This window comes from Methylocella silvestris (assembly GCF_002891535.1).
In the GTDB taxonomy this organism is placed as follows: Bacteria; Pseudomonadota; Alphaproteobacteria; order Rhizobiales; family Beijerinckiaceae; genus Methylocapsa; species Methylocapsa silvestris_A.
Map to the genome: position 1 here is coordinate 1 of NZ_PDZR01000014.1, position 100,945 is coordinate 100,945.

Here is a 100,945-nt window from a genome sequence, read left to right on the forward strand (position 1 = left end):
CGCCGCCCTGGATGACGCGGATGGCGGCGCGCCGGAAGGACCACTCAATCTTGCCGGGGCAAAATGGCGAGCGTCGCAGGATGCGCAAACCGCGCCCTCCGCGACCCCTGCCCAATCCAGCGGCCCCGTCGCGGCGCTGGCGCCGTCGAATGCGCTGGCGCCCGGCGCGACGCCGACCAATCCCGTTAAGGAGGAGTTCGACCTCGCCTATGGCTATTTGCGCCAGAAACAATATGAGGCTGCGGAGAAGAGCTTTACCGCCTTTATCCAGAAAAACCCGAAAAGCCGCTATAGCGCGGACGCCACTTATTATCTCGGAGAAAGCTTCTTCCAGCGCAGTCGCCCGCGCGAAGCCGCCGAACAATATCTGAAGATTTCGACGCAATACGCGAATTCCGCACGCGCGCCGGAGGCCATGCTTCGGCTTGGCCAATCGCTGAATTCGCTTGGCGCGAAGGAACAGGCCTGCGCCACCTTCGCCGAAATCGGCCGGAAATATCCGAACGCGCCGGGCAGCGTCAAAGCCGGCGCCGATCGGGAGGCCAAGCGCGTCCAATGTTAGACATCCGGCCGGATGCGCCGGCGCGGCCGGCTTCAGCGCGGGCGCGCCTGTGTTCGGACGGCGTCGCGCTGGGAGCCGACGGCGGACTCGCGCTGGAGCGACTTGCCGCCGAGCTGCTGCGTCCATGGGAAAAGGCGCAAAAAATTCTCCTCGCCGTTTCAGGCGGACCTGATTCGATCGCCTTGATGCTGCTCGCGAGCCGCTGGATGCGAGCGCGGGCGGAGCGAGGCCTCGCCGCGCCGCGGCTCCATGTCGGGACTGTCGACCACGGACTGCGCGCAGAGTCTCGCGCCGAGGCGGAAGCTGTCGAAGCATGGGCGAAAGCCGCCGGGCTCCCGCACGAGATCCTGACCTGGGACAGCGGCAAGCCGACGACGCGCATCCAGGAGCGAGCGCGCGCGGCGCGCTACGAGCTGCTTTGCGCCTGCGCCGCCCGGCTCGGCGCCGACATGATCGCAACGGCACACCACGCCGACGATCAGGCCGAGACAATTTTGTTCCGCCTCACCCGCGGCAGCGGTCCGGGCGGTCTGGCCGGCATGTCGGAGCGCATTTTCCGCCTTGGGCTTATCCATTCGCGGCCCCTGCTCTCCTGCGATAAGGCCACGCTGGTCGCCTATTGCAAGGCGCGGCGTCATGATTTTATCGCCGACCCGTCCAACCGCAATCCGGCTTTCGCCCGGACGCGCATGCGCGTGCTGCTCAACCTTCTGGCTGAAGAAGGCCTCGATCGCGCGGCGCTGCTGCGCCTTGGCCGCCGCGCCGCGCGCGCCGAGGAAGCGCTCGCCGCCCGGGCGCGGTCGGTCTCTGAGGATGTGACGCTGCGAGGCGCTGGCGGCTCCGTCATCGACATGGCGCAGCTTGCGCGCGAGCCGCAAGAGATTTTGATTCGAGTCGTCGCGGCGCAGATCCTCGAGGCGAGCGCCAGGATCGGACCGCTGCGGCTGGAGCGACTCGAAGGGCTGGCCATGTCCTTGATGCAGGCCTGCCGCGACGGCCGGACATATGCGGCGACGCTCGGCGGCGCGGCGCTTTGTCTCGACGCGAGCCTGCGCCTTTCGATTCGGGCGGAAGCGGCGCGGCGCGCGCGGCCAAAACCCAAGCAAAAGGACGCCGAAAACCGCTAGACGAACCGCGCTACTTGCCTTCTGGCAAGCATCCCCTTGGCAATGGCGCGTCCGACGCCTACATTCATCGTCTAATCGCCAGGCGCGGCAGTTAGTTTTCTTTGCCGAGACGGTGGACCCTCGGGGTCAAGGGCGCCTGGAGCAGGACGGTGAAATGAATCCGAATTTCCGTAATTTTGCGCTCTGGGTCATTATTATTCTGCTCGTCGTGGCGCTGGTCATGCTGTTCCAGAATCCAGGACAGCGGGCCGCCTCCCAGGATATTACCTTCAGCCAGCTTTTGACCGAGGTCGATCAGGGCCGCGTTCGCGAGGTGACCATTGCAGGCAATGAGATCAGCGGTCATTTCACCGACAATCGGGCGTTCTCGACCTATGCGCCGAACGACCCGACTCTGGTTCAGAGCCTTTACAAGAAGAACGTTTCGATCTCCGCCAAGCCGCCGTCCGACGGCAACAATTGGCTGCTCACGCTTCTCGTCAACGGCCTGCCGCTGATCGCGATTTTCGGCGTCTGGATTTTCCTGTCGCGACAAATGCAGGGGGCTGGCGGCAAGGCGATGGGCTTTGGCAAGTCCAAGGCGAAGCTGCTCACTGAGGCGCATGGACGCGTGACCTTCGAGGACGTCGCCGGCGTCGACGAGGCCAAGGAAGACCTTCAGGAAATCGTCGAATTCTTGCGCGACCCGCAGCGGTTCCAGCGGCTCGGCGGGCGGATTCCGCGTGGCGTTTTGTTGATCGGCCCGCCTGGCACAGGCAAGACGCTGCTGGCGCGCGCCATCGCCGGCGAAGCGAATGTGCCCTTCTTCACGATTTCGGGTTCGGACTTCGTCGAAATGTTCGTCGGCGTCGGTGCGAGCCGCGTGCGCGATATGTTCGAACAGGCCAAGAAAAACGCGCCCTGCATTATCTTCATCGATGAGATCGACGCAGTCGGGCGCCATCGCGGCGCCGGACTTGGCGGCGGCAATGACGAGCGCGAGCAGACGCTGAACCAGCTGCTCGTCGAGATGGACGGCTTCGAGGCCAATGAGAGCATCATTCTCATCGCCGCGACGAACCGTCCGGACGTGCTCGATCCGGCCTTGCTGCGGCCGGGCCGGTTCGATCGCCAGATCGTCGTGCCCAATCCCGACGTGATCGGCCGCGAGCGCATTCTCAAGGTCCATGTTCGTAAGGTGCCGCTTGCCCCGGACGTCGAATTGAAAGTGGTCGCGCGCGGCACACCGGGCTTTTCCGGCGCCGATCTCATGAATCTCGTCAATGAGGCCGCCCTGCTCGCGGCCCGGCGCGGCAAGCGCGTCGTCACCATGGCGGAATTCGAGGATTCGAAGGACAAGATCATGATGGGCGCGGAGCGCCGCACCATGGTCATGACCGAGCAGGAAAAGATGCTGACCGCTTATCATGAGGGCGGCCACGCCATCGTCGCGCTGAGCGTGCCGGCGACGGATCCGGTGCATAAGGCGACGATCATTCCGCGCGGCCGCGCCCTTGGCATGGTCATGCAGTTGCCCGAGCGCGACAAGCTGTCGACGAGCTATCTGCAGATGACCTCGCGCCTTGCCGTGTGCATGGGCGGCCGCGTCGCGGAAGAGATCATCTTCGGCAAGGACCATATCACCTCCGGCGCGCAGTCGGACATCGAGCAGGCGACCAAGCTCGCGCGGGCTATGGTCACCCGCTGGGGCTTCTCCGACGAGCTCGGCACGGTCATGTATGGCGAAAACCAGGAGGAAGTCTTCCTCGGCTACTCCATGGGCAAGCAGCAGACGATCTCCGAGGAGACGGCGCGGAAAATCGACTCGGAAGTGCGCCGGCTGGTCGAACTCGGCCTTTCGGAAGCAACCCGCATTCTGAACGAGAGAAAACAGGACCTCGAGACGCTGGCGCGGGGCCTGCTGGAATATGAAACCCTCTCGGGCGACGAGATCATCGGGCTCCTGCAGGGCCGCAAGCCCGTGCGTGAAAATCCCGACGACGCCGCGCCGCTCCGCGGCTCGCCGGTGCCGAACATTGGCGCCGGGGCGCGGCCGAAGCCGGGGCCGGAGCCTGGGGGGCTCGAGCCGCAACCGCAGGCCTGAGGGTTGTGATTTGATGGATTGGGGCGCTTCGCTGGTCGGGGCGCCCTATTTTTTTAAAGATCGGGGCCGGCCTTTGGAACGAAGAAGTGTTTGAGACCCTGATCGCGCCAGGCGCTGCGCAGCGGCGCTTCAGCTTCATTCTGGCGCTGACGCTCGCATCAGGCAGCGCGCCGGCGCGAGCGGCCGAACAAACGCCCGCGCCGCAAGCGCAGCCGCTAAAACAATTCAAGGACTGGACCGTAGGCTGCGACAATCTCCGAAATTGCGTCGCGCTCGGTCTGTCGTCTGAGGCCGACATGAGCGGCGCTTACGTGAAGATCAGCCGCACAGGGGCGGCCGAGGCCCGGCCATCCGTCTCAGTCACCCTGATTGCGGATTTGAAAAGCAAAGCGCCGGGGCTGCGGCTGCAATTTGACGGGGCGGCGAGCGGGCTGCCGGACCGGCCCCTTCCGTTGCGCCAGGACGGAGATTTCGTCAGCGTCGCCCTGCCGCCAGAGCAGGTTGACGCCTTTCTGGCGGCGTTGCGCACGGCAAAGCGGCTCACCATCCGCTTGATCGACGGCAAGACAGCCGCGGACCCCGCTTTTGTGTCTCTCGCGGGCTCCGTCGCGGCGCTGCTTTATATGGACGCGCAGCAAAATCGCGCGGGGACAGTTTCGGCGCTGATCGACAAGGGAGCCGCGCCGTCCAGCACGGACACGCCCGAGGAGCCATCAATCGCCGCCGTGAAAATGACCATGGATCGGACGGAGCCGAAACGTCCCGCCGGCGTCGCTTCCGCGACGGACGAGAGCTGCAAAACCTATGATCCGATTGTCATCCGGCTCTCTGTGACGGAAACGCTCTGGGGCATATGCGATCAGGCAGCGGCCTATAATTTCGCTTATCGATTCTGGATCGCTGGCCCGGGACGGCCAAAAGGGGCAAGGGCCGTAGCGTTCGCAACGCCAGGCCACACGGCGGCCAATCCCGACAGCTCCGTGCTCGTCAATCCGAGCCTGTCGGAGAATGGCCTGATCCTTTCATCCAGCAATAAGGGCCGCGGCATTGGCGATTGCGGCGAGGCGGCCGGATGGGCCTATGACGGCGCCAAATTCCGGCTTGTCAGTCTGCAGCAGATGGATGAATGCCGCGGCGTCGCGCCGGGGGATTGGCCGACGCTCTACAAGGCGCGGGTGGAGCCGAAATAGCGGATGGCGTCCACGGTCAGCGAGACCGCGTCAGGACTGTGAACCGGCCAGCACTGTGACGGCGCGGCGGTTCTGCGACCAGCAGGAAATGTCGTTGCAGACCGCCACCGGCCGCTCCTTGCCATAGCTGATCGTGTGGATGCCTGACGCCGGTATGCCCCGCGCGACAAGATAGGCCTTGGCCGCCTCGGCGCGCCGCGCGCCCAGAGCGAAATTATATTCGCGGGTGCCGCGCTCGTCGGCGTGACCTTCGACCGTGAAGTTCGCCTTGGCGTATTGGCGCAGCCAGCGCGCCTGCTTGTCGAGCGTCGCCTGAGCCGTCGAACTCAATTCACTGGAATCGCTTTCGAAGAAGACGCGGTCGCCGACATTGACAGCAAAATCCTGCGGGCTGCCCGGGATCGCCGGGCCGCGGCTGCCGGAGTTGGCGTTGGCAAGCGCGTTCGGATCTTCGGCGGGGTTCTTGGCGCAGGCGGATATTGCGAGGGCGGCGCCCAGCACGGCGGCGATTTTCCAATCGCGCCTGCGTTCGAGAAAGCTCATCCTCTTAACTCCTTCAACTGATCGCAAGGCAGGCTCATCCGTAAGGCGTTGACCGTTAAAATAAGGTTTCGTCAACCTTGATCGAAGCTTATCAGACAACGTTGCATTTGAGTAATCAAGCGAAATGGTTAACGAGAGGTTAACGCCGCAGATTGTGGCGCCGCGGGCCTCCGTCATTACGCATGGAAATCTCAACTATTCATTGACCATATCTTGAGATGCTGCCGGCTTATCTCAACCAGGACCACAAAGGCAAGGGCGACGGCGCGAAAAAACTCGGTCAGCCTGCAGCCGATTGTCGCGCCCCGGCGCTCATAACGAATGATTTTGCGGTCGAAGCCTTGTGCGAGGCTCGCCGCAATTCAATGTGCGAGGCGCTCGAGAAGGTCGCGGACATGCACCTGATCGGCCTTATAATTTCCGGTCAGCGTGTACATGACGAGGTTGACGCCGCCGCGCAGGGCGAGTTCGTGCTGGCGCGCGCCGCCCGGCGTCAGGGCGTAGAGACTTTCGCCGTCGGCGTCGCTCGCCCATCCGGCGGCAAGATCATTCGACGTAATCACCACCGGTGAGACGCCGTCGCCCGAACGCGCAGGCCGGGCGCTGCCGTCGGCGGGCGCGGGAGGCAGCGCTTCGATCCAGGTCGCGCCATTGGCGTAGCGCCCGATGAAGCCATCGAGAAGATAGAAGGTCTTGGTCACGACGTGATCGGCGGGAACGGGGGCGAGTTCGGGGACATCCACCCCTTCGAGCAATTGCCGCAGCCAGCGCGCTTCCGGCGTCGGCGGCCCGTCCGGGCGGGCGCTCAAAGCGTCGCGCGTGTCGAAAATTATCGTGCCGCCCTGCTTCATGAAAGCGCTGATCCGAGAGATCGCCTGCTGCGGCGGCTGTGGACGCCCGGCGACGATCGGCCAGTAGAGCAACGGATAAAAGCTCAATTCATCGCGCGCCGGATCAAGGCCCACGGGTTCGCCGGGCGTCAGCGAGGTGCGCCGCGCCAGCACGCGCGAGAGGGAGAGCAGCCCCTGCTTGCTGGCTTCGTCCACCTTGGCGTCGCCGGTCAGAATATAGCCGAGGCGGGTCGTCAGCGCTGATTTCATATCCCGCGCGGAAACGGCAGGCGCCGCCGGCTTGGATAGTGGCGCCGCCAGCCCGGATAATGGCGCCGCCGGCTCGGCCTTTACGGGCGGGGCAACGGCCGACATAGCGCCGGCGACGATCAACAGCGAAAGCGCGGCGGCGGCGCTGCGGCGCTGGCGCAGCGCGCCCGAAAGCCAGAGCGAAGCCAGCGCATCAAGACAGAAGAGCAAAAAGGCGGCGGCGATCAGATAGGGCTGCAAATCGATCGGCTCCGCGCCCCGAAGCAAGCTCGGCGCGAGGCCGAGCAACGCAAAATCGAGCGCCTCGATCTTGTCGTCGCGGCCAAGCGCGTTGACGGCGATCGGCGCATTGGCGGGGCCGTAAAAGCCGGGCAAATGCTCGGCGTCCGCCACGCCGGAAAAATCGACGGAAATCGGCTTGGCGTTCGCCGGCGGGGGCCCGAGCGCGCCAAAGCCGTCGAGTATTCGCGTCGGCGCTGCGGTTTTAGGCTGATCCGTTTGCGCATTGAGGGCGCTGGCAGAAGCGTCCGCTTCCTGCGCGGAGCTCTGCCTCGTCTCGCCGGCGAGATCGACGATTTTGCGCAGCATGTCGACGAACAGTCCGGACAGGGGCAGATTCGACCAGGTGGTGTCCGCCGTGACATGGAACAGGATCGACATGCCCTTGCCCATCCGGCTCGCGGTTACGAGCGGCGTGCCGTCCGAGAGCTGCGCCAAAGTCTTGCCCGGCAAGCCCGGGTCCGGCTCGGCCAGCACCTGCCGGGTGATCGTCACTTCGGCCGGCGTTTCAAGGCCGAAGAAGGGGCTCGAACGCTCGAAAGGCGCGAGGCGCTTCGGCGTGTCCCACGACATCGAGCCGCCGAGCACGCGCCCGCCCCGGCGCAGGCGCACCGGGACGAGATCGTCAGAGGCGCCGGCAAGGCGCGATCCAGCAAAGCGCACGAGAATGCCGCCATCTTCGACGAAACGGCGCAAATCGTCATGCGTCTGCCCGGAAACCGCTCCGACGTCAGCGAGAATCAGCACCGCGACATTTTCGGCCATGAGCGAATGAATGGGATCGCCATCGCCGGGACGCGCCTCGCGCACATCGGCGAAGGGCGTCAGCGCTTTTCTCAAGTAATAGTTCGGCGCGAGCAGAGGCTGCGATACGTCGGCGACCTCGCCGCTGACGATGCCGACGCTGCGCCGGCGCCAGCGCGCGTCGAGCAGCGAGACTGCGCCCGCCGAATGCTCGTTCGCGATGTCGAGCCGGGCGATGTCGTTGCGCAATTCGACCGGCAGATCGAGCCGCGCCACAGTCGAAGTTTTTCCGGCGAAATCATAAGGAGCGGCGCCGATCGAAAGTCCCTTGGCGTCGAGCGCCCGGAGCTGGCCTTGCTCGGGGCCGCCAAGGCCCGAACGCATCACGCGAACCTCAACGCCGCTGGCGAGATTTTGCGGCCCAGCCAACGCCCTCGCCGGCTCTGCCCCTGCGACGATCGTCAGGCTTTTTTGCAACGACGCGAGGCCAAGCGCGAAATCATGGGCGTGGCCGCGATCGACGGCGTCGGTGATCCACACATAAGCGGCGTCAGGATGCGCGCCAGCGAAGATCTTGATCGCGCCAAGCAAGGGAAGGCGGTCCGGGACATAGGGCGCGGGCTTGATCGCGCGCAGCCTGTCGCGGGCCTTCGCCGCATCTGTGAGGGCGATCTCCTGCGCGCCGTCCGACGCAGCGACGACCGAGACCGGACGCGACAGTCGGCTCAATGCCTCGATCCGCTGCGCCGCCGCCTCGACGCGGCGGTCCCAGTCCGGCGCCGCCGTCCAGCCGTCATCGACGATGATGACGAGAGGGCCTGTCCCCGCAGCGAGCGGCGCCGGATTGAGCACCGGGCCGGCCATGGCGAAAATAATACAGGCGGCGATAAGGAGGCGCAGCGCGAGCAGCGGCCAGGGCGTCCGGCTCGGCGTCTGACGGATCGGCAGGAGATCGAGAAACAGCCGGAGCGGCGGAAACGGAACCTGTTGCGGCCGCGGCGGCGTGACGCGCAACAGATAATAGAGGATCGGCAAGCCGACGAGTGCGGCGAGCGCGAGGGGAACGGTGAAGGCGAGCGGGATCGCGAACATCTAAAGCGCGCGGCCGGCGGCGGCGTTGAGCAGATTGGCCTCGAGCTGCATTCTCAAGCCGAGCAGCGCCTCGGTCGCCGGGCGGTCGGTCCTGTGCAGCATCAAGGTCCAGCCGCGCGCCCGCGCCGCCGCGCGGATCGCCTCGCGATGGGCGTTGAGCCTGCGGATATAATCAGCGCGGAAGGATTCCGCCTGCCCGACGCGAAGCCGCGCCGACGAATCGACGTCGATGAATTCCGTATTGCCGGCAAAGGGGAAAGTTTCCTCCACGGGGTCCGCGATCATGACGAGGTGGCCACGCGCGCCGAGCGCCCCGAGCGTCTCGATCGTCGCCGCAATATCTTGCGGGGCGCTGAGGAAGTCGCCGATCAACACGGCCTGCGAATTACGCGGCAGGACTTCCGCGGCGGGCAGTTCCTCGGCCTCGCTCGCCTTGCCGTTTTTTTCGCGGATCCGGAATTCATTGAGCAGAACCTCGCCGAATCTTTCGACGATATTGCGCGCCGCCAGCGGGCGAGTCAGGCCGAGCAAGCCGACGCGCTCGCCGCCCTGGACGAGGAGATCGGCGGCGGCGAGGCCGAGAACAAGGGCGCGGTCAATTTTCGCCTGCAAGGCGAGCTTTGAGACAAAGCGCATCGAAGCGGAGCGGTCGATCCAGAGCATCACCGTATGGGCGGCCTCCCATTCCCGTTCGCGCACATACAGCCGATCGTCGCGCGCCGAACGGCGCCAGTCGATGCGGCCGCGCGATTCGCCCGCGACAAAAGGGCGAAACTGCCAGAACGTCTCGCCGGAGCCGGCGCGGCGGCGGCCGTGGACGCCTTGCAAAACGCTCGCCGCCACGTCCCGCGCGGCCACGACGAGGCCGGGAAAGCGCTGCGACAGCGTCAGCGCTTCTTCCTGACGTCCGGCGCCAGGACGGCTTTCATCGCCCGTCAGGAGGCGGACCAGCGGCATGTCAGGCGAGCCGCGCCGTGAGCTTGGCGATAATGTCGGCGATCGTCTCGCCCTCGGCTCTGGCCGAGAAGGTCAGCGCCATGCGGTGCTTTAAAATCGGCCCGGCGAGCGCCGCGACGTCGGCGTTCGAGGGCGAGAGCCTGCCGTCGAGCAAGGCCCTCGCTCTGGTTGCGAGCATCAGCGCCTGCGCCGCGCGCGGTCCCGGTCCCCAGGCGATATGCTGGGTGATGGACGGATCGCCCTCGCCGGGGCGCGCCGAGCGCACGACATCGAGAATGGCCTCGATCACACTTTCCCCGATCGGCAGGCGGCGCACCAGACGCTGAACTCCCATCAGCTCTTCCGCGGTCATGACATGGCGCGCCTCGGCCTGCGCCGCTCCGGTCGTCTCGATCAGGATGCGCTTTTCGGCGGCGCGGTCCGGATAGCCGACGTCGATCTGCATCAAAAAGCGATCGAGCTGCGCCTCCGGCAGCGGATAGGTGCCTTCCTGCTCCAGCGGATTTTGCGTCGCCAGCACATGGAAGGGCTGCGGCAGCTCGTGCCGTTCGCCAGCGACGGTGACATGATATTCCTGCATCGCCTGCAGGAGCGCGGACTGGGTGCGTGGGCTCGCGCGGTTGATCTCGTCGGCCATCAACAGCTGCGCGAAGATCGGCCCCTGAATGAAGCGGAAGCTGCGCCGCCGGTCGGAGGCTTCTTCCAGAACCTCGGAGCCCAGAATGTCAGCCGGCATCAAATCCGGCGTGAACTGCACGCGCCGCGCGTTAAGGCCGAGTACGGCGCCCAAAGTCTCGACGAGCTTCGTCTTGGCGAGACCCGGCACGCCGACAAGAAGGCCGTGGCCGCCGGACAGTAAGGTCACAAGCGATTCCTCGACCACCTGCGTCTGGCCGAAGATGATGCTTTCAATGGCAGCCCGCGCCGCGGCAATGCGCTCCAGCGCGGCTTCGGCGCTGCGCTCCACGGCGGCTTCCAGAGAGGCTGTCGCTGCTTCTGCCATGAGAATCCTTTTTTGCGCCCGGCGGCGGACGTCCGAAAACGCTTCGATTCTACGGATTAGTGGTCTATCCCGATACCGTTGTCGACCGGCTTGGTTTTCACATTTGCCGCGATTTGGCTCTTTTTGATGGCTCCGCCGTCTCTCAGGCTCGATGTGACTGAGGATATTGACATAAATCAGGATGGAGCGCGCGCGACAGGACCGGCCGCGGACGGGCTTGCGTTGCATATGGCTGCGGCGCTGCCGACCGGCGACGACCCGGCGATTTTGCAGAAGCCCCTGCCCCCGGTCGAATCATGGGACACGCCCTTTTGCGGCGACATCGACATGCGCATCGCCCGCGACGGAAGCTGGATTTACCAGGGCTCGCCGATCGCGCGGCCGGCGCTGGTGCGGCTGTTTTCGACGATCCTGCGCAAGGATCCCGAGCGATTCGTGCTTGTCACGCCGGCCGAATGCGTTGGGATCACGGTCGAGGACGCCCCCTTCATCGCCGTCGAGATGACTTTGGTTGAAGAGAATGGCGCACGAAGCTTGCACTTGCGAACCAATGTCGGCGACTTCGTCACGATCGACTCCAATCATCCGCTGCGCTTCGAGAGAGGCGTCGCGGACGGCTTGAAACCCTATGTTCTCGTGCGCGGCGGCCTTTGGGCGCTGGTCGCCCGCACGCTTGTCGCCGACCTCGTCGCGCTCGGCGAAATCCGCGGCCACGCGGGACGGGAAAGCTTCGGCCTCGCCTCCGGCGGCGCGTTCTTTCCGATTACCGACGCGAGCGAACTCGCCGCCATCGAGGCCGCCGTTTGACATCGCCGAGGAACGATCGGTTTGCGCCAGAGCGCGTCACCGCCGATATTCGCAAAAAGCTCAGTTTCTCCCTGGAGCCGCAGGGAAACGAGCTTCTCGTCAACGATCCCGTGATCGATGACGATTTCTTCAACGGCCAGCCGACGCGCTATGCCCTGGCGGCCGGCGCGCGGGCGGCGGCCGTGCTTGTCGGGCTCGTCCTCTATGAGGAGGAAATCAGGGTTCTTTTGACCCAGCGCGCGGCGACGCTTCGGGTTCACGCCGGTCAGATCGCTTTTCCCGGCGGCAAGATCGAGCCGCAGGACGATGGGCCAATTGGCGCGGCTCTGCGCGAAGCGCATGAGGAAATCGGCCTTGCAAGCGATTGCGTCGAACCGCTCGGCTTCCTCGACCCTTATGTGACCGGCACCGGCTTTCGCGTCATCCCGGTCGTCGCTGGCATCGCGCCGCGCTTCAATCTCGTACTCAATCCCGGCGAGGTCGCCGATGTCTTCGAAGCGCCCTTCTCTTTTCTGATGGACGAGGCCAATCATTGCCTTGACGCCCGCGAATTTGAGGGGCGGCTGCGCCGCTTTTACGCCATGACTTACGGCGAGCGCTATATCTGGGGCATCACCGCTGGAATTCTGCGCAACCTCTATGAGAGGCTTTATTCCTGATGTGGCGCGTGATCCTCGAACCCGCACTTCTGTTCGGCTCTCCTTTCGCCGCCTACATTCTTTATCTCTGGGCGCGCCAGAAATACCCTTTCGCAATCGATCATTGGACGCAGAGCGCCGTCTCCACTCTGGTGCTCGCCGGTCTTGCCGTCGCGGTCGCCGGCGTGCTGTTGATTGGCGTTTTCTCCGAACGCCATCATGGCTCCTATGCGCCGGCCCATATCGAAAACGGCCATCTCGTGCCTGGCCAGATTCAATGAGGCCCGGTCGGCCATGACCACCCCGGACGGCCCCGGCGAAAGAGCAAACGCGCAAGCCCTAGCCCTGCTCGCGGACAACCCGGGTTTACAGCGGATTTTCGCGGCGATCGACATTGACGGCGACGAGACGCGGATCGTCGGCGGGGCCGTCCGCAATGCGCTGCTCGGCCGCAAAATCGAGGACATCGACCTCGCCACCACGGCGCCGCCCCCGCTCGTCATCGAACGCGCGCGCGCCGCGGGGCTGAAGATGATTCCCACCGGACTGGATCATGGCACGGTGACGCTGCTTGTCGACGGGCGCGCTTTCGAAGTGACCACTCTGCGCGAAGATATCGAGACGGACGGGCGCCGCGCCAAGGTGTGCTTCGGGCGCGACTTTTGCGCTGATGCGCGGCGGCGCGACTTCACCATCAACGCGCTTTTCCTCGACAAGTGCGGGCGGCTGTTCGATTTTGTCGGCGGCGTTGAGGATATCGCGGCGCGCCGGGTGCGTTTCATCGGCGACCCGGAAACGCGGATCCGCGAGGATTATCTGCGCATTCTGCGCTTCTTCCGCTTCTCGGCCGATTATGGCGAGGGTCCGATCGATTGCGACGGCCTCCTGGCGGCGGTGCGCGGGCGCGCTGGATTGGCGCAGCTCTCCCGCGAGCGCGTGCGCGCCGAACTTTTGAAGCTGGTCGGGGCGCGGCGCGCGCCCGATGCGGTCGAGGCGATGAGCGCCGCCGGCTTGCTTGGACCTCTTATTGCCTCGGCCCCCAACCCCGCCCGGCTGCGGCGGCTCGTCGAGCAAGACGCCAACGCCGATCCCCTGTTGCGGCTCGCAGCGATCTGCCTCGAAACGCCGGAGGACGCCGAAAGGATCGCCGAGCGGCTACGCCTCTCCAAAGCCGAGCGGGACCGCCTGTCGCGCGCGGCGCGCGTCATCGTCGCGTTGCATGGCAAACCCTTCCCGCTGCCGGAGCATGTTTTAAACGTCCTTCTCTTTCGCCACGGAAGAGAAGCGGCGCTCGACGGTTTGACCCTCGCCGCGATCGGCGCATCCTCGTCCGGCCAGCGCGCCGCAATCGATTTTCTGAAAACAGCGCCCGAGCCCCGCCTGCCCTTCTCCGGCGCCGATCTGATCGCGCGGGGTTTTAGCGGACGAGCGGTGGGCGACGCCCTGGCGACGCTGCGCGAGCGTTGGATCGAAGCGGAGTTTACGGACGATCGTGAAAAACTCGGCCGCATGCTCGATTCGGCGGTAGCGAGGAGCGCGGCGGCCAACCGTTAACCGCGTCGGCAATCAGCATCTGCGCAACGCCTTAAACTTTATCTTTCAGCGGCCAGCGAGGTTTTTGACGCGGCGTCGCCGCGCTATGATGCATAAAGTCGGCGTGGGGAGTTTGCTGCAATAGTGAGCGCGGAGGAAAAAACCCCATCGGACGTCGCGCGGCGGCTGGCGCGGCGCTCACATGCGCGCGCAGCCGATGGAGCGACCAGCGGCGGCTGGCGGCGCGAGACCTTCACTTTGCCGCGCGGCGAGGCGCGAGACAAGGCGCGAGAATGGTTCGCGCAGTTTCCGAAGGCAGCCTATATGACCGAGATCGAATCCTGGCGGGAATTGTCAGATGACCGCATCGAATTCACCATGCGCCGCTTGCCCAGCGCCGACTGATGTGACAATATAGTAGTATAGACTTCGATAATATATATATATATCTCATATAATGATGGGTATTGCTATGTTAGCATATGATTTTCAGACGGTTAAACAAGCAAATCCTCTTGCAAGATTCGCTCACAAGCAACGAATCGAACGATCTGTCATGCTTGCTCAGCAATATCTTGCTCCAAATGGCGTAATCGTTGACTTCGGTGCCGGCAAAGGATCATTCCTGACGGCGTTGGGCGACAAACGGCCTGACGCGACGCTTTATGCGATCGAAGAATATTTCAGGCCTGCCGAAGATTCGCGCATTCACTACGTCGAGAACTTCAAATCGCTTGAAGTGAAAACGGATCTAGTCACGTCGTTCGAGGTCGGCGAGCATCTCACGGACGCAGAAACCGAGGAGTTTCTCACCGACGCCCGACAATCGCTCAAGGATGGCGGCAAGCTTATAATTTCCGTCCCAATCATGATTGGTGCGGCGTGCGCGCTGAAGGATTTGAACAGGGCCCTGATGTTTAGGCGCGCGCCTGAGTATTCGCTGAGGGAGCTGATTGCGGGATCTTTCGGCGGAGCAGTTCAGCGTCCCGCCGACCGCCGCCCGACCCACAAAGGGTTCGACTTCCGCTGGCTTCGAGACAGGATAGAAAACTATTTTCTCATTGAGAATGAGATCCTTTCTCCCCTGCCTCTTCCGTGGTGGGTCAATTCCCAGATATTCTTCATCTGCCGTAAAAAATAGATCGCCATTTTGCCGTAACGTGAAGCCATCTACGTTGGGGCGCGCATTCGAGTCATTCGGACGGTAGGCTTTTCGACTTTGGAAAGCGCCCCTGCTCGAAAGCGCAAGGGACCCTCCCGGCCAAGGCTCAGTATTTACACTGGCTCCCTATTTGGGAACGAAATGCAGGTTGATCGACTTGCCGCTGCCGACTAGCGCAATGTTCGTCAGTTGAATCTCGATCAAGGGATGGCGCTCGCTTCGGATCGGGGTTGGACAGAAGCGGATTGAATGCGGTCGACGCGCAGGCCGAAAAGTCGATCAGCACGACATTGAGATTTCGAATTTCCAGGTGGTCGGGAAATAATTTTGACCCCGCCTTCAGCGTGTCGACAATTCTCTGACTGTTGAGACAACATCCGCGCCGGGCGCGTCCTCACAGCACGATGTCCGGGGTCGCCCAGGAAAGATGCTGGCCGGCGTCGACCGCGATCATTTGGCCCGTGACATGGCGCGCCCGCGCCAGATAGAGCACCGCTTCGGCGATCTCGTCAGGCTCGATCGGCCCTTCGAGCGGCAGCCCGGCGACCTCGCGCAGAAAGCCCGCCCCGCCCTGGATACTGTTGGCGAGCGAGGGACCCGGGCCGACCGCGTTGACCCTTACCCCCAACGGCGCGAAACCCTGCGCCATCGTCTGCGTCGCGGTCCACAGCGCCGCTTTGCTCAAGGTATAGGAGAAAAATTGCGGCGTCAGCCGCAGCACGCGCTGGTCGATGATGTTGACGATCGACGCATTCGCTCCTCGCGGCGCGGCTTCGGCGAAGCGGCGGGCGAGGACGCAGGGCGCGCGCAGATTGACGGCGAAATTTCGCTCCCACTGATCGAGCGTGAAATCGGCCGGAGAATCCATTTCGAAGGTCGAGGCGTTGTTAACAAGAAGGCTCAAGGCGCCGAACGCGGCGCCGGCCCTGGCAATCAACTGTTCGACCCCGGCGGCATCGGAAAGATCCGCACCGAGCGCACAAGCGCGCCCACCGTCCCGGATGATTTTTTCCGCCTCGCGCTCCGCCTCAGCCAGAGAGGACGGGCTGCAATGGATGGCGACCGCATAGCCAGCTCGGGCGAGGCGGCAGGCGATGGCGAGGCCGATCCGCCTGCCGCCCCCCGTCACGAGCGCGGCCGACGCCTCGCCGTTCAGCCTTTGCTCACTCATTCAGCTGGCCCGGGTTACAACCTCAAGCCATGGCTTTTCCCGGCTTCCGACCGACGCGTCAAGCGCCCGCCGCGGCGCGTCAGCTGTCAAATTGCTCTACCCCCTCCTCAATCGGCGGGAAGGGCCGGCGCTGCGGCAGCATCCGCGTCAACACGGCGTCCCGCAGCACATAGTGATGATAGAGCGCCGCGATTGAATGCAACAGCGCGAGGGCGATCAGACCATTGGCCGCGAGCCCATGCCAAAAGGTGATCGGCTTGCGCAATTCCTTATCGCCAAACTGCGGCAGCGCGGCGATGTCGAACAAACTGAAGCCGCGGACAAAAGCGTTGACGACGCCAAGCGTGACCACGGCGGCGAGCAGAACATAGAGCGCCACATGCGAGGCGACGGCGAGGACGTGGGTCGGGCCGGGATAGACGGCCGGCAGATGGCGCCGTCCCGTGAAGCGCCAGACGATGCGCCACAGGAGCACTGTCACAAGCGCGAAGCCGAGAGAGACATGAAGCGACCAGACGTTGGTGTTGAGCGTCCCGCGGGGGATGAAATCCGCGACGCGCCCGATGAACCAGAGCGTCACGATCATCAGCGCCGAAAGCCAATGCAGCGCGATCGTCGTCGGATCATAGGTCGAATGCCGATCGGTCATTCCCGTTTCGCTCCCTCAGAACTTTTTCGTCCGATTCCCGCACGCCTTTTGCCGGCGCGTCGCAGTTCGGATGCTTTATTTAGATAAGTTCTAGGCGCGGTTCTGGCGCCGCGCAAGCTGCTCCAAGAGGCGTAGAGCCGGAGGGAGCGACGGCGAATGAGCGCGCGCCTTGGTAAGGATCGCGGCCGCGGCAGGCTTGACAGCCAAGGCGCCGACGCATAGATACAGGCTGCGTTTGGCACTCATCACATGAGAGTGCTAATAAAAGCGCCCGTGTTTCACCTGCCGCCTTTTACGGGGCGTATTCGCGCGGAGCAAGCGCCTCCAGCGGCCAGCCAAGGAATTCGTCATGAGCTTTCGTCCTCTGCACGATCGCGTCGTCGTCAAGCGCCTCGAAGGCGAGGAAAAGACCAAAGGCGGGATCATCATCCCCGACACCGCCAAGGAGAAGCCGCAGGAAGGCGAAATCGTCGCCGTCGGCCCCGGCGGGCGCGACGACAGCGGCAAGCTGACCCCCCTCGACGTCAAGGCCGGCGACAAGGTCCTGTTCGGCAAATGGTCGGGCACCGAGGTCAAGATCGATGGGCAGGATCTGCTCATCATGAAGGAAAGCGACATCCTCGGCGTCGTCGCCTGATCGACCGGCCCTTTTCCATATAATTTAGACTGTTCCAGGAGTTTCCCACATGGCAGCCAAAGACGTCCGCTTCTCGTCGGATGCCCGCGATCGCATGCTTCGCGGCATTGATATTCTGAACAACGCCGTCAAGGTTACGCTCGGCCCGAAGGGCCGCAATGTCGTCATCGAAAAGTCCTTTGGCGCGCCGCGCATCACCAAGGATGGCGTGACCGTCGCCAAGGAAATCGAGCTCTCGGACAAGTTCGAGAACCTCGGCGCCCAGCTGATCCGCGAAGTCGCCTCGAAGCAGAACGACGCCGCGGGCGATGGCACCACCACCGCCACAATCCTCGCCGCCTCGATCGTACGCGAAGGCACCAAGGCGGTCGCCGCCGGCCTTAACCCGATGGATCTGAAGCGCGGCATCGACCTCGCCGTCGCCGCCGTCGTCGCCGATCTCAAGGCCAACTCCAAGAAGGTCACCTCCAACGAGGAGATCGCCCAGGTCGGCACGATTTCAGCCAATGGCGACAAATCGGTCGGCGAGATGATCTCGACCGCGATGCAGAAGGTCGGCAACGAGGGCGTCATCACGGTTGAAGAGGCAAAGAGCCTCGAGACCGAACTCGACGTCGTCGAGGGCATGCAGTTCGACCGCGGCTATCTCTCGCCCTATTTCATCACCAACGCCGAGAAGATGGTCGCCGAGCTCGAAGACCCCTTCATTCTCGTTCACGAGAAGAAGCTGTCCTCGTTGCAGGCCCTGCTGCCCGTGCTTGAGGCTGTCGTCCAGTCCGGCAAGCCGCTCGTCATCATCGCTGAGGACGTCGAAGGCGAAGCTCTCGCCACCCTCGTCGTCAACAAGCTGCGCGGCGGCCTCAAGGTTGCGGCCGTCAAGGCTCCGGGCTTCGGCGATCGCCGCAAGGCCATGCTCGAAGACATCGCCATTCTGACCAACGGCACGCTGATCTCCGAAGAAATCGGCATCAAGCTCGAAAACGTCACCCTGCAGATGCTCGGCCGCGCCAAGCGGATCCGCATCGACAAGGAATCGACGACCATCATCGACGGCGCCGGCGCAAAGACCGAAATCGAAGCGCGCATCTCCCAGATCAAGTCGCAGATCGCCGATACGACGTCCGACTACGACCGTGAGAAGATGCAGGAACGTCTCGCCAAGCTCGCGGGCGGCGTCGCTGTCATCCGCGTCGGGGGAGCCTCGGAAGTCGAAGTTAAGGAAAAGAAGGACCGCGTCGACGACGCCCTCAACGCCACGCGCGCCGCGGTTGAAGAAGGCGTCCTGCCGGGCGGCGGCGTCGCGCTGCTGCGCGCCATCAAGGCCCTCGACAACATCGTCGTCGCGGACCCCGATCAGAAGACCGGCGTCGACATCGTCCGCAAGGCGATCCAGACCCCGGCCCGCCAGATCGTCGACAATTCCGGCGGCGACGGCGCAGTCGTGGTCGGCAAGCTGATCGAGAACAACGATTACGCCTTCGGCTACAATGCCCAGACGGGCGAATATGGCGATCTCGTCAAGCTTGGCATCATCGACCCGACCAAGGTCGTGCGCACCGCCTTGCAGGACGCGGCGTCCGTCGCCGGCCTCCTCATCACCACTGAGGCGATCATCACCGAGCAGCCCAAGAAGGACTCGCCCGCCATGCCCGGCGGCGGCGGAATGGGCGGCATGGGCGGCATGGATTTCTGATCCGGTCCGACCCGACTTTAATCGAGCGAAAGCCCCGGAGCGATCCGGGGCTTTTTTTTGCGCCTGGCGCGCAAGCGCGATGCGCGCTCATATTTCCGGCGCAATACTTGCGCCTCATTGCTTCCCAAAGGTTTCAAATATGTTCTAATCAAAACCAACAAGCCAAGACAGCGGGGGAGTCCAAGGTGAGACAAGCGTCGGAGCCGCGTCCGGACGCGGGCGCGATCAGAAGAACGGCGACCCGCGCGGCGTTGCTCGACGCCGTCTATGAAACCTGCCCGAATTTATCGCGCGCGCAGGCCCGGGACATTTTTGAGATGGCGCTCGAGGAAATCGCCGACGCGCTGGTTCGCGGCGATTGCGTCAAACTGCGCTCGTTCGGCCTGTTTTCGGTCCGCGCCAAACGGGAGCGGATCGGCCGCAATCCCCGCACCGGCGTCGAGGCGCAGATCAAGCCGCGCCGTGTTTTGACCTTCAAGCCCTCGCCCGTCCTTTCAGGCTGTGTCAACGGCGCCCCTGCGCCTGCGGACGACGATTAACGCAAAGTCGGCGCGCAACCTTATCGCCGGCGCCCTCCATCTGGCGCGGCTCGGCCCGCCGCCGCTCAGCCAGAAACAGGCGTTCCGGCTGGATCTCGCGAGCCGGCTGTGAACGGCTACGATCCTGGCGCGCTGTGCAAAAGCCTCGGTTTCGATCTACCGGCGGGGCTCGTGAATAAAGCCCAGACCAGCCGCGTGACGACCATGGCCGCTTAACCTCGGGCATTGCAGGGGCGGCGGCCGCTTTCGGCTTGATTTTCATTCCCTTGCCAAACCGAGGCGTCACGTCACAAGGCGCCGCGCGACGCGCCGGTCGCCCGTGCTGTCGGCGCCTGCCCCCGCGAACGCAGCCGGCCTCACCAGCGCACAAGGCCGCATCCATTCGCGCTCTCCCGCTGCGACCCGCGCCTTACGTACAATTAAGTTTCGCCCGCGCCGAAAATGACGTTATTGCGATGCCGCAGTGGAGCGGCGCCTCTCGCGCAAAGTCTGGTATCTAGAATTTGACCGGTTTTCCGGGCACATCGAGCGACAAACCGTCTAAGTTGCCAATCGACGCCGCGATTACATCCGAAAGCGCATCCCGGTTCCCGTCCCGAGCCAAAGGCAAGCCATGATTTTTCTCGCCGCCCTTGTCGCCGTTTTTTCTCTTGTCACCGGCGTCATCGGCGCGACTCAGCGGGACGCGACGGTCCTGCTGCTGGCCGTCACGGGACTGATCTGCGCCTATACGACGTTCAAATCGCCGAAGATTTCGAGCTTCCTGCAGATTTTCGCGGCGATCTTCGCCGCCGAAACCGTATTGTTCGGCGTCGTCTTCATGATTTCGCAGGTCGGCATGTGGCCGGCCTCGCTGGCCGATTACGTCCTGCCGGAGAGCCTGCCCCTCACCGTCGCGATCTTCGCCATCCTCGTTTACGCCATTTCCTTCATTCCCGTCGTGCAGTCGATGACGCGCATCGGCGACCGCTATTTCGACGCGAGCGGGGCGACGAGCGTCAAGATCTGGCCGCTGCCATCCTTTGTGATGAAAGAGCGCTGGCTCGCCATCATGATGGTGGTCTTCCTCGTCGTCATCAATCAGGCCCAGGTCGGCATCCAGGTGCGCCTGTCGTTCTTCTCGCGCGACTGGTTCAACGCCATTCAGAACAAGGACCAGCCTGCCTTCTGGTCGCAGCTCTTTACGGTCTTCACGCCCTGGGCGTTCGTCTATATCGCCTCGGCCATCCTCGAATTCGTCGTCGCCTCCACCTTGATCATCCGCTGGCGGCGCTGGCTGACCGAGGACTATGTCTCGCGCTGGCTCGACCGCCATACGCATTACCGGATGTCGCTCGCGGGCGGCCTCGCCGACAACCCCGACCAGCGCATCTCGGAGGACGTCAACCGCTTCATCAACGGCGGTCAGGAAGGCTATGGCATCTATACCTTCTCGATCCTTTTGATCTCGAACCTCTCTTCGCTCGTCTCCTTCGCGATCCTGCTTTGGGATCTTTCCGCCAATTTCACCCTGCCCGGAACCTCGATCGCCGTGCCTGGCTTCCTGTTCTGGGTGGCGCTGATCTATGCCGGTTTCGGCACCTGGATCACCCATCTCATCGGCCGCTCGCTGGTGCAGCTGTCCTTTGCACGGCAGCGCTATGAGGCCGATTTCCGCTTCTCTCTCGCGCGTCTGCGCGAATATGCCGAGCAGGTCGCGCTGCTCTCCGGCGAGACCACCGAGAAAGCCTCGCTCGGGCGGCGCTTCATGGCGATCATCACGAATTATTTTCAGATCGTGCGGGTGCGCAAGAACCTGATCGGCTTCACCGCCTCCTATGGCCAGCTTAGCCCGATCATTCCCTATATTGTCGCGGCGCCCTTTTATTTCGCCGGAAAAATCACGCTCGGCGTCATGACCCAGACGGCGCGCGCTTTTGGCAGCGTCGACAGCGCGCTGACCTTCTTCGTGACCTATTATGTCTCGCTTGCCGATTTCAAAGCGGTGCTCGACCGTCTGATTTCGTTCGACGCCTCCATCGCAGCCGTGCAAGCGCCTGGCGGCCTCGCGCGCGCGCTGACGCCAGCCGCGCGCCCTCAGGACATCGGGCTCACAGGCGTCACTCTCAAACTTCCCGACGGACGAGTGATCGTCAAGGACGTCAATCTGCAGCTGGCAGCGGGCGAGCCGACCTTGCTGACGGGCGCGTCCGGCTCCGGCAAATCCACGCTGTTCCGGGCCATTTCGGGCATATGGCCGATCGGTGAGGGGACGGTCGCCGCTCCCGACGGCGCGCGGCTGATGCTGCTGCCGCAAAAGCCCTATATCCCCAACGGCACGCTGATCGGCGCCGTCACCTATCCAGCCGCGCCCGACGCCTATGATGAGGCCGACGTCCGCGCGGCGCTCGCCGCGGCGAGCCTGCCGCATTTTTCCGATCAGCTGCATGTCGACGACAATTGGGGCCAGCGCCTGTCCGGCGGCGAGCAGCAACGCCTCGCCGTGGCGCGCGCCCTGCTCGCCAAGCCCGACTGGCTGTTCCTCGATGAGGCGACCGCGTCGATGGACGAAAATCTGGAGACAAAAGTCTACGATATTCTGTTCAAGGAGCTGCGCAACACGACGATCGTCTCGATTGGACATCGCTCCAGCCTGATTGAACGGCACAAGCGCCATATCGAAATGCGCGCGGGCAGCGACGGCGCCTTCACGCTGGTCGAGAATTCCGTTCCCGCGTGAGGAAGCGAGGGCGGCCTTGCTGCGGCTTTGCGCTCCAAGGAGCGCTTAAGTGACAGCCTCCGCCGGCATGGCCGCGGGCGCGGGGCCCTCGCTCCTCGACTTCCTGAACAGTGCGGACGGCGCGGCCTTGCGCAGCCGCTTTCAAGAAAAGACGATGCCGAAGGGCGCGCTCTTTCGCGATCAGGATCGCGCCGATCGCGTTTTTGTCGTCGTCTCCGGCCGACTTCGCGCCTATCTCACGGCGGAAGGACGCGAACTCAGCCTCGCCTATTTGACCGAGGGCGAGATTTTCAGCACGCATACGCGGGCGGAGATCGCCGCGGTCGAGGATACGCGGCTTCTGCTCGCCGAGCGCCGTATGCTCGAAAGCGAACTTGCGCATTACCCCCCGTTGCGGGCGGCTATCATTCGCGTGCTCGCCCGCGTGCTGTCGCAGGCGATGACCGTCATCGAAGATCTTGCCTTTCACGACGTGCGCGGACGGATCGCGCGCTACCTCTTGCGCTGCGCCCGGCGTGATGAAAAAGTGGAGGTCGGGCAGATCATCCGCGTCGGTCTCAGCATGGATGAACTTGCGGCCTTGCTCGGATCGACGCGGCAGACCGCCTCGACGGAGTTCAACGCGCTGATCCGCGAGGACGTCATCGCCCGCCACGGCCGCCAGCATTTCATTCTGCGCGATACAGCAAAATTGCGCGCGGCGGCAGGCGTCGCCGAAGATGTCAGCTAGCTGACAGACGACCCTGCCCGCCCAAGCGTAAAACCGCGCGATCCGGAAAAAAGGGATCCGCGCGATGGGCAACTACGACCGTTACATCAGCTTCAAAAACGCCAATTGGGAAAGCCAGTCGAGCGGCGTCATGGATGGCCTCAAGCCCCATATAGAGGCGGCCGACAGTCCCTTCTGGGCCTATTTTATGCGCCAACGCGAACTCGCGCATCAGCGCGGGCTCGACGATTTACGCGTGTTGCATAATTTTCTCCCGACGTTACGCGAATTGCTCGAAGAGCTGGACGATCAGCCAACGCTTGCGCTGCTTGAGCAGCTCGAAGAAAGCTGCATGTGAACCAAGCCGCCCCGCCTGTGGTCAGGCGCCTGAGGCGCAGTCTGACCACAGGAACAATTCAGCTCCAGCCGTGTTCGCTGTTAGCTAACGAGACAAGGGAGGATTTTGGCATGCGTGCATATGCACTCGCGGTTGCTTTTGCGGTGACCCTGACGTTTCCCGTTTCGGCTTTCTCGCAGGGTATCGAGATTGGACCGGGAGGCGTCCGGATCGAGCGGAGCCGCGAAGGGCGATCGGTTGATCGAGCGAGCTGCGCCGAGTTGCGCGGCGCATGCCTGAATAAGCAGGAACTTGGCGAGGAAGGTCAGGGCAATTGCCGCAAATACCGCGAATATTGCAGGCATAATTAGAGCGATCGCGTCGCAGCGTCGGTCGGCAGCCGCGCGCAGATGAGCCTCAGCTTGGAGAGGTGTGTCACCTCTTGTGAGGCGGAGCTGTAGGCCGGAACTGGCGAGGGGAGACGCCAAGCAGAAGTTGACGGAGGGTAGGTAGTATGGCTGCCGCCCGCCCCCGATACAGCATTTCAGAATGCGCCGTCCCCGCACCGTGACGGCCTGCGACTGCCGTCAGTTTCGTGTCAGTCAGGCTTGCCCCAGGCGAGCTTTATCTTGAACTCGGGCGCGGCGTGGGCGCCGACGATCCACAGATCGCCGTCGGTGCTGAGCGTCGCGCCAAATTCGATTTCGACCGTTTCCGGGCGTTGCGGCAGCGCGGCGATGGCGCCTTCCAGTGTCGCGGCAATTTCGCCAATCGAACCGAAGGCCGCCTTGACGACGTCTGCGCTGGCTCTGGTCGTTCCATTGACGAAACCGGAATCGGCGACTCCCGGCTCAGGCGCGCCGCCGAACAGCACAATATTTCCCTCGGCAAAATCGACAATTATGCGCGCCGGCATCAGCTGGTCTCCTTCAGGCTTACGATAGACGTCAAGTCGCCGGCGTCAGCCTGGCGACAAGCTTTTCATAGAGCGGATTGTCCGCCGAGAAGACATAGTCGAGCGCCGTGACGCCGACATGATCGGCGCCACGCCCGATCAGCCAGTCGGCCAGCGCCGCAACTTTCTCGACCGGACAATTCAGGCTCACGCGGCCGTCCTGCACGCAAAAGCGCAGGCGCGCCGAAAACAGGCTTTGCGCTTCCGTCGCCAGGGAAGACGACGCGCCGGGCAGCACGGTCGAAACCTCGCGGGTCGTGCGGGCGAGTTCTTCCGCGGCGATGCGCGACAAGATCGCCCGCGCATTCTCCCGCGCCGGTCCGCTCCAGTCGGCGCTAAGCGAGGCGACTAGATTGGCCTGCGAGCGCAAGATTATGCCGTCGTCGAGAATTTTCAGCGCATTGGCGGAAAGCGTCGCCCCTGTCGTCGTGATGTCGACGATGAGCTCGGCCTGCCCCGCCGCCGGCGCGCCCTCGGTCGCCCCTGAGCTTTCCACGATGCGATAGTCCGACACATGCATTTTGGCGAAAAACCGCCGCGTCAGATTGACATATTTCGTCGCCACCCGCATGCGCTGGCCGCGCCTTGCGCGATAGCTCGCCGCCACATCCTCGAGATCGGCCATGGTCTTGACGTCGATCCAGGCGCGCGGCGCCGCAACGACGACATTGGCGAAGCCAAAACCGAGCGGCGTCAGCAGCGCCACCTTATCGTCTGCGTCGGCGATCGATTCGCGGACAAGATCCTCGCCGGTGACGCCAAGATGCACCTGCCCGCTCGCCAGCTGCGCGACAATGTCGGCGGCAGACAGAAACGCGATCTCAACGTTTTTGACGCCGACCAACGAGCCGCGATAGTCGCGCGCGCCGCGTCCCTGCGCGATCTCGAGCCCGGCCCGCGCGAAAAAGGCTGCAGCGTTTTCCTGGAGCCGCCCCTTGGATGGGACAGCGAGGACGAAAGGATCGCTCATTTTGCGCTCCCGTGGGGACGCAGCCGGTCGACCCAGATCGAGGCGCCGACAGCCGGAATGGGCTGGCTGGCGCCCAACGTCTGCAACAGCTGATCGTAACGCCCGCCCGCGACGATCGGCTTCGCCGCGGGGCGCCTCCGGTCGTGGGCCTCAAAGACAAAGCCCGTGTAATAGTCGAGATTGCGGGTGAAACTTGCTTCGAAATGCAGCGCGGCGAGATCGAAGCCGAGCGCGGCGATAAAGCCAAGCCGCGTGTCGAAGGCGTCGAGCCCGGCGGCGAGATCGAGCTTCGCGTCGGCTGCAAGGCGGCGCAACGCCACCGACGCCTGATCGGGATCGCCCTTGATCGCGAAAAAACGCTCGATCACCACCACCGTCTCGGTGGAGACGCCCGCGCCTCCCCGCAGCGCGGCCTGCTCCAGAAAACGATCGGCGATTTCGCCTGGCGTGCGGCCGCCGACCGAGGCGATGCCGGCGATTGACAGCAGATCCTCGACGAAGGCGCGCGCGCCCATTTTGTCGGCGCCCTCCAGCACTTTCAAGACGCCGGAATGGTCATGCGCGGCGCCGTTTTGCGAGGCGTTGAGGATCGCCGCCACGCTCTTGCCCTGGCTGTGGCCGCGCGCGATGCGGCGGCGCCATTGCGGCGCGAGATCGAGCGATTCGAGCAGCTTCGAGAACAGCCCGGCGTCGCCGATCCGCACTTCAAGATCGATTTCGCCGGCGACGCCGGCGGCGTCCAGAGCGAGCGTCAGAATTTCCGCGTCGGCGGCTTCAAGGTCGCGGCGGCCGAAGCTCTCGACGCCGGCCTGTATGAATTCGCTCGGCTCATTGGGGGCGTAGCGGAACACCGGGCCGCAATAGGAATAGGCCGCGCTTTCGCCCGCCAATCCCGAGGCGAGATAATGCTGCGACACGGGGATCGTATATTCGGGCCGCAGGCAATAATCGGCGCCGGAGAGATCGCTCGTCAGATAAAGCTGGCCACGCAGATCCTCGCCGGAATCGAAGAAGATCGAGGCCGGCTGCAGGATCGCCGGCTCGCAGCGCTGATAGCCTGCGCGCGCAAGATGCAAGGCTACGGCGTCGAAGGGATCGTTATCGGGGCTCAAGGTCGGCGCTCATATGGGCTCGCGGGGCTTTGTTGCGGACGGGCCTCTGCACCCGGAGGCTTTTGAATGTTCACGGTTTAAACGCAAGCCCTCATGGTGAGGAGCCGCAAAGCGGCGTCTCGAACCACGAGGGCCTCAATGACGCGCCCTCAACCGCATCCTTCGAGACGCGCCTTTCAGGCGTTCCACAGGATAAGGAGCGCACTCTTAGAACATGACGGCGACGAAGGGAAACGGCACGGCTCAAGGGCGGCGCGCCAGAACTTCTCTCACGGCGCCGACCAGTCCTTCCTCGGGAACCGAGAATTGCGCTTTGGCGCGCAATTCGAGGTAATCCGCCCTGTCTTTGCTTGAGCCAGCGAGTTCGGCGCCAAGCGCGAGGTCGCGGATTGTCACGCGCGCGCCCTCGGCGTGGTCGCGCTCGTTCGAGCCCTGAATGACCGCGCAAAGCGAGCCGCGCTTGTCGGCGTATTTCAGCTGGGCGTTCATGCCGGAAGCGCCGAGATAGAGTTCAGCGCGGATGTTCGCGCCGCGCAGCGCCGTGACGAAGCCCTGATAGCGCGGAAGGTGCTCGCGATCGAGCACCAGCACCACGACAGGGCCCGGCTGCGGCGCGGCGGAGACGATCGGCGAACCGACCGCCTTCAGAGCCGAATAGAGCCGCGACACGCCAATGGAAAAGCCGGTCGCCGGAACATTCTCGCCGCGAAACCGCCCGACGAGGCCGTCATAGCGTCCGCCGCCGCCGATCGAGCCGAAACGGACGGGTTTGCCGTCCTCGCCCCTGACTTCAAAGGTCAGCTCCGCCTCGAACACAGGGCCGGTGTAATATTCGAGGCCGCGCACAACCGAGGGGTCGATGCGGATGCGTTTAGACCCATATTTTCCGGCTTGAACCAAACCGGCAAGCTGTTCCAATTCGTCAATGCCTGCTGTCATCGTCGCTGAATCTCGGGCATAGGCCCGTAAAACCTTCAGCGTTTCAGCATTAGTGATCATGTTTCCGAAATCATCGAGAGCGGAATCAGCACGCTCCCATTCGTTATAAATGCTTCTTTGATCAACTAATTGTGGCTGTAACGTAAGTAGCGCCAGAACTTCGTGTATCTGCTCCTCGTCCAATCCGGCGCCCTTGGTGAAATCGCCGCTTTCGTCCTTACGACCGTTGCCGAGCAATAGCTCGACCCCTTTCGACCCAAATTTATCAAACTTGTCGATGGCGCGCAGCACCGTCATCCGCCGGCCGGCGTTCTCTTCGCCGCCAAGGCCGATCGCCTCCAGAACCCCGTCCAATACCTTGCGGTTGTTGACCTTGATCACATAGTCGCCGCGCTTGACGCCGAGGCGCTCCAGCGTGTCGGCCGCCATCATGCACATCTCGGCGTCGGCGGCGACGGAGGGGGCGCCGACCGTGTCAGCGTCGAACTGCATGAATTGGCGAAACCGTCCCGGCCCCGGCTTCTCATTGCGAAACACAGTGCCGGCGCGATAGCTGCGGTAGGGTTTTGGCAATTTGTCGAAGTTTTCGGCGACGAAGCGCGCGAGCGGCGCGGTCAGATCATAGCGCAGCGACAGCCAGCTCTCGTCGTCGTCCTTGAAGGAGAACACGCCTTCGTTCGGCCGGTCGAGATCGGGCAGGAATTTGCCCAGCGCCTCGGTGAATTCGATGAAGGGCGTCTCGACCGCCTCGAAGCCGTAAAGTTCATAAGACGCACGGATGGCGGCGAGCATTTTCTCGGTGGCGGCGATCTCGGCAGGGCCGCGATCGCCAAAGCCGCGCGGCAGTTTCGCGCTGGCGCGCGCGGGGGCAGTCTTGTCGTCGCTCATGATTTATCCGGTCCGCCGCAGCGTCTGTCAGTCCAAAAATCCTGGACATTGCTGTAAGAGGCGCAGGCCCCGCCGGCAAGCGCGCCTTACCGCAGTGTAATTTGCGTTGGCGACAGAAGCGTCCCATCTAATAGCGCGGCGGACCAATCCGCCGACCTTCTTCAATCGGAGACGACCATGTCACCCGAGGAACGCCAGTTGCTCCAAGGCCTGTTCGAGCGCATTCAAGCCGCCGGCGGCGGGCCGCGCGACCGCGACGCCGAGGCTTTTATCAATGACGCCGTGAAGGCCGCCCCCTACGCGCCCTATCTTCTCGCCCAGACGACGATCGTTCAGGATCAGGCGCTGCGCGCTGCCAATGATCGGTTGCAGCAGCTTGAAGCGGAAGTTCAGCAGCTCAATCAGCGCGTCGCCCAGGCCGAAGCGCAAGCCCCGCAGCAGAGCGGCGGATTTTTGGGCGGCCTCGGCTCGCTCTTTGGCGGCGGCGCTCCGCCGCAGCGTAACGACGCGCCCCCGCCCGGCTGGAACCGGCAGCAGCCGCCGCAGCAGGGCGGATGGCGCGACCAGCCGCAGCAAGGCTACGGCCAGCCCCAGGGTGGTCCGTGGGGCGCTCAGCAGGGCGGGCCAATGGGCGGTCCCATGGGAGGCGGCTTTGGCGGCGCGCCGGGAGGCGGCGGCTTCCTTAAGGGTGCGCTCGGCGCCGCGGCCGGCGTCGCCGGCGGCGTGCTGCTGGCCGATTCGATCAAGGGGCTGTTCGGCGGCAGCGCCCATGCCGCCAGCGGCCTTGGCATCGGCGCCGGCGTACCGGGCGCAGACGCCAGCCTCGCCGGCAACTCCGGCGGCGATACCGTCGTCAACAATTACTATGGCGACGACGCTGTCCGGCAGGCCGACTACCAGCAAGACGCCGACCAGGATCAGGATGATTATCAGGACGCCGGCGATTATTCGGGCGGCGACGATTCAAGCGACATCTGATTGGCTGGTCCACGCGGCATGGCGGGCGATTTCGCCGCCATGCCGCTAAAGCCCTTCGGCATGGGCGAGCAGGACGTCCACATAGGCGCCGGCGCTATGCGTCTTTGCGAAGGATCGAGCGAGCCGCGCCGCACGCGCATGGCTGTCCGGCAGCCGCACCGCGAGCCGCATGATCGCCGCGGCGAGAGCCGGCGCGTCATAGGGGGCAAAAATCTCGCCTTCCGCTTCGCCGGTGGCGATCGAGGCCGCCGCAAAAGTCCCGAGCGCGGCGACGACCGGGCGTCCCGCCGCGACGGACTGAGTGAAGATTCCAGAGCCGCGCAATCCGAACAACTGCGGATCATAGGGCAGCAGCATGGCGTCGATTTTGCCGGTCTCGGCGGCGTAATCCGCTTCCGTCAGCACGCCTTCGATCAGCCGGACGCCGCCCTGCGCGCGCAGCGCCTGCTCCGCCGCGACCGTCGCCGCCTCCCAGCCGCCATGCTGCAACTGGACCACGAAATCCGCCGCGAGGTTTTTCGCCCGGCACAAATCGATCGCCGCGGGAAGGAGATGAAATCCCTTGTCGCATTTGGAATAGCCGAAGAATCCGAATGCCGGCCGGTCGGCGACAGGCGCCGCGGCGAGCGCTTCCCCGAACGGCACCGGCAGGATTTTGGCGTCGATGGCGTAACGCTCGCGGTAGAGACCGGCGATCGCCGCATTCTCCGCTGTGAAGAAGAGGCTGCGGCCGATCAGCGGCCGCGCCAGCGCAAAGGCCTTTCGATAGAGCCTTGGACCAAGGCGCGCCTTGCGCCCCCACGGCGTCCAGTCGGGCGCGAACATCAGCTGGCAGACGACGCGGGGCCGCCGCGCCTCTGGCAGCGCCCTCAGCGTCCGGACGAGGCCGAGCAGCTGGTTCTGCGACAGACCCGGCGCGACGACGAGATTTTCGCGCCGCAGAACGTCGCCAGGCAAAGCGGCAAGGTCGTGATGGAAGGAGGCGTTCAGCGTTTTTGCGCTGGTCCGCTCCGAAGGGATCGCCGGATCGAACGGGCGCCGGCGCAGAAAGGCGGCGAGACGAAGCAGCCGGCGCTCATTCGGCGTCGGACTCTCGCTTTCGTAGAGCGAGACGCGGAAATGTGGAATTGCGCCGATTTCAGCGATGATCGCCGGATCGACCGACCGCATGCCGAAAGCGCGGACGCGATGGCCCCGCGCCGCCAGCGCCTCGCCGACCTTTTTGACAAGGCTGTAGCTGTGCTCGCCGCGCCCGATCAGGCCATTGTCGAGGAAAATGACGTCCATCAAACCGCCGCAGACATCGCAGGGACTCTTCAGCGCGCGTCGGCGCGAGAGATCCGGCGCCAGGCTGGGGCGCTCTTAGAACATCGGGGCGAAAAGCTCAATCCGGCCTCCGCGCAAATCCAGACTGCGGCAGTTCGATGCATGGCGAACCTTGGCCGCGCCCGGCCGACCCTCTATCTCAGTCCAATGCAGTGTAGCGTCCAAACATTGGGCTTCCTTTGAACGTTAGTTTGCCTTTACGCGATATAAAGACCAGATCTGCTGCCAGTCGTTCTGTAAAACGATAGCTTGACTTTTCTCTGTAAAGCGGGCATACAACGTCATCTGCTTTACTGTAGATGTTGGCGCGCCGATTGCGTGAAGAATAGCTCGCTATTCTCCTATCGGACGTTAACGCCCTCCGCAGGATGACCCAGGCACGCAGGGCGTCCAACATAGTTGTAGCCGCAACCGTCCGAGACGGGGCGGCGCATGGAAAGAACCCCACTTGCAAGATTTCTCCGGACTCGGCCTCGCCGCGCCCCTTCTCCTCGCGCTGAGCAAGCTCGGCTATTCCACTCCTACGCCGATTCAGGCGCAGGCGATTCCGCATGTGCTGACAGGCCGGGACCTCGTCGGCATCGCCCAGACAGGCACCGGTAAGACCGCCGCCTTCGCCCTTCCCATTCTCCACCAGCTCGCCGCCAACCCGCAGCAGCCGCCGCGCGGCGGCGCCCGCGTGCTCGTGCTGAGCCCGACGCGCGAACTCGCCAGCCAGATCGCCGAGAGCTTTCGCAGCCTCGGGTCGGAAATGCAGCTTTCCGTCGCCGTGGTGTTCGGCGGCGTGCCGCATGGCGCGCAGATCCGCGCGCTTCAGCGCGGCCTCGACGTGCTCGTGGCAACGCCGGGCCGGCTGGTCGATCACCTCGATTCCGGCGTCGCCCATCTCGGCAAGACCGAATTCTTCGTCCTCGATGAAGTCGATCAGATGCTCGACCTCGGCTTCGTCAAGGCGATCCACCGCATCGTCAGGACACTGCCGCAACGCCGCCAGAATTTGTTCTTCTCGGCGACCATGCCGACCGAGATCGCCAAGCTCGCGGCCGACCTGTTGAAAAATCCCGCTCAGGTCTCTGTCACGCCGGTCGCGAAAACGGCGGACCGCGTCGAGCAGCAGGTTCTGTTCGTCGAGACCCACAGAAAACGCGACGTTCTCGTCGATCTCCTGGCCGACGCCAAAATGGCGCGCACGATCATCTTCACCCGCACCAAGCGCGGCGCCGACAAGGTCGCCCAGCATCTCGAGGTCTGCGGCGTCTCCGCCGCGGCGATCCACGGCAACAAGAGCCAGAGTCAGCGCGAGCGTTCGCTTGCGTCGTTCCGCGCCGGCCGGGTGCGCGCGCTCGTCGCGACTGACATCGCGGCGCGCGGCATCGACGTCGACGGCGTCACCCATGTCGTCAATTTCGATCTGCCGGAAGTGCCCGAGGCCTATGTTCACCGCATCGGCCGCACCGCCCGCGCAGGCGCCGAAGGCGTGGCCATCTCGCTGTGCGACGGCGCCGAGCGCGATCTGTTGCGGAATATCGAGCGGCTGACGCGGCTGCGCCTGCCGACCGAAGACCGCCGCGCCGCCCCGGGTTCGCCCGAATCGCGCGCGCCAGTCCGCGCGCCCCAGACGGCGCGTCCGCTCGAACAGCGCCGCCCGCCGAACGCCGGCCCAGGACGGCCGCAGGAAAGAGGGCGCGTCGCAGGCGCGGCCTCCCCCGCGCCATCACGCCCGCGCTTTGGCGCGGCTCGGCCGCACGGCGAACGACGCGCTGGCGGCGATCGCGAAGCCTCGTATCAGGGCTGATGCCAACGCCTCGCTTTGCGGGGACGCGCTTCAAAGCTAATAAAGACCCGGAAAGTCGGTAGACTTTCCGGGTTGTTTTTTGTGCGGCGCTTTTGGCGGCGCGCATCCGCTCAAGCGACGCCGGTTTGAGCGCGGAGACGAAGATGTTCAAAAGCCATTTTGAATTGATGGCCGCCTATAACGCCTTCGCCAACACGCGAATCTTTGAAGCGGCGGGGCGGCTGTCCAACGCCAGTCGCCGCGCCGACTGTGGCGCCTTTTTCAAATCCGTGCATGGCACGTTGAACCATTTGCTTTGCGCGGACCGAATCTGGATGAAACGGTTCACCGACGAGGGCGAAGCGCCGGATCGGCTGGACGCCATTTTGCACGAAGATTTTGCCGCGCTCCGCGCCGCACGGGAGGCCGAGGATTGGCGCATCCAGGCCTACATCGGCGGACACTCGCCGAAAGCGCGCTGACACGGAAGCTGGCCTATCGCGCGGTTACATCGCCACTACAGGTTGAACAGGAACTATGGTCGGCGCTGGCGCATTTTTTCAACCATCAAACCCACCACCGCGGCCAGGTTCACGCGTTGCTCACCCGCTTGACGGGCGAGGGCCCCGTGCTCGATCTGCTCGCCTATCAAAGGTTGGAGACAGCCAAAGCAAGCCCATGAAACGCGGGCCTTTTCACACGCGTGGCTGACGCCCGGCCAGGATGCGGCGTTTTCCAATCATCCGGCGCGATCATTATATGATGATCGCGCTCTTATCCTCGCCTAAACGCGACGACACGCTGCCCTCAGCGACGCCCGCCAAGCTCCACGCAGCTTGCGTTCTCGCGCGACGTCATTTTATTTATACGCCATCCGCAGGTTTAGCGTGCCCTCGACGCCGATCTTGTCGAAATTCTCGGCCAGCCATTTCTTTGTGCTGTCGCGGCCGAAGGCGTGCAGCTTCTGGATCATCGGCCAGGAGGCGTCGACCTTCGTCGACGCGGCAAAGGAAGCCAGCAGGTCGCCGCCGTCGATCCGGTGTGCGCGGGTCTGCATATAATCGTCCCGCGACAGCTTGCCCTTTTCGAGCAGCCTGTTGACAAAATCCATCGCGCGCATTTCACCCATTAACGCGCCATTGAAGGTAATCTCGTTCAGGCGGTCTTGAATATCGCGCGCCGTCTTCGGCGTTTCGAGACGCTCGATCGGGTTGATCTGCACGATCAATATGTCCGAACATCCCGTCTTGTAGAACAAGGGAAACAGCGCGGGATTGCCCATGTAGCCGCCGTCCCAATAGGGCGCGCCGTCGATCTCGACCGCCTGAAACAGAAACGGCAGGCAGGCCGAAGCCATGACGTGATCGGCGGTAAGATCCTTGCCCTCGAACACGGTGATCCGCCCGTTGTGAACATTGGTGGCGCTGACGAAGATTTTCATCTGCGTCATCGCCCGCACCTTATCGAAATCGATCATCTCGACGATATGGTCGCGCAGCGGATTGATGTTGAGCGGGTTGAATTCGTAAGGACTTGAATAATGGGTGAGGAAATCGGTCCACCAATAGGCGATGTTGCGCCGCAGATCGAAGTCCTTGAAGAAGAGATTGATGAGTTTGCGCTGCGCCGGCGAGAAGGCGCCCTGATCGCTGATCGAACGCCAGAACCGCGCAAGAGCCTTGCGCGCTCCTTCACGGCCGCCCGTCAGATAGCCTTCGGCCAGTACAACGGCGTTCATGGCCCCCGCGCTGGTGCCGGTAACCGCCTCGATGTCGAGCCTCTTATCCTCAAGGATGGCGTCGAGGACGCCCCAGGTGAAGGCGCCGTGCGAACCGCCGCCCTGCAAGGCGAGGCTGATCTGTTTTTGGCCGGTCCAGTCGATCGGCGTCGCGGCGTCGGTCATTCGGCCGTCCAGCCGCCGTCGATCGAAATATTCGAGCCCGTGATTTGCGACGCCGCGTCCGTGCAGAGGAACGCCGCCAGCGCCGCCACCTGATCGACGGTCACGAATTGTTTGGTCGGCTGCGCCAGCAGCAGCACGTCATTGATGACCTGATCGCGCGTCAGATGGCGCGAGGCCATGGTGTCGGGGATCTGCTTTTCGACGAGGGGGGTCCAGACATAGCCGGGGGAGATGCAATTGACGGTGACGCCAAAGGTGGCGAGCTCCAGCGCCGCCGTCTTGGTGAGCCCGTCAATGCCGTGTTTGGCGCTGACATAGGCGGATTTGAACGGCGAGGCGACCTTGGAGTGGGCCGAGGCGGTCGAGATGATGCGGCCCCATTTGCGCGCCTTCATGCCGGGAATGGCCGCCGCGATGGCGTGGAAGGCGGCGGACAGATTGATCGCAATGATGAGGTTCCAGGTGTCGATCGGAAAATCCTCGATCGGCGCGACATGCTGGATGCCGGCGTTGTTGACCAGGATATCGACGCTGCCGAAGGCCTTTTCGGCGTCGGTCACCATGGCGCGGATTTCTTCCGGCTTGGTCATATTGGCCGGCGAATAAGCGGCCTTGACGCCGAAATCGGCTTCGATCTTGGCGCGCTCGGCCTCGATCGCCGCGGCGTCGCCGAGGCCGTTGATGGTGACGCTGGCGCCGTCCTTGGCGAATTCGCGGGCGATGGCGAGCCCGATGCCGCTGGTCGAGCCTGTGACGATGGCGTGGCGGGATTGAAGGGTCATCTTGAGCTCCAGGGAAATAGCGCGAAGGCGCGAGGAATGAATTGCAGGTCGAGGGACCAGACGGCTCTTAAAGGCGCGAATCTGCGCGAAACTTGAGGACAAAAGCCGCGCGAGCTTGCCGCAGGCGGGGCCTGCCGCGCAAGACCTTCTCTTTAGCGCAAGAGTTACGATATGGTGAAGCATGGCAAGCTTACGCTCATCGCAGCCTCGCCCAGAAGAACGACAGGCCTGTGACCATGCCGCCGAGCCGCACGGCGGAGCGCTCGACGCCGCGCTGACGCTTTGCCGGCGCGAGGGCGTGGCGCTCACCCCGAGCCGCCGGCGCATCCTCGAAATATTGGCCGGCGGGCGACGCCCGCTCGGCGCCTATGAACTGATCGACAAGGTCGCCGAGGCGACCGGCAAGCGCCCGGCGCCGATCTCGATCTATCGCGCGCTGGATTTCCTTTTGGAGAACGGCCTGATCCACAGGCTGGCCTCGCGCAACGCCTATCTCGCCTGCGGCCACGGCCACGCCAGAGAAACGCCGATCGTGTTCCTGATCTGCGAGACCTGCGGCGAAGTGGCGGAAGCGGACTCCGGCGCGCTGCGCGCCAGCATCAAGGCGCTGGCGAAAGAGGCGCATTTTTCCCCGCGCACGCAGGTGATGGAAGTGGCGGGGGTGTGCAAGGCGTGTGGGGACGGCTTGTCCTCAACGCTTCGTCACAATGATCCAGCCCGATAGCGCGCCGGTCGCAACCGGCTCAAACGTCCCCGTCGAATCCTGCACTGTATAGGTCGGCAGCTTCGCGCCGGATATTTCGACCAACCCGTACCAGGGGTCGAGGAAGACGCATTTCTGGTCGGTTTTGTAGACCTGCACACAAACGATAAAATGTCCGCCGACCTTCCATCTGACGTGGCAAAGCACCGGCGTATTGTCCCGCGCGTAGGCGTAGAGATAGGCCCAGACATTCTGGACAAACAGCGCGTCGTAGGTCTTGACGCCTTCTGCGCGCAAAACGCTGACGAGGTTCTTGATATCTCCCGTCCCCTTAGCCTCGGTGAAATTGTCCGGATAGTTCTGCGACAGTTTTCGCGCCTCGGCCTCGAGCCCTCCCGTGATCGACGAAGTATAATAAACCTTCGTCATGGCGACGCTCGCCGGCCCGCAGGACTGGTTTTTCTCCTGGATCATGACGCCCCAGCGCTCGCCGTGACTGTCTGAATAAAAATTGGCCATTCGCCCCTCCCATTATTTCTGCGTTGGGGGCATTTTGCCGCGCTCCCTCGCGCAAAACCGCGCCAAATAGCACATTGCGCGTTTGGCCTGCGGGCCCCCAGACCGCCGCGCTTGACGCTCCGCGCGATTTTCGCCACCACTGTGGCCGATCGATCGGCTAAGATTGCGTCGCGCCCGCCCGCGCGGGACCGCAAAATCACGGGACTTCGCCCTGCATGACCCTGCTGCAAGATTCGCCTGCCGCCCTGTCCACTGCGCCCGACTACGCGGCTGAACTGCAAGCCGGCCCCTCGCCGCGCCGGCGCTCGGTCGGCGTTCTCGTCGGCGCTGGCCCTAACGCGGTGCAGGTCGGCGGCGGCGCGCCAATTGTCGTCCAATCCATGACCAACACCGACACGGCCGATATCGACGGCACGGTGGCGCAGGTGGCCGCGCTCGCCCGGGCTGGCTCGGAGCTGGTGCGCATCACCGTCGACCGCGATGAGGCGGCGGCCGCCGTGCCGCATATTCGCGAGAAACTGGCGCGACAAAACTGCTTCGTGCCGCTGATCGGCGATTTTCACTATATCGGCCACAAGCTGCTCGCCGATCATCCGGCCTGCGCTGAGGCGCTCGACAAATACCGCATCAATCCCGGCAATGTCGGCTTCAAGGACAAGAAGGACCGCCAGTTCTCGGCCATCGTCGAGACCGCCATTCGCTATGGCAAGACGGTGCGCATCGGCGCCAATTGGGGCTCGCTCGATCAGGAGCTTTTGACGAGCCTGATGGATGAGAACGCCAGGACCGCCGCGCCTGCCCCGGCCGATGCGGTGATGCGCGAGGCCATGGTCCGCTCGGCTTTGTTTTCCGCCGCGCGCGCGGAAGAGCTTGGCCTTTCGCGCAATAAAATCATTCTGTCGGCCAAGGTGTCGGCTGTGCAGCAGTTGATCGCCGTCTATCGCACGCTCGCACGGCGCAGCAATTATGCGCTGCACCTAGGCCTGACCGAGGCCGGCATGGGCTCGAAGGGCATCGTCGCCTCCTCCGCCGCGCTTGGCGTTTTGCTGCAGGAAGGGATCGGCGACACCATCCGCGTGTCGCTGACCCCCGAGCCGAACGGCGACCGCTCGCTTGAAGTCAAGGTCGGGCAGGAAATTCTGCAGACGATGGGTTTTCGCACTTTTGTGCCGCTCGTCGCCGCCTGCCCCGGCTGCGGACGCACCACCTCGACCGTGTTTCAGGAGCTCGCGCGCGATATCCAGACCTATATCCGCGACGAAATGCCAAGCTGGAAGACCCGCTACCCCGGCGTCGAGACCTTAAACGTCGCGGTGATGGGCTGCATCGTCAATGGGCCGGGCGAATCAAAACACGCCGATATCGGCATTTCGCTGCCCGGCACCGGCGAGACGCCGACGGCGCCGGTGTTCATCGACGGCCAGAAGGCCATGACTCTTCGTGGCGAAGGCATCGCCGCCGAATTCAAGACGATCGTCGAGACTTATATCGAGCGGCGGTTTGGCGGGACGAAATCAGCCGCCGAGTAAGAACCGGCCGAATTCGGATGAAACGGCGCAGCCAAGGGTTTTGGCGCTGAACATGCATTGCGGCCGCACGGCCCGCCGTTGTCGCGACATTTCGGACAAAAGCGACAGACGCGGCGGGTTCATGCATGAAAGCGCGCGGCATGACGGACAAAGTGGAATGGGTCGTCTGGAACGGCTCGATGGGAATTCTCGATACAGTCACAATCGGCCGTATCGAGGAGAGCGTTACCGGCCGGCGCGCCTATCTGGCCGCGCCCTATGGGGTCGTCGGGCCGTTCAGTCTCGACGCGCTTGAAACACAGGGCCGCGTGTCCTTTGGCGAATGTCTGGTGATGTCGCGCCGGAGATGGCGCGAGGATCAGGTCGAGCTGCGCCTCGAAGCGCGGGAAAAACGCCGGGCCTTCATGTTCCGGCTGAATTTCAACGACGATGATCAGGTACACCGCGAGGTCCTGAACCTGCCGGCCGAGGGCGAGCTGAAACCGGCGGAGATCAACGCCGCCTTCCGCAAGCTCGCCAAGACGGCGCATCCCGACGCCGGCGGCAGCAGCGAACATTACCGCCGCATCACGGAGGCGCGCGACGCGCTCATGCAGCCTTTCGCGCGGGCCGCTTAGGCGTCGATTTTCAGACAAGCGAACGAATGATTTTCCGGTTTCGCGGAACAAGAATGGCTCGGCGCGCCGAAGGCAGGTAGTCGCCGTGAACGCCGCTCAGGCGAGGGCCGAAACGCGCGGCGCAATAGCCGCGACGCCGCGCCCGATCGGGACGCTTTCCCCCGTTCACTTCCCTCGCTGCATGTTCTTCTTGAGCTGTGCGTCGACCGCATAATCGTCTGGAACCTCCACGACGCCGTTCGCCCGGACATAATCGGCATAGGCGGCGCGCAGCGCGTCGACGCGCTGGGGGTCCTGCCCCGAAAGATCTATCGATTCAGTCGGATCCTTCTTCAGATCATAGAGGCGCCATTTGAAGTCGCCGAACGGCGGCGCATTGCGCACGAGCTTGTAATCGCCGCCGTAGACAGCTGCGCCGCCGGCGACCTCCTGTGCAAACGTCGCTCCCGCGCGAAGATCGTCGGCTTTTTGCGTCAACAGCGGAACCATGGACACGCCAAGAAACGCTTTCGGATCGGCCGAGGGAGCGCGCGCGCCGGCAAGCTCGAGCAGCGTCGGCGTGATGTCGGCGACCGACAGGAAAGCGCCGGACGTGCGGCCGACGGCAAATTTCTGCGGATAACGGATAATCAAGGGCGCCCGTACTCCGCCTTCTGCGGCTGAGCCCTTGAAATTGGAAAAGGGCGTCATGGAGACGCTGGCCCAGCCGGGGCCATATTCGGAATAGGACCCCTTCTGGCCGAGGCGTTCATAAGAGAGATCAAAGTTTTTGGCGTAATAGTCGGGAAACATCTTCATGAGTTCGGCGCTTTCGCCGCCGTTGTCGCTGAGGAATAAAATGATGGTGTCGTCGAGCAGATTTTTGGCCCGAAGATGCTCGACGATCCGGCCGACGCTCATATCGACATATTCGACCATGCCTGCATAGACCGCCATGCGCTTGGCGGCCATGCGCTTCTCATCGTCCGAAAGCGCGCTCCAGTCGGGTCCAGCTGGCGTAGGCTCGCGCGCGCCCGGCGGCAAAAGGCCGATTTCAAGCTGGCGACGGCGGCGAACATCGCCGATCGCGGTCCAGCCCGCATCATAGACATGCGCGTAACGCTCGATAAAATCGGTCGGCGCCTGATGAGGCTGATGCACCGCCTGAAATGCAAGATAGCCGAAAAACGGGCTGCCGTCGTTGGCGTGCGCGTCAATGTAGCCAAGCATCTTGTCGGTATAGAATTGCGTCGAGTAGAAATCCTTCGGCAGGTCGATCGGCTTTGCGCCCTCGTAGTAATGGAGAGAAGCGTAGCCCGGCGTGTAGGATTTGTTCTCGAAATTGTCGCCGCCGCCTTCGGCCAGCACGACCGATTCCTCAAACCCCTGCGCGACCGGAAGCTTATCCGCAGATTTGCCGAGATGCCATTTGCCGGCCATGTAGGTGTGATAGCCGTCCGCGCGCAACAGCGCCGCGATGGTGGGTTGGCCGTTCAGAAAACCCTCATAGCCAGGCTGGCCGCGCTGATTGTCGGCAAGAAGCTCAGACATATTGCCGAGGCCTGCCTTGTGGTTGTCCTGTCCCGTCAGCAGCATGCTGCGCGTCGGCGCGCAAAAGGCGGAGGTATGGAAGTTTGTGAAACGGAACCCCTGCGCTGCGAGCTCGTCGATGTTCTGCGTATAAATCTCGCCGCCATAGGAGCCGAGATCCGAATAGCCCATGTCATCGACGAGGATCAGCAGAATATTCGGTCGGCCAGCGCAATGGCCCGGCCCGGCAACTCCCCAAAATAACGACGCGCCACATAGAATACTCGCAACACGTTTGAGTGAGCCGCCTATCGCCATCATCTGCCTCCGTTTGCCGTAGCGCTTTCTCGCCCAGCCGCTAAATCAGCCCTGCCGCGATATTGATCGTCAGCGCCAGCACCGCGCTGTTGAAGAAAAACGCGATGATCGAATGCACCAGCGAGACGCGGCGCATTTCCTTGCCCGTAATCTGCACATCCGCCGTCTGCGAGGCGACGCCGATGATGAAGGAGAAATAGAGAAAATCGAAGTAGTCCGGGTCTTCGGTTCCCGGAAATTCGAGGCCGCCGGCAAGTTTTGGGTCCCTGCCCGGCTCTTCGTCGAGTTCGTCGAAATATTCATGCGCGTAATGCAGCGCGAAGGTCAGATGGATGAAGAACCAGGAGCTGACAATCGTCGCTCCCGCCAGCGCGATATGCAGCCCTTTCCGGGTTCCTTGCATCTCCTGCGTCGACCCAAGCTGCGCCACGATCGCGGCCATGGAAGCGGTGGCGGCAAGACACGTCACCACAAGAATGAAAAACCGCCCCTCGTCGCTCTCCTTGGCGCGCCAGCGCATCGATTCCGGCGTCGCCCGCAGGATCAGCACGGTCGAAAGAAGAAAATAGAGTAGCGCGCCGACATTCCAGCTGATGAGGAAACGCGTGGCATGGACGGGGAACGGCGCCAGAAAATAGGCGAGCGCGCTGGCGGCAAGGCCGGCGAACAGACGCGGATGGCCGTGGACGGTGCGATAAGGATAGCCGAACGAAACCATTGCGCTCTCCGCCTCAGGCTATCCCGGCGCCATCAGCTGGCCCGTTTGGCGACGAAGCGCGCCGCTTCCTTCAAAACCGCAGCGTCGGCGCCTTGCGAGAACAGATCGAGCGCGACGATCGCCTCGGCCGCCAACCTGTCGCGCCGTTCCCGCGCAGCCTCGAGGCCGAGCGCTGCGACGAGCGTCGCCTTGTTGCGGCCGGCGTCCTTGCCGGCGCGCTTGCCGAGCGTCGCCTCATCGGCCTCGACGTCCAGAATGTCGTCGGCGACCTGAAAGGCGGCCCCGAGCGCGTGGCCGTAGGCCGACAACGCCGCGCGAGCTTTTACGTCGGCGGCGCCGATGATGGCGCCCGCCATCACGGAAAAATGCAGCAGCGCGCCGGTCTTCATGCTTTGCAGCCGGATCACCGCCTCGGCTGTATGCGGCGCCGTCGATTGTTCGGCTTCAAGGTCGAGAACCTGGCCGCCGATCATGCCGCCAAAGCCGGCGGCCCGCGCCAGCGCGAGCACCAATTCGGCGCGGATCGCGGCATCTTCATGCGTCACGGGATCGGCCAGAACGTCGAAGGCGTAGGTCAAAAGGCCGTCGCCGACGAGAATAGCGGTCGCCTCATCAAAGGCTTTATGGGTGGTCGCGCGGCCGCGCCTCAGATCGTCATTGTCGAGCGCGGGAAGGTCATCATGCACCAGTGAATAGCAATGAATCATCTCGACCGCCGCCGCCGCGCGGATGACGCCCTCGCCCTCGACCCCGAACAACCGCGCTGTCTCGATGACGAGGAATGGCCGCAGCCGTTTGCCGCCGCCAAGGCTCGAATAGCGGATCGCCTCCATGAGACGGCGCGGCCGGGCAATCTCGCCAGCCAGCGGCGAGGGGCCGAGCAGACGGTCCAGCATCGTCTCCGCAGCGTCGGCGGCGGTCTTCAGCCTTTTGTCGAATTCCCTCGCGGCGCCCTCCGCCATATGCTTCGCCTTTTTAGTTTTGCAGGAAGAACCGGCCGGCTCTCCGACGCCTGTCGATAAAGTTGCGGTTCGGCTTGCCCGATCGCGGCAGATCGGTCAAGGCTCCGGCATGGCGCGCTCGGGCCCCCTCGGCTTTTTCGGCAAACTCTTCGCTATTATCTTCTGCCTCGCCCTGGCTTTGCTGCTCGGCGTGGTCGGGCTCATTTTCGCCTATCGTTATGTGCCGCCGACCTCCACCTTGATGCTGGCGCGCTATATCCAGGGCGAGCCGGTTGATCGCGTCTTTGTGCCGCTCAATCAGATTTCGCCCAATCTGCGCGCGGCGGTGATCGCCTCCGAGGATTCGTTGTTCTGCCGCCATCATGGCGTCGATTGGGGCGCGTTGCAGGAAGTGATCGATTCGGCCGACGAGGATGGCCCCTCGCGCGGCGCCTCGACGATCACCATGCAGACCGCCAAGAACCTCTTTCTCTGGCCCTCGCGCTCAGTGGTCCGCAAAGCGATCGAGATCCCGCTGGCGCTGATCATCGACTTTCTTTTGCCGAAGAGGCGCGTTTTGGAGATCTATCTCAACATCGCCGAATGGGGCGAGGGGCTGTTCGGCGCGGAGGCGGCGGCGCGGCGCTATTTCCAGAAAGGCGCCGACCGGCTCGATGCGCGGCAGGCTGCGCTGATGGCCTCCGCCCTGCCGAACCCGCGCATGCGAGATCCTGCCCATCCAAGCCGCCAGATGACGCGGCGCGCGGCCACCATCGCTGCGCGGCTGCGCGACGAAGACCTCTCCTGCGTCAATTGAGGCTGCGGCCAAGCCCGAAATCGATGTATTGGGAAAGCAGAGCGAACAGGCTCCCTTCGCCCCGGCTTTCGATTTACGATAGCCAGCGCTGGATTTTCATTGTATGAGGCGCGCTCGCCTTGAAACGCACGCCGAGCCACGGCTCGCACAAAAGTTTAGTTGAGACTGACCTATGGCCGTTCCGAAACGCAAGACCTCCCCCATGAAGCGCGGGTTCCGCCGCTCCGCCGACGCGCTTGCGGCTCCGACCTATGTCGAAGACAAGGATTCGGGCGAGCTGCGCCGTCCGCACCATGTCGATCTCAAGACCGGCATGTACCGCGGCCGCCAGATCCTGACGCCGAAGAACAAGGAAGCCTGAGGGCTTTTGTGATCCGAGCCCGCGCGAACGCTGCGGGCTTGCGCCTCGATTCGGATGTCTGAGGTCAGTGGCGGTTGATCTGCCGCTGACGTAGCGTGTCGACCTGATCCTGCACGATTTTATATTGGGCCGGGGCATCGCGCAGACGGGCGCGGCGGTTCTTCTCGGTCACCCAGAAATTAAAGACATTCGCGACGATAATCGACGCGATGAAGTCGTGGAAATCCTGGTCGAGCGCCGTACTCGAGCCGAGCCCATAGACATAGGGCGCGCCCTGCACGAGATAGCGTCCGATCGTCGGCTCGCCGAGAAGCTGCGGCGGCAGCCATTTCGTCGCAATGTCGATCTCATCCAGCACATGCAGCAATTCATGCTCATAGATGCGCGCAAAAATTTGCACGGAGAGATCGTCCTTCGGATTGTAGTCGACCGATTTGGCCAGATACATCGCCATCTCGAGATCGAGGAAGACATCGCCCCCCAGAAACTCGAATTTCCACGGACCGTGCTCCGATCCTGACGCCGAACTTCTGCGCCATTGCGCATTGGCGTCGGCGAATCGGATCGTCGGCGCCGCGGTGACGAGGCCGTCGACGATCCTCAGCTGTCCCGACTGCGCGGCGCTGGTATTCGGCGAAAGCCGCATCATTTCGGGAACGTCGACGATGTTGGGATAGCGGATGTCGCCTTGAGCGACCCCCGCGGGCGGCGTGACCCCGAAATATTCCGGCGGCAGCAGCAGCTCGTTCTTGGGCCAGGTGATGCGCGGAACAAATTTGACAGCCATGGGAACCTCCGCCGCCTTTATGGCGAGGCTCTCAGGCGGCGCCGGTGCGCTGCGTCACGCCGGCGTCCTTATCTGCAAAATCATCATGATTAGAGGCTGGCGAATTCGCCGTCCGCCGCCGCAAGCAGGCGCTGCGAGACAAGCTCACGCAGAGCGCGAAGATCGCCGCTGAACACCCTGATTCCTTCGGCAAGTTTCTCGGTCGCCATCGCGTCCTCATTGAGCATGAAGCGGAAGGTCTTTTCGTCGAGATCAAGCTTTGCCGGAATCCGGTCCGCCGGGACATGCGGCGTCAGCCGCTGCTCAAGTCCGCCATCGTCGCGGGCGAGTTCATCGAGCAGCTGGGGCGAGACCGTCAGCCGGTCACAACCGGCAAGCGCCTCGATCTCCGCCTTGTTGCGGAACGAGGCGCCCATGATGACGGTCGAAACGTCATGCGCCTTGAAATAATCATAGATCTGCCGGACCGAGAGGACGCCGGGATCGGTCTCCGCCGTAAAACTTTTCCCTTGCGCCTTCATGTGCCAGTCGAGGATGCGGCCGACGAAGGGAGAGATCAGAAAGGCGCCGGCGTCGGCGCAGGCGACGGCCTGCGCGAGCGAGAAGACCAGCGTCATATTGCAGTCAATCCCCTCGCGCTGGAGGATCTGTGCGGCATGGGCGCCCTCCCAGGTGGCCGCGATCTTGATGAGGATCCGATCACGGCCGACGCCCCGGCGCTCATATTCGGCGATGATGGCGCGAGCCTTGGCGACCGTCCCCTCGACGTCGAAGGACAGATCGGCGTCGACCTCGGTCGAGACGCGGCCGGGCACGATCTTGGTCAGTTCCTCGCCGAAATTGATCGCCAGCCGGTCCGCGACCTCGCTCGTCAGCCGATTATGGCTGCGGCCCCAGACGATCGCCTCATTGACCAGAGGCTCATAGGCCTTGAGCTGGGCGGCTTTCAGGATGAGCGTCGGATTGGTGGTGGCGTCGGTCGGGGCGAAAGCGCGGATCGCCTCCATGTCGCCGGTGTCGGCGACGACGGCCGTCATGGTCTTCAGCTGATCGAGTTTCGAAGGAAGTTTTTGCGCGGACATGGGCGATCCCGTTGGCGTGGCGGATCTTATAGACCAACCCGTTCCCCTTTGCATCGCCCCTGTTCGCGCTTGTCGCGCCGCGCGTCAGTCGATCAGCTTCTCGAGCGCGCGGCCGGCCTTCGAGTGGAATTCCTTGGCCTCAAGCGTGCCGTCGTTATCGACATCGGCCTTTTTGAACAGACTTTCGACAATCGTCATATATTCGGCCTTGGTCAGCGTACCGTCCTTATCGGGATCAGCCGCCTTGAAAGCTTTCCCTTTGACCACGCCTTTGGTTTCCGCGCGGTCCAACGTGTCGTCGCTATCCTTGTTTAACTTGTCGAATTCCGCCGAAGCAGCTGCTTTGACCTCCGCGAGATCGAGCGTTTTGTCGGCGTCCTTGTCATATTCTTTGACGACGTCCGAACCGGCGAAAGCTACCGGAGCGCCAGCGATCAGCAGTCCAGCCGCAAGCAGGCTACACATGGAAAACTTTGCAAAAGCAGAGGGTTGAACCGTCATCTTCATCTTCTCCATCAGGCTGTTCGCCCTGAATTTAAACTAAAGGCCATCCCCGGGGAAAAGTCTAGGCGACAGGGAAAAACTCCCGCTCAAGTTTACGGTTGTCTCTATTGCTGTCGGAAGTTGATCGGCACGGACAGCGTGACGGCGCCGCCCATCTCCGCTGGCGGCGGCGGGAACGGGCTGGATCTGTGGGCGATCGCAACCGCTTCCTGATCCAGCGCCGCCGAACCCGAACTGCGCACGAGGCGGGCCGACGCCAGCCTGCCGGAGCGGTCTATGGTGAAGGCGATTGTCGCGGCGCCGCTCGCGCCCTGTGCGCCGGCCGGGTAGCGCTTGTTGCGGTTGAGCGCCGCCGAGACGAGACCACGCCAATTCGAGGCCGACATCGCCGATCCGCCGCCGCCGCCGCCCGCGCCGCCGCCGCCCTGCCCGCCTTCGCCGGGCCTCCCGCCGGTTCGGCCCGGGGTAACGCCACGCGGAAGGCGGGCCGGCTCCGCGCGCTTGGGCGCCGGCTTTTCGCGAGGAGGCGCGATTTTCTTTGGCGTTGGCTTCGGTTTCGGTTTTGCCTCGAGCTTGGGTTTGATCAGCGGCTTTGGCGGCTCCGGCGGGACCAGCACCGCATCGGCCCTGGGCGCGGGCGCGATGTCGGGAACCGGCTCCGGCGGCGGAGTTGGCTCCGGATCAGGTTCAGGCTGCGGGACCGGCTCCGGTTCGATTTGCGGCTGCTCCGCCGTGATCTCCGGCTCGGGCTCGGGCGCGACCACGGCGCCGCCGCCATCCACCTGGCCTACCGCCATCGGGGGCAGTTCGATCATGATCGCGGATTCAGCAGCGCTAGCCAGCGCTTCGGGCTCGCTCTGGCGCGTCAGCCAATAGACCAGCCCCGCATGCGCCACGAACACGACAGCGGCGGCGGCAATCCAGCGGGCGACCGGAGATTTCTCCTCCGGCGGCAGCACAAAATGCGCCTGCAGGGTCATAGCGGCGCGCCTGGCGCCTTCTGCGGCGGCGGAGTGCCGGCAACCGAGGCGGCGTCGAGGCAGACGAGGCCGATCTTCAGATAGCCGGCTGCGCGCAGCAGATTCATGGCTTCCATGACCTCGCCATAGGGCACGGTCTTGTCGGCGCGCACAAAAATCCGCGTCTCCTTGTCATGTTCGGTCTGCTGGTCCAGCGCGGCGCCAAGCGCCGTCCGCCCGATGGTCTCTTCCCCGAGCGAGAGCGACAAATCCGGCTTTACCGTCAAAAACAGCGGCTTGTCCGGCCGCTGCGCGGCTTGCGCGGTCGAGGCCGGAAGATCGACATTGACGTCGACCGTCGAAAGCGGCGCGGCGACCATGAAAATGATCAACAGCACTAAAATAACGTCGATGAAGGGGGTGACGTTGATCTCGTGGTTGAGTTCGAGATCGTCATCCGCCTGCGTTAGCTTCACGGCCATGCGTTCACTCCGCCGGGCGGCGCATGGCGATGACATGCCGGTCCAGCTCGTCCCCGGACAGAGCGGCGCGGTCAAGATCGCGCGAGACGTGGCGCAGCACCTCCGCCGCCGCGTCGCCGAGCTGCGCCTTATAGCCGGTGATCGCGCGCGCGAAGACGTTGTAGATCATGACGGCCGGAATGGCGGCGACAAGGCCCATCGCCGTCGCCAGCAGCGCTTCGGCGATGCCCGGGGCGACGACCGCAAGATTGGTCGTGTGAGTCTTCGATATGCCGATGAAGCTGTCCATGATGCCCCACACCGTGCCGAACAGACCGACGAACGGGGCCGTCGCGCCGATCGTCGCGACCACCGAGGTTCCACGCGCGATCTTTCGCCCCGCATGCGCCTCGAGACGGGACAAAAGCGCCGCGACGCGCTCCTTGACGCCCTCTGCCGGCAAGCCGCGCGAGCGGACTTCCTCGCTCCGCGCCGCCTCGACGAAGCGGGCGACCGGCGAGCGCTGATCCTTGAACGCGGTTTGCGCCGCACTGAGATCTTCGGCCTCTGTGACCGCCTCAAGGTCCCGGCGCGCCGATGCGCGGGCCCGCCACAGCTCCAGGCTTTTGACGAGCCAGATCGTCCAGGTGACGAGCGAGGCGAAGGCGAGGCCGATCATCACGCCTTTCACGATACGGTCGGCGTGCAGGAACATGCCCCAGGGCGAAAGGTCTGTCGGCGTCGCCGCCGCAAGGGATGTCATTGGCTGTGGCTCGGCTTTTGCGGGCTCCAGCCCGGACGGGCTTGTGGCTGGATGCGGAGTTACGGCCGCAAGCTCCTGCGGGCTGGCCGGTTCGACGACCGGCGTTTGACTTCCCGGTTGCGCCGGCGCCGCCTCCGGAGCGGCGCTTGGCGTTTGCTCGCCGGCCGGAACGGGAGATTGCGTCGCCGCCGGCTGCGCGCCCAAGGGCGCAGCGCTCAAGGCGAAAGCCAGCACGAGGCCTGCAAGCCTAGCGCACAGCCAGTCGCGACCGCGATCTGCCGCGCACGACAAGTCCGTTTCCAGTCGGATCATAGAAAAGTTCCCGTCAACAATAGAATAGTTCCCAATTAGGCCGCCGCTCGAGGTGATTATAAAGAATGACGCGTCCGCCAACCAGAAATTCAATCGATCTGGCGACTATTTGATGGATTTTACGCCTCGGCAAGCCGCAAGCGAGCGGCATGCGGGAAGAGGCAAGATCGCCCTTTGCTGATTCCGGCGAAATCAACCGGTGGCGGCGCGGGCATTGAAGACTCCCGCTCAGCAGTTCGGAGGGGTTCGCGCGGCCTTCTATGATCGGAATATGCTCTAATGCGCCATAAGGACCGGCAGATTCGCCTCGGCCAGAATCTCGCTGGTCACTTTGCCGAAAATCAATTGCCGCAGCCGGCTGCGCGTATAACCCCCCTTGATCAAAAGATCGGCGCCAAGCGAAGCGGCGGTGGCGAGAAGCGCGGCCCCGGGCGATTCATCCTTGGCCTCGATGACGCCGACCCGCGCGGGGGCGCCGTGCCGGCGCAGGCTCCGCGCCATTTGTTCGTCGCTCGGCCCCGGCAGAGCCGGTCCCGGCACGGTGAGGATGATCACGTCACGGGCGCGTTCGAGCAGCGGCATGGCGAAGGCGACGCTGCGCACCGTGTCGGTCGTTCCATTCCAGGCGATGGCGATGCATTCGCCAAGCGTCTGCGGCGGCTCGGGCGGCGCGATGAGCACGGGCCGCCCGCTTTCGAACAAAACCGCCTCAAGCGTCGATTTACGCGGCAGGCGGGGTCCCGTCCCCGGCCGCCCCACGGCGATCAAATCGAATGCGCGGCCATATTCGCCGACCCCGCTGTCCGACACGAGCGCGTCGCCAAGCCAGCCATAGGACGGCCGCGCCTCGCCATCGCGCGGCCGCTCGATATGCCGGCTCTCCATGAAGCCTTCGAAAGTCCGGCGGCCGTGATCGACGAAATCGCGACGCGTGCGATGGTCGAGGACAACGCCGCTGAGGGCAAAATCCGCAGCGACGAATTCGACGACGTCTGGGCCGACGGCGACCCCCTCGATGTAGGAATTGAACCGGCGCGCCAGCGTCAGAGCCGAAGTCATCACCGCGTCCATCATGACGTGGTCCTCGACCGGTATCAGGATCGATTTCATCGGACGAAGCCCCTGCCCTCACCACCGCCGCCATGATGCGCCTTTTGGCGGGCGAAATCATCCTCTGCGCCGCTCTGACGAAGCGCGGCGCATAACGAAAGCTTCACCATAAAATAGCTATTGACTGATAAATATCTTTACTCAACATAAGCTTGACCTTAACTGATTGAATTGCGGCTTTCGTGAGGCGAATGAACCCGCCCGCCCAAGGGGCACGTCGATGGGCGGTGTTACGTCGATTGCAGAAGCGCGACACTTAAAGAAACTCGACACACGCGAAACGCACATCGAGCGGCTACTCGCCGACGCCCGCCTGAAACTCGTCGAGACCGGCGCCCGCAACCGTCTCATCCACACGCCGCGCGGCGCCAAACGCACGCGCTGCCTGCCGCTGGTCGGCGCCAAGCCCGATCCCGTCTTTGTCAACCTCGTCCGCGAAGGCAAGCAGCTGCGCTTCCTCCCTGTCGCCGGCCAAGAGGCCCACGTGAAGGCGACTCAGGCCAAGGCAGCTCACGCCAAGGCGTCGCGGCCCGATCACGAGGCGGCGGCGCGCGGCGGCGGGCATCCCGGCCGCAGCGGTCTGCAAACCCTGCTTGCGCCGGAAGTCCTGCAAAAGCGCCTGCACGCGATCTATCGCGACGGCAAGACCGCAGAGGAGGAGCGCGGCGTCAACATCCTCTTTCTCGCGCTTGGCTTTCTGCGCTGGTACGAAGACGAGAGATCCGACGCTCTGCGCGAGGCGCCGCTGATCCTGCTGCCGATCACCCTCGTTCGCGACGCCAGAAGATCAACCTTCGACCTCGTCTTCCGCGACGACGATATTGTGTCCAACCAGGCGCTACAGGAGCGTTTGCGCGGCGATTTCGCGATCAGCCTGCCGGATGTGCCCGACGCCGAAAACTGGCTGCCAAGCGGCTATTTCAGCGCTGTCGCGACCGCGATCTCCGCGAAGCGGCGCTGGTCGATCGACGCCGACGCGGTCGAAGTCGGCTTCTTCTCCTCCTCGAAGCTGCTCATCTTGCGCGACCTTGATCCCGCCAACTGGCCGCATAATTCCTTGAGCGGACATCCGCTCGTGCGCGGGCTGCTGCGCGACGGCTTCGCCAGCGAGCCGCCTTTGTTCATGGAAGACGCGAGGCTCGACGAGATCCTTGCGCCGCAAGATCTCGTTCAGGTGGTCGACGCCGATTCCTCGCAGACGCGCGTTATCGAAAGCGTGCGCGCCGGGCGCAATCTGATCGTGCAGGGACCACCCGGCACCGGCAAGTCGCAGACCATCACCAACATCATCGCCGCCGCGGCGCATGACGGCAAGACGGTGCTTTTCGTCGCCGAAAAAATGGCCGCGCTGAACGTCGTCTTCGATCGCCTGAAAAACGCCGGCCTCGGCGATCTTTGCCTCGAACTGCACAGCCACACGGCCAACAAGAGGCTGGTCGCGGACCGGCTCGAACAGACTCTGCAGTCGGCCGCTGATCGCGACTTCGAGGATCTGAAGACGGCGGACGAACTCGCGGCCGTCCGCAGCGCGCTCAATCATGTCGCCGGCCGGCTCCACCTTCCGGTATCCGACACCGGCATGACCGCGCGCCAGGCGCTCGGAATCCAGATCGCCGCCAATGCCCGCCAGATCACGCCGGACGCCGCGCTGGTCAAAATCGCGGCGCGCTGGACGCGGGAGGATTACGAGTCGAGAGCCCAATGCGTCGAACGGCTCGCCACGCTGACGGCGGGCGCCGGGCCGCTGCACCGCCATGTCTATTTCGGGGTGCGCCGGAGCGCGCTTCAGCCAGCCGACTTCCAGCGCCTCGCGCCGCAGATGAAGCGCCTCGCCGAGGAAGCGGGCGCGCTCGCCGCAACCGCCTCCGGCGTCGCCCGCTTTCTTGGCCTGCAGCGCAGCGCCACTCTCGCCGGGGTTAGCAGCCTCATCGGCCTCCTGCGGGTCGTCGCCGCGCTGCCTCCAGAAGGGCTTGCGATCGCAAGGGCGATCCGCGAGCCCGCCACCCTTGACCGCGTGATCGAGACCGCGAAAAAGGGGCTCGACTGGCGTAGGCGCCACGTTCATTTCGCCGGCGCGTTCGAGCAGGGCATCTGGCGCGCTCCGCTTGCCCGGCTGCGCCCGGCGCTGGCCCGCGGAGCGTCTTTCTGGCCGGCGCGCTTCTCAAAAGCCTGTCGCGACAGTGAGCGTCTTATCCGCGGCCTTGCGACAGCCCCTCTGCCGAAGAGTTTGGCGGGCCGCCTCGCGCTCGTCGACGAGTTGATCCGCGGTCAGGAGCTCGCAAGCGCCCTCGACGTCGAATCTTATTTTTTGCGCGACATCCTCGGCGGCCTGTGGCGCGGCAGCGAAACCGATTTCTCCTTGCTTCACCGGACGGCGCTGACGCTCAAGGAACTCGCCCTGTTCGACGCCGACCTCAATTTCGACCGCATCATCGAGCTCGCGCGCAAAGGCGTCGCCGGCCCCTTCGCCGATGATATCGAGGCGAACCTCAACGGGCTAAAGCCGCTGGTCGCGGCGACGCTGCAGGCGCTCGACGTCGACCTCGCGGCCCTGTTCAAGACCAAGACGATCGGCGCAATCGATCTCGAACGCCTCGCCGAACGCGCCAGCCAGTGGGCAATTCATCCGGGCCGCTTCGAGGAATGGGCCCGGCTCGCCAAGGCGGACCGGCAAATGCGCGCGATCGGTCCTCCCTCCTTCGCCGACGCGCTCGCCAGCGGCGCGCTCGAGCCGACGCGCGCGCCCGCCATGATCGAAGCCGCATTCGCCGAGGCGACATGGCGGCGCGCAATCGCCGCCGATCCCGAGCTCGCGGCCTTCGACGGCGATCGCCACAACGCCTTGATCGCAATTTTCCGCGCCCTCGAGCAGCGCCGCCGCCGCGCGGTCGCCCTCGGCGTGCGCGCCCGACACCAGGCCGACCTGCCCCGCGGCGCGCTCGGCGCGATGGGCGTCGTCAGGGGCGAGATCGGCCGCAAGCGCAATCACATGCCCCTGCGCAAATTGATGAAGACGGCCGGCGAGACGGTGCAGAAGATCAAGCCGGTGTTCCTGATGAGCCCGCTTTCGGTCGCGCAATATCTGCCGCCGGGCGCGCTCGAATTCGATCTTCTCGTCATCGACGAGGCCAGCCAGGTGCGGCCGGGCGACGCGCTCGGCGTCGTCGCCCGCTGCCGCCAGATGGTCATCGTCGGCGACAAGAAGCAGCTTCCGCCAACGCAATTCTTCGACCGCATGCTGGCCGATGACGTCGATTCGACCGACGAGGACGAGGCCACGGGCCGAGGCGGCGCGAGCTTTGCCCCGGTCAGCGACCTCGAGAGCATCCTGTCGCTCTGCGAGGCGCGCGGCGTCGAAAGCCAGATGCTGCGCTGGCACTATCGTTCGCGCCACCCTTCCCTGATCGAGGTCTCGAACGCGGAATTCTATCACCGCCTCATCATGCCGCTGGCGCCGACGAGCGAGCGCGGCGACAAGGGCCTCATCGTGCGGCGCGTCGCCGGCTCCTACGATCGCGGCGGCCTTCGAACCAATCTTGTCGAGGCCGAGGCGATCGCGGCGGCCTGCGCTGAGCACGCGCGAGCCAATCCCGAGCTTTCGCTCGGCGTCATCACCTTCTCGACGGCGCAGCGCGACCTCATCGGCGACTGCCTCGACACGCGGCGGCGCAGCGATCCTCTGCTCGAGGCCTTTTTGCGCGAGCGCGGCCGCGAGGATGTTTTCGTCAAAAATCTCGAAAATGTGCAGGGCGACGAGCGCGACGTGATCCTGATCTCGGTTGGCTACGGCCCGCGCGAGCCGGGCAAGCCGCTCGACCGGATGGCCTTCGGTCCGATCTCCAGCGAGGGCGGCGAGCGCCGCCTCAATGTGCTGTTCACAAGGGCGCGGGCGCGCTGCGAGATCTTCGCCTCCTTCGGCTCGGGCGACATCAACCTCGAACGCGCGACGGGGGCGGGACCGCGCGTGCTGAAACGGTTCCTGCAATTTGCCGAAACCGGCGTTCTCGAAGAAGCGAAGGCCACCGGCGGCGATTTCGAGTCGCCGTTCGAAGCCAATGTCGCCGCCGCAATCGAATCGATGGGATTTGCCGTCGAATCGCAGGTCGGCTCGGCCGGCTTTCGCCTCGATCTCGCCGTGCGCGATCCGGCCCGCCCTGGTCGCTTCATCCTCGGCGTCGAATGCGACGGCGCGACCTATCATTCGGCGCTATGGGCGCGCGAGCGGGACCGCTTGCGCCAGGAGGTGTTGGAAGGCTCGGCTGGCGCATTCACCGCATCTGGAGCACGGACTGGTTCTATCGTCGCGACGAACAGCTGCGCAAGCTCAAAGCCGCGCTCGAAACCGCACGCGGCGAGGCGCGTCCGGCGCCGACGCCTGGCGCCGCAAGCCAAAATGCGAAACCGGCGCCCGCGCGTCGGACTGCCGGCAAGACGAGACCAAAGGAGCGCGCCGCAGCAGAGCCCGGGACAAAGCGCCCCGCCCTTCGGGTCGCAGCCCTGCCGGCCCCCTATGTCATGGCGAGCGGAGACGCTTTCCCCGGCGAAGCCATCGACGCCATGGACGCGCCCCATCTCGCCGCGATCGCCCGCTCGGTGATCGAACAGGAAGGGCCGATCCGCCAGGATGAAATCATGCGCCGGGTCGCTTCCTTTTTTGGCCGCGATCGGCTCGGGGGACGCGCGGCGCAAAATCTTGCCGCCGCCTTCGATCTCCTGAAAACAAAGGCCGCGGAGCTGTGCCGGGACGGCGAATTCTGGCTCACCGCAAATCAGAAGCGCGCGCCACAGGTGCGCTGCCGCGCCAGCGCGCCGGCGCGACTGCAAAAGCTGGCGATGATCGCCCCGGTCGAAATCAAGGCGGCGATCGAGATGGCCGGCGCGCGCGCGAAGGAAAATGGCGAGGCGGATCTTGCGGCGGCGGTGGCGGCGCTGCTCGGCCTGCCAAGACGGCCGGCCCGCGCCAGGGCGCGCGCCGCCGCTTCCTCCACGGAAAGAATTTCAGCCAAGATCTGACGGATCGAAAGCCCGAAACGTCGAGCAGAATTCGCAGGTGACGCCAATCCGTCCGTCGTCGCCAACCATTTCCCTGCGCTCCTGCGGCGAAAAGCCAAGCAGCATGGCCCTGACGCTCTCGTCCGAACAGCGGCAGGCGTCGCGCACGCTCTGCGGCTCGAATACTTTTACGCCCGGCTCGTGGAACAGGCGGTAGAGCAGCCGCTCGCTGGACAGCATCGGATCAACCAGCTCGTGGTCCTCGATGGTCGCAACCAGCGCCTTGGCCTCGGTCCAGGCGTCGTCCTCGCGCAGGGGCTCATAGGCGACGCTGGGCGGCGTGTCGCCGGGAGGAAGATCAATCGGTCCGCGCCGTTCGGCGGCGCTCGGGAGGAATTGCACCAAAAGGCCGCCGGCGCGCCAGCTGACGCCCTCGGTCGTCACATGCTGCGCCACGGCGAGTCGCACCTGCGTCGGAATTTGCTCGGATTGACGGAAATATTGATGCGCGGCTTCCTCCAGCCCCTGCCCGGTCAGCGCAACGACGCCCTGATAGCGCGCCGCCTCGGCGCCCTGGTCGATTGTAAAGGCAAGGTGCCCGGCGCCAAGCAGATCGGCGCCCGGCGGCGCTTGATTGAGGCGGGCGGCGTCGAATCGCGCAAAGGCGCGCAGCCGATCCGGGGCGTCGAAATCGACGACCACCATATCGACCGGCCCGTCGCCACGCGTCTGCAGCTGGAAGCGGCCGGCGATTTTCAGCGACGATCCCAGCATCACGGTCAGCGCCAGCGCCTCGCCAAGGACGCGCGCGACGGCGACAGGATAGGCGTGCCGCTTCAAAATTTCGTCGACGCTGGGGCCAAGCCGCACGACCCTGCCGCGCACGTCGAGCCGCTCAACCGCGAAGGGCAGCACGGCGTCGTCCTGCCCGCGATCCGAAACGACGCGCGATTGCGGCGCGTTGTCAGGTCGCCAGCCGCTCATTCCTCGGAATCCTCAAGGCACCAGGCAAGAATGCCCTTTTGCGCATGCAGCCGGTTTTCGGCCTCGTCGAAGACGACCGATTGCGGCCCGTCGATGATCTCGTCGGTCACCTCTTCGCCGCGATGCGCCGGCAGGCAATGCATGAAGATGGCCTCGCTGCCGGCTGCGGCCATGAGCTTGGCGTTGACCTGATAAGGAGAGAGCAATCCTTGCCGCTGCTGCTCGTCCTTGTCGCCCATCGACACCCAGCAGTCCGACACGACGGCGTCGGCGCCGCGGACAGCCTCGAAGGGATCGCGCGTCACCGCAAGCTTCGCGCCCGACCGGCGCGCCCAGTCGAGCAGCTGCGGCGGCAGCCCAAGTTCTGCAGGCGATGCGACGGATAGCGAAAAATCAAACCGCTGGCACGCATGCACCCAGCTCGCCAGCACATTATTGGCGTCGCCCGACCAGGCGATCTTGCGCCCCTTGATCGGCCCGCGGTGCTCCTCGAAGGTCATCACATCGGCCATCACCTGGCAGGGATGCGATTTCTTGGTGAGGCCGTTGATCACCGGCACGTCGGCGTAGCGGGCGAGTTCGGCCATGTCGCGATGTTCGAGGATGCGGATCATGATGGCGTCGACGAAACGCGACAGTACGCGCGCCGTATCGGCGATGGTCTCGCCGCGGCCAAGCTGCATTTCCTTGCCTGTCAACATGACCGTCTCGCCGCCCAGTTCGCGCATGGCGAGGTCGAAGGAGACGCGCGTACGGGTCGAAGGCTTGTCGAAGATCATCGCCAGAACCTTACCTTCGAGCGGACGATCCGTCGAACGGCGCCCCTTGCAGCGTTTTGCCTTCATCGCAAGAGAGGAGTCGATAATGCGGCGGAGGTCGCCGGGCGCAATCTCCGAGAGGTCGGCAAAGTGCCGCAAGCCGGACCGACGCCCATGGATGGGATCGCTCATCCCGCGGCCTCATTGACGCCGGACGTCGCTTTCTCAAGACGCGCGCAGGCGGCCCCGAGCCGCTTCACCCCTTCGGCCGCTTCCGCCTCGCTGATAATCAGCGGCGGCAGCAGGCGGGCGACATTGTCGCCGGCTGGAATGACGAGAATTTTCTCGGCCCGCGCGGCGACGACGAAATCCGCTACCGGCGCGCGGAGCTCAAGCCCGAGCATCAGGCCCTCGCCGCGCACATTGGCGACGGTCCGCGGATAGGCCTCGATCAACGTCATCAGCCCCTGCTTCAGCCTGCCGCCGACCGCCGCGACATGATCCAGAAACCCCGGCGCCAGAACAACGTCGAGGACGGCGTTGCCGATGCTGGTCGCAAGCGGATTGCCGCCATAGGTCGTCCCATGCGTTCCGACCGTCATGCCCTTGCCGGCCTCCCGCGTTGCGAGGAAAGCGCCGAGCGGAAATCCGCCGCCGATGCCTTTGGCGATCGCCATGATGTCCGGCTTTACGCCGTAGAGCTCATAAGCGAAGAGCGTGCCGGTGCGGCCGACGCCGGACTGAACTTCATCGCAGACGAGCAGCAGGCCATTTGCGTCGCAAAGCGCGCGCAGGCCGCGCATGAACGCTGTGGAGGCGACGCGAATTCCCGCCTCGCCCTGAATGGGCTCGACCAGGATCGCTCCCGTCTGCGGGCCGATCGCGGCCCTCACCGCATCGAGATCGCCAAATTCGACAGAGTCGAAGCCCTCGAGTTTGGGACCGAAGCCATCAAGATATTTCGGATTGCCGCCGGCCGCGATGGTGGCGAGCGTGCGGCCGTGGAAGGCGCCCTTGAAGGTCACGATGCGGAATTTTTCCGGATGGCCGGAAACGGATTGATATTTGCGCGCCGTCTTGATCGCCCCTTCGACCGCCTCGGCGCCGGAATTGGTAAAGAAGACGAAGTCGGCGAAGCTCGCTTCGCACAGGCGCGCGGCGAGACGCTCGGCTTGCGGAATCTCGAACAGATTCGACGTGTGCCAGAGCTTGCGGCCCTGCGCGATCAGCGCCTCGACAAGGTGAGGATGGCTGTAGCCGAGCGAGGCCACGGCGATGCCGCCGCCAAAATCGAGATAGCGCTCGCCGTCCGTCGCCGTCAGCCAGGCGCCCTCGCCATGATCGAAGGCAAGATGCGCGCGCGCATAGGTCGGAAGCAGCGACGAGGGCAAAGGTTCGCTCCGGGTTGACGTTCGGTCCGATTGGGAAGCCGCAAAAATCAAAAGCCGCCCATTGGGCGGCAAAAGTCGTTGAGCGCAATGTAGGCATTCCCTCCGGCCGGGTCAATTAGGAGGTATTGGTCGGAGCCTGGCCGCGCGTCAGCCTTGCGCAAGTTGCTTCGGCTAGCCTCAGAGGCGTGGAGCTGCGCCCGACGCGCGGAGCGGCCGGCCGGCGCAGCTTTTGACGCAAACGCCAGCGCGGCCGGCGAGGGCTCGCGAGGGTTAGCGCCTGCCGCCAATGGATAAAGAGGGGAGTCTTGCGCCCCGCCGCGCGCAAGCACTTGTTGAAAACCTGCCTGCGCCCTCCGTGAGGCTTGCATGCATTTCTACCACTAGTGTAGCGTTTGCCCTGCAAGCCACGACATATCGTGTTCAGCAGCCGCCGCGGCGGAGGCGAGCAGAACGGGCGTCGTGAATGCGGGCGCTGAATCGTCTCGCGCGCAAACGCGCAACGCCTCGGCGCCGCACGAAATGGCGGCCGCAAGGTTCAAAAGGATCGCGAGGCTTCTTGTCAAACGGCGCAACGATAGGCCGCGCACACGATCCGGAGCCAGTGGCATTTTCCGGATCAAATGAAGCCTGAAAACAAAATGTAAAGGCGCAGCGTACGGGGCCAGTCAATGGCGCGCCGGCGGATCGCCAAACCCTGGGAGAGTTCGATGTCCTGGACCGATGAACGCATCGACCTGCTGCAGAAAATGTGGCTGCAGGGAATGAGCGCCAGCAAGATCGCCAATGAGCTTGCAAATGGCCTGACCCGCAACGCCGTGATCGGCAAGGTCTACAGGCTCGGGCTCTCCGGCCGCGCCAAGGGCGACGCGCCAACCGACGGCGAGGCGAGCCCGAAAGCTATGCCGCGCTCCCCGGCGCGAACGTCCAGCCATGGGTCCGGCCATGGGTCGCTTGGCCACGCCTCGGGCCCGATCGCCCATCATCCGGTCGCCCCGGTTCATCACGCCTCCGCCCCGATCGCCAGCCAGGGCGCGCACTACCAGATGTCGCGGGCGCAGCCACAGCCGACCGCCCACAGGCCGTCTGCCGGCCCCGGCCTCATCAGCGGAAATACAGCGCTGGCCGCGGAACCGATGCGCTTCGAGGCCCCGCTACAGGCTCCGAGCGCAGACGTCGTCGTGCCGATCATCGAGCCGGTGACCATCATGGAGCTGCGTGAATCGATGTGCAGATGGCCGATCGGCGATCCGACGCAGGCCGATTTCCGTTTCTGCGGCGCGCGCAAAACGCCCGGCGCGGGGCCCTATTGCGGCTGTCATTCGGCTATCGCCTATCAACCGCAGCAGGATCGCCGCCGGCAGCGTCCGCCAAAAATCGCTTAAGTCGCGCAATCAGGATCCGCCTTGCCGCCGAAAGCGTGACAGCGTCAACGCCATGCAACGCGGCCCGTCAAATCGGGCTGGGTCGCGCCGGACGCCTCAAGGCGTCCGGTCCAGAGCCCCTGCCGCCCTCGCAAACGTTTCATCGAAGGAATAGCCGGCGCCGCGCACCGTGCGGATCGGATCGCGTTCGCCCGGCGCCGTCAGCGCCTTGCGCAGCCGGCCGACATGGACGTCGACTGTCCGCTCGTCGATTTCGGCCGAAAGCCCCCAGACGCTGTCAAGTAACTGGGCGCGCGAGAAGACGCGGCCCGGGCGCTCCATCAGATGCTCCAGCAGGCGGAATTCGGTCGGGCCGAGATGCACATCCCGGCCGGTGCGGCGAACGCGCCAGTTCTGCCGGTCGAGTTCGAGATCGCCCGCCGACAGCACGGCGGCGACGCGATCCGGCCGCGCGCGGCGGAGCAGCGAGCGCACCCGCGCCATCAGCTCGGGCACGGAGAAGGGCTTGACGACATAATCGTCGGCGCCGATGGAAAGGCCGCGGACGCGCTCGCTCTCCTCGCCGCGCGCGGTGAGCATGATGACCGGCAGGCTGCGCGTCGCCTCCCGCGCCCGCATGCGGCGACAGATCTCAAGGCCCGACACGCCCGGCAGCATCCAGTCGAGAATGACGAGATCAGGCATGGTCTCGCTGAGCCTGATTTCAGCCTCGTCGCCGCGCTCGACGCGATCGACGACGAAACCCTCGGCTTCAAGATTATAGGCAAGCAACATGCTCAGCGCCGCTTCATCCTCGACGATGAGGATGCGCGGAGCCGGCGTTGGCGAAAGACCGCGGGCGGCGCCCGGCCGGCCGTCGGTTTTGCTGTCAGCGTTGGCGTGGATATCGCTCATGGGATCACTTTGCAGCTGGCGGGTCGGACAGAATGCTGCGGCCCTTCGGCCGGTCGGTCGGCATCGTCTCGCCACTGACGAGATAGACGACGGTTTCGGCGATGTTGGTCGCATGATCGCCGATGCGCTCGATGTTTTTCGAGCAGAACAGGAGATGCGCGCAAAAGGAGATATTGCGCGGATCCTCCATCATGAAGGTCAAGAGGTCGCGGAAGACGGAATCCTCAAGCGAATCGAGGTCCGCGTCATAGGTCCAGACCTCCCGGGCTCTGGCGATATCGCGCTCGGCATAGGAATCGAGCACGTCCTTCAACAGGATCGCGGCGCTTTCCTGCATCGATTTGAGCCCGATGATGGCGCGCGGAATGCGCACGTCGCCGGCGATCTTGATGGCGCGCTTGGCGATGTTCTTGGCGAGATCGCCGACGCGCTCGAGATCGTTCGAAATCCGGATAGTCGCGATGATTTCGCGTAGGTCCACGGCGAGCGGCTGGCGGCGGGCGATCGTCAAAATAGCCTGCTCCTCGATCTCGCGCTGGAGCATGTCGAGGCGCGGATCGGTGGCGATTGTCTGATTGGCGAGCTGCACGTCGAAATCGCCGAGCGCGTCCATGGCGTCGGCCAGCATTTTCTCAGCTATGCCGCCCATTTCGGCGATCTTCTGGCCGAGCCCCTCGAGTTCCTTGTCGTAAGCTTTGACAATATGATCGGCCATTGCATTTGCCTCGAAGCTCTGGTCTTGCCAGCGAAGCGGAGACCGGTTCGCGTCAGCACAATTCGCTAAAATACCCGTGAAAGATCAGCCGAACCGGCCGGTGATATAGTTTTGTGTCTGTTTCTTGTCTGGCTGCGTGAAGATGTGGGTCGTCATGCCAAATTCTATCAATTCGCCAAGGTACATAAAGGCTGTGTGGTCGGAGACGCGCGCCGCCTGCTGCATATTGTGGGTGACGATGGCGATCGTGTAGCTCGTTTTCAATTCGTCGATCAGCTCCTCGATCTTCGCCGTCGAGATCGGGTCGAGCGCCGAGCACGGCTCGTCGAGCAGGATGACTTCGGGCTCGATCGCGACGGTGCGAGCAATGCACAGGCGCTGCTGTTGTCCGCCGGAGAGAGAGAGCCCGGAAGCTTTGAGCTTGTCTTTGACCTCGCCCCAGAGCGCGGCGCTGGTCAGCGCCGCCTCGACCCTGTCATCAAGCTCCGACTTGCCGATTTTTTCATAAAGCTTGATGCCGAAAGCAATGTTGTCATAGATCGACATCGGAAACGGCGTCGGCTTTTGAAACACCATGCCGACCCGGGCGCGCAGCAGGTTGACATCGACGTCGGGCCTTAGAATATTCTGACCGTCGAGGACGACTTCGCCAGTCGCGCGCTGCTGCGGATAAAGATCGTACATCCGGTTAAGCACGCGCAGCAGCGTGGACTTACCGCAGCCGGACGGCCCGATAAAAGACGTCACCCTATTGGCGTAGAGCGGCAGGCTGACGCTCTTCAGCGCGAGATTATCGCCATAATAGAAATTCAGATCCCGGATCGAGACCTTCTGTCGCAAATTGGCGATGGCGCTTGTCGTCGTCATTTGTCGGTCCTTTGCGCGCCAAGCGCCCGCGCGCCGATCGACAGCGCGAGCACGGCGAAAGTGATGAGGAGGGCGCCGGTCCAGGCCAGCTGCTGCCATTCCTTGTAAGGGCTCAGCGCAAACTGGAAGATGACGACCGGAAGCGTCGCCATCGGCGCATTGAGATTGGTGCTGAAGAACTGGTTGTTCAGCGCCGTGAAAAGCAGGGGCGCGGTCTCGCCGCTGACGCGGGCGACGGCGAGAAGCACGCCGGTGATGAGCCCCGCGCGGGCGGCGCGATAGGCGACCTTGCCGATCACGAGCGAGCGCGGAAATCCGAGCGCCGAGGCCGCCTCGCGCAGCGTATTGGGGACAAGAAGCAGCATGTCCTCCGTGGTGCGGACGACCACCGGAACGACGATCACGGCCAGCGCGAAAGCGCCCGCATAGCCCGAGAAATGCTTCGCTTGCGCGACCAGCGCCTCATAGACGAACAGGCCGATGACGATCGAGGGCGCGCTGAGGAGAATGTCGTTGATGAAGCGGACGATGAAGGTGAGCTTCGAATGACGGCCGTATTCGGCCATATAGGTGCCGGCGAGCATGCCGAGCGGCGTGCCGATGAGAACCCCAAGAAATGTGACTATCAGACTGCCGACGATTGCGTTGAGGAGGCCGCCCGACTCTCCCGGAGGCGGCGTCATCTGCGTGAAGATCGCCGGCGAGAGCCCGCCGAACCCCTGAATGAGGAGATCGATCAGGATCACGACGAGCCAGGCGAGGCCAAAGAAGGCCGAGGCGTAGCAAAGCCCAATATAAATCGCATTGGTGCGGCGGCGGCTGGCGTAAAGCGACATGGATCAGCTCCCCGCCTGACGTTCGAGCCGCATCAACAGATAGCGGGCGATCGCGAGGATGATGAACGTAATCAGAAACAGGATCAGGCCAAGCGCGATCAGCGAGGACGTATAGAGATCGCCAACGGCTTCCGTGAATTCATTGGCGATGCTGGCGGAGATCGTCGTTCCGGGCGCGAGCAGGGATTCTGAAATGCGGTGGGCGTTGCCGATGACGAAGGTCACCGCCATTGTCTCGCCAAGCGCGCGGCCAAGACCGAGCATCACGCCGCCAATAACGCCGACCCGTGTGTAGGGAATGACGATCGCGTGGATCACTTCCCATGTGGTGCAGCCGCAGCCATAGGCGGCCTCCTTCAGCACCGCCGGAACAGTCTCGAACACATCGCGCGAGATCGAGGCGACGAAAGGCAGCACCATGATGGCGAGGATGAAACCGGCGGTCAGGATGCCGATGCCATAGGGCGGTCCCGCAAACAACGAGGACAGCACCGGGATGTTGGCGGAAGCATCGATCAGCGCCGGCTGCACATATTTCTGCAGGAAGGGCGCTAGGACGAACAGGCCCCAGATGCCATAGATGATCGAGGGAATTCCGGCGAGCAGCTCGATTGCGATGCCGACCGGCCGCCGCAACGGAACGGGACAAAGCTCGGTCAGGAAGATGGCGACGCCGATCCCGATCGGAGCGGCGATCAGCATGGCGATCGCGGCGGTGACGAGCGTGCCATAGATCGGCGCGAGGGCGCCGAACTGCTCCGTGACCGGGTTCCATTTTTCGGTGGTGAAGAAAGCGAAGCCAAAAGTCGAAAGGGCCGGAATCGAGCCGATGACCAGGGAGGCGATGACGCCGCCAAGGATCAGCAGCACGGTCAGAGCCGCGCCCATGGTGATGAAATGGAATGATTTGTCCTGCAGCCGCAGCCAGTTCAGGACGCGAAGCTTGTCCTGCGCCTTGGCGGAGGGAACGTCTTCGAGGGCGACGTCAACCAATGTTTTTCTCCGCATCGCCTGGTCGCGCTTTGGTCATTTCGTCTTTTGCGCCGCTGTGTGATCTGCCGCGGCGCCGAAGCGCCGCGGCAGTTTGGAGCGTTGAAATCAGTTGATCAGCGCCTTGCCGTCCGGTCCCTTGATGTCGGCGGCCCAGGTCGCCCGGACGAGCTTGATGAGCGGCTCGGGCAGCGGGATATAATCCAGATCTTCAGCCGCCTTGGCGCCCTTGTTGAAGGCCCAGGAGAAGAACTTCAGCGCCTCCCCCGCTGCAGCGGCGTCCGTCGGCTGCTTCTGCATCAGAATGAAGGTCGCCGCCGTGATCGGCCAGGACTGCGCGCCCGGCTGGTCGGTCAGAATCTGGTAGTATCCGGGCGCATGCGCCCAGTCGGCGTTGGCCGCGGCGGCCTGGAAGCTCGGCACGGTCGGCGTAACGGCGGTCCCCGCGTGATTGACAAGCTTTGTCGTCGTCATCTTGTTCTGTTTGGCATAGGCATATTCGACATAGCCGATCGCGCCCTTGGTCTGGATCACGTTGTTGGCGACGCCTTCATTGCCCTTGGCGCCGATGCCCGCTGGCCACTCGACTGCAGTCGCCTCGCCGACCTTCGCCTTCCAGTCCGGCGAAATCTTGGAGAGATAATTGGTGAAATTAAAGGTGGTGCCGGAGCCGTCCGAACGATGCACGATGGCGATCGCGGTGGCCGGCAGTTTGAGTCCGGGATTGAGTTTCTGGATCGCCGGATCGTCCCAGGTCTTAACGGAGCCAAGGAAGATGTTGGCCAGCGTCGGTCCGTCCAGGGTCAGCTGGCCGTCGCTGATTCCCTCGAGATTGACGACGGGAACGATGCCGCCGATGACCATCGGCCATTGCGCGAGGCCGGCGGTTGCGAGTTCGTCAGCCTTCAGCGGCGCGTCGGTGGCGCCGAAGGTGACGGTGTTCGCCTTGATCTGCTTGACGCCGCCGCCTGAACCGATCGACTGATAATTGAGGCCGTTGCCGGTCTCGGTCTTATAGGCCGCGGCCCATTTGGCGTAGATCGGATAGGGGAAGGTCGCGCCGGCGCCGGTGATATCGGCCGCCGCGACGGGAGCGGCGGCAAGACCGACGACGGCCGCCACGATCGCTGATCGCAGGAACGGAAAATTCATGAAACGCCTCTTTCGAACAGACGGTGATGCGCGGGCTCGTCGGCGCCCGCACGTTTGCTGCGGGCTGTCAGGGGCGATCGCTTGATCGAGCGCCGCAGCGTAAGCCGGCAGGATTAGGTTCCCCGGCCCACGCTCTCTAATCGGCCGAGGCTCGTTATTTATGAAGCTTGCATGACAGATTGATGACAGCGGTCATCGGCCGGGCCGATTTTTTGCCCCGGCTTGCCGCGCGGACCGGATGCAGGGCGCCTTTATCCCGCTCTGTTGCGGGGCGGCGGCTGCAGCGGCAGGGTGACCACGCAGGTCGTCCCCTGCCCCGGATGCGAGTCGATGGCAAGACGCCCGCGATGGCGCGCGACAATATGTTTGACGATGGCGAGGCCGAGCCCTGTGCCGCCTTTGGCCCGGCTCGCGCCGGCGTCGACGCGATAAAAGCGCTCTGTCAGCCGCGGCAGATGCTCGGGCGCGATGCCGGCGCCGAAATCGCGCACGCTGAGCACGCATTGGCGCTCCTGCGCGACAAGCGAGATCTCGACCTTGCGCTGCCCCTCTGGAGCTTCGCTCGCGCCATATTTGATGGCGTTCTCAACAAGATTTTCGACGACGCGCAACAATTCGTCGCGGTCGCCCGGCACGATGACGCCGGCGGTTTCGACCGTGAACTCGACCTCGGAGTCCTGCGCCAGCGGGGTCAGCGTGTCGGCGATGTGGCGCACGATCGCCGCCATATCGACAGGGCTTTGCGGCAGAAGATGAAGATGCTGCTCGATTCGCGACAGCGAGAGCAGATCGTCGACGAGGCGCGTCATGCGCCGCGCCTGCTCGCCCATGATTTTCAGAAATTTCTCGCGCGCAGCGGCGTCCTCGCGCGCGGGGCCCTGCAAAGTCTCGACGAAACCCAGCAGCGATGCGAGGGGGGTGCGCAGCTCATGGCTGGCGTTGGCGACGAAATCGACCCGCATCCGTTCGACGCGACGCGATTCGGAAAGATCGCGCAGGCTGAGAATCATTGATTGCGCGCCGGACTGCCAATCCCAGGCGGCGACATGGAGTTCGAGAAAGCGCTCGACCGGCACCCGCTCGAGCCATGTCGCGCGCTCCTGATGGCCGGAGGCGCGCGCCCGGGCGAGGCAATCGAACACATCCGGCGCCCGTAGACCGCGTGCGAGCAAAAGGTCGGGGCGCAAGGCAGGAAACAGCGCGCGCGCTGGCGCGTTGAGGGCGATGACGCGATCGTTCTGGTCGATGACGATCGCGGCTTCAGGCAGCGCGTCGATGAGCCCGGCGACGATGGCGCGATCGCGCGCCGGCATGTCGATCGCCTGCGCGCTTGCCCTCATCGGCGCGAACCTACGCAAAGGACCCGCCGGCGGAGAGCGCCTGATCTCGCATTCGTCATTGGCAAGCCCTCCTGTCCCGCCAGCTCCAGCCGCGACGGCAATCGAGAGAGCGAAGCAAAATCATGCTTCAGTTTTACGACGACTTCAAACTGCGGCGGCGATCAATCGAGATCGTCGAGCTGCCGTCCGGAGCGATCCATCGCCTCGCGCAAGCTTTTCCAGCGCCGGAACGCCTCATGCGCCCCGAGCATGGCGAGCGCCAGGATAAACGGCCCAAGATAATAAATGGCGCGAAACAGCAGCAGGGAAGCGAGCATCTGCTCCTGCGCGACGCCAGGCACGGCCTTCAGCATCGTCGCCTCGAAAACGCCGATGCCGCCCGGAGCGTTGCTGGCGACGCCAAGAATGGCGGCGAACACATAAGTCGCCGCGAAGGCGATGAAGTCGATGTGGCTCTCCTGCGGCAGCAGCACATAGAGGACGCCCGCTGCGGCGCATTGGTCGATCACGCCAAGCACGATCTGACCGACCGACAGGCTGAAGCCCGGCAGTTGCAGACGAAAGCCCTGGATGCGCACCTTGCGCCGACGCAGCGAGACCCACACCAGATAAAACAGCAGGCCGCCGAAGAGGCCGGCGCCAATCAATATGTTGAGAGCGGGGGTGAGATGATTGATGGCGCTGACCGTCTCGGCGCGCAGCATCAAACCCACCGCGAGGACGAATATCATGCCGAACCAGAAGGTGACGCCGGCGATCAGGGTAAGGCTCGCCACCTTGCTCGCCGAAAGCCCCACCTGCGAATAGATCCAGTAGCGCACCGTGCCGGCCGTGATTAGCGGGAAGCCCAGCACGAAGGAGATTGCATAGCTGGTGAAGGAGGCGAGCGCGGTCGTCGCATAGGCGATGCGCGCGCGGATCTGGCGCAGCGCGAGGGCGTCATAGCCAGTCAGGGTCAGGAAGGACACGCCCGTCAACGCCATCGCCATGGCGATCTGATCATTGCCCGTGGCCGCGATCGCCTGGCGCAAATCGCCAAGATTGACGGCCGACAAGGTCCGCACCAGGACGTAAATCGAAAAGATGGCGATAAGGACGCTAAAGCCCGCGGCGATCTTCTTGCCGATCGAGCGCCGCCGATGGATGGCTTCGCGCGCGAGGGCCATGGCCGATTTCTGCAAGGGGGCCTCATCTTCGGGAGACGCCTCGTCAGCCAAAGCAGCTGCGCCGCGCGCGCGGGGCCGCGAACGCGCCCTATCCAAAAGTGCCTGATTCAAAATCCGATCCCTGTGGCCGCTCAATAAATCGTTAAATCCCCGTGATGAGGCGCTCGATCAGGGTGAAGCCGCATCGGGCGGGTTCGAGGTTCGGACCGATGACTCATGAACACGGCGATTGCGCGTCACGCCAAACAAATCTTGCGACAAAATTGGTTCACAACGTGATCTTCTCGCAAAAAAATCCGCCAATTGGCGAACGCCTGCCTAGAAAATCCGCTCTTCGCAAGACCGTTCCGTGCCGTCAAGCCGGAACGACCCGTTTTTGGACGATCCCTGACGCCTTTCATTAACGTTCGCGCAAGTCTTCCGCGCCTAGCTTTGAGGGGTCGGCCACGGCGCGGCGCAAATTCCCGCTCCGTAACCTGCGACGAATCAAAGCTCCGATGGGCCGCGCGAAAAAGCGAATGTTTACGCAAATTCATGAAATCGTGACTGGTTTTGGCCTTGTAAAACGAAAGCGGGCGCAAAAGTGAGGCAGTCCGGCGCTCAGATGAAACAAATCGCACAGCGCGGCAGGCGGAAAGCGGGTTCGATAGCAAGGGTCAAGACTTGGACAGGACCATTCAATCGGGCTCCGGCGTTTAGCTTCAGCCTTGGGAATTTTGTCAGCATCGCGGAACACCGCCTCAAATCAAGCGAGTTAAATTGATGATTCAGCAAGAAAAGGCTCAAGACACTCAAGCGTCCCAGGGTCCGGCGCGCGATCTTTTGTCGAGACTATATCGCGAAATCGGCATTTCCGCTGTCGCCGCCGCGCTTGAATCAAACAAGCGCATCAAGGCGAAACCAGCCGACGCCGGACAGAATCCGGCGGTGATCCGCGATGAGAAAGCGGCCTGACCAGGGCTGCTCGATCTTTGGCTCTCGGCCACGCTATGCGCCGTATGCGGCCTGCGGCCCGAGGTTTGGCTCCGGGCGCGGTTTACGGTAAGGTTGCGGCATGACTCGCATCAGCCGCCGGCTATTCTTGCAAACCGCTGGCGGCGCCGCTTGGGCGACGACGGGATTTGGCTCCTACGCTTTCGCGTTTGAGCCGGGGTTTCGTTTGCAGGTAACGCCCTATCACGTCGATCCGCCCGGCTGGCCGGCTGATTTGCAGCTACGCGCTGTCCTCATCGCCGACATTCACGCCTGCGAGCCTTTCATGTCCGCCGCGCGGATCCGTTCGATCGCCGAACTCGCCAACGCGCTTCAACCGGACATCGTCTTCCTCCTCGGAGATTACAGCGGCGGCCACAATTTCGTCACCGGGCCGGTCATGCCGGACCAATGGGGCGAGGCGCTGTCCATCTTGAACGCGCCGCTTGGCGCCTATGCTGTGCTTGGCAATCATGACTGGTTGCATGGTCCGCTTCCGAGCATGCCGGCCGACGACGCGGCGGGCGTGCGCAGCGCTCTTGCCGCCGCCCATATCAAAGTGCTCGAAAACGACGCGGTGCGCCTTGCAAAGGACGGTCATCCTTTCTGGGTCGCCGGGCTCGGCGACCAGGTGGCGGGTCCTGCGGGCCATAGCGGCGGCGTCGACGATCTGCCTGGCACGCTGTCCAAAATCACCGACGCCGCGCCGGCGATCATGCTGGCGCATGAACCCTTCGTCTTCAAGCGCATGCCGGACCGGGTGGCGTTGACGCTGAGCGGTCATACCCATGGCGGCCAGGTCAACATCGCCTTTGTGCAGGATCGTTATGCGCGGGTGTTCAAGGATCTCGTCTACGGCCACATCGTCGAAAACAACCGTCATCTCATCATCTCGGGCGGTCTTGGCACCTCGCATGCGCCGATCCGCTTCATGCGCCCGCCCGAACTTGTCGAGGTCACGATCGGGCGCGCGCCGCTCGGCGCCGGCTCCTGAGTCGGTTTAGCGGCTCTTGCGGCAAGTTTTCATAGACACCGTTTGTTGCAGGCAATATTGGGAGTTTTACCCTTCGCTGCGCGCGATTTGTGCAGCGCAACCAAAAACATAGCGAGCCGCCCCGTGTCGACGCTTTTTGTCAGCCACCCCTGCTGCCTCGACCACGACACCGGCCCTGCCTTTCCCGAACGCGCCGACCGCGTCAGGGTGATCGAACGGACCTTTGAAAGCGAAATTTTTCAGTTGCTGCATCGCGAGTGCGCGCCCGAGCTGGACTATGACGCGCTTTTGCACGTTCACCCTGAATCCTATGTCGAAAGCATCCGGGCCGCGTCGCCGACGGAAGGATTTATCGACCTCGCCGACGATGTTGTGATGAGCCCCGGCACGTGGCAGGCGCTGTCGCATTCGGTCGGCGGCGTTGTCGTCGCGGTCGACGACGTCATGCGGCGGCGCAGCAAAAACGCCTTCGTGGCGATGCGCCCGCCCGGCCATCACGCCGAGACAGCCCGCGCCATGGGCTTCTGCTTCTTCAATCTGGCGGCGATCGCAGCGCGGCGCGGGCAAACCGCGCATGGCGCCGAGCGCGTGGCCATCGTCGATTTCGACGTGCATCACGGCAATGGCACGCAGCAGATCTTCTGGTCAGATCCGACCGTGCTCTATGCCTCCACGCATCAGATGCCGCTCTATCCTTTCACCGGCGCGGCCGATGAATGTGGCGAGCATGGCACGATTGTCAACGCGCCATTGCCGGAGAACGCCGGCAGCCGGATGTTTCGCGAAGCGATGACGCAAAAGATTTTGCCGCGCGTCGACGCATTTTGCCCGGACCTTATCGTGGTCTCGGCGGGCTTTGACGCGCACCGCTTCGATCCGATCGGCGCGCTGCACCTTGAGGTCGCCGACTTCACCTGGATCACGACGCAACTCATGGAGATCGCCGAGCGTCGCGCCAAGGGCGCGCTGGTCTCGATTCTCGAAGGCGGCTACGACCTCATCGCGCTGTCGCGCTGTTCATCCGCCCATGTGCAGACGCTGATGGGCGGCTGATCTTATTCGAGCCCTTCGCTCGAGACGATCTCGACGCCAAAGCCCGAGAGGCCGACATAAGTCATCGGCCGCGATGTGCGCAGCCGGATCGACGAAACGCCGAGATCGCGCAGAATTTGCGCGCCAAGACCAACCTCACGCCAGGCGTTGGTGCGCTGCGACTCTGAATCATCGGGCGCGGCGCCCGCGACGATCGCCGGAACGCCCGCCGCGCCGTCGCGCAAATAGACGAACACGCCGCGCCCTAGCCTTTTGAAGCAGGCGAAGGTCTTTTTGATGCTGTCGCCGCCAGTGATCACATCGGCGATGATGTCGACCCTGTGCAGCCGCGTCGGCATATCGCGACCATCGCCGATCTCGCCCTGAACGAAGGCGAAATGCTGCACCTGATCGAAAGGCGTGCGGTAGGCATATCCGGTCAGGGGTCCGCTCGGCCCCTCGACATGGAAGGAGCCGACCCGTTCGACGAGCTTTTCGCGCGCCTGCCTATAGGCGATGAGATCGGCGACCGAAATCTGCTTCAGCCGATGTTCGCTGGCAAACGCCGCGATCTGAGGGCCGGCCATGACTGTGCCGTCGTCATTGGCCAGTTCGCAAATGACGCCAACGGGCGGCAGGCCTGCAAGGCGCACCAGATCGACGGCGGCCTCGGTATGGCCGGAGCGCATCAGCACCCCGCCCTCGCGCGCGATGAGCGGGAAGACATGGCCCGGGCGCACGAAATCCGCCGCGCCCATATTGCCATTGGCAAGCGCGCGCACTGTATTGCTGCGCTGCTCGGCGGAAATGCCGGTCGTCAAGCCATGGCGCACATCGACGGAAACGGTGAAGGCTGTCCCGAGCGGGGCGTCATTGGTCGCCACCATCGGCGCCAGATTGAGTCGCTTCGCCTCGGACGCCGTAACCGGCGCGCAGACGATGCCGCAACAATGGCGGATGATGAAAGCCATTTTCTCCGGCGTGCACAGCGAGGCGGCGCAGACGAGGTCGCCCTCGTTTTCGCGATCGCCGTCGTCGGTGACGATGACGAGTTCGCCGCGGGCGATGGCCTCGATCGCCGCTGAGACGGATTGGCCCATGGCCACAAGCTCCTTCACCTGCAAGATGGCGAGAAAATCATTCGGCGTCACCGCGCCTTGCGTTTCGCGGAGAATATGCTGTGCGGTTTCGCGTGACACCCAGGCTTCTCCGGAATTGCAGAATTGCGAGATCGCGCCTTTGGAGAGGCCCGTTCTGCGCGCGAATTCCGCTTTGCTGACATTTTGCTGCTTAAGCCAGTCGCCGAGTTTCATGCGAAACCGCGTCTCCCGCTTGAGAAGGAGCGTTTAGCTACACTAAACGGTGGCCGCTTTCAAGAGTCGCATCAGGCCGGAAACGGCCAGGCCGGACCCGCGCCAATTTGCCCGCGATGGCGCAGGAACTGGTCGGCGAGAACGCAGGCGACCATCGCCTCGCCGACCGGAACAGCCCGGATGCCGACGCAAGGATCGTGTCGCCCCTTGGTGACGATCTCGCTCTCGCGCCCGAAGCGGTCGATGCTCTGGCGCGACTTCAAAATCGAAGAAGTCGGCTTGACCGCAAAGCGCGCGACGATCGGCTGTCCGGTGGAGATTCCGCCCAGCACGCCGCCGGCGTGGTTCGAGAGGAAAATCGGCTTGCCCTCATTGCCAAAGCGCATTTCGTCGGCGTTGTCTTCCCCGGACAATTCGGCGGCGGCGAACCCTTCGCCAATCTCGACCCCCTTGACCGCATTGATCGACATCAGCGCCGCGGCGATCTCGGAATCGAGCTTGCCATAGATCGGCGCGCCCCAGCCGGCCGGAGCGTTCTCGGCGATGATCTCGATCACGGCGCCGATCGAGGAGCCCGATTTGCGCACGCCGTCGAGATAGGTTTCGAAGAAACGCGCCGCCGCGGCGTCCGGGCAGAAGAACGGGTTTTTGTCGATCTCGTCCCAGTCCCATTTGGCGCGGTCAATTTTATGCGGCCCCATCTGCACCAGCGCGCCGCGGATCTTTACGGATGCGACGACTTTGCGCGCCACCGCGCCGGCGGCGACGCGGCTCGCCGTCTCGCGCGCGGAGGAGCGTCCGCCGCCGCGATAATCCCTGACGCCATATTTCGCGTCATAGACGTAATCGGCATGGCCGGGCCGATAGACGTTCTTGATCTCCTCATAGTCCCTGGAGCGCTGGTCCGTATTCTCGATCAGAAGCGCAATCGGCGTTCCGGTCGTGACCTGGCCGCCGGTTTGCGCATCCTCGAAGACGCCGGACAGGATTTTGACCTTGTCCGCCTCCTGCCGCTGCGTCGTGAAGCGGTTCTGGCCCGGCCGGCGCCGGTCGAGAAAGCGCTGAATGTCGTCCTCGACAAGCGGGAGGCCGGGCGGGCAGCCGTCGACGACGCAGCCGATCGCCGGCCCATGGCTCTCGCCGAAGGTCGTGACGCGAAACAGATGGCCGAAACTATTGTGAGACATGAGGGATCGCAGTTAATGCTTTACTTGAGGACAATGGCGAACGCTCACCCCTTCTCGCGCAGGAGCCGGCCCTTTTCGCGGTTCCAGTCGCGCGTCTTCTCGGTTTCGCGCTTGTCATGCAGCTGCTTGCCGCGAGCCAGCGCGATCTCGATCTTCGCCCGGCCGCGATCGTTGAAATAGATTTTCAAGGGCACAATGGTCATGCCCTCGCGCTCGGTCCCCTGCGCCAGCTTGACGATCTCGCGCGCGTGCAAAAGCAGCTTGCGCGGTCGCTTTGGCTCATGATTGAAGCGGTTCGCCTGCAAATATTCGGGGATCGTCGCATTGATGAGAAAAAGCTCGCCGGAGCGCTCCACCGAGGCGTAGCTCTCGGCGATCGTCGCCTTGCCGGTGCGCAGCGACTTCACTTCGGTGCCGGTCAGCATCAGCCCGGCCTCGAAGATTTCGCCGATCTCGTAATTATATCGCGCCCGACGATTCTCCGCCGCGACCTTGTAAAGACTCTCTTTTTTGGGGGCCACTCAACCTGCCTCGCGCCGACCCGCCCCGCTTTTGGCGGCCGGCCCGGAGAATGATCTACGCATCGACGAGAACGCCGGCATGGGCGAGCGCCGCCCGGATCGGGGCATGGACATGCGCGCTGGCCTTCAGCATCGGCTGGCGCAGCTCTTCGGTGATTTTTCCGAGCACGGCGAGCGCGTATTTCGGGCCGGCCGGATTAGGCTCGAGAAACAGCGCCTGATGCAGGGGGCTGAGCCGGTCGTTGATCTTTAGCGCGCGCGCGAAATCGCCCGAAAGGCAGGCGTCCTGCATCTCGGCGCAGAGTTTCGGCGCAATATTCGAGGTCACCGAGATGCAGCCATGGCCGCCAAGGGCCATCACCGCGACGGCGGTCAGATCCTCGCCGGACAGCTGGATGAAATCGGGGCCGAGCGCCTCGCGCTGCTGCGCCGTGCGGGCAAGACTGGCGGTCGCGTCCTTGACGCCGACGATATTCGGCAAGTCATAAAGCCGCTTCATCGTCTCGACGCCGATGTCGACCACCGAGCGCGGCGGAATATTATAGACGATGATCGGAATGCCGACCGCGTCGTTGATCGCCTTGTAATGCAGATAGAGCCCCTCCTGCGAGGGCTTGTTGTAATAGGGCGCGACCACGAGCAGCCCGTCGGCGCCGACGCTTTCAGCGTAGCGCGAAAGTTCGATCGCTTCCCGCGTATTGTTCGATCCCGTGCCGGCGATGACCGGAACGCGCCCGGCCGCCTCTTTGACGCAGGCGGCGATGACGTCGCGATGTTCGGCGTGCGACAGGGTCGGCGATTCGCCCGTGGTCCCCGCCGGCGAGAGCCCATGCGTGCCGCTGTCGATCTGCCAGTCGATCAGCGCGCGAAAGGTCGCTTCGTCGAATTTGCCGTCCTTGAAGGGCGTGACCAGCGCGGTGATGGAGCCTCTAAAAGCCGGATTTCTAGTCATTTATTCCCTGTCTTCGCCGATCCGCCTGATCGGCGCCTTAATTTGCAGGCTCAGTTTGCAAGCGAGACTTCGGCTTAAAGCAGCAAGAGACATAAACGCCAATCTGTTTTTCGCAAAGGCCCGGCTTAACAAAGCCGCCCGCGGCGCTGTGAACATTTTACCTTTGTTAACAATGAAGGGTTCAGACTGACCTTCTGGAGCACCAATGAGCAGAGTTGATCGAGAGATGCTCGCGCGATCCTATGCGGCGCGCTCCGGCGGCGCAAAGACGCTCGGCGCGGCCGTTGCTGGCCTCGGCTTCGGTCCCTCGAAATTCGCCCTCCTCGCCAGCGCGGCCGTGCTCGGCCTCAGCGGCGCCTATCTGCAGCAGAAGGGGCTGCCCGAAAATATCGCGGCGCTCACCGCTCAGCTACGCGGCCTGACCAGCTCCGAGCCCCGCTTTATCGCGCCGGCCATCCCCTTCCTCGAGGAAGAGCTCGATCCCGACGATGATGCGGCCTTGCGCGCGGGCCTTGCCCCTACCCCGGAGGCGCCGGCCGCCAATCTCGCTCTCGCCGCGCATGAGCTTGGCCTCGATCTGACCGGCCTCAAGGAAGCGCTGTCGTTCTACAAGGCTGGCGCGCTCGCCGCCGGCGACGCCGCCGGCAAGACGGCGAGGGACCCGATCGTGAAGGCTGCGATCGAATGGGTCGCGCTGCGCACCTTTCCGCGCGAATCCGGCTTCGAGCGCTTGCAGGCCTTCATGGCGGCCCATCCGACCTGGCCCGCGCAGGACTGGCTGCGCCGGCGCAGCGAGGAAGCGCTGTTTGGCGACCGCAAGGGCGCGAGCCTGATCAAATCCTATTTCACGAGCGCCGCGCCACAGACAGCGGCTGGCAAACTCGCCCTCGCGCGCGTTCTGAAGGACGACGGCAAGATCAAAGAGGCCGCGGCGCTCGTCAAGACGGTCTGGCGCAATTCCGACCTCAATGCGGCCCTCGAGTCGCGGACAAAGGCCGATTTCGGCGCCTTTCTCGACAAGGCGGACCATAAATATCGCGCCGACCGTTTCCTCTATAAGGAGCAGGTGGCCAACGCCATGCGCGCGGCGGCGCTCGCGGGACCCGACGTCGTCGCCCTCGCCAAGGCGCGCGCGGCCGTCATCGCCGAGGCGCCGAGCGACAAGGCGCTCGCCGCGGTGCCGGCGCCGCTGCGCGCCGACGCCGGCTATAAATTCGCGATGATCCAGAAGCTGCGCCGCGCCGACAAGATCACGGAGGCGGCCGCCATCATGCTGGCCGCGCCGCGCGATCCCGGTGTCATCGTCGACGGCGACGAATGGTGGGTGGAGCGGCGTCTTCTGGCGCGCAAGCTGCTCGATCAGGGCGACGCAAGCACCGCCTATAAAATCTGCGATGAACATACGGCCGCCTCGCGCGAGATGCAGATCGAAGCCGAGTTCCACGCCGGCTGGATCGCTTTGCGCTTTCTGAACGACCCCATCCGCGCCGCCGCGCATTTTGACAGTTTGATGGCCTTGGCGCAGACTCCAATGTCGCAGGCGCGCGCCGCCTATTGGCGCGCCCGCGCCGCAGAGGCGTCCAATGCGCCGGACGCAGCCGCGACGGCCGAGGCCTTCTATCAGCGCGCCGCCGCCCATTCGGCTTCCTATTACGGTCAGCTCGCGCGCGACAAGCTCGGCCTGAAGCCGGCCCTCATCCGCATGCCCGAGCAGGAAGTTCGGGGCGAGGCGCGCAACGAATCGGTCAAGGTTCTGGAGCTGCTCTACGCCATCGGCGAAAAGAGTCTTGCCAATCCGCTCGCCGTCGAGGCGGCGCGCAACCTCGAAGATCCCGCTCAGGTGGCGGCGCTCGCAACCGTCGTCGCGCGCCAGCGCGACGCCAATATTTCGCTGACCGTCGGCAAAACCGCGAGCCAGCGCGGCGTCGCGCTCGACGATCTCGCTTTTCCGGCCTATGGCGTGCCCGCCTATCAGCCGCTGCGCAATTCGGCCGACCCCTCGATCGTCTATTCGATCGCGCGTCAGGAGAGCGCCTTCAATACGACCGCCGTCTCGACCGCGGGCGCGAAGGGTCTGATGCAGATGATCGCCGCGACGGCCCGGACGACCGCTCAGCGCGCCGGCGTCGCCTTCGACGAAGCGCGCCTGACGGCAGACGCGGCCTTCAATGCGCAGCTTGGCGCGGCCCATCTTGGCGACCTTCTGGCCGCGAGCCGCGGTTCCTATATTCTGACCTTCGCGGCCTACAATGCCGGCGGCGGCCGGGTGAAGCAATGGCTCGACGCCTACGGCGATCCGCGAAAACCGGGAGTCGATCCGATCGACTGGGTCGAGCGCATTCCATTCACCGAGACCCGCAATTACGTGCAGCGCGTCCTTGAAAACACCACGGTCTACCGCACGCGCTTCGCGGCTTCGGCTCCCGTGCAGAAAGCCGACGCGACGCCCTGACGGGAGCTTTGCTCCATTGCTTCAATCCCCGCCCGCTACGCTTGCGATCACAGCCTCGATCGCGAGCAGCAGGCCCGCGGGCGCATAGGGCTTCGCCACAAAGCGATCCCGCGTCGGCAGCACGCCCGCCTCGAGAACGCACCGCCCCGATGTCAGCACGACGCCGATCTCTGGCCAGCAGTCATGAATCCGCGAGGCCAGCCCTACGCCGTCGATCGAACCTGGCATCTCGACATCGGTGAAAACGGCTGCGACGTCAGAGCGCAACGCGAGGAGGCGCAAAGCCTCGTCGGCATTTGCGGCTTCGATCACGGCAAATCCCGCGTCCTCAAGCACATCGGCGCCCAACATGCGGACGAAGGGTTCGTCTTCCACGACGAGAACGACAGGTGGAGGCTGGCGAATCTGCTGCATGTAGGCCCAACACCGCGACAATCCACGAGTTCCAAAGTATAAAAGTTTAGGTAAATGCATATTTACCAAGAGGCGGTGCGCGCCCTCGCAAGCGCGGTGCGAAGCCTGCAGCTGTCGCGCGTAATTTGAAGTGTGCGTCACCTTTGGCGTGATGCCGGAAAGTTGCAGACTTTCAGACCGACATCATGCTCTAAATGAAGAAAATCACGCTGCATGATTTTGGATTGAACATTCCAGAACCATCGTGACTAGCGAGGAACGCATGGCGTCGCCCGATCTATCCCCCTCCCGCGCCGCGCCGCTTTCGGTTCCCTTCAACGAACGCTTCTTTGCAAGCGATGACGGATTAAAGCTTTTTCTGCGCGATTACGGATCGGCGCAGGATCCCGGCCTGCCGGTCATCTGCCTTCCGGGCCTGTCGCGCAATTCCGCCGATTTCGGACCGCTTGCGAGCGCCCTGACGGAAGGGCTCGCCGGCGGACGCCGGCGCCGCGTGCTTGCGCTCGACTATCGTGGGCGCGGCCGATCTGAATATGATTCAGATTATAAGAATTATAGCTTTGCTCTCGAACATAACGACATTTTCACTGCCTTGTCGGTCTCCGGCGTCGAGCGCGCCATCTTCATGGGAACCTCCCGCGGCGGGCTGCACGCCATGATGCTGGCCGCGGCGCATCCATCGCTGGCCGCGGGAATCGTGCTGAATGACATCGGCCCCGTTCTCGATCGCGCCGGGCTCGCCCGTATTCGCGGCTATATCGGCAAAGTGCCGCCGCCGCAGTCGCTGCTTGAAGCCGTGGCCGCGCTGAAACGAACCATGAGCGCGCAGTTCACCCTCTCGGATGAGGAGTGGGAGGCCTATGCGAAAATCACCTTCACGGACGAGAACGGGCGTTTTTGCGCCCGCTACGATCCCCAGCTTGCGAAAGCGATCGACGATCTCGATCCCGACAATCCGCCGCCGCCGCTATGGGAGGCTTTCGACGCGCTGCGGCAAACGCCGCTGATGATCGTGCGCGGCGAAACCTCCGATCTTCTGTCAGAGGAGACGCTCGCGGAAATGGTCCGGCGCCGCCCGGACGCGCAGACCTATATCGCCCCCGGACAGGGTCATCCGGCGCTGCTTTTGGACCAGGACTCAATCGGAAGGATCGCAGCCTTCGTCGCAAGCGTCGAGCAGCTTGGCTGAAGAGCCGGGCGGCGCCGGGAAAATTGGCTGGCGCGGACGCTGGACAAGCGCGGGAAAGCTCCTCTATAAGACGCCTCTCGCGGCAGGCGCGCCGCCGCGAAGCCCAGGTAGCTCAGTTGGTAGAGCATGCGACTGAAAATCGCAGTGTCGGTGGTTCGATTCCGCCCCTGGGCACCAAATTACTGTCCGAAAACGTCCATTTTCGTCGCAATTTTAATTGAAATCATTGGATAAACTGCTTCTTCAGCGTCTCACGCTGTCTTTGGTCGTCCGTTGACATCCGCCTAATTTGTTGGCCTTCTTGTTGGCCTAAGCGAAGCCATCAGGAAGACGAGGCCAACAATGGCGCTTACAGACGCTGCGATTCGAGCCGCCAAGTCCCGAGATGGCCGCACTCTCAAGCTGTCGGACGGCGGCGGCCTCCAGCTATGGGTGACTCCGTCCGGCTCGAAACTCTGGAATATCGCTTATCGCTTCGGCGGAAAACAGCTGAAGCTCAGCCTTGGAGCATATCCAGTCGTTGGCCTTAAGGATGCGCGCGAAAAGAAGGATGACGCCAAGCGGCTTCTGGCGGCAGGAACTCATCCAGGCCAACAAAAAAAGACCCTGGCCCTGACCAAGGCCAACGCCGAGGCCAACACTTTCGCCGTGATCGCTGATGAATTGTTGGCCAAGAAGAACCGGGAAGGCTTGGCGCCCACGACGATCCAGAAAGTGAAATGGCTCCTCGACTTCGCGCGGCCCGCTTTGGGCGGTCGCCCTATTGGAGATATCACGGCGCCGGAGGTTCTTGCCGTGCTCCGCACCGTCGAAGGCCGTGGTCGGCATGAAACCGCCAGGCGCCTCCGCTCAACAATTGGCGAATGCTTTCGTTATGCCGTCGCCAGCGGACGAGCGAACGCCGACCCGACGTTCGCGCTCAAAGGAGCCTTGACGGCGCCGCAGGTGACCCATCGGGCCGCGCTGACCGACCCCAAAGCCTTCGGCGGCCTGCTCCGCGCGATCAACGACTATGACGGCTCGCCCGAGGTTCGCGCGGCTCTGCGCTTGCTGTCTCTAACATTCGTCCGGCCCGGCGAACTCAGATTTGCCGAATGGAGCGAGTTCGACCTTGAAAAAGCAGAATGGGCGATTCCCGCAGCTCGCATGAAGATGCGCCGCCCTCACCGCGTGCCGCTCGCTTGGCAAGCCATTGCGATTCTTAAGGAACTCCAGATCGTCACGGGACACGGAAGGCTCGTGTTTCCCTCAGTGCGGTCCAGTGAGCGTTGCATTAGCGAAAATACGATCAATGCCGCGCTTCGGCGCATGGGGTTCAGCAAAGACGAGATGAGCGGCCACGGCTTCCGCGCCGTCGCAAGCACCGTTTTGAACGAAAGCGGCAGATGGAACGCCGACGCGATCGAAGCGCAATTGGCGCACGTCGAAACCGACGCCATTCGCCGCGCCTACCACCGCGCGGACTACTGGAGTGAACGGGTGGCCATGATGGCCGTCTGGGCCGATCAGTTGGATGCGTTACGTGATGGCGGAAAAATCTTAAAGCTCTGTGGATAACGGCTTCAGTTTCGCGGAGCCGTGAAGCTCATTCGGGAGCCTTCGTGTCGGCTGTTTCTGTGAGTTGCGGGGAAAAATCGGATTAGTATTTGTTCTTCCAAGGGAAACGCGAAATATCCGTTGTGGAGAACGCGGGGCCACTTGCGAAGCTGGGTGGCCCTAGTACGTTCTTATTGGTCGGATCGAGATGATTCGCAGCGCGCCACCCGCACGGAGGCCGACGATAAAAAAGAGCCGCACAACCCCTGGCAGGGTAAATGCGACTCTGTGGGTTTGACCCCGCGCTCGGCTAGGAGCGGGACAATCCTACCCAGCGACTCACTTTCAGTCAAAGACTGTTTGGGGCGCTGGATCGTTGATCAAGACGAGAAAGGATTGTCCATGGCTCAATCGAGCGATGGCGTTAGCGCGCGACATGCTGGCATTCAGCATTTTCCTCAAACCGGATTTGTTCGCCTCAACTCTGTCCTGGCGCCGATCGGACCAATTCCCATAGGCCGGTCGACATGGTGGGCCGGCGTCAAAAGCGGCCGGTTTCCCAAACCTGTCAAGCTCGGCCCGCGCACGACGGTTTGGCGCGTCGAAGACATAAGGGCGCTGATCGACAAGGGCGTCTCATAGCGGATGCCCAACCGTCGCATCGACTCGCGGCGCATAAAAATCCATCGGAACTATACGGTTGAAGAAGCGGCCAAAACACTTGGCGTACATAAGAACACCGTGCGTTCGTGGATACGGCAGGGCCTGCCGACTTTGGATGAGCGCCGTCCAACCTTGCTTCTTGGAAAGGACATACGCGCCTTTCTCGACGCCAAAAAAGCGACGCGCAAGCGCCGCCTTTTACCGGGTCAGTTCTATTGCCTGAAATGTCGCGAGCCGCGAGCGCCCTATGCCGGAGTTGCGGATTATTTCGCGTCTTCTGCGACGGGTGGGAACCTTGTCGGCCTATGTCCCCAGTGCGAAAAAATCATGAACCGACGTACGACGCTTACCAAATTGGAGGAGACCAAAGGAGCCTTAGACGTGACGTTTAAGACGCCATCGACTGCGCGTAGGCGAGAGGACCCATCTCCGTCTCAATTATGCCTTCAAATAGGAAACAACGCTGATGAAGCCGGCCCGCGCTTCGATTGCGGGGATTAGTTAGGGTCCAGACCCATAAAGGGCTTGGCGAGATGGGCAGGTTGTGATTCACGGTTTCCGAAAGGAAGCCGGCGATGATTCTGGACCAATTTTGGCTGACGGATGCGCAGTTTTCGAAGATTGCGCCGCATCTTCCCACCGATACGCGTGGCAAGGCGCGGGTCGACGATCGACGGGTGATCAGCGGGATCGTTCATGTGCTGAAATCCGGCGGGCGCTGGATCGACGCTCCGCCAGAATACGGGCCGAAGAAGACGCTCTACAATCGCTATGTCCGCTGGGCCGCCAAGGGCGTCTGGGTCGATCTGTTCCAGGCGCTCGCGCACGCCGGCGGGCCGCCGGCGGAGGTTCTCATCGACTCCTCGGCGGTGAAGGCGCATCGCTCTGCAAGCGGCGGCAAAGGGGGAGAAAAATCAGGCTATCGGCCGCTCCCGCGGCGGACGCACGACCAAAATCCACGCCTTGACCGACGCGAATTGTCGACCGATCGCCTTCATACTCACGGGCGGAAACGTCGCCGATTGCACAGCCGGCGCGCAATTGCTGGCGCGGCTTTCCGCCTGCGAAATCCTGCACGGCGACAAAGGCTACGACAGCAACGCCATTCGCCGCCAGGTCGAGAAGGGCGGCGCGATGCCCAACATTCCGCCCAAAGCCAACCGCAAATGGAAGAACTGCTTCTCACCCTACCTCTACCGCAACCGCAACGCCATCGAACGCATGTTCTGCCGCTTGAAGGATTTCAGGCGAGTGGCCACGCGCTACGACCGTAACGCCGCCAACTTCCTCGCCGCCGTCTGCATCGCCGCAACTGTCAGCTATTGGTTATGAGTCTCGACCCTAGGTTGAGAACCCATACAGTCATTTGATTCTATGGTATCTATTCTCCATGATCTGAGTCGCGGGGGCGAATGTCATGGCGAAGAGTTTGTTTTGGCTGTCGGATGCGGCATGGGAGGCGCTGGAGCCGCATCTGCCGCGCGGCAAGCCGGGAAAGCCGCGGGTGGACGATCGGACCGTCATTTCAGGCATCCTGCATGTGTTGAAAACAGGATGCCGCTGGCGCGACGTTCCACCAGCCTATGGGCCGCCAACGAGGATCTACAATCGCTATAATCGTTGGTCGCAGCGCCGCATCTGGCAGCGTATCTTCGAGAAAATGGCGGCCGCCGGTCCCGTGCCGGACGAACTTTCCATCGACTCAAGCCACGTCAAGGCGCATCGCTCGGCGAGCGGTTCAAAAAGGGGGAATTCGCCGAGGCCATTGGCCGTTCGCGCGGCGGAAGAACCAGCAAAATCCATGCTTTGGCCGATGATCGCGGCAGACCGGTCGCCTTTGCGCTGACGCCGGGAAACACCGCTGACATCTCGATGGCCATTCCGTTGCTTGGAGCCGTCGCAAGACCAAAGCGGCTGCTGGCGGACAAAGCCTACGACGCCGATAGCCTGCGCAACTGGCTCAAGCAAGGGAAGGTCAAGGCGGTCATTCCATCCACCGCCTCACGGCGGACGCCCTATCCGCTCGACGCCAAGGCCTACAAACGCCGAAACGTCATTGAACGCATGTTCTGCAAGCTGAAGGACTGGCGACGCGTCGCAACAAGATATGATCGTCACGCGCAAAACTATCTCTCCGGCCTCGCACTTGCCGCCATAATGATTTCATGGATCTGAATGAGTCCTCAACCTAGATCGCAAAGATAGGCTGGCTTTCCCAGCAACGTATCATCGGCCTGCGTTAGGAGATCGGCGACCGAGATTCCGAGAACGTCCGCCACCGATTTGCCAAGGACTGAATTTTTAATGCCCAGCAAACGTTCTGTGTCGCCTGCGGCTTGCACGATCAGCTTGCCTTTTTGATCAAGCACGAGCAGCGCTCCATATGGCTGGATGGAGCTTGGCGTGGCAATCGGTTCGCGCTCGCATTCCTTCAAGTCGAGAGCATACGACATTGGCGTCCGCCTCTAGTTTACGACAACCGGGAGGACAGCGGCGCTAGCAGCCGCAATAGCAAGGTCATTAAATGTTTCGAATAGCAATATGACAATGTAGCTAGAACAGCGCTTAAATGGTCACGCCCTTGTCGCCCCACAGAGCTTTCCCAAGATTAAATGACAATAGTCTCTTGGCGTGACGGATTTGAAACTTTTCCACCCCGAGGTGCGCATAACGTTACGCATTACGTCACGCGCGTCACGTCCAGGCAATCATTCCTTGCAACAACGTGACGGCCACGACATTAGAACCGGGTTTGAATCGGCGCATTCCATGCCGCTAAAACCGCCGCGCAAGTGAATGCCCGAGCAGCTGGAGGACATTGCGCATAGCAAGCGCAAGGGAAAGCCCGAGCACGTGGCCAAATAGGTCGCCAAACCGGATGAAGATCGCCAGCTTCAATATCAACAACGTAAACAAACGGCTTCCGAACCTCTTGAACTGGCTGGCCGCCGAGCAACCTGACGTGGTCTGCCTTCAGGAACTGAAGGCTGAGGATCAAGTCTTTCCGCTCGCGGCGCTTGAGGCGGCCGGCTACGGTGCAGTCTGGCGAGGCCAGCGCAGCTGGAACGGCGTGGCGATTCTCGCGAAAGGGGCGACGCCGATGCTGACGCGGCGGTCGCTTCCTGCTCAAGCGGCTTTTTGCGCAATCCTCGCCATCGATAACCAGCAGATCGAAAGCGCACAGCCACCGCTGCTTGAGCGCCGTGCCGCGTCAGCGGCGCCTGCAGCTCGGTAAAATCGATTTTCCCTCGCCGTCAATCGCGGCGGCCTAGACTATCTTCGTCCCCTTGCGATCTGTCTGTCGCGTACCATCTCTAGACCATCCAATGGGATGGTGTGGAGGGGTTAACAGGATGGTGAACAAAATCCAGGAGCTTCGGCAAAAAGTACCCGACAGCGAAAAAGTCACCGTCAACCTCGGCTTCATAGATCTCGGTCGCGTCGACCTAATGGTGCGCGACGGCTTCTACGCGAACCGCGCTGATTTCATCCGCGCCGCCGTGCGGAGCCTGCTCGAACGGCAGGATGAGGCGGTCCGCCATTCGGTGGCGCGCAAGCAACTTAGTCTCGGCCTGTCGCACTTCACCAAGCGAGACCTTGAGGCGGCGCGTGACGCGGGAGCGCCACTGCACATCCAGGTCCTCGGCCTGGCCCTCATCGACGACGACGTTACGCCCGAGCTCGCCCGAGCATCCATCGCCTCGGTTGAAGTGCTTGGCGCCTTCCAAGCCAGCCCTGCGGTCAAGGCCGCGCTCTCCGACCGAACCGTTTGAGCGACCATATCCATCCTCCCACCGCAGAGCGGGGCTTCCCCCGTCAATGAAAGATCACAACCATGAACGCATTCAGTAAGATCGACCTAGGCGAGGTAACCCGTCTCACTCAGGCCGGTAAGCTCACCGAGGCCATGGCGCTCCTCCAGGGCTCTAAGCTGCCTGGTACAACGAACGACGAGCCAAACCGGGCGTCGCAAGGGCAGGCATGGCGAGCCAAGCGTTCATGGCCGACGATCGACATGGTGGCTCCATCATCGCCAGGCGGGGCCTGGACGGCGTCGGGTTATGCAACGGGGCCGACCGCTGGCGGATCCGCGCCGGTCGGCAAACCCTTGGGCTTTCCCGATGTCTCCACGGCGATGCAGACGTTTCGCAGCCGTGTCGCCAAGCAGGCTTCCTTCTCGAGCCTGGGCGAAGATCTCGCAACCAGAGGGCAAGCGCCCCTGCCAGTGGCGGATGGCGCTCGCTTCGAGGAGCGGACCTACTCCAACAGCGCGGGCAGCCGGACCTACAAGGTCTTCATCCCAAGCAACTACACCGGCCAGGCTCTGCCAGTCGTGATGATGTTGCATGGCTGCACCCAGAACCCGGACGATTTTGCGGCCGGCACGCGGATGAATGAACTGGCTGAGAAGGAGACCTTCCTGGTCGTCTATCCGCGTCAACCGCAGTCGGCAAACATGCAAAAGTGCTGGAACTGGTTCAAGGTCGAAGATCAGCGCCGCGATGGCGGAGAGCCCTCGCTGATCGCGGGCATCGCGCTGGCGGTCATCGACGAATTTTCGGCCGACCCGACCCGGGTCTACGTGGCGGGTCTCTCAGCCGGGGGGGCCGCCGCCGCAATCATGGGAGCGACCCATCCCGACCTGTTTGCCGCGGTCGGCGTGCATTCGGGGTTGGCCTGCGGCGCCGCCAACGACATGCCATCGGCTTTCGCCGCTATGAACGGAGGCGGCGCGATCCGGTCACGGGGTGACGGGCCGGCTGTGCCTACCATCGTATTTCACGGCGACAGTGATCGAACGGTCAACCTGGTCAATGGAGATCAGGTCATTGCTCAGGCGAGGCCGGAAACGACGTTGGCCACAGCAGTAACGCACGGCGAGGCGCCGGGCGGAATGGCCTATACCCGGACGGTCCAATCCAACGATGCTGGACAGGACGTCCTTGAGCAGTGGGTCCTGCACGGCGCAGGCCATGCGTGGTCCGGCGGCAGCGCGAGCGGTTCTTACACGGATCCGTGTGGTCCTAACGCCAGTCGGGAAATGATGCGGTTCTTCCTGGCGCACGCGAACGCAAAGGCCACAACCCGGCACTAGCCTCAGCCGGGGCCGTGTCTTCAGCCAGAACTGCGGCGTGGTGCTGAAGCAGCGCGCCAGCCAGAGCGCGTGTCGGCGGTCACGTCGCGGAGCGCGCGGAATGATCCAGCTGCTCCGCCCTGGGTTTTTCACGAGCTAGACGGCCCCTTACGGGCGATAAAGTCCCAAAAACAAGTCGCCGATCGCTTTGCGCATGCGCAGGGTGAGCCGGCGCCGACGGCCAGGCTCGGCGCGGTCATGCAGCATATGGCAGCGCTGGCAGAGTGCTTTCAGATTTCGCGGCCTGTTATTGGTCGGATTGATCGAGATGAGCGGCCGCCAAAACGACCCGGGTTTTACGAATATCGATGTCGCGAGAAGCGCGCGTCCTGATCGCCCTGCCCGACGGCCGGCTAGTTGAGATCAATCACGTCAAGGGCGTGCATCTGAGCGCGGATGGCGGCGCAGCGCCGACGTGTCGCACAGCGCCGTCGCCGGCTATGGCATCGTGCTGGCAGCGAAGGCGGAGAAGGACGAAAGCTGAAGGCCGAGCGCTTGAGCGTAGATCATTGAGCGGGTGGCGGCGGGCACTGTTTGATAGTAAGCCCGGAAGGAGTTTTGCCTCGCTACCAAAGACATGCGGTCGACTCCTCAGCCCATCCGAGGCGACATCTGTCTTGTGGTCGATCGGACGGGGCTTGGCAGGCGGGCGCTTGGCCATGCCGCCCAGAATACGCCTCCTGGCCCGTGAAAGTTAAAATTTTCAGGTTTCGGTTAACGGAGTGACCTTGAGCGAAACCACAAAGAGCGATGGGTCGCCTTTGCCCGCCAAAGCACTTGACGCTGCGCAGGCCTCGCGCGGATTGGGGCTTAAGCGGCCTTCAGCTACGGGCTTTCTGGAGAGATCGCTAGCCGAACGATCCAGAACTGGATTAGCATGACGCTAATTCGGCCATTCGGTCCTCAACCGATGTGCTCGGAACGATAACGATTTCATAGGGGGAAACCATGATCGCCACCGCGATATGCCCTCGGTGCGGCGCGCAAAATGAATTGACGGAATGCAGCGATTGCGGCTCGCTGGAATTTCGGTTCGGCCCGTTGAGCGATGGCTCCGCGGGGATGATTTGCAAGAAATGCAACATCGGATTTTCAAACTTTTACTGCCAATCGGGATGCGGGACGCTGATCTCTGCTCACTCCTTGGGAACGCCTATTTCTCGGATCGCACGGAACGTGAAGGCCGGGATCGACGCGCATGAAGGCCGCGGCAATTGTTTTATCGATACCGAATTGTATGGAGCGGACGCCTTAGATGTAGACATGCTGCGCGCATATCGGGACAAGGTGCTGTTAAAGAATCGCGGTGGCAGGGCGTTTGTTGCTGCCTATTATAGCGTCGCCCTCCAAATCGTTGTTGCAATACGCAAGTCGAGAATTCTGCGCGCCTTGATATTTTCTTGTCTTAGCCTTCCGATATCGATGGTCCGGCGCATGTATCCCCACCACAGCTTTATATTTCCGCTCCTCCGCGAAGCTCGCGCGTCGAAGCTCGACGTCTACTGTCAGGCCCCGATAGTCGATTCCGGCCGCGGAGCAACTCTTGGCACGTGTCCGAAACTTCTCGTAGTAGCCATTTGCTTCATTCCTTGGGCTTGACCATCGACCCCGAGCGTTGCGTCCTCAGCGTGTGAAGCCGCAGCTTCTCATAGCCACTCAAACGGAAGGCCCAAATTCGTGAGGTGTTCGATGAAGCGCTTATCGACTGGCTTAATGATGCTCTCTTTGTAGCCCACGCCTAATAATCTCCGGGGAGTTTTGCGGCTTTCATCGCCTGCAGGGAGATGGGCCTGCCATTCCTGGTAAGCCCTGTCGACTCGTTGCCTTAAGTCTTGGTCAAAGCGAATCAACTGTACGGCCGCCTCGCCGCTGGGCTTCGCTGCGTTGAGAGAGAATGGCGCAGAACTGCGTAGTTTACGTTTCGAGCGCATACCTACCGCCCCTTATGATGCAGCGTAGATCTAGCGGCCATGTGAGCGCCGCTCGCATCAGACGCTCAGGATCGAGCTCACCATCCTCCGCCAATCTGACGAGGTGATAGCCAGCACCAGCCGCCCTTCATCGGTCTGCTGAGACCGAGGGACCAGCGCCAAACGGCGCTCAAAGACCCATCTCAAAAGGGCAACGGTCTCCGAGTCCATGAGCCGCCTCCGTGCACGGGGCATTTGCTCGACGAAAAACGTTGGAAACCTATCGCGGTTAGTAGGGCGCGTCTGTCGGATTTCCGACAGATTGGCCGCTTAGTTTTACTTGTGGCTCATCCGGTGGCCGCTGCAGGTGTGCGATCTCAACCAGAGCCACAACAGCCTTCGGAAGCCGGCTCGATCACCTATCGGCGCGGCCCAACTCCTCGCCGTGCATTCAATAACGCCTACGGCGATTAAGGCATCTCAAAGGGAATGCCGGTTTTCGTGAGGTGGTCAATGAAGCGACGATCAACCAATTTGGCGATCGCCTTTTGGGATCTCGGCCCCTCGATACATTGCCGCTGCTAAATCTCTTTCACGTCGTGCGTGGCCAGCTGCGCCTTCCAAGCCTCAAAGGCCTCGTCGATTTTATTTTCGAGACGCGCGTCAAATCGAATCCATTGCACGGCTATCCCCCACCATCGAAGCCCAGGGATATATTTTCGGCCGCATGAGTTTTTCAAGCCAAAGTCGCCATCGCTTTTCTCTCTCTTCGCCACGATCCTCAGCGCCTGGCTGGGCAAAGGCCGCTGCAGCGCCAGCGCCTCGGCCAGCGGCGCCCACAGCCAGGCGTCCCATTCTTCGGGCGTCGTCAGCAGCACCGGCATCGCCTTGGCGTGGATCGGCCCTATGGCGTCGTTGGCCTCCGTTGTCAGAAAGAGAACGGGAAGCCGATTGCTTCATTCCTTGGGCTTGAGCATCGCCCCTTCAATTGGCCTCAAGGCCGCCTTGGCGACATTGGAATAGAGCGCTCCAATCTTCATTGCCTCGGCGAGGGATCGCCCAAAAACCGTCTTGGCATATTCGGACTGGATCTGAAAGACGCTGTTGAGCGACTTGGCTTCGAGCAGGCTCCCGATGAAATCACGACGATTGTCCAGTGACTTTTTCGAATAGTCGGTAACTTCGGCGACTATCGCGAGGAGGCTCTCATTTAAGATGACATTTGGGGCGCCAACCGTTGCAAGTTTATTTTGTACAGCTTTGATTGTATTATCAAAAGTATCGGACATTTAAGCTCCATTGTTGTTTATTGCGACCGCAGACGCAGCACTATTCATTAAAGCGCAGTATTAAGTGCGCTTACGTTGTGATATTTTTGTGCTTATTTAGCGTATTAATATCGTATATTGTTAGTTTTTATTTCAACGATAGATTGCATATAGGAATTTAATATAGGCACGTCAAGGTTATAATAAATTGTCGCAAGCCAAATGGAGTTATTCTGTTTAAGCTTAGGCTCTAGAGAGGCAGCTTGGCCCGCATGCTTCTTAAGTATTAGATGCAGGGTCAATAAAATCGCTCCGGTAAGTTTCTGCTGGCGCTTGGCGTTGCATGAGTTTTTCAGGCCAGTCGGTCTCGACTGGCCGCCGCCGCCGGACCTGCCGACCGAAGGACAGCGCCGCCTGCGCGTCGTCGACGGCGGCAAGAAAGCAGCCTGACGGCGGCTTCTAAAGCGCTGAGACGCCCTCTACCAGCTCGCCCGACGCTGCTGTCAGGCCGTGTTGACCGTCAAGCTGTGGAGGAACTTATGATCGAAGTCTTTGTTTGAACCGCAGTCTAAAATGACCGCTAACGAATGTTGCAACTATGGCGGCCGGTTACGCTCTGGTTCTTGGAGGAGGCGGCGTCATGAAGTTGATGATCGGATTGTCAATCGCGCTTCTGGCGTGGTCACAAATCGCAGCCGCCCAAAATACGAATCCCACCGGCCAGAGCAAGAACGACGCGGGCGCCGGAGAGAAGGCAAACACGGAAGGCGCGAATTCGAGCACGGGCGCCGCAGCGGGTCAAGACGGCTTGCCCTCTGCGATCCCGCCAGGCGCCAACAAGCCGTCCGGACAGATCGACAAAGGCAAGGGAACGGACGCCCGTTGAGGGTACACTTTGCCTTCGTCGATAACTGCGGAAACTGTTTAGAGCAAGTTCGGGTTGCCGCGGATCGCAGTCTCGCCGCTCTATTCGACGATGCCGCGAAAGCTGGCATGGCGCAGTTCACCGCCTGCCGACAGACCGCGGAAATCAATTTCAACCACAAGATCCGGCTTCGTCCAAAGGGCGCCCGCAACCTTGAGCTTTGGGACCGCGCAGCGCGGGGACCTGATGGCGTCAAGCCTGTCACGCAGGACCTTCGCGACTCGCTCGCTGAAACCCGTGCCCACCGCCCCCATGTAGCGCAAGGTCCCGTCTTCGCGCCGGGCGACTTTGATGTTCGCCAGCGGCGCGCGGACCGCGCCGGACGACGGCTGATAGCCGATCACGACGAATTCCTCCGTCTGCACGCACTTCGTCTTTAGCCAATCCTTGCTGCGGCCGGATCGGTAAGGCTTGTCGAGGCGCTTCGAGACGATCCCTTCGAGCTCATGCTCGCAGGCGACCCTGAAGAAATCGGCGCCGGTTCCGGCATATTCCTGACTGAGCAGCAGTGGCGGTTTTTTCTTGATAAGGCCGGCCAAGGCCGCGCGGCGCTCCTCTAGCGGACGCGCCCGCCAGTCTTCGCCATCCAGAAAAAGCAGGTCGAACGCGTAGAGCACGGCTCGCTGCCCGCCGCCTGTTGCCAATTCGGCCTGCAGCTCCGCGAAGCTCGATCCGCCCTTCTCATCCAGCACGGTCGCTTCGCCATCAATAACGGCCGATCGAACTTTCAGCTTGCCGAGCGCCTCGGCGATCGTCGGAAAGCGCGCCGTCCAATCATAGCCATTGCGCGTGCGAACGATGACGGCGCCCCGCTCGACGTAAACGGAGATCCGGTAACCGTCCCATTTGATCTCATGAATCCAGTCGGCGCCGACCGGCGGCCTGGCGACCAGCGTCGGCAGGCAGGGCGCGATCCAGCCCGGCAGCGGGCGGTCTCCACGGCAAAGCGAGTCCGCGAAGCCTTCACAACTGCGAATAGGCTTGCCGCCGGCGTGACGAATCACGCGCGGCGACCATGCCCGCGCGCAGGTTTCCAAATTATGGATTTTTCGGATTTTCGCCGCGTCGAGCCGACGCGGCCGGCCGCCGCCTATATCGGCGGCAAGAAGCAGCTCGCCGCCGCGCTCGTCGCCCGGATCGAATCTGCGCCGCACAAGACTTATGCCGAGCCCTTCGTCGGCATGGGCGGCGTCTTCCTGCGCCGGCGTTTCGCTCCGCCCGCCGAGGTCATCAATGATCTTTCCGGCGACGTCGCGACCTTTTTCCGCATCCTGCAGCGCCACTATGCGCCGTTCATGGACATGCTGAAATTTCAGCTGACCAGCCGGCGGGAGTTCGAACGCCTGGTCGCGACAGATGTCCGCACCTTGACCGACCTCGAGCGGGCGGCCCGATTCCTCTATCTCCAGCGCACGGCCTTTGGCGGCAAGGTCGCTGGCCGCAACTTCGGCGTCTCGCCCGGAACGCCAGGTCGATTCGACGTGACGAAGCTGGCCGAGATCCTGACCGCGCTTAGCGAGCGCCTCGGCGGCGTCGTGATCGAAAACTTGCCCTATGGCGATTTCATCACGCGCTATGATCGGCCGGAGACGCTGTTTTATCTCGATCCGCCCTATTTCGGGACTGAGGATTTTTACGGCGCGGACGCCTTCACGAAAGCCGATTTTCGCCGCCTCGCCGACCAGCTCGCGGCGATCGCCGGTGGCTTTATCCTTTCGATCAACGACGCGCCGGAGGCGCGCCATCTTCGCAGCCTTCAAGAGGCGATCGGCATCACTCATACGGCGAGCGAGGGAGACGCAAGGAAGGCGTCGGAGCTTGTCGTTTCAAGGATCCGAACGCGACGCCGTCGGCCTTCGATTTTTTTTGATTAAGCTTCTGAGATCCAGACTGAACTGCGGCCGCGCGCGGAGCTACATTTAAGCGACCGAAGTCAATCGCAATCGCACCCGGCAAGCTTGGGCCGAGAGCCGACCGGCAGCTTCGGGCGGAGAATTTCCGAAAGCCCACATGCTGGATGCCGCGCGACTAACACTCAGGCCCACCGATCGCTGTCGCACCGGCAAATAGATGTATAAGCTCCGCTGTCAAATTGCTGCGGTCGCTCAATCGCAATAGGCCTATGCATTGCGAGGACGCGTGGATTAAGCGATTGGCGAATTTTGCGAAATCGCGCCAGAACCTGTGCATATGTGGGAAAACCCATTTTGCATTTGCGAAATCTTTTCAACCGTCTTTAGATTCGGAAGGTCGGATCGAGATGATTCGCAGCGCGCCACCCGCACGGAGGCCGACGATAAAAAAGAGCCGCACAACCCCTGGCAGGGTAAATGCGACTCTGTGGGTTTGACCCCGCGCTCGGCTAGGAGCGGGACAATCCTACCCAGCGACTCACTTTCAGTCAAAGACTGTTTGGGGCGCTGGATCGTTGATCAAGACGAGAAAGGATTGTCCATGGCTCAATCGAGCGATGGCGTTAGCGCGCGACATGCTGGCATTCAGCATTTTCCTCAAACCGGATTTGTTCGCCTCAACTCTGTCCTGGCGCCGATCGGACCAATTCCCATAGGCCGGTCGACATGGTGGGCCGGCGTCAAAAGCGGCCGGTTTCCCAAACCTGTCAAGCTCGGCCCGCGCACGACGGTTTGGCGCGTCGAAGACATAAGGGCGCTGATCGACAAGGGCGTCTCATAGCGGATGCCCAACCGTCGCATCGACTCGCGGCGCATAAAAATCCATCGGAACTATACGGTTGAAGAAGCGGCCAAAACACTTGGCGTACATAAGAACACCGTGCGTTCGTGGATACGGCAGGGCCTGCCGACTTTGGATGAGCGCCGTCCAACCTTGCTTCTTGGAAAGGACATACGCGCCTTTCTCGACGCCAAAAAAGCGACGCGCAAGCGCCGCCTTTTACCGGGTCAGTTCTATTGCCTGAAATGTCGCGCGCCGCGAGCGCCCTATGCCGGAGTTGCGGATTATATCGCGTCGTCTGCAACGGGCGGGAACCTTGTTGGCTTATGTCCACAGTGCGAAAAAATCATGAACCGACGTACGTCGCTTACCAAATTGGAGGAGGCGAAAGGAGCCTTGGACGTGACGTTTAAGACACCATCGGCGGCGTATAGGCGAGAGGATCCCCCTCCGTCTGAATTGTGCCTTCAAATAGGAAGCAACGCTGATGGCGAAATCTAACGCATCAAACGAACGCATCAAACGCGAATATTTCGCCTTTCTCAAAGACGCCAAAGGCCGCAGCGAAGCGTCGCTCGACGGCGTCGCCAAAGCTCTGGACCGCTTCGAAACTTACACCCGGCGCCGCGACTTCAAAGCCTTTCACATCGAACAGGCAAAGGGATTCAAGACACATCTTAACGAGCAGACGAACGTGCAGACAGGCGCGCGATTGAGCGCCGCCACTCTTTATTCGACGCTCGGCGCCTTGAAGGCGTTCTTCCAATGGCTGGCAGGACGGCCCGGCTGCAAGTCGCGGATCAGCTATGCGGACGCGGAATATTTCAACCTATCCGAAAAGGAGGCGCGGGTGGCGACAGCGCATCGCGAGAAGAATGCGCCGACCATCGAGCAAATCCGTCACGTCCTCAGCGTGATGCCAGCGCAAACCGATCTTCAAAAACGAGATCGCGCGCTTATCGCCTTTACCCTGCTTACCGGCGCACGCGATGGCGCCGTCGCCTCCTTCAAGCTGAAGCATATCGACGTCAATGCTGGAAAAGTCTCGCAGGACGCCCGCGAGGTCAACACAAAGCGCAGCAAGACGTTCACGACGTTCTTCTTCCCGGTCGGGAGCGATATTCGCGAGATCGTCCTCGAATGGATCGATTTTCTCCGAAAGGACAGACTATGGGGCAATGACGATCCCCTGTTTCCTGCGACGGAGGTCGACCTTGGCCCCGACCAGCGTTTTTTGGCGGTCGGTCTCTCCCGCAAGCACTGGAGCAACGCCACGGCTATCCGCAAAATCTTCAAAGAGGCGTTCGCCACCGCCGGATTGCCCTATGCCAACCCGCACAGCTTTCGCAGCACACTGGCGCAACTCGCCTATGAGCTGCGCCTCGGCCCGGAGGAATTTAAGGTCTGGAGCCAAAATCTCGGCCATGAAAGCGTTTTGACGACCTTCTCCAGCTATGGAACGGTGTCGTCCCATCGCCAGTCCGAAATCATGCGCGGGTTGGCGATGCCGATCCAATCCAGCGGCAATGCCGAAATCGGGCGCAAGATCGCCGAATTGGCCTCCCAGCTCCAAACGTGATCGCTTCAAATTGAAACTTGAACAAGAGCTCCCCGCCTAGCTAAGGTTCGAACTCGTGCCGCGCCGATTCCTGCCTTATGCGTCACGCTGGGACATCGCCCATGAACCGAAATTCGCTTGGGGGTGGCGCCGGGACCTATCAGGGCTTCACGAACCGATAGGCGAAGCGATCGGTTTGGCCCTTGATCGACGGATCGAACACCTTGATCGAGTGCGGATCGTCCTTGCTCGCGAGCATGGCGCCTACCGCGTCCAGCACGAAGCCGGCCGCCTCCACCTCCTCGCGCACGGATGCAGGCTCGATCCGATGCAGCGACTGGGCGTCGCTCGTGCCCGCCCCGACCGCGGCGGCGTGGTCGATGATGACGTAGAACCCACCGGGCTTCAGCCGCTCGAAGACAGCTCGATTGAAGTCGGCTGCCGTCGCGCCCCTGGCCTGGATCAGCGCGGTGTGGAGATCATGGTAGAACAGGTGCAGCCACAGGACATTTGCCGGTTGCGTGACCTCCGGCATCGCCACGAGGTCCGCCGAGACGACTTCGACGTTTTCTCGGCCCGGCTCCTTCGCAAGCGTCCGCATGCTGCCGACCGGATCGTTCTTGAAGTGGGCGACTTCGGCCGGCACGAAGCTGTAGACCCGTCCTTCGGGGCCCACGATGTCGGAGAAGAGACGAGTCCAGTCGCCTTCGCCTGGGTAAACGTCGATGACGGTGGACCCCGCATCGACGCGTGCGAACCGGATCAACTCGGATAGCTTGGATTGGTCGTACATCGAGATCTCCTTTACGGTTGGGCATTCGACGAACGCGCGGCATGCGAGGGGGCGATGCATGGCTAATCTACCGTCTACCTCCCGACCCGATGGCCGCAGATGGCCAGCGCTACGCCGCCAGCTCGTTCGGGTCGCGCCGATATGAAGCTTCAGCGGCTTTCGCCGCCATCGTCGCGTGGGCCCACCAGACGAGCTCATCCAAAGCCGACTTCGTGGAGGCAAGCAGGTGTGCCTCGATGTCTTCGATGGGCTTGTTTGCACCCATCGGGGAGGTCGACATGAAATCGGCGCCGCCAATGTTGACGGTGGGGGCGGTCGAAACCATTCGCAGCGCACTCGTGATTTGGCGTAGATGCTCAATCGCCCGCGCCGCTCCGGCCCCGCCGTAACCAATGGCAGTGAACGGCTTCCGTCCCCACTCCTTATAGGCTTGGTCGAGCGCATTCTTCAGCGCACCCGTGATCGAGCTGTTGTATTCGGCCACCACGAAAACGAAGCCGTCGTATCGGGCGAGTGTCTTCTGCCAGCGCAATGCCTCGGCGTTCTCGCTGGGCGTCGACATAGGCGGCCCCTTCTCATCAAAGAAGGGCATCGGATGGTCGCGAAGGTCGACAAGCTCCGCCTCGATGTCGTTACGGGCCTGGGTCTGTTTCAGCATCCATCCAGCGGCCTTGTCGGCGTACCGACCGGGCCGGGTCGAGCCAATCACGATAGCGATACGGGGTTTGTTGATCACGATAACCTCATATGTTTTTCGCCAAGTTGCTGCAGCATTACGGAAGGCAAGTTGTAGCAATCAAAGGATATGATTTTCCCCCCCTCAAGGTGATAAACATCGCAAACCGGGACATCTATTGTCTTGCCTGTTGGGTGTAGCGTTCCGGAGGCAAGGGCCAGCTCACCTTTATGCGTTCCCCGAATTGCGGTTTCGACAACGACGACGTTCTCCGCGACGTAGATGCTAAGTAACTCACGGTGGACGTCGGGGAATGCCCTTGCTAAGCTGGCAATGGAGTCACCAATGGCCTTCCCGTGGAACTTCGTGCCGGAAGCCATATCCAACATGTATCCATCGCCAGAGAACATTGAGACAAACTTCTCCGTATCTAATCCTTTCCCCTCTGCATAGGTGTAGAGTTTTCTGATGAACTTTTCATTATCAAGCATAAGCTATCCTTTCTGGAGTTGGTTGCCGCCATTTGGTGCTTCGGCAAGACGTTGCCGCTGTTCAACGCGTCAGCTGACTTTACGAATTGTTTCGTGTGGTATCGGTTTCGATGGGTTAGTGCCTGGGCTCGCGTCCATCTCGGAGGCCCGCGCCAGTGCTTGCGTGTCGATATACTCCCGGATGTTCGCCACTTTGCCATTTCGAACGGTAATGGCGAAAATCCAATCGTCCTTGAACGGCTTATTCGTGGCTTTGATTTTCCCGTTAGCGACGCCGACGACCAGAACCCGGTCTGCCTGCGCTACGTATTCGGAGGGCTCTGTAGAAGTTTCAACGGTTTCGGAAGCCTTTTGAAGAAAATCCGTCAATCCCGCGTGCCCGCGATGCGTTCCGGCCAGTGGCCAGTCCTTTCCCGGAATGATCCACTCGATATCGTCGGCAGACAACGCCAGCAGCCCTTGCTTATCGCCGCGGCCCATTGCTGCAAAAAAATCCTTCACAGTCTGGACATTATTTTCGATGCTCATTGTAATCTCTCCTTTCCCTTATAACGGTTCGTGTCCGATCTACTCTATTGCTTTCACTGTTAGCGCCCGGCCGGGCGTAGCGCGTCAGATTTGTGCTAGGCCGCCGTCGACGGCAAGCTCGCTGCCGGTCATGAAGCTACTGTCCGACGACGCGAGAAAGGCAGCAGCCGCCCCGAGCTCCGCCGGATCGCCCATGCGCTGGAGCGGCGTCATCGAGGCGAAGACCTTCATCCCGTCCTCGCCCAGCGCTGCCTTCGCGAGTTCGGTCGCGGTCGGCCCGGGCGACAGTACGTTGACCCGGATGCCGGCGCCCTTCAGGTCCTCCACCCAGGTCCGCGCCGGATTGCGCACCGCCGCCTTGCTCGCGCTGTAGGCAGTGAATCCCGGGGCGCCCGTGGCGCCGGCGCTCGATCCGGTCAGGATGATCGAACCGCCCGAGCCCATCAGCGGCAACGCCTTCTGGACCGTGAAGATCGTACCCTTCACATTGGTGTCAAAGGTCGCGTCAATGTGCTCGGCGGTGATCTTGCCGAGCGGAAGCGGGCTTCCCGCCCCTGCATTGGCGAACACGATGTCGAGGCTTCCGCGCTCGGCCCTCACCGCCGCGTAGAGTCGGTCGAGGTCGGCCTCATCCGAGACCGAGCCCTTCACCGCCCGGGCATTGGGCCCAAGCTCGGCCACAGCCGCGTCGAGCGCTTCCTGCCAGCGGCCGAAGATGAAGACAAAGGCGCCCTCCTCGATGAATCGCTTTGCCGAGGCGAGGCCATGCCGGTAGCTCCGCCCGTGATGACGGCGGTCTTTCCATTCAAACTGGTCATGTCGTGCAGTCCTTGTTTCGCCGTCCCGGGTATTTGGTTGTACGGGGAGGTCACCCGAGACCCTCAACATGGGTCCGCTGAGGTCAGGCGTTGAATGCGGAAGCGCGCAAAGCGGTGGTGCAAAAACGATCCGGTAAGGCTACCAACGCCAGCCGTGATGATAAGTTCCGCGGTTCGGAATTGGCCCGCACTCGTCGACCTGTGTTACGATGACCGCTCGTACGGCAATACGATGAGTTAGGCTCTGGAAGGCGCACCCTGCGGTGCCGGATTGCACCATGATCGATTGGGATGACGTTCGCTACTTTCTTGCCGCCGCGCGCGGAGGCTCGGTGCGGGCCGCCGCCAAGCGTCTCGGAGTAAACCACGCGACCGTGCTGCGACGCATCGCCCAGCTCGAGGAACGCCTCGGGACGCAAATGTTCGAAAAGCTGCCTTCGGGCTACCGCCTGACGGCGGCGGGCGAGGAGGTCCTCGAGCTCGCGGAGCAGATGGAAGCGTCATCGCACCAGCTGGAGACGCGCGTCCTGGGTCGCGACCAGAGCGTGCGCGGGCTTTTGCGTGTGACGCTGCCGCCGCCCCTCGCGACACATCTGCTCATGCCGGACTTCGCCGAATTCATGCGTCTGCATCCGGACATCGAGATGGAAATCTTGTCGTCCGGCGAGCTGGCAAATCTGACCAACCGAGAGGCCGATGTCGCGATCCGCGTCGTCTACGACCGCAAAACCCTGCCGCTCAATCTTCACGGCCTAAAGGGGCCGGAGCTGTTCGGCGGCGTCTACATGTCTCGCGATCGGCTAGCCGGATGGCGTGCGGGCGCGCCTGATCCCCTCCGGTGGATCGTCATAAGCCTTCATGGCATCCCGGATTGGGCCAGCGAGGGTGAGATTCGGACCACCGGGGTTCCATTCAGGATCACGGACGCCGCGGCGCAGATCGTTGCTGTACGGCAAGGGCTCGGGATCACGACACTGCCGTGCTTCGTCGGCGATGCCGACCCGCTGCTCGTGAGGGCGCCGGGCACGGACCTGCACATCTACGGAACGCTCTGGCTTCTCACACAGGGGGAGACACGCAAGACGGAGCGCGTGCGGCTCTTCACGGAGTTCGTATCCCGCAGGCTCGCCGCGTACGCTCCGCTTCTGGTGGGGCTGTCAATATCGCGCGACTGACGCCCGGCAGGTCGCCGTCGACGCTTGCAGTGGACAGGTGTCTGCAAGCGGACATCCCCAGCGTACGACTTGGGTCGATAGCGCGGCCCGCCTTCCTTCCGCGATCCGGACTTCACGAGGTTCGCCTTGCAATCGGGTGGCGATCCAGAACGTCCCAAGAATTTGGCTAATCGAGCAAATCACTGTAGAATCAATCTATTATGCGCGCGGAGGCAAGCTTGAGCTTCATCGATGGCGACAGCCGAGATCAGATCAGTCTGCTGCCGGCATGCATCGACGACTACGTGGCGCCAGACAGCCTCGTCCGTGTCGTCGATGCATTCGTCGCTAGTCTGGACCTGGCCGAGCGGGGCTTTTAACCGGGTCGTCGCGGCGGCGACTGGCAGACCAGGATTCCAGCCTGGTGACATGCTCCGCCTCTACATTTGGGGCTATCTCAACCAAGTCCGATCATTGCGACACCTCGAGCGCGCATGTTCCGTTCGCGAATGAACTATGCCTCTCTTAAGTGCGCCGGCAACCATCCAGAAATAGATCCACGGCGAAGCGAATGCGGTCGCGGCCCGGATCATCCAGTTCGGCCGGAATAAATCCTAATCCGGCACGGCGAAACGGCGGGAGGATGACTGCTGTCATGAAGTAATCAGCCGCGAACGCGGGATCGTCGAGGCTGATTTCCCCGGTCTTTGTTGCATCAAACAAGGCATGCTCAACAATCGCTGCCGCACGGTGAAAACCGTGAGCATGAAGGTTTCGGGCTAACGCTGGAAAGCGCAAAGCTTCGCTCGATACGACACGCTCCATGGCGATATTTCGATCGGTAAGGAGCCATCGCAGCAGCATTTCGCTGACCGCGATCAGGCGCGAGCGGATATCCCTGCCCACCGGTAGTGACAATTCGAGCGCATCGAGGCGCGCATCGATCGCGCTGGTTATCGCCGCCTCGAAGAGCGCCGCCTTGCCCGGATACCGCGCATACAGCGTGCGCTTGGTGACGCCGGCGACGTCTGCGATCTGGTCCGTGCTCGTTCCCTTGAATCCATGTTCGAGAAACAGTTCGGCGGCGGCTTCCAGAATTCGGCCCGAAAGGGCCTTGGCCTCGCTGATTGAAGGGCGGCCGCCTTTCTGTGATCGAGCGTCTTTTTTGGGTTTTGCGGTGGATTTCATCGCGTCTTCTTACCGATCCCAATGACGCCGTTGCGTTCGATCGATCTGACGGAACTCGGAGGCAGGCTGGACAGCATAAACTATACGGCATAGTGTACTTCTAACAAGAGTCTTTGCAAACGAAAGGCCTCATCGTGTCCAAGCCCGATCGCTCCGCCACCAAGGCCCATCTCGTGGGCGGCGGCATCGCTTCGCTCGCTGCGGCGGTGATCCTGATCCGCGACGGGGATCTGCTGGGCAAGAACATCACGATCTACGAGGAGTTGGACCGGATTGGCGGCGCCCTCGACGGCGCCGGCGACGCCGAGCATGGCTACATCGTCCGCGGCGGCCGGATGATCGAGAGCAAGTATCTGTGCACCTACGATCTCTTCTCCTCCGTCCCGACGCTCGACGGCAAGCAGACCGTGACGCAGGAGATCATGCAGTGGAACGAGATCATCAAGACCGGCTCCAAGTCGCGTCTGGTGCGCGCTGGCCACAAGATCGACGCGCCGGAGTTCGGCCTATCCGAGAAGCATATTCTGACGATCGAGAAGCTGATGGTCGAGCCGGAAGGGCTGCTGGGCAACAGCCGGATCACCGACCATTTCGACGAGGCATTCTTCCAGACGAACTTCTGGTTCATGTGGTGCACGACTTTCGCTTTCCAGCCATGGCACAGCGTGGTCGAGCTCAAGCGCTATTTCGTGCGCTTCACCCACATGGTCGATGGCTTCAACGAGCTGCGCGGGATCATGCGGACCTATTATAATCAATATGACTCGTTCGTTTTGCCGCTGCGCAAATGGCTCGACGAACGCGCTGTGCAATTCCAGCTTGGAACCACGATCAAGGACATCGCCTTCACTGATAGGGACGGCGAGACCTTCGCCGATGCGCTCGCCTTCGAGCGGGCAGGTGAGAGCGGCAGCATCGCAGTCGAGCCGCAGGATGTCGTCATTGCCACCCTCGGCTCGATGACCGAGGCGTCCTCCAACGGGACGATGGACGACGTCCCGGTGCTGAACGACAAGCGCACCGGCGGGGCCTGGGCCTTGTGGGAGACTATCGCCCAAGGTCGCCCGGAGCTGGGTAACCCGGCCAATTTCGCCGACCATGTCGACGAATCCAAATGGATGTCGTTCACCACCACGCTCAAGAACACCCAACTGTTTGATCTGATCCGCGACTTCGCCGGAAACGTCCCCGGCGAGGGCGGCTTGATCACCTTCACCGACTCCGCCTGGCTGATGTCGATCGTGCTGCCGCATCAGCCGCATTTCATCGGCCAGCCCGACGACGTTCAGGTGCTGTGGGGGTACGCCCTGTCGATCGGCAAGCCCGGCGACCATGTCGGCAAGCCGATGTCGACCTGCAACGGCCGCGAGATCATGACCGAGCTGCTCGGCCAACTTGGCTCGTCTGATCGCGCCGAGGCAATCCTCGCCGGCGCGATCTGCCTGCCCTGCATCATGCCCTTCATCACCAGCCAATTTCTGATCCGACAAAAGGGCGATCGCCCACAGGTACACCCCAAGGGCTATGCGAACTTCGCCGTGACCGGCCAGTTCTGCGAGCAACCCGACGACGTGGTGTTCACGGTCGAATATTCGATTCGCTCGGCGATGACGGCGGCCTATTCGCTGCTGCACCTCGATCGCAAGCCGCCGGCGGTCTTCAAGGGACAACTCGACCCGCGCAACCTCTATAAGGCGTTTCGGGCCCTCCATGACACGAACGGATGATCGGTCCCGCGACATCTATTTTCGAGCGACCTAATATCTCAGGTAAGGGTTCGGCGTTTTTTCCGGTATCCAGGCGGCTGCACCCGAGACTCAGGAGGCGGGGGATATTGATTTGACCGATCCGGTGCAGATCGCGCGCGACAAAGGAGTCATTCGAGGCAAGCAGCGCCTCATTCTGCCATGGGCAGGCGCCGCCGCAGCCGCGCGATGCGCTCGCCCACCCGACGGTCCCGATTGCGCGCCGCGCCGCATTGATGGCGCCCCCGATGGGCAGCAGCTCCGCAAGAATCAACGAGAAGATAGATGCTTTATGGACTTGCCCCGGTTTAGTGGAGAGGCAAACGGTCGTCAGTTTGCTGCTCGCTCGAACTGAGCGGGGCTCCTATAGCCGAGCGCCGAGTGGCGCCGGATCGGATTGTAGAAGCCGTCGATATAGCGGGCAATGGCGGTGGTCGCGTCCTGGCGGGTCAGGAAGACG

Annotated in this window: 98 protein-coding genes, 1 tRNA gene and 5 pseudogenes; 52 read left to right on the forward strand and 52 right to left on the reverse strand. The window is 62.9% G+C overall.

The window, feature by feature from the left end; translation table 11 throughout:
• The 4 genes from ybgF to CR492_RS12495 all read left to right on the forward strand — a co-directional run.
• A partial coding sequence (gene ybgF / locus CR492_RS12480; RefSeq protein WP_102844087.1) for a tol-pal system protein YbgF occupies positions 1-562 on the forward strand: 562 nt, incomplete at its 5' end.
• Entirely contained in the window at positions 556-1,689 is a 1,134-nt protein-coding gene (gene tilS / locus CR492_RS12485) for a tRNA lysidine(34) synthetase TilS (protein ID WP_102844088.1), read from the forward strand. The genes ybgF and tilS, both read left to right, overlap by 7 nt.
• A 154-nt stretch (positions 1,690-1,843) precedes the next feature.
• Positions 1,844-3,772: an ATP-dependent zinc metalloprotease FtsH gene (gene ftsH, locus CR492_RS12490; protein ID WP_102844089.1), complete on the forward strand. Its 1,929-nt coding sequence runs from the start codon at positions 1,844-1,846 to the stop codon at positions 3,770-3,772.
• 86 nt (positions 3,773-3,858) lie between these two features.
• Positions 3,859-4,962, forward strand: coding sequence for a DUF1176 domain-containing protein (locus tag CR492_RS12495; RefSeq protein ID WP_180982533.1), 1,104 nt, complete (start codon positions 3,859-3,861; stop codon positions 4,960-4,962).
• Between the two features lie 30 nt (positions 4,963-4,992).
• Here the strand turns inward: CR492_RS12495 and pal are convergent, their stop codons facing one another.
• The 4 genes from pal to CR492_RS12515 all read right to left on the reverse strand — a co-directional run bounded on the left by pal (position 4,993) and on the right by CR492_RS12515 (position 10,680).
• The gene (gene pal, locus CR492_RS12500; RefSeq protein WP_102844091.1) at positions 4,993-5,505 is read right to left on the reverse strand and encodes a peptidoglycan-associated lipoprotein Pal; all 513 of its coding nucleotides are present in this window, start codon (positions 5,503-5,505) and stop codon (positions 4,993-4,995) included.
• Positions 5,506-5,867: 362 nt separating this feature from the next.
• On the reverse strand, positions 5,868-8,720 hold the full coding sequence (locus tag CR492_RS12505) for a DUF4159 domain-containing protein (RefSeq protein ID WP_102844092.1): 2,853 nt from the start codon (positions 8,718-8,720) through the stop codon (positions 5,868-5,870).
• Positions 8,721-9,677 carry a DUF58 domain-containing protein gene (locus tag CR492_RS12510; protein WP_102844093.1) on the reverse strand — a complete coding sequence of 319 codons (957 nt, stop codon included), beginning with the start codon at positions 9,675-9,677 and terminating at the stop codon, positions 8,721-8,723.
• 1 nt (position 9,678) lies between these two features.
• A complete protein-coding gene (locus CR492_RS12515; protein ID WP_102844094.1) occupies positions 9,679-10,680 on the reverse strand; it encodes an AAA family ATPase in 1,002 nt (333 codons plus the stop codon).
• Positions 10,681-10,908: 228 nt separating this feature from the next.
• Here CR492_RS12515 and CR492_RS12520 point away from each other — a divergent pair, with 228 nt between their 5' ends.
• The 6 genes from CR492_RS12520 (at position 10,909) to CR492_RS12545 (ending at position 14,799) form a co-directional block, all read left to right on the forward strand.
• A complete protein-coding gene (locus CR492_RS12520) occupies positions 10,909-11,487 on the forward strand; it encodes a DUF1285 domain-containing protein (protein ID WP_432431212.1) in 579 nt (192 codons plus the stop codon).
• Positions 11,484-12,146, forward strand: a complete 663-nt coding sequence (locus CR492_RS12525) for a CoA pyrophosphatase (RefSeq protein WP_102844096.1) — start codon at positions 11,484-11,486, stop codon at positions 12,144-12,146. Before CR492_RS12520 ends, CR492_RS12525 begins: the two co-directional genes overlap by 4 nt.
• Complete coding sequence (locus CR492_RS12530) at positions 12,146-12,406, forward strand: DUF6111 family protein (RefSeq protein WP_102844097.1); 261 nt, start codon at positions 12,146-12,148, stop codon at positions 12,404-12,406. The genes CR492_RS12525 and CR492_RS12530 overlap by 1 nt, the downstream gene beginning before the upstream one ends.
• 13 nt (positions 12,407-12,419) lie before the next feature.
• The gene (locus CR492_RS12535) at positions 12,420-13,679 is read left to right on the forward strand and encodes a CCA tRNA nucleotidyltransferase (protein ID WP_102844098.1); all 1,260 of its coding nucleotides are present in this window, start codon (positions 12,420-12,422) and stop codon (positions 13,677-13,679) included.
• A gap of 123 nt (positions 13,680-13,802) precedes the next feature.
• Positions 13,803-14,063: a hypothetical protein gene (locus CR492_RS12540; RefSeq protein ID WP_102844099.1), complete on the forward strand. Its 261-nt coding sequence runs from the start codon at positions 13,803-13,805 to the stop codon at positions 14,061-14,063.
• 67 nt (positions 14,064-14,130) lie between these two features.
• Positions 14,131-14,799 (forward strand): class I SAM-dependent methyltransferase, encoded by a 669-nt coding sequence (locus CR492_RS12545; RefSeq protein WP_280951541.1) that lies wholly within the window; start codon positions 14,131-14,133, stop codon positions 14,797-14,799.
• Positions 14,800-15,214: 415 nt separating this feature from the next.
• Here the strand turns inward: CR492_RS12545 and CR492_RS12550 are convergent, their stop codons facing one another.
• Positions 15,215-15,991 carry an SDR family oxidoreductase gene (locus CR492_RS12550; protein WP_102844101.1) on the reverse strand — a complete coding sequence of 259 codons (777 nt, stop codon included), beginning with the start codon at positions 15,989-15,991 and terminating at the stop codon, positions 15,215-15,217.
• A 79-nt stretch (positions 15,992-16,070) separates the two neighbouring features.
• Positions 16,071-16,640 (reverse strand): cytochrome b, encoded by a 570-nt coding sequence (locus CR492_RS12555; RefSeq protein WP_102844102.1) that lies wholly within the window; start codon positions 16,638-16,640, stop codon positions 16,071-16,073.
• A gap of 349 nt (positions 16,641-16,989) precedes the next feature.
• Here CR492_RS12555 and groES point away from each other — a divergent pair, with 349 nt between their 5' ends.
• From groES to CR492_RS12595, 7 genes are all read left to right on the forward strand, one after another.
• Positions 16,990-17,277 (forward strand): co-chaperone GroES, encoded by a 288-nt coding sequence (gene groES, locus CR492_RS12560; RefSeq protein ID WP_102844103.1) that lies wholly within the window; start codon positions 16,990-16,992, stop codon positions 17,275-17,277.
• Positions 17,278-17,326: 49 nt separating this feature from the next.
• Positions 17,327-18,970, forward strand: coding sequence for a chaperonin GroEL (gene groL, locus CR492_RS12565; protein ID WP_102844104.1), 1,644 nt, complete (start codon positions 17,327-17,329; stop codon positions 18,968-18,970).
• 185 nt (positions 18,971-19,155) lie between these two features.
• On the forward strand, positions 19,156-19,509 hold the full coding sequence (locus tag CR492_RS12570; protein WP_102844105.1) for an integration host factor subunit alpha: 354 nt from the start codon (positions 19,156-19,158) through the stop codon (positions 19,507-19,509).
• 613 nt (positions 19,510-20,122) lie between these two features.
• The gene (locus CR492_RS12580) at positions 20,123-22,228 is read left to right on the forward strand and encodes an ABC transporter ATP-binding protein/permease (protein ID WP_102844106.1); all 2,106 of its coding nucleotides are present in this window, start codon (positions 20,123-20,125) and stop codon (positions 22,226-22,228) included.
• Positions 22,229-22,277: 49 nt separating this feature from the next.
• A complete protein-coding gene (locus CR492_RS12585; RefSeq protein ID WP_102844107.1) occupies positions 22,278-22,958 on the forward strand; it encodes a Crp/Fnr family transcriptional regulator in 681 nt (226 codons plus the stop codon).
• Between the two features lie 64 nt (positions 22,959-23,022).
• Positions 23,023-23,295 (forward strand): N(2)-fixation sustaining protein CowN, encoded by a 273-nt coding sequence (gene cowN, locus CR492_RS12590; RefSeq protein WP_102844108.1) that lies wholly within the window; start codon positions 23,023-23,025, stop codon positions 23,293-23,295.
• A gap of 110 nt (positions 23,296-23,405) precedes the next feature.
• Positions 23,406-23,645 carry a hypothetical protein gene (locus CR492_RS12595; protein WP_102844109.1) on the forward strand — a complete coding sequence of 80 codons (240 nt, stop codon included), beginning with the start codon at positions 23,406-23,408 and terminating at the stop codon, positions 23,643-23,645.
• A gap of 227 nt (positions 23,646-23,872) precedes the next feature.
• Here CR492_RS12595 and CR492_RS12600 read toward each other — a convergent pair whose 3' ends face one another.
• The 4 genes from CR492_RS12600 to hisS form a co-directional block, all read right to left on the reverse strand.
• On the reverse strand, positions 23,873-24,190 hold the full coding sequence (locus tag CR492_RS12600) for a CU044_2847 family protein (RefSeq protein ID WP_102844110.1): 318 nt from the start codon (positions 24,188-24,190) through the stop codon (positions 23,873-23,875).
• Positions 24,191-24,221: 31 nt separating this feature from the next.
• A complete protein-coding gene (gene hisG, locus CR492_RS12605) occupies positions 24,222-25,199 on the reverse strand; it encodes an ATP phosphoribosyltransferase (protein ID WP_102844111.1) in 978 nt (325 codons plus the stop codon).
• Complete coding sequence (locus CR492_RS12610; protein ID WP_102844112.1) at positions 25,196-26,311, reverse strand: ATP phosphoribosyltransferase regulatory subunit; 1,116 nt, start codon at positions 26,309-26,311, stop codon at positions 25,196-25,198. Before CR492_RS12610 ends, hisG begins: the two co-directional genes overlap by 4 nt.
• A 243-nt stretch (positions 26,312-26,554) precedes the next feature.
• Entirely contained in the window at positions 26,555-28,138 is a 1,584-nt protein-coding gene (gene hisS, locus CR492_RS12615; RefSeq protein WP_102844113.1) for a histidine--tRNA ligase, read from the reverse strand.
• Positions 28,139-28,315: 177 nt separating this feature from the next.
• On the opposite strand from hisS, the gene CR492_RS12620 reads away from it, so the two are divergent.
• On the forward strand, positions 28,316-29,116 hold the full coding sequence (locus CR492_RS12620; RefSeq protein WP_102844114.1) for a DUF2076 domain-containing protein: 801 nt from the start codon (positions 28,316-28,318) through the stop codon (positions 29,114-29,116).
• 45 nt (positions 29,117-29,161) lie between these two features.
• Here the strand turns inward: CR492_RS12620 and CR492_RS12625 are convergent, their stop codons facing one another.
• The gene (locus CR492_RS12625; protein ID WP_102844115.1) at positions 29,162-30,403 is read right to left on the reverse strand and encodes a hypothetical protein; all 1,242 of its coding nucleotides are present in this window, start codon (positions 30,401-30,403) and stop codon (positions 29,162-29,164) included.
• A gap of 487 nt (positions 30,404-30,890) precedes the next feature.
• On the opposite strand from CR492_RS12625, the gene CR492_RS12630 reads away from it, so the two are divergent.
• Both CR492_RS12630 and CR492_RS12635 read left to right on the forward strand, forming a co-directional pair.
• Positions 30,891-32,237, forward strand: a complete 1,347-nt coding sequence (locus CR492_RS12630) for a DEAD/DEAH box helicase (RefSeq protein WP_102844116.1) — start codon at positions 30,891-30,893, stop codon at positions 32,235-32,237.
• 143 nt (positions 32,238-32,380) lie between these two features.
• Positions 32,381-32,898: pseudogene (locus CR492_RS12635) on the forward strand (DinB family protein).
• 177 nt (positions 32,899-33,075) lie between these two features.
• On the opposite strand, the gene CR492_RS12640 reads toward CR492_RS12635, so the two are convergent.
• Positions 33,076-34,119, reverse strand: coding sequence for a patatin-like phospholipase family protein (locus CR492_RS12640; RefSeq protein WP_102844117.1), 1,044 nt, complete (start codon positions 34,117-34,119; stop codon positions 33,076-33,078).
• Entirely contained in the window at positions 34,116-34,901 is a 786-nt protein-coding gene (locus CR492_RS12645; RefSeq protein ID WP_102844118.1) for a 3-hydroxybutyrate dehydrogenase, read from the reverse strand. The genes CR492_RS12640 and CR492_RS12645 overlap by 4 nt, the downstream gene beginning before the upstream one ends.
• Before the next feature lie 181 nt (positions 34,902-35,082).
• Between CR492_RS12645 and CR492_RS12650 the strand changes: the two genes are divergently transcribed.
• The gene (locus tag CR492_RS12650) at positions 35,083-35,625 is read left to right on the forward strand and encodes a Fur family transcriptional regulator (RefSeq protein ID WP_102844119.1); all 543 of its coding nucleotides are present in this window, start codon (positions 35,083-35,085) and stop codon (positions 35,623-35,625) included.
• Here CR492_RS12650 and CR492_RS12655 read toward each other — a convergent pair.
• The gene (locus CR492_RS12655) at positions 35,593-36,123 is read right to left on the reverse strand and encodes a papain-like cysteine protease family protein (RefSeq protein ID WP_102844120.1); all 531 of its coding nucleotides are present in this window, start codon (positions 36,121-36,123) and stop codon (positions 35,593-35,595) included. The genes CR492_RS12650 and CR492_RS12655 overlap by 33 nt on opposite strands.
• 215 nt (positions 36,124-36,338) lie before the next feature.
• Between CR492_RS12655 and ispG the strand changes: the two genes are divergently transcribed.
• Positions 36,339-37,652 carry a flavodoxin-dependent (E)-4-hydroxy-3-methylbut-2-enyl-diphosphate synthase gene (gene ispG / locus CR492_RS12660; RefSeq protein WP_102844121.1) on the forward strand — a complete coding sequence of 438 codons (1,314 nt, stop codon included), beginning with the start codon at positions 36,339-36,341 and terminating at the stop codon, positions 37,650-37,652.
• Between the two features lie 140 nt (positions 37,653-37,792).
• Positions 37,793-38,269 (forward strand): J domain-containing protein, encoded by a 477-nt coding sequence (locus CR492_RS12665; RefSeq protein ID WP_102844172.1) that lies wholly within the window; start codon positions 37,793-37,795, stop codon positions 38,267-38,269.
• Positions 38,270-38,434: 165 nt separating this feature from the next.
• Here the strand turns inward: CR492_RS12665 and CR492_RS12670 are convergent, their stop codons facing one another.
• Genes CR492_RS12670 through CR492_RS12680 form a run of 3 tightly spaced genes read right to left on the reverse strand, consistent with a single transcriptional unit; the run spans position 38,435 to position 41,776 of the window.
• A complete protein-coding gene (locus tag CR492_RS12670) occupies positions 38,435-40,096 on the reverse strand; it encodes an arylsulfatase (RefSeq protein WP_180982535.1) in 1,662 nt (553 codons plus the stop codon).
• A 40-nt stretch (positions 40,097-40,136) separates the two neighbouring features.
• On the reverse strand, positions 40,137-40,814 hold the full coding sequence (locus CR492_RS12675) for a DUF1345 domain-containing protein (RefSeq protein ID WP_102844123.1): 678 nt from the start codon (positions 40,812-40,814) through the stop codon (positions 40,137-40,139).
• 32 nt (positions 40,815-40,846) lie between these two features.
• The gene (locus CR492_RS12680) at positions 40,847-41,776 is read right to left on the reverse strand and encodes a polyprenyl synthetase family protein (RefSeq protein WP_102844124.1); all 930 of its coding nucleotides are present in this window, start codon (positions 41,774-41,776) and stop codon (positions 40,847-40,849) included.
• Between the two features lie 109 nt (positions 41,777-41,885).
• Here CR492_RS12680 and mtgA point away from each other — a divergent pair, with 109 nt between their 5' ends.
• Positions 41,886-42,572, forward strand: a complete 687-nt coding sequence (mtgA, locus tag CR492_RS12685; RefSeq protein ID WP_102844173.1) for a monofunctional biosynthetic peptidoglycan transglycosylase — start codon at positions 41,886-41,888, stop codon at positions 42,570-42,572.
• Between the two features lie 172 nt (positions 42,573-42,744).
• The gene (rpmF, locus tag CR492_RS12690; RefSeq protein ID WP_012589860.1) at positions 42,745-42,933 is read left to right on the forward strand and encodes a 50S ribosomal protein L32; all 189 of its coding nucleotides are present in this window, start codon (positions 42,745-42,747) and stop codon (positions 42,931-42,933) included.
• Positions 42,934-42,997: 64 nt separating this feature from the next.
• Here the strand turns inward: rpmF and CR492_RS12695 are convergent, their stop codons facing one another.
• From CR492_RS12695 to CR492_RS12735, 7 genes are all read right to left on the reverse strand, one after another.
• Positions 42,998-43,720, reverse strand: a complete 723-nt coding sequence (locus CR492_RS12695) for a hypothetical protein (protein ID WP_102844125.1) — start codon at positions 43,718-43,720, stop codon at positions 42,998-43,000.
• Positions 43,721-43,809: 89 nt separating this feature from the next.
• The gene (gene tal / locus CR492_RS12700; RefSeq protein ID WP_102844126.1) at positions 43,810-44,802 is read right to left on the reverse strand and encodes a transaldolase; all 993 of its coding nucleotides are present in this window, start codon (positions 44,800-44,802) and stop codon (positions 43,810-43,812) included.
• 84 nt (positions 44,803-44,886) lie between these two features.
• Positions 44,887-45,303, reverse strand: a complete 417-nt coding sequence (locus tag CR492_RS12705) for an EF-hand domain-containing protein (RefSeq protein ID WP_102844174.1) — start codon at positions 45,301-45,303, stop codon at positions 44,887-44,889.
• Positions 45,304-45,410: 107 nt separating this feature from the next.
• Positions 45,411-46,286 (reverse strand): energy transducer TonB family protein, encoded by an 876-nt coding sequence (locus CR492_RS20820; RefSeq protein WP_180982536.1) that lies wholly within the window; start codon positions 46,284-46,286, stop codon positions 45,411-45,413.
• On the reverse strand, positions 46,283-46,747 hold the full coding sequence (exbD, locus tag CR492_RS12720) for a TonB system transport protein ExbD (RefSeq protein ID WP_102844128.1): 465 nt from the start codon (positions 46,745-46,747) through the stop codon (positions 46,283-46,285). Before exbD ends, CR492_RS20820 begins: the two co-directional genes overlap by 4 nt.
• A 4-nt stretch (positions 46,748-46,751) precedes the next feature.
• Positions 46,752-47,708, reverse strand: a complete 957-nt coding sequence (exbB, locus tag CR492_RS12725; RefSeq protein ID WP_432431211.1) for a tonB-system energizer ExbB — start codon at positions 47,706-47,708, stop codon at positions 46,752-46,754.
• Positions 47,709-48,077: 369 nt separating this feature from the next.
• Positions 48,078-48,911, reverse strand: a complete 834-nt coding sequence (locus CR492_RS12735; protein WP_102844131.1) for a universal stress protein — start codon at positions 48,909-48,911, stop codon at positions 48,078-48,080.
• A gap of 220 nt (positions 48,912-49,131) precedes the next feature.
• On the opposite strand from CR492_RS12735, the gene CR492_RS12740 reads away from it, so the two are divergent.
• Both CR492_RS12740 and CR492_RS20825 read left to right on the forward strand, forming a co-directional pair.
• Entirely contained in the window at positions 49,132-53,508 is a 4,377-nt protein-coding gene (locus tag CR492_RS12740; RefSeq protein ID WP_102844132.1) for a DUF4011 domain-containing protein, read from the forward strand.
• On the forward strand, positions 53,469-53,924 hold the full coding sequence (locus CR492_RS20825; RefSeq protein WP_180982537.1) for a DUF3320 domain-containing protein: 456 nt from the start codon (positions 53,469-53,471) through the stop codon (positions 53,922-53,924). The genes CR492_RS12740 and CR492_RS20825 overlap by 40 nt, the downstream gene beginning before the upstream one ends.
• On the opposite strand, the gene CR492_RS12750 is transcribed toward CR492_RS20825, so the two are convergent.
• From CR492_RS12750 to CR492_RS12760, 3 genes are read right to left on the reverse strand one after another with little or no spacing between them, the layout of a single operon-like run.
• Positions 53,910-54,887, reverse strand: a complete 978-nt coding sequence (locus CR492_RS12750; protein ID WP_102844134.1) for an Hsp33 family molecular chaperone — start codon at positions 54,885-54,887, stop codon at positions 53,910-53,912. The genes CR492_RS20825 and CR492_RS12750 overlap by 15 nt on opposite strands.
• A complete protein-coding gene (gene argF, locus CR492_RS12755) occupies positions 54,884-55,837 on the reverse strand; it encodes an ornithine carbamoyltransferase (protein WP_102844135.1) in 954 nt (317 codons plus the stop codon). The genes CR492_RS12750 and argF overlap by 4 nt, the downstream gene beginning before the upstream one ends.
• Positions 55,834-57,036, reverse strand: a complete 1,203-nt coding sequence (locus CR492_RS12760) for an aspartate aminotransferase family protein (protein ID WP_102844136.1) — start codon at positions 57,034-57,036, stop codon at positions 55,834-55,836. Before CR492_RS12760 ends, argF begins: the two co-directional genes overlap by 4 nt.
• A 707-nt stretch (positions 57,037-57,743) precedes the next feature.
• On the opposite strand from CR492_RS12760, the gene CR492_RS12770 reads away from it, so the two are divergent.
• The gene (locus CR492_RS12770; protein WP_102844175.1) at positions 57,744-58,418 is read left to right on the forward strand and encodes a GcrA family cell cycle regulator; all 675 of its coding nucleotides are present in this window, start codon (positions 57,744-57,746) and stop codon (positions 58,416-58,418) included.
• A gap of 96 nt (positions 58,419-58,514) precedes the next feature.
• Here the strand turns inward: CR492_RS12770 and phoB are convergent, their stop codons facing one another.
• The 8 genes from phoB to CR492_RS12810 all read right to left on the reverse strand — a co-directional run bounded on the left by phoB (position 58,515) and on the right by CR492_RS12810 (position 66,378).
• Positions 58,515-59,312, reverse strand: a complete 798-nt coding sequence (gene phoB, locus CR492_RS12775) for a phosphate regulon transcriptional regulator PhoB (RefSeq protein WP_280951542.1) — start codon at positions 59,310-59,312, stop codon at positions 58,515-58,517.
• 4 nt (positions 59,313-59,316) lie between these two features.
• Positions 59,317-60,027: a phosphate signaling complex protein PhoU gene (gene phoU / locus CR492_RS12780; RefSeq protein WP_102844138.1), complete on the reverse strand. Its 711-nt coding sequence runs from the start codon at positions 60,025-60,027 to the stop codon at positions 59,317-59,319.
• Positions 60,028-60,111: 84 nt separating this feature from the next.
• Entirely contained in the window at positions 60,112-60,894 is a 783-nt protein-coding gene (gene pstB, locus CR492_RS12785; protein WP_102844139.1) for a phosphate ABC transporter ATP-binding protein PstB, read from the reverse strand.
• The gene (pstA, locus tag CR492_RS12790) at positions 60,891-61,730 is read right to left on the reverse strand and encodes a phosphate ABC transporter permease PstA (protein ID WP_102844140.1); all 840 of its coding nucleotides are present in this window, start codon (positions 61,728-61,730) and stop codon (positions 60,891-60,893) included. Before pstA ends, pstB begins: the two co-directional genes overlap by 4 nt.
• A 3-nt stretch (positions 61,731-61,733) precedes the next feature.
• Positions 61,734-62,723: a phosphate ABC transporter permease subunit PstC gene (pstC, locus tag CR492_RS12795; RefSeq protein ID WP_180982538.1), complete on the reverse strand. Its 990-nt coding sequence runs from the start codon at positions 62,721-62,723 to the stop codon at positions 61,734-61,736.
• A gap of 105 nt (positions 62,724-62,828) precedes the next feature.
• Positions 62,829-63,872: a phosphate ABC transporter substrate-binding protein PstS gene (gene pstS, locus CR492_RS12800; protein WP_102844142.1), complete on the reverse strand. Its 1,044-nt coding sequence runs from the start codon at positions 63,870-63,872 to the stop codon at positions 62,829-62,831.
• 251 nt (positions 63,873-64,123) lie between these two features.
• On the reverse strand, positions 64,124-65,185 hold the full coding sequence (locus CR492_RS12805) for an ATP-binding protein (protein ID WP_245412066.1): 1,062 nt from the start codon (positions 65,183-65,185) through the stop codon (positions 64,124-64,126).
• A 188-nt stretch (positions 65,186-65,373) separates the two neighbouring features.
• Positions 65,374-66,378: a lysylphosphatidylglycerol synthase domain-containing protein gene (locus tag CR492_RS12810; RefSeq protein WP_245412067.1), complete on the reverse strand. Its 1,005-nt coding sequence runs from the start codon at positions 66,376-66,378 to the stop codon at positions 65,374-65,376.
• A gap of 762 nt (positions 66,379-67,140) precedes the next feature.
• Here CR492_RS12810 and CR492_RS12815 point away from each other — a divergent pair.
• From CR492_RS12815 to CR492_RS12825, 3 genes are all read left to right on the forward strand, one after another.
• Positions 67,141-67,332 carry a hypothetical protein gene (locus tag CR492_RS12815; RefSeq protein WP_102844144.1) on the forward strand — a complete coding sequence of 64 codons (192 nt, stop codon included), beginning with the start codon at positions 67,141-67,143 and terminating at the stop codon, positions 67,330-67,332.
• A 100-nt stretch (positions 67,333-67,432) separates the two neighbouring features.
• Entirely contained in the window at positions 67,433-68,344 is a 912-nt protein-coding gene (locus CR492_RS12820; RefSeq protein WP_180982539.1) for a metallophosphoesterase, read from the forward strand.
• Positions 68,345-68,467: 123 nt separating this feature from the next.
• Positions 68,468-69,397 carry a histone deacetylase family protein gene (locus CR492_RS12825; protein WP_102844145.1) on the forward strand — a complete coding sequence of 310 codons (930 nt, stop codon included), beginning with the start codon at positions 68,468-68,470 and terminating at the stop codon, positions 69,395-69,397.
• 2 nt (positions 69,398-69,399) lie between these two features.
• Here the strand turns inward: CR492_RS12825 and ribB are convergent, their stop codons facing one another.
• From ribB to dapA, 4 genes are all read right to left on the reverse strand, one after another.
• Positions 69,400-70,689: a 3,4-dihydroxy-2-butanone-4-phosphate synthase gene (gene ribB, locus CR492_RS12830; protein WP_102844146.1), complete on the reverse strand. Its 1,290-nt coding sequence runs from the start codon at positions 70,687-70,689 to the stop codon at positions 69,400-69,402.
• Between the two features lie 71 nt (positions 70,690-70,760).
• Positions 70,761-71,876 (reverse strand): chorismate synthase, encoded by a 1,116-nt coding sequence (gene aroC / locus CR492_RS12835; protein WP_102844147.1) that lies wholly within the window; start codon positions 71,874-71,876, stop codon positions 70,761-70,763.
• A gap of 44 nt (positions 71,877-71,920) precedes the next feature.
• Complete coding sequence (gene smpB / locus CR492_RS12840; protein WP_102844148.1) at positions 71,921-72,397, reverse strand: SsrA-binding protein SmpB; 477 nt, start codon at positions 72,395-72,397, stop codon at positions 71,921-71,923.
• A 55-nt stretch (positions 72,398-72,452) separates the two neighbouring features.
• Positions 72,453-73,349 (reverse strand): 4-hydroxy-tetrahydrodipicolinate synthase, encoded by an 897-nt coding sequence (dapA, locus tag CR492_RS12845; protein WP_102844149.1) that lies wholly within the window; start codon positions 73,347-73,349, stop codon positions 72,453-72,455.
• A 205-nt stretch (positions 73,350-73,554) separates the two neighbouring features.
• Here dapA and CR492_RS12850 point away from each other — a divergent pair, with 205 nt between their 5' ends.
• Positions 73,555-75,801 carry a lytic transglycosylase domain-containing protein gene (locus CR492_RS12850; RefSeq protein ID WP_102844150.1) on the forward strand — a complete coding sequence of 749 codons (2,247 nt, stop codon included), beginning with the start codon at positions 73,555-73,557 and terminating at the stop codon, positions 75,799-75,801.
• Between the two features lie 21 nt (positions 75,802-75,822).
• Here CR492_RS12850 and CR492_RS12855 read toward each other — a convergent pair whose 3' ends face one another.
• Positions 75,823-76,215: a response regulator gene (locus CR492_RS12855; RefSeq protein WP_102844151.1), complete on the reverse strand. Its 393-nt coding sequence runs from the start codon at positions 76,213-76,215 to the stop codon at positions 75,823-75,825.
• Positions 76,216-76,477: 262 nt separating this feature from the next.
• On the opposite strand from CR492_RS12855, the gene CR492_RS12860 reads away from it, so the two are divergent.
• From CR492_RS12860 to CR492_RS21510, 5 genes are all read left to right on the forward strand, one after another.
• Positions 76,478-77,404, forward strand: coding sequence for an alpha/beta fold hydrolase (locus CR492_RS12860; protein ID WP_102844152.1), 927 nt, complete (start codon positions 76,478-76,480; stop codon positions 77,402-77,404).
• Positions 77,405-77,505: 101 nt separating this feature from the next.
• Positions 77,506-77,581: transfer RNA gene (locus CR492_RS12865), tRNA-Phe, on the forward strand.
• A 165-nt stretch (positions 77,582-77,746) separates the two neighbouring features.
• Positions 77,747-78,961, forward strand: a complete 1,215-nt coding sequence (locus tag CR492_RS12870) for a tyrosine-type recombinase/integrase (protein ID WP_102844153.1) — start codon at positions 77,747-77,749, stop codon at positions 78,959-78,961.
• A 381-nt stretch (positions 78,962-79,342) separates the two neighbouring features.
• Complete coding sequence (locus CR492_RS12875) at positions 79,343-79,582, forward strand: helix-turn-helix transcriptional regulator (protein WP_102844179.1); 240 nt, start codon at positions 79,343-79,345, stop codon at positions 79,580-79,582.
• Positions 79,583-79,585: 3 nt separating this feature from the next.
• Complete coding sequence (locus tag CR492_RS21510; RefSeq protein ID WP_102844154.1) at positions 79,586-80,104, forward strand: helix-turn-helix domain-containing protein; 519 nt, start codon at positions 79,586-79,588, stop codon at positions 80,102-80,104.
• On the opposite strand, the gene CR492_RS21145 is transcribed toward CR492_RS21510, so the two are convergent.
• Entirely contained in the window at positions 80,101-80,301 is a 201-nt protein-coding gene (locus tag CR492_RS21145; RefSeq protein ID WP_245412073.1) for a hypothetical protein, read from the reverse strand. The two genes, CR492_RS21510 and CR492_RS21145, sit on opposite strands and share 4 nt — an antisense overlap.
• On the opposite strand from CR492_RS21145, the gene CR492_RS12885 reads away from it, so the two are divergent.
• Both CR492_RS12885 and CR492_RS12890 read left to right on the forward strand, forming a co-directional pair.
• Positions 80,224-80,935, forward strand: a protein-coding gene (locus CR492_RS12885) for an IS5 family transposase (protein WP_245412072.1) whose coding sequence is annotated in 2 segments (ribosomal slippage) — positions 80,224-80,502 and positions 80,504-80,935 — 711 coding nt in all. Because the reading frame shifts where the segments join, the coding sequence is not laid out codon by codon here. The genes CR492_RS21145 and CR492_RS12885 overlap by 78 nt on opposite strands.
• An 85-nt stretch (positions 80,936-81,020) precedes the next feature.
• Positions 81,021-81,778 (forward strand): annotated as a pseudogene (locus CR492_RS12890) (IS5 family transposase).
• 8 nt (positions 81,779-81,786) lie between these two features.
• Here the strand turns inward: CR492_RS12890 and CR492_RS12895 are convergent.
• On the reverse strand, positions 81,787-82,056 hold the full coding sequence (locus tag CR492_RS12895) for a hypothetical protein (protein ID WP_102844157.1): 270 nt from the start codon (positions 82,054-82,056) through the stop codon (positions 81,787-81,789).
• A gap of 425 nt (positions 82,057-82,481) precedes the next feature.
• Between CR492_RS12895 and CR492_RS12900 the strand changes: the two are divergent.
• The 4 genes and pseudogenes from CR492_RS12900 to CR492_RS20520 all read left to right on the forward strand — a co-directional run.
• Positions 82,482-82,733, forward strand: a pseudogene (locus tag CR492_RS12900) (endonuclease/exonuclease/phosphatase family protein); the annotation flags it as partial.
• 223 nt (positions 82,734-82,956) lie between these two features.
• The gene (locus CR492_RS12905; RefSeq protein ID WP_102844158.1) at positions 82,957-83,376 is read left to right on the forward strand and encodes a CopG family transcriptional regulator; all 420 of its coding nucleotides are present in this window, start codon (positions 82,957-82,959) and stop codon (positions 83,374-83,376) included.
• 62 nt (positions 83,377-83,438) lie between these two features.
• Positions 83,439-84,698, forward strand: a complete 1,260-nt coding sequence (locus tag CR492_RS12910) for an extracellular catalytic domain type 1 short-chain-length polyhydroxyalkanoate depolymerase (RefSeq protein ID WP_102844159.1) — start codon at positions 83,439-83,441, stop codon at positions 84,696-84,698.
• 987 nt (positions 84,699-85,685) lie between these two features.
• Positions 85,686-86,336, forward strand: coding sequence for a CFI-box-CTERM domain-containing protein (locus CR492_RS20520; protein ID WP_146030259.1), 651 nt, complete (start codon positions 85,686-85,688; stop codon positions 86,334-86,336).
• A 1,060-nt stretch (positions 86,337-87,396) separates the two neighbouring features.
• Here the strand turns inward: CR492_RS20520 and CR492_RS21515 are convergent.
• Together CR492_RS21515 and CR492_RS12940 are read right to left on the reverse strand one after the other, a co-directional pair.
• Positions 87,397-87,582, reverse strand: a pseudogene (locus CR492_RS21515) (SOS response-associated peptidase); the annotation flags it as partial.
• 21 nt (positions 87,583-87,603) lie between these two features.
• Positions 87,604-87,936: a phasin family protein gene (locus CR492_RS12940; RefSeq protein ID WP_102844163.1), complete on the reverse strand. Its 333-nt coding sequence runs from the start codon at positions 87,934-87,936 to the stop codon at positions 87,604-87,606.
• Positions 87,937-88,555: 619 nt separating this feature from the next.
• Here CR492_RS12940 and CR492_RS12945 point away from each other — a divergent pair.
• Positions 88,556-88,801: a hypothetical protein gene (locus CR492_RS12945; protein WP_102844180.1), complete on the forward strand. Its 246-nt coding sequence runs from the start codon at positions 88,556-88,558 to the stop codon at positions 88,799-88,801.
• An 80-nt stretch (positions 88,802-88,881) separates the two neighbouring features.
• Here CR492_RS12945 and ligD read toward each other — a convergent pair whose 3' ends face one another.
• Positions 88,882-89,844, reverse strand: a complete 963-nt coding sequence (gene ligD, locus CR492_RS12950) for a non-homologous end-joining DNA ligase (RefSeq protein ID WP_180982540.1) — start codon at positions 89,842-89,844, stop codon at positions 88,882-88,884.
• A 36-nt stretch (positions 89,845-89,880) separates the two neighbouring features.
• On the opposite strand from ligD, the gene CR492_RS12955 reads away from it, so the two are divergent.
• The 4 genes from CR492_RS12955 (at position 89,881) to CR492_RS12970 (ending at position 93,113) form a co-directional block, all read left to right on the forward strand.
• Positions 89,881-90,714 carry a DNA adenine methylase gene (locus CR492_RS12955; RefSeq protein ID WP_102844181.1) on the forward strand — a complete coding sequence of 278 codons (834 nt, stop codon included), beginning with the start codon at positions 89,881-89,883 and terminating at the stop codon, positions 90,712-90,714.
• A 580-nt stretch (positions 90,715-91,294) separates the two neighbouring features.
• Positions 91,295-91,534, forward strand: a complete 240-nt coding sequence (locus tag CR492_RS12960; protein ID WP_102844179.1) for a helix-turn-helix transcriptional regulator — start codon at positions 91,295-91,297, stop codon at positions 91,532-91,534.
• 3 nt (positions 91,535-91,537) lie between these two features.
• Positions 91,538-92,035: a helix-turn-helix domain-containing protein gene (locus tag CR492_RS21520; RefSeq protein WP_102844165.1), complete on the forward strand. Its 498-nt coding sequence runs from the start codon at positions 91,538-91,540 to the stop codon at positions 92,033-92,035.
• On the forward strand, positions 92,022-93,113 hold the full coding sequence (locus CR492_RS12970) for a tyrosine-type recombinase/integrase (protein WP_102844166.1): 1,092 nt from the start codon (positions 92,022-92,024) through the stop codon (positions 93,111-93,113). The genes CR492_RS21520 and CR492_RS12970 overlap by 14 nt, the downstream gene beginning before the upstream one ends.
• A gap of 139 nt (positions 93,114-93,252) precedes the next feature.
• Here the strand turns inward: CR492_RS12970 and CR492_RS12975 are convergent, their stop codons facing one another.
• The 5 genes and pseudogenes from CR492_RS12975 to CR492_RS12995 form a co-directional block, all read right to left on the reverse strand.
• Positions 93,253-93,885, reverse strand: a complete 633-nt coding sequence (locus CR492_RS12975) for a class I SAM-dependent methyltransferase (protein ID WP_102844182.1) — start codon at positions 93,883-93,885, stop codon at positions 93,253-93,255.
• Positions 93,886-93,994: 109 nt separating this feature from the next.
• Complete coding sequence (locus CR492_RS12980) at positions 93,995-94,621, reverse strand: NADPH-dependent FMN reductase (protein WP_102844167.1); 627 nt, start codon at positions 94,619-94,621, stop codon at positions 93,995-93,997.
• Positions 94,618-95,052 carry a nuclear transport factor 2 family protein gene (locus CR492_RS12985; protein ID WP_102844168.1) on the reverse strand — a complete coding sequence of 145 codons (435 nt, stop codon included), beginning with the start codon at positions 95,050-95,052 and terminating at the stop codon, positions 94,618-94,620. The genes CR492_RS12980 and CR492_RS12985 overlap by 4 nt, the downstream gene beginning before the upstream one ends.
• Positions 95,053-95,121: 69 nt before the next feature.
• On the reverse strand, positions 95,122-95,580 hold the full coding sequence (locus CR492_RS12990) for a nuclear transport factor 2 family protein (RefSeq protein ID WP_102844169.1): 459 nt from the start codon (positions 95,578-95,580) through the stop codon (positions 95,122-95,124).
• 84 nt (positions 95,581-95,664) lie between these two features.
• Positions 95,665-96,398: pseudogene (locus tag CR492_RS12995) on the reverse strand (SDR family NAD(P)-dependent oxidoreductase).
• Between the two features lie 278 nt (positions 96,399-96,676).
• On the opposite strand from CR492_RS12995, the gene CR492_RS13000 reads away from it, so the two are divergent.
• The 3 genes from CR492_RS13000 to CR492_RS21440 all read left to right on the forward strand — a co-directional run bounded on the left by CR492_RS13000 (position 96,677) and on the right by CR492_RS21440 (position 98,065).
• Positions 96,677-97,573 carry a LysR family transcriptional regulator gene (locus CR492_RS13000; protein WP_102844170.1) on the forward strand — a complete coding sequence of 299 codons (897 nt, stop codon included), beginning with the start codon at positions 96,677-96,679 and terminating at the stop codon, positions 97,571-97,573.
• Between the two features lie 218 nt (positions 97,574-97,791).
• On the forward strand, positions 97,792-97,932 hold the full coding sequence (locus tag CR492_RS21160) for a hypothetical protein (RefSeq protein ID WP_245412068.1): 141 nt from the start codon (positions 97,792-97,794) through the stop codon (positions 97,930-97,932).
• Positions 97,933-97,981: 49 nt separating this feature from the next.
• Positions 97,982-98,065, forward strand: a complete 84-nt coding sequence (locus CR492_RS21440; protein WP_348626717.1) for a hypothetical protein — start codon at positions 97,982-97,984, stop codon at positions 98,063-98,065.
• A gap of 12 nt (positions 98,066-98,077) precedes the next feature.
• Here the strand turns inward: CR492_RS21440 and CR492_RS13010 are convergent, their stop codons facing one another.
• Positions 98,078-98,740, reverse strand: coding sequence for a TetR/AcrR family transcriptional regulator (locus tag CR492_RS13010; RefSeq protein ID WP_102844171.1), 663 nt, complete (start codon positions 98,738-98,740; stop codon positions 98,078-98,080).
• A gap of 173 nt (positions 98,741-98,913) precedes the next feature.
• Between CR492_RS13010 and CR492_RS13015 the strand changes: the two genes are divergently transcribed.
• The gene (locus CR492_RS13015; protein WP_245412069.1) at positions 98,914-100,467 is read left to right on the forward strand and encodes an oleate hydratase; all 1,554 of its coding nucleotides are present in this window, start codon (positions 98,914-98,916) and stop codon (positions 100,465-100,467) included.
• Between the two features lie 348 nt (positions 100,468-100,815).
• On the opposite strand, the gene CR492_RS13020 is transcribed toward CR492_RS13015, so the two are convergent.
• On the reverse strand, positions 100,816-100,945 hold a 130-nt coding region (locus tag CR492_RS13020; protein WP_146030260.1), incomplete at its 5' end, for an IS3 family transposase.

Coding starts and splice junctions, on each gene's coding strand:
- CR492_RS12650 (WP_102844119.1), top strand. CDS start 35,083: ATGGCAAGCTTACGCTCATCGCAGCCTCGCCCAGAAGAACGACAGGCC.
- CR492_RS12955 (WP_102844181.1), top strand. CDS start 89,881: ATGGATTTTTCGGATTTTCGCCGCGTCGAGCCGACGCGGCCGGCCGCC.
- CR492_RS12545 (WP_280951541.1), top strand. CDS start 14,131: ATGTTAGCATATGATTTTCAGACGGTTAAACAAGCAAATCCTCTTGCA.
- tilS (WP_102844088.1), top strand. CDS start 556: ATGTTAGACATCCGGCCGGATGCGCCGGCGCGGCCGGCTTCAGCGCGG.
- ribB (WP_102844146.1), bottom strand. CDS start 70,689: ATGAAACTCGGCGACTGGCTTAAGCAGCAAAATGTCAGCAAAGCGGAA.
- CR492_RS12665 (WP_102844172.1), top strand. CDS start 37,793: ATGACGGACAAAGTGGAATGGGTCGTCTGGAACGGCTCGATGGGAATT.
- CR492_RS21440 (WP_348626717.1), top strand. CDS start 97,982: ATGCTCCGCCTCTACATTTGGGGCTATCTCAACCAAGTCCGATCATTG.
- CR492_RS12740 (WP_102844132.1), top strand. CDS start 49,132: ATGGGCGGTGTTACGTCGATTGCAGAAGCGCGACACTTAAAGAAACTC.
- rpmF (WP_012589860.1), top strand. CDS start 42,745: ATGGCCGTTCCGAAACGCAAGACCTCCCCCATGAAGCGCGGGTTCCGC.
- CR492_RS12520 (WP_432431212.1), top strand. CDS start 10,909: ATGGCTGCGGCGCTGCCGACCGGCGACGACCCGGCGATTTTGCAGAAG.
- CR492_RS12680 (WP_102844124.1), bottom strand. CDS start 41,776: ATGGCGGAGGGCGCCGCGAGGGAATTCGACAAAAGGCTGAAGACCGCC.
- hisG (WP_102844111.1), bottom strand. CDS start 25,199: ATGAGCGATCCTTTCGTCCTCGCTGTCCCATCCAAGGGGCGGCTCCAG.
- ftsH (WP_102844089.1), top strand. CDS start 1,844: ATGAATCCGAATTTCCGTAATTTTGCGCTCTGGGTCATTATTATTCTG.
- CR492_RS12855 (WP_102844151.1), bottom strand. CDS start 76,215: ATGCAGCAGATTCGCCAGCCTCCACCTGTCGTTCTCGTCGTGGAAGAC.
- groL (WP_102844104.1), top strand. CDS start 17,327: ATGGCAGCCAAAGACGTCCGCTTCTCGTCGGATGCCCGCGATCGCATG.
- hisS (WP_102844113.1), bottom strand. CDS start 28,138: ATGAGCGACGACAAGACTGCCCCCGCGCGCGCCAGCGCGAAACTGCCG.
- CR492_RS12550 (WP_102844101.1), bottom strand. CDS start 15,991: ATGAGTGAGCAAAGGCTGAACGGCGAGGCGTCGGCCGCGCTCGTGACG.
- CR492_RS12975 (WP_102844182.1), bottom strand. CDS start 93,885: ATGTACGACCAATCCAAGCTATCCGAGTTGATCCGGTTCGCACGCGTC.
- CR492_RS20520 (WP_146030259.1), top strand. CDS start 85,686: ATGATCGCCACCGCGATATGCCCTCGGTGCGGCGCGCAAAATGAATTG.
- CR492_RS21510 (WP_102844154.1), top strand. CDS start 79,586: ATGCCCAACCGTCGCATCGACTCGCGGCGCATAAAAATCCATCGGAAC.
- CR492_RS12580 (WP_102844106.1), top strand. CDS start 20,123: ATGATTTTTCTCGCCGCCCTTGTCGCCGTTTTTTCTCTTGTCACCGGC.
- CR492_RS12820 (WP_180982539.1), top strand. CDS start 67,433: ATGACTCGCATCAGCCGCCGGCTATTCTTGCAAACCGCTGGCGGCGCC.
- CR492_RS13010 (WP_102844171.1), bottom strand. CDS start 98,740: ATGAAATCCACCGCAAAACCCAAAAAAGACGCTCGATCACAGAAAGGC.
- pstS (WP_102844142.1), bottom strand. CDS start 63,872: ATGAATTTTCCGTTCCTGCGATCAGCGATCGTGGCGGCCGTCGTCGGT.
- CR492_RS12895 (WP_102844157.1), bottom strand. CDS start 82,056: ATGTCGTATGCTCTCGACTTGAAGGAATGCGAGCGCGAACCGATTGCC.
- cowN (WP_102844108.1), top strand. CDS start 23,023: ATGGGCAACTACGACCGTTACATCAGCTTCAAAAACGCCAATTGGGAA.
- argF (WP_102844135.1), bottom strand. CDS start 55,837: ATGAGCGATCCCATCCATGGGCGTCGGTCCGGCTTGCGGCACTTTGCC.
- pal (WP_102844091.1), bottom strand. CDS start 5,505: ATGAGCTTTCTCGAACGCAGGCGCGATTGGAAAATCGCCGCCGTGCTG.
- CR492_RS21520 (WP_102844165.1), top strand. CDS start 91,538: ATGCCCAACCGTCGCATCGACTCGCGGCGCATAAAAATCCATCGGAAC.
- CR492_RS12640 (WP_102844117.1), bottom strand. CDS start 34,119: ATGACCGACGCCGCGACGCCGATCGACTGGACCGGCCAAAAACAGATC.
- CR492_RS12860 (WP_102844152.1), top strand. CDS start 76,478: ATGGCGTCGCCCGATCTATCCCCCTCCCGCGCCGCGCCGCTTTCGGTT.
- CR492_RS12960 (WP_102844179.1), top strand. CDS start 91,295: ATGGCTCAATCGAGCGATGGCGTTAGCGCGCGACATGCTGGCATTCAG.
- CR492_RS12850 (WP_102844150.1), top strand. CDS start 73,555: ATGAGCAGAGTTGATCGAGAGATGCTCGCGCGATCCTATGCGGCGCGC.
- CR492_RS12535 (WP_102844098.1), top strand. CDS start 12,420: ATGACCACCCCGGACGGCCCCGGCGAAAGAGCAAACGCGCAAGCCCTA.
- CR492_RS12750 (WP_102844134.1), bottom strand. CDS start 54,887: ATGAGCGGCTGGCGACCTGACAACGCGCCGCAATCGCGCGTCGTTTCG.
- CR492_RS12515 (WP_102844094.1), bottom strand. CDS start 10,680: ATGGCAGAAGCAGCGACAGCCTCTCTGGAAGCCGCCGTGGAGCGCAGC.
- CR492_RS12805 (WP_245412066.1), bottom strand. CDS start 65,185: ATGCCGGCGCGCGATCGCGCCATCGTCGCCGGGCTCATCGACGCGCTG.
- CR492_RS20825 (WP_180982537.1), top strand. CDS start 53,469: ATGGACGCGCCCCATCTCGCCGCGATCGCCCGCTCGGTGATCGAACAG.
- phoU (WP_102844138.1), bottom strand. CDS start 60,027: ATGGCCGATCATATTGTCAAAGCTTACGACAAGGAACTCGAGGGGCTC.
- CR492_RS12870 (WP_102844153.1), top strand. CDS start 77,747: ATGGCGCTTACAGACGCTGCGATTCGAGCCGCCAAGTCCCGAGATGGC.
- phoB (WP_280951542.1), bottom strand. CDS start 59,312: ATGAGCGATATCCACGCCAACGCTGACAGCAAAACCGACGGCCGGCCG.
- CR492_RS12695 (WP_102844125.1), bottom strand. CDS start 43,720: ATGGCTGTCAAATTTGTTCCGCGCATCACCTGGCCCAAGAACGAGCTG.
- CR492_RS13000 (WP_102844170.1), top strand. CDS start 96,677: ATGATCGATTGGGATGACGTTCGCTACTTTCTTGCCGCCGCGCGCGGA.
- CR492_RS12875 (WP_102844179.1), top strand. CDS start 79,343: ATGGCTCAATCGAGCGATGGCGTTAGCGCGCGACATGCTGGCATTCAG.
- CR492_RS12735 (WP_102844131.1), bottom strand. CDS start 48,911: ATGAAATCGATCCTGATACCGGTCGAGGACCACGTCATGATGGACGCG.
- CR492_RS12940 (WP_102844163.1), bottom strand. CDS start 87,936: ATGTCCGATACTTTTGATAATACAATCAAAGCTGTACAAAATAAACTT.
- CR492_RS12505 (WP_102844092.1), bottom strand. CDS start 8,720: ATGTTCGCGATCCCGCTCGCCTTCACCGTTCCCCTCGCGCTCGCCGCA.
- CR492_RS12985 (WP_102844168.1), bottom strand. CDS start 95,052: ATGCTTGATAATGAAAAGTTCATCAGAAAACTCTACACCTATGCAGAG.
- CR492_RS12625 (WP_102844115.1), bottom strand. CDS start 30,403: ATGGACGTCATTTTCCTCGACAATGGCCTGATCGGGCGCGGCGAGCAC.
- CR492_RS12810 (WP_245412067.1), bottom strand. CDS start 66,378: ATGGCCCTCGCGCGCGAAGCCATCCATCGGCGGCGCTCGATCGGCAAG.
- CR492_RS12675 (WP_102844123.1), bottom strand. CDS start 40,814: ATGGTTTCGTTCGGCTATCCTTATCGCACCGTCCACGGCCATCCGCGT.
- CR492_RS12970 (WP_102844166.1), top strand. CDS start 92,022: ATGGCGAAATCTAACGCATCAAACGAACGCATCAAACGCGAATATTTC.
- CR492_RS12905 (WP_102844158.1), top strand. CDS start 82,957: ATGGTGAACAAAATCCAGGAGCTTCGGCAAAAAGTACCCGACAGCGAA.
- pstA (WP_102844140.1), bottom strand. CDS start 61,730: ATGTCGCTTTACGCCAGCCGCCGCCGCACCAATGCGATTTATATTGGG.
- aroC (WP_102844147.1), bottom strand. CDS start 71,876: ATGTCTCACAATAGTTTCGGCCATCTGTTTCGCGTCACGACCTTCGGC.
- CR492_RS12555 (WP_102844102.1), bottom strand. CDS start 16,640: ATGACCGATCGGCATTCGACCTATGATCCGACGACGATCGCGCTGCAT.
- exbD (WP_102844128.1), bottom strand. CDS start 46,747: ATGGCCGTGAAGCTAACGCAGGCGGATGACGATCTCGAACTCAACCAC.
- tal (WP_102844126.1), bottom strand. CDS start 44,802: ATGTCCGCGCAAAAACTTCCTTCGAAACTCGATCAGCTGAAGACCATG.
- CR492_RS12945 (WP_102844180.1), top strand. CDS start 88,556: ATGAAGTTGATGATCGGATTGTCAATCGCGCTTCTGGCGTGGTCACAA.
- pstB (WP_102844139.1), bottom strand. CDS start 60,894: ATGACGACGACAAGCGCCATCGCCAATTTGCGACAGAAGGTCTCGATC.
- CR492_RS12705 (WP_102844174.1), bottom strand. CDS start 45,303: ATGACGGTTCAACCCTCTGCTTTTGCAAAGTTTTCCATGTGTAGCCTG.
- CR492_RS12510 (WP_102844093.1), bottom strand. CDS start 9,677: ATGCCGCTGGTCCGCCTCCTGACGGGCGATGAAAGCCGTCCTGGCGCC.
- CR492_RS12815 (WP_102844144.1), top strand. CDS start 67,141: ATGATTCAGCAAGAAAAGGCTCAAGACACTCAAGCGTCCCAGGGTCCG.
- mtgA (WP_102844173.1), top strand. CDS start 41,886: ATGGCGCGCTCGGGCCCCCTCGGCTTTTTCGGCAAACTCTTCGCTATT.
- dapA (WP_102844149.1), bottom strand. CDS start 73,349: ATGACTAGAAATCCGGCTTTTAGAGGCTCCATCACCGCGCTGGTCACG.
- CR492_RS12670 (WP_180982535.1), bottom strand. CDS start 40,096: ATGGCGATAGGCGGCTCACTCAAACGTGTTGCGAGTATTCTATGTGGC.
- CR492_RS12620 (WP_102844114.1), top strand. CDS start 28,316: ATGTCACCCGAGGAACGCCAGTTGCTCCAAGGCCTGTTCGAGCGCATT.
- CR492_RS12530 (WP_102844097.1), top strand. CDS start 12,146: ATGTGGCGCGTGATCCTCGAACCCGCACTTCTGTTCGGCTCTCCTTTC.
- CR492_RS12645 (WP_102844118.1), bottom strand. CDS start 34,901: ATGACCCTTCAATCCCGCCACGCCATCGTCACAGGCTCGACCAGCGGC.
- CR492_RS12910 (WP_102844159.1), top strand. CDS start 83,439: ATGAACGCATTCAGTAAGATCGACCTAGGCGAGGTAACCCGTCTCACT.
- ispG (WP_102844121.1), top strand. CDS start 36,339: ATGACCCTGCTGCAAGATTCGCCTGCCGCCCTGTCCACTGCGCCCGAC.
- CR492_RS12595 (WP_102844109.1), top strand. CDS start 23,406: ATGCGTGCATATGCACTCGCGGTTGCTTTTGCGGTGACCCTGACGTTT.
- CR492_RS21145 (WP_245412073.1), bottom strand. CDS start 80,301: ATGAACGATCCCGCTGATCACCCGTCGATCGTCGACCCGCGCCTTGCC.
- CR492_RS20820 (WP_180982536.1), bottom strand. CDS start 46,286: ATGACCCTGCAGGCGCATTTTGTGCTGCCGCCGGAGGAGAAATCTCCG.
- CR492_RS12600 (WP_102844110.1), bottom strand. CDS start 24,190: ATGCCGGCGCGCATAATTGTCGATTTTGCCGAGGGAAATATTGTGCTG.
- groES (WP_102844103.1), top strand. CDS start 16,990: ATGAGCTTTCGTCCTCTGCACGATCGCGTCGTCGTCAAGCGCCTCGAA.
- CR492_RS12990 (WP_102844169.1), bottom strand. CDS start 95,580: ATGAGCATCGAAAATAATGTCCAGACTGTGAAGGATTTTTTTGCAGCA.
- CR492_RS12770 (WP_102844175.1), top strand. CDS start 57,744: ATGTCCTGGACCGATGAACGCATCGACCTGCTGCAGAAAATGTGGCTG.
- CR492_RS12655 (WP_102844120.1), bottom strand. CDS start 36,123: ATGGCCAATTTTTATTCAGACAGTCACGGCGAGCGCTGGGGCGTCATG.